Origin of the sequence: Gaetbulibacter aestuarii (assembly GCF_039537665.1) — a bacterium.
Taxonomy (GTDB): domain Bacteria; phylum Bacteroidota; class Bacteroidia; order Flavobacteriales; family Flavobacteriaceae; genus Gaetbulibacter_A; species Gaetbulibacter_A aestuarii.
Genome location: NZ_BAABAY010000002.1, coordinates 115,343 through 230,685, shown reverse-complemented (window position 1 = coordinate 230,685; position 115,343 = coordinate 115,343). Strand labels below are relative to the sequence as shown.

The window sequence follows — 115,343 nt, the reverse complement described above, 5'->3', positions numbered from 1 at the left end:
TTGGTTTGTACAAACCGGCCTCATCAACTGTGGTCAATCCATAATCCAAACAAATACGTTCAGCATCTTTTAAAGCCTGTGCTGCCGTTGCGATTGAAGGAGGTGGAACAATATTGAAAACAGGTCCCTGAGCCGCATCTAATAAAACACCGGTAAGTTTTCCGTCCCTTTTTATGATCTCGCCACCTTCAATTTCTGTATTTTCGGTGATGCCACTAAGATCTAAAGCCGTCTGATTTACCAACAGCGCATGTCCATCGATCCGTGACACTGCCACCGGTGTATTGGGAAATACTGAATCTAATTTATCTTTGGTTGGAAATTCTTTTACTAACCAGTCATTTTGATCCCAACCTCTACCGGTAATAAATTCAGGGTGTTTTTGATTTTTGAAGTCGACCATTCGGGCAATCACCTCATCATAACTTTTCGTACCGAAGAGTTTCACTTCCTGTTCCCCGAGTCCCATGCGATAAAAATGGCAATGTGCATCAATAAATCCGGGAACAATGGTTTTTCCATCCACATCAATAATAGAATCGGCAGCGTAAGTATTAATAATATCTTCAGAAGATCCAACAGCAACAAACTTTCCGCCTTTAACAGCAAAGGCCTCTGCTTTCGCAAATTCCGAGTTTACAGTATAAACATTGGCATTAATCACAATAAGGTCTGCCTGCTTTTTAGAGCTACAGGAAACCAAAAGAACAAGTAAGAAAATTTTAAGAAAGCGCTTCATAGTATTTCAGTTAGTGATGGTAAAAATAAAAAAAGTGCCTTAAAAAGACACTTTTCAAAACGTTTATTATAAAACCTTAAAAATCAAATTTGAAGGTTGCTCCTGCCAATAATTGTAATCCTTGAACCGGATAATTGCTCCAACGTTGGTAGCCATTATTGGCTAAATTATTGCCTTTGGCAAACACTGAAATTTTATCATTAATGTGGTAACCAACATGTGCATTGGCATCAAAATAGCTATCTAAAAGTACGGTTTCAGGTGGAGAGGTTGTAAATCCATCGTTGTAAACAATTTGATCTTTCCGCTGACCCATGTAATACAAATTCATACCGGCAAACCAGTGCTCGTCAATCTGATAATCTAAAAACAAATTCCCTGTGATATCAGGTAAGTTCCAGGGTTCTTCCTGATTCGACATATTATAGGTATAATAATTTGCTTGAATACTTAGAGTGAAATTACGATTCACATCCACATCAATTTCACCACCTAATACCACAGTATCCATATCATCGTAAACCAGGCCGAATGAATTTCCATAGGTGTAAGATGCTCCTGAACGCGTTATTTCATTAGTTTTGAAAAGAGCCTTATTATTATCGGCAAAATAACTTCCCTTTAAATTATAGCTCATATTGCTCGATAATTTTCCTTTTAAACCCACATGAGCATTGTATTGCTGATCTGTAGGCAAAATATTAAGCGTTGGAGAAACGAAGGGATTCTCAGAAGCAAAATCGAAATAGGTGTTTTGTATCAAACTTCCTTTAATACTTCCATAGGCAATCAGTACGTCATTCACCAAACGATAGGTTGCAGAAATGTTGGGATAAATATGAATGTCCCCATCTCCGGTTTCAATATCACTGATGTAAGCCACCGATGCGCCCAAATTCACGGTGAGGTCATCTTGTTTTAATTCGAATGAAGGTGAAGCCGAAACTATAAAATTCCCGTAATTTATTTCTGCCCCGGTATTCGCGTAATCATTTTTGAAACTTCCTTTAAGATATTCAAATTTTATTCCTGTACTCACCAATTGGCGGTTCACCGGAATATCAATAAGTGTAGAAGCTGCAAAATGATTCTCTCCGGAACTTAGATCATCACCAAAACGTCTGAATTTAAATTTAGCTGAATTTATGTAAGTGTCTTCAAAAGAAATATCGGCACCAAATGCTCCACTATAAAATGCATGATCAATTTGAGCATTATCAGCCTGTGCCAGAGCTATTTGAGTTTCCGGAAATCCATACCAGTTATAGGTTTGATGCTGAAATGCTGCTTCCAGATTCCACGCAAGATCTCGTAATTGACTTGAATAATTCGCACTTAATTTCGAATCTGAAAAATTATTATCGAAAACAACACCGTCAATTCCTCCGGCTGAGGAATGATGACTGAAATAACCGCCAACACTTTCATTACGGTTCAGGGCATGATTCAAATACACTTCGCCCAAAAACGTGGTGTAAGAACCCACACCCAAGGTAGCATAATTGTCATACAATTTCGCAGGTGGGGCTTTCTCTACCACTGCAGCTCTACCTTTAGCAGGCGTAAATGTAGACGCTACCGGAAATGAAAAAATATTGTATTTAATCGTTTTCTTGGCGTTTGTTGTGGTGTCATTTATGGTAGGGGCTTCCTTCACTTTAAAGGCATCAGAGATCGATGGTGTATAGGGTTTTATAACGTCAATAACGCCTGTATTAATTGTATCGCCTTCCTTTTCTTGAGCAAAACTGTTTAGTGTTATCAAAAGAAAAATAAGCAGGCTAAAATGTTTGATGTGCTTTCGCATATGGTGATTTTTATAATCGATTATTATGATTGATGTATTTATTTTGTAAACGAATTTTTCCATAGTCGTCCAATTAATTTTCAGTGTCCACGGAAGCATTCGTTTTCGCTTCCTCAGCTTTTATTTTAGATAATTCTGCTTTGGCCTCTTCTACTACATCTTCAAAGTCTTTAAAATTATCTATAACACTCTGTAGGATGTATGTCGCCTGGAACGCATCGTCTAAAGCGTAGTAATTCTTTGCCATTAAAATCAAGCCTTTGGCACTGTAATATTTGTATCCGGAAAAATCCTTGGCCAGTTTTTGAACAGAGGTATTCGAGGCTTTAAATTCACCAACTTTATTTTCAAAATAGGCTCTGTAATACAACGCTTCAGCCGCAGTTTCGCCGGTGGCAACTTTTTCCACTTTGGCATAGGCCGCTTTTGCCTTGTCTTCATCATTTGTTTTGATTGCAGAACGCGCAATAATCACTTGAGCATCACTTTTTATTTTATTGTCTATTTTCGAACTGCTCAAAACTTTATCAGCATAGGTTTCCGCTTGAGGATAATCTTCCAGTTGATAATAGGCCTTCATTAAATTAGATTGGGCAAAAATCACGTGATTAGGGAAATTGGCTTCTGCTTCCAATCGCTTTAATAACGGGATCGCCTGATCCCAGGATTTTTTCCCTAAATAATATTCGGATAATCGTGTTAAGGCCTCTTCCGTGAATTCACTCTGTGCCTTATCAATCACATATTTGTAATGTGGCGCAGCATTTTCAGCAAGGTCCTTCTTATCATACATCTGAGCTAAATAAAAATGAGCATTTAATGCATGAATGCCATTTGGAAAATTATTCAAATAACCGTTAAACTGGGTTATCGCTTTATCCGTATTGTTGTCTAAATATTGTTTTTCAGCCGCTTCATAAGTGGCGTTATCCAGATCGGCATCAGTAACTTCAACATAATCCAGTTGTTTTACCCAACGTGCATATTCATCCACACGACCCAGATCGATGTAAATTAAACGCGCCGTAGAAACCGCCTGAACCGCTTCCGGTGTACCGGGATAATTACCGGCAACATCCTTAAACTTATTCAAGGCCTTGGTATTATCACTGCCGTTATAGTACACCAAACCTTCACGAAGCATGGCTTTTGGCACAAAGGAACTCATGCGATATTCCTGCGTTAACTGATTGTAAGCTTTCACTGCTTTTGCGGTTTCACCGGCTTTCACATAAGAATTACCCAATTCGAAAAGGGCATCGTCACGTAGTTTCGATTTAGGATATTTTGAAATGAATTGTTCCAGATCATTGATCTTTGCCGTTACTTTTGAAACATAACCGGTACTGATCGCTATCTGAAAAAAGGCATAGTCTGATTCTATCTCATTTATAGCAATGGCTTTGTCATAGGCCTGAATGGCGTTACGGTAATCACTCAACACAAAATAACCATCTCCCAAACGCAAATAGGCATCGTTCAAACGCAGTTTATCGCCGTTGTTTTCTTTGATAAAACTCTGGAAAAACGCCGTTGCCTGATCATAGTTCTTTTGTTTGAAATAAGCATAAGCAATATTATAATCAATGTTTTCCATTTCCGGTGTCCCCATCGCTCCCGGAAGTTGCTTGAACTGTTTAAAACCTATCAAGGCATCTTCGAAATTAGAAAGGTTATAATCGGTTTCAGCTTTCCAGAATGTTGCGCGTGCCGTAAATGTTGGATCTAAACCTTCACTTAAAGATTTATCAAAAAGAGATTTCGCCTGAACAAAATCATTTTCATTATACAATTCAATACCCCTGTAAAAAGCTACTTTTTGATAGGCTTGTTTATTTTCATAGCGTTTTCGTCCGTCTTCCAAAAGCTCCAAGGCCTCTTTATAATTTTTCGATGTGATATAAGAATCGATCAATAAGGATTCTATCTCATCCTTATAGGCACTTTTTGGATAGGCCTCCAAATATCCTAAAAGCACTTGCGGTGTGGATTGGTATGGATTACCTATTTCGTAGCTGATCTTGGCGTAATTCAACCAGGCATCTTCCTGAATTTTTAGATCGAAGGTCATTTGAGATGCATTTCTGAAGGCATTCAGTGCTTCTTGCTTTTTACCAAGATTGATGTAACTCTCCCCCAAATGATAATAGGCGTTTTGTGCCACTGCATTTTTTCCACCAACAATTTTATTAAACTCCGAAATCGCATTTTCAAAATCCCCCTGCTTGTAGTAGGCATAACCCAACTGGTAATAATCGGTGTTATTCCATTTTGCTTGTCGGTCGCGCGTTCCTTTTTTACCCTTGTATTCTTTGAGATAAGGAATCGCCGCTGCGTATTCTTCTAAATTAAAATAGCTTTCTCCAATAATTTTTGATAATTCTGAAATTTCATCCGGGTCTTCGGTACTAGCCATACGCTCTTTTGCCAGAGTGATAGCTTTTTCAAATTTTCCTAGCTTAAAATGGAGATCGGCCTGATAGTACGCCAACTTTTCCTTGTAGCGATCCTGATCACTAACCTGTTCAAAATATTCATTGGCTTCATCATAATCATCACCTTCATAAGCCATAAAACCAATGTAATACTTGGCTTGTGAACCGTATTCTTTGGAGTTTTCAACTTTGGTCAAATATTTTTTGGCATCACGAAATTTCTTGGCTGAAAATGCCGCGTAACCATGATGGAAATAATAAGCTTCTTTTTCAGCTCTGCTTAAAGCAGCTTCATCCACTTTACCGTACCATTTTAAAGCATAAGCATATTTCGAATTTTCGAAGTAATAATCAGCCACATCCAAAAATGCAGTATTGCGTTTGGTACTCGTTGGATAATCTTCTACAAATTTCTCAATCAAACCATCAGCATTTTGTTGATTTAATCGAACAGCACAATTAGCAATGTAATACGCACAATCCGAATTCAAAACCGGTTCATTCGTATCGGATTGAACCTGGCGGAACATCGATTGAGCAGCTAAATATTGCTGGTTCTTGTATAAGGTTAAAGCCTTTTGATAATCGACAAGATCACTGGTATATGCAGCGGTTTCCTGAGCTGCCATATGAAGATTAAATAGTAGGCCCAGTATAAATAAAAACGTGTGGTTTTTAAGCATTAATCGTTTTTTAGTAGTTTAAAATCAAAGATAATTAAAGCAATTGGCATTTTTAAGACCGAAATGCTTTATTAAAAATACTAACGCAAGAATCAGGCCTTAATTATATTCGCTGTTTAAAATGTTAATTTTTTGGAAAAAATAAATTACAAACTGTAACGTTCTTTTTTCGATATCACTTTTTAATAATACATTTACAACTACAAAACGGATTCCTATTTTATGTCGAAACCCATACTACAACTCAAAGATGCATCAATATTTCAAGGCGAAAGTCTTATCCTTAAGAATATCAACATTGAAATAAATAAAGGTGAATTTGTTTACCTGATTGGAAAAACGGGAACCGGTAAAAGTAGTTTCATGAAAACCCTTTATGCTGATTTACCTCTTAAGGAGGGCGAAGGTCATATTGTGGATTTTGATTTGAAAAACTTAAAAGAAAAAGATATTCCCTATCTACGCAGGAAATTAGGTGTTGTTTTTCAGGATTTTAAATTATTAACTGACCGGACGGTGAATGACAATCTCTTATTTGTTTTAAAAGCTACCGGATGGAAGGATCGCACCGAAATGGATAAACGTGTTGAAGCTGTTTTAGCCAAGGTAGATATGAAAACCAAAGGCTTTAAATTTCCCCATGAACTCTCCGGTGGTGAGCAACAGCGTGTGGCGATCGCCAGAGCTTTACTTAATGATCCTGAACTTATTTTAGCCGACGAGCCTACCGGTAATTTGGATCCTCAAACCAGTATTGAAGTTATGGAGGTTCTTCAGGATATCAATAAAAATGGTAATACTATTTTAATGGCTACCCATGATTATGCCCTACTACTGAAATACCCGAGTAAAACCTTAAAATGTGATGAGAATGAGGTATACGAGGTGGTTCAACGGAAAAGTTAAACATGTATAAGGCATTAAAAACCATATTCAAAGGTATTATTCCGTATCGGTTTTTAATTAAGAATGAATTAGTTTTTAGACGGATTTATGCATTTTTCTATTCCGGAAATACCCATCAATGTCCTGTTTGCAATAAAAAACTAAGTTCATTTGTCAGTGTAAATAATAAGGATTTATTGTGTCCTAATTGCGGTAGTTTATCAAGACACAGACGCCTTTGGGAGACTTTAATTAAGGAGAATGCCTTAAAGGGAAAGGTATTACACTTTTCACCTTCGCGATGCCTCTATCGAAAGTTAAAAAAGGTTGATGGTATAAGTTATTTCAGTTCAGATTATGCTGATGAGTTTTTAGCAGATCATACTTATGATATAACTAACATTAACCAACCGGAAAACGCTTTCGATACCATCATAGCTTACCATATATTAGAGCATATTCCTAATGATAAAAGAGCCATATCTGAATTATACCGTGTTTTAAAACCTAACGGAAAAGTTTTTATTCAAACACCGTTTAAAGCCGGCGATATTTATGAAAATGAAACCATCACATCTCCTGCAGAACGAAAAGAACATTTTGGTCAGGAAGACCATGTACGCATATACACTATTGAAGGTTTAAAGAATCGACTTGAAGATGCTGATTTTCAGGTTAAAATGACTACATTTAAATCACAGGAAAATGATGTATTTAAAGGTTTTATTTCGCCTGAAACTATTTTAATAGCTTCAAAATAATGCTTTCTATTTTAATCCCAACATATAATTCTAATATATCTGATCTTGTTATTACAATCCACCAACAATGTATTAAATGCAATATCCTATTTGAGATAATTGTATGTGAAGATGGATCGTCAAAGTTTTTGAATCAAAATGAAAACACCATCAAATCTTTACCTTTCGCAAAACTTCAGGTTTCCCAGAAAAATTGTGGAAGAATACGAACAAGACAGAAGCTTTCTGACGCTTCCAAATTTGATTGGTTATTATTTTTAGATTCAGACGTTCTTCCAAAATCCGAAAGTTTCATCAATACCTACTTGGATTACATAAACTCATCCTATGATGCCATTTTCGGCGGATTTTCATATCAAAAACAAACTTCCGCCAAAGAAAATAACTTGCGGTGGCGATATGGTAAAAAATTTGAGGAAGTAGATGCCAAAAAAAGAAATAAAAACCCATATCGGATAATAATTTCAGCAAATTTTTTAATTCGAAAGTCGGTTTTTAACTCTATAAACTCTAATATTAATTACAACGGTTATGGTTTAGACAATTATTTCGCCGCATTATTAAAGAAAAATAAATCCGAAATTCTTCATATTAACAATGAAGTTTATCATTTGGGATTGGAAACCAATGACATCTTTCTGGAGAAAACCAAGCAATCCATTAAAGTGCTTCTTGATTTATTTAGAAAACAAAAAATGAATCAACATAGCAATAAATTATTATCTATTTTTAATTTATTCAAATATTTGAAAATAAATTATTTAGCAAATTTATGCGCTATCATTTTTAGAAATAGCATCGAAAAGAATTTACTAGGCTCTCATCCAAATTTATATTTACTGCAGTTTTATAAAATTTTATTTATTTGTCATGAAGATTTGAATCAAAAAAACAATGATTAAAAAACCTTTTTTTTCAGTTATTATTTCTGTTTTCAATAAGCAACAATACATTGAAAAAACTATCTGGAGTGTGATTAATCAGAGCTTTGATGACTTCGAAATTATTATTGTTAATGATGGATCTACAGATAATAGTCTAGAGTTAATAGAAAAATTTGAAGATCCGAGGATCAGCCATTTTACCATAAAAAATCAAGGTCCTTCCCATGCCAGAAATTATGGTATCAAAAAAGCTCGTGCTGAATTCGTAGCCCTTTTAGATGGTGATGATTTATGGCATCCTATGCATTTATACACCATCTTTCAATTGATAAAAAAATTTCCAAATGCAGGTGCATATTCCAGTGGCTATAACATTCAGGTTTTCGGAAAACATATAAAAAAGACGAAATTAAATGGGATTCCAGAAAATTACATAGGTTTAGTTAAAAATTATTTTGACCATAATTTATATGATTCTGTAATAAATTCATCCGTTGCTGTTATTCCGAAATTTGTTTTTGATGACATTGGTTTTTTTAATGAAACAGTGAAATCGGGAGAGGATACTTTATTGTGGATTAAAATAGCATTGAAATACCCTTTTGCAATAAACACCATAGTTACCGCGACGATCATTAAAAATAATCAAGGTTTGTCTCAATCCAATCATTATAAAGACCGTTTACTTATTTTTGACACCTTTAAAAAAGAAGAGAAGGTAAACAAGTCATTAAAAAAATATTTGGATTTAAACAGGTTTGCACTTGTACTATTAATGAAAAGAAATAATGAAATTAAATCTGCTAAAACCTTAATTTCAGAGATGAATATGAAAAACCTTAATAAAAAACAAAAATTGATTCTCCATTTATCTCCAAAATTTTTAAGATCTCTATATACTTTAAAGCAATTTTTAGAAGAAAAAAGACTTTTTTTGTATTTGTACAGGTAATCTAAAATTGAAAAATCCTAGGTTGAAATTAAAGTTTTGTAATGCCTTATTCCATGTAATCCCGTTTCAAATTTATCCACAAATTGGCTGATTTTAATTGATTTTTTTATGAGAAGAAATAAAATAAATTTAACCAGTAATAGGTATGCAAACTCTTTGTAATCAATAAAATAAAGAGCCGCTTTGGTTCTTATAAATTTGTCTGAGCCCATATTGTTTGTTGAAAAATCCAGCGAATGCCTAACTATAAAGAAATTTTCGAACCTCATATGTAACTTTTTTATCAGTGCTTTCCTCAAAAATAAATATTCCTCGCCAGAGGGAAAATCAGTTCCTAAACCAAAATTTTCATTAAAATAGATTTTATTTCTGACGATATCTCTTCTTTTAAATGCAATTTCAATGGACGAAATTCCAGAGATATCTTTTCGACTCAATAACCTTTTTGAACTTGAAGGATACCTCTTAAATTTTGTTGGGCCAAATGTATCTATCTTAAATTTAATGATAGAAGCATCAGGAAATTTCAAAAACGTCTTTTTAATTATTTTATCGAAACCCTTTACAAACTGAACGTCGTCATCTGCTATTAAACAGACATCTCCAATTGCATTTTCAATAGCTATATTTCTACTTTTTGACAATCCAAACTCATAACTATTTATAACCCGAATATGTTTTTCATTGGATTTCAAAATTGTATTCGACCGGGTTTGATTAACAATTAAAATATGAAAGTCATTAATATTATTATTAGCAAAAATAGGATTCAAAAAAGTCAAATCTTTTCTATTCATTGTACTAATAAGAACCTCAAAAATCATATTTTTGATTTGATTTGTTTTTCACCTATAGGATTCAAATATAATCTTATCTTTTTTCAAAAACTAACTACAATCCTTTATGAGTATCGAACTCTCTGTTTTACTAATTACTTATAATAATGAATTACATATTAGAGAGACTTTGGACTCTCTTGTTCAACAATCATGTGATTTTAATTTTGAAATTGCAGTTGGAGATGATAAATCTACAGATAAAACCTTTGAAATAATAAGGGCATATGCCACTGAATATCCTGGTTTATTTAACATACAACAAAACAGATCTCAACTCGGAATATTAGGCAATTTAAAAACTACTTTAGACCGATGTAATGGCCGACTAATATTTAATTTTGATGGTGATGACATTGTTAAATCGAAGGAAGCTCTTCAAAAATTTGTAGATACTTTTAAACAAAAACCGGAAATAGGATTTGTAGATTCTGGTTACGACCGCCTTTTGAATGAAGAAAACAAAATTATACCCTTTAGTAATAGGTCGAGCATTTTTGCCTCTAAAGAAACTTACAAAAACCTTATAAAATTAGGCCAGGTTATCCCTGTAGGAATGTGCTTTAAAAAGGATTTAATATATCAATATGTAGATTTTGATTATTATATGGGTCAAAATATTACGATTGAGGACTACCCTATTTTGGTAGACATGGTAATGCATTGTGATTTTGAAAGAATTGAGGAATCGCTTCATATTTACAGGGTTCATTCCTCATCATACTCGCATAAAAAATCATTTGAAAGAATTTATTTCTTAAACAACCAAATGTTGAAACTTTTTAATCATTTTCATAAAAAATATCATTTTTCAAAATCTCTGGTAGAAACATATGTTGAAACTCACCATAAATCCGTTTTATTTAATGCCGGAAAATATGAAAATAAAAATGCTGGGAGGGAAAGTTTTAATTCGATAAAAAATAAATCAATAAGAGACTACATTCATTATTGGGCGAGCCAATACCCTATAGTGGGACGTCTGATTCGCTTGAAAAAGGCATTTTATTCAGTGCTAAAAAAATCTTTGGGATCTCGAATGTAATCTGATTCCATAAAAACATCTGAGGCAATAACTAAACATACGGAGCCAGAGGAAAAATTATTTAACTCTCTCCATACTCGATTAGGAATTAATAATCCCTGATTAGGCTTGTAAAGCGTATAGGTTTTTTTTTCGCCTTTACTATCTGATAAAAGAACATTAAAACTTCCACTTAGAGCAACCAAAAACTCAAATTGCTGTTTATGAGCATGACCGCCTCGATATGCATCACTCGGCACATCATATAAATAATAGACTCTTTTTATTTCAAATGGTAAAAATCCTTCCTCTACAATAGACAAGTTACCACGAACATCTGTTATTTTTGGTACTTCTAATATTTTAACTTCTTTAATACTCAATGGTATAGGCTTACGATTTATAAATAATTACATTTTACTTTTCCTTTTTTTCCTGAAAACATCAAATAAACCGGTATACTGATTTAATTTAATTATTGTAAATATTGTTGAAAACAAAATTAGAGAAACCAATAAAAAGTATTTCAGGACTTGGCTTTCGATTTGATTTATTAACAGCATTACGAAACACTCAAGAACGCAAAGGGTAAATAGTTTTTTAAATTTTTTATCAAAATAAAACGAATATACCTTGGTTACAACTAATTTCACAATAAAAAAATCAATAATATGGTATAATAGATAACCTACCCCAGCTCCTGTTAGACCAAAAACCCTATACCCCAAAATAACTAAACTGAACAGTATAATGTTTGATGCTAATTCGGTAATCAAATAGAGTTTAGAATTACCTTTTACAATGATAACGAATCCCATCGACCATGATACCGCTTTAAATACGATTGCTACAATTCCAAAAGTTACCATGCCTAGAACAGGTAAGAATTCTTTTGAATAAAGCAGGGTAATCAAAACTGATTTGAAACCTAAAAATAGGATAATAATTGGCGTCAAAAATAAAACGGACATAGACGCTTGCTGGTTAACCATTTTATTGATTACAACAGGATCCTTCTCGGCTTCGGCTAATCTTGGGAAGTAATCTTTACTTAAAGCATTAAAGAAAACAACAACATAGGAATGAATCAGACCGAACCCAGCATTATAGAAACCAACCTCCTTAATGCTCCCCTCCTTAGTGATATAAATCTGTATCAAATAGGCAATCAGTATTCCTGATAAACTAGCCAAACTCAACATAAATCCGAGGTTCAGCATATTTTTCGATTCAGAGAGAAATTTTTGAAAGGAAATAGATACGCGTTTAATTCTAAGCTTGTCTACAAATACTTTTGAAATTAAAAAACCGAATAAACCGGAAAATAAAATAACCCACGGAATACCCTTTTCTCCTAAAAAATAATAAAATAGAATTGTTGGGAATAAACTAAAAAAACTTGTAATTACAGATACTTTTGCTAAACTATTTAAATGCTTTAAGCCTTGTAAAATGGCAATGTTCCCGGTCGTTAACTGGTTAAATAATATGGTAATAGAAATTATCGCAAAGAATAGAGCATAATTCTCATTTCCAAATATAAAAGAACTTAACCAGGGTGAAAACACTAAACTAATTAAAGCACCCGCTATACCTGAATAGAAGGTTAATCTATTCGTTATAGTTACTAATTTCGAAACATTGTCACTATTATGATTTGTAGCTGCAATTTCTTTTACAGCACTAACATCCAAACCTAATCTGGTAATTCCTAAAATTAGATTCAAGGTAGAAGTCAACAAACCAAATATTCCAAATCCGGAAACTCCAATCAATAGTGCTGCTATTTTTGATTTAGCGATTGAAATTAAAACATTAATTACCTGTACACCACCAAAGAGGGACGTAGCTTTTATAATTTGCCTATATGAAGATTTATCAGAAATCAATTAATAAGTTATTGAAAACCAGATATCAATGAAACAATTCTATCCATTTCAAATTGCTTTAAATCTGGATGTAAGGGTAAACTTAATACCTCTTTCTGTAATTTTGATGTAATAGGCAAATCCATATTTCTGAACTCTGAGTATGCCTTTTGTTTGTGAATAGGAATGAGGTAATGAATTTGAGTTTCAACACCATTTTCTAATAGGTATCGCATAAGCGCTTTTCTTTTCTCACATTTTATTACAAAAAGATGAAACACATGGCTCTCCAAGTCTTTGAAGGTTGGCAATATTATTTTTTCTGACTTAATATTTTCGAGATAAAATTTAGCTATTTGTCGTCTTTTTTTATTTTGAAGATCTAAACCCTTTAACTTCACCTTTAAAAATAGGGCTTGAATTTCGTCTAACCGACTATTGAATCCTTTAAAATTATTTTCGTAATTCGAAACTCTTCCATAATTCCTTAAACTCAAAAGCACATTTGCTAAATCTTCATTATTTGTTGTAATGGCACCCGCATCACCCAAAGCACCAAGGTTCTTTGTGGGATAAAAACTAAATGCAGCCGCATCCGAAAGATTTCCAGCTTTTCGAATACCATTCCAAACAGCACCATGGGCTTGAGCAGCATCTTCAATAAGTAACAAATTATGCTCTTTACACATGGTTTCTAAAAGGTCTACTTCATAAAGTTGGCCATATAAATGAACACCTAATACCGCTTTAGTTTTTTTGTTTACTGCATTAAGAGCATTTTTAACATCAATATTAAATGTATTGCTGTCGGGTTCTACTAAAACAGGTTTCAATCCTGCATGACTGATTGCTAAAATAGTCGCTATATAGGTGTTAGCAGGGACAATGATCTCATCGCCTTCATTAAAATAACCTAGTATTCGATAAGCTTTTAAAATAAGATGTAAGGAATCCAGACCATTACCAGTTCCAATACAAAATTTTACACCACAAAATTTTGCAAATTCCTGTTCGAAAATCTTGACAGCATCGGACAAAATATATTGACCAGAATTTAAAAATTTTTCAAATTCAATCTTAAATTCTTCCTCAAAGGGTTTATTTATTTTCTTTAAATCTAAAAATTGAATCATATATATTTAAATTGCCTTTTTCGATTTACAAAGGACTGGATGATTAATGTCAAATCAAAAATATCATTAATCCACTTCATCAACCTTAAAAAACGGACTATAGAACACCAAAATTACAATAGTGAAATATAGGATATAACTAACAAAATGCCCTACAACCGCACCTTTTATGCCATGAAAATAATCAATAAAATAAATACTTGATAAATAAAGTGTTATAGCTAAAAAGGCTTCGGTAATTATAAAATGCCAAAACATTTTTTTAGCTAAAAACTGATAGGCAATTACAATCGATAAAATTTTAACAAAATCGCCCAGAAGTTGCCAGAAGAACAGATCTTCCACAGGTTCAAATTCTTCTGAAAAAATAAACGCTACAAGATATCTTTTAAAAATAAAAATCAACACAAATCCAACCGATAAAATAGGTATGAGTGTTTTATATATGGAAAGCGCTTCTTTTCGAATAAAATCCAAAGACGTAATTTTTGCAAATCGCGGTAAAATATATAAACCTAGTAATGAGGTGATATACATGAGGTAATATTTGGAAATTCGATTCATAGCCTCCCAAAAGCCGGCGTACTTATAACCAATATTATCAATGATGTATGATCGGATAACCAGAGCAATCAATGGCAAAATCACTGCTGTAAATAGCGCCATTAAAGAGTATGGTAACATTTGTTTTAAAAAACGTAAACTTACTTCAGAAGCTTGAATATGCCCCATTAAACTCTTTCGGTTCGTTATACCCACAAGTGTGATTAGAAAAATAATAGACTCTGTTATCACCACAGAAATTAGGGCACCATTAATTTTATTTTGATAAATTAAAAGTAAGGCAATAGAAACACTTAATACCTGCCCAATAATATTAATAACGATTAGAATTTTGTATTTGGAAAAGCCATTCATGATGCCAAACGAGAACATATTCAAGGCATAAAAGGGTAAAACAATAGCAAAAACCCGAATCACATAAGCGTAATCATTATACTCCGGAAATATCGCTTTATTAATACTCTCGGCGTTGTAATAACAAAATAGTGATGTGAGAACGGTTGCAAAAAATCCAAAATAAAAAACCGTAGAGATTGTTTTGATCAGCCCTCTAGCCTCGTCTTTAAAGTTGGCCACATACTTTACAAATCCATCATAAAATCCCAGGATGGAAATACTTTGAAATGCGCTTACAAAATTTCTTAAATTCCCAACAAGAGCCAAACCTACGGGGCCAACAAAAATCGCCAACGCCTTTGACGTTAAAATTCCCGCAATAATTTTGGTAAGTACCGAAGCTGTTTGCAGCGAAGTAATTTTAACTAGTACCTGGTTGTTTATATAATTTATTAATCGTTTCAAGTAAAATAGGACTTGTTTTTTGGGATAGCTTAATACTTCATCATGACGAGGGAATACTTTACCACCGCACTGAGCAAGCTGTAAAGCTCTCAAAGATACAAAATCATTTAATCTATGCTACTTTAAAAGAAACGAGCAGACTAAAAATTTATTTTACGCTTTTTAACGAGGTAATAACCATTTATAAGTAAAATGGCCACATTGGTTATAATTATAGGTTTTGAAACTGGAGTAAGCACAACACCGTAAGCTACGAACAACAAACATCCAAAGGCATTTACTAATCGTAATTTTTGTTCTGAGGGCATTAAAAATGAAATAAGCACGGTAGCCGTTGCAGCATAGCCCAACCAGTCTACCAATGAAATGCCCATCAAATCCATGTTAGATCGTTTTATTCCGTTTGCGCTCTACTTCTGTTAAGAAGATCTTACGAATACGAAGATGGTTCGGTGTCACCTCAACATATTCATCTTTTTGAATATATTCCAAAGCTTCCTCTAGAGAGAATTTAATGGCAGGAACAATTTTAGCTTTATCATCTGCTCCTGAAGATCGCACGTTGCTCAGTTTTTTTGTTTTAGTCACATTTACTGTCATGTCATCGCCACGAGAGTTTTCACCAATAACCTGACCTTCATAGATATCTTCACCCGGATCAACAAAGAATTTACCGCGCTCCTGTAATTTATCTATGGAATACGGAATGGCCTGACCTTTTTCCATAGAGACTAAACTTCCGTTCTGACGTTCCGGAATACCGCCTTTTAAAGGTTGATATTCTTTAAAGCGGTGCGCCATAATAGCTTCACCGGCTGTAGCGGTTAATAGTTGGTTTCGTAATCCAATGATTCCTCTGGAAGGAATAATAAACTCACAAACCATACGTTCACCTTTAGCTTCCATGCTAAGCATTTCCCCTTTTCGTTGCGTTACCATTTCGATGGCTTTACCTGAAACAGTTTCCGGTAGATCGATAGTCATCTCTTCAACCGGCTCACATTTTACACCATCAATTTCTTTAATAATAACCTGAGGTTGCCCAATCTGTAACTCATAACCTTCACGGCGCATAGTTTCTATCAATACTGATAAATGGAGAACGCCTCGACCAAAAACCATGAATTTATCAGCACTATCGGTTTCTTCAACGCGTAGTGCCAGGTTTTTTTCTAATTCCTTCATCAAACGTTCTTTGATGTGGCGAGAGGTTACAAATTTTCCATCTTTTCCAAAGAAAGGTGAATCGTTAATGGTGAACAACATGCTCATCGTAGGTTCGTCAATAGCGATAGTTTTTAAACCTTCCGGATTTTCAAAATCAGCAACGGTATCACCAATTTCGAAACTTTCTAAACCTACTATGGCACAAATATCTCCAGCTTCAACACTATCTACTTTCTTACGTCCTAAACCTTCGAAAACATGTAATTCCTTAATTTTAGATTTCACAATACTACCATCGCGTTTCACAAGTGAAATATTTTGGTTAGCCTTTAACGAACCTCGTGTTAATCGGCCTATAGCAATTCGTCCTGTAAACGATGAAAAGTCCAATGAAGTGATCAGCATTTGAGTCGTTCCTTCTGATATTTTTGGTGCAGGAATATGTGCTATAACCATATCAAGCAATGGTTCGATGTTATCCGTTTCATTTTGCCAATCGTCGCTCATCCAATTGTTTTTAGCAGAGCCATAAACCGTTGGAAAATCCAATTGCCACTCCTCTGCTCCCAATTCGAACATCAGATCGAAAACTTTTTCATGAACCTCATCAGGTGTGCAATTTTCTTTATCTACTTTATTAATCACAACGCAAGGCTTCAATCCAAGGTCGATCGCTTTTTGAAGCACAAAACGTGTTTGAGGCATCGGGCCTTCAAAGGCATCAACTAATAAAAGAACACCATCCGCCATATTTAATACACGTTCAACCTCACCACCAAAATCGGCGTGGCCCGGAGTATCAATAATGTTAATCTTGGTGTCTTTATAAACCACAGAAACGTTTTTCGAAGTAATGGTAATACCACGTTCACGCTCTAAATCATTGTTATCTAAAATTAAATCGCCAGTATTTTCATTCTCACGAAACAACTGACAGTGATACATAATTTTATCAACCAAAGTGGTTTTACCGTGGTCTACGTGAGCGATAATTGCGATATTTTTTATTGAAGCCATAATTGCTGCCTTATTTTAAGCGTGCAAAGGTAGTTATAAATAACGGATATATTACATAAATTTATTCAATGATTTTTTATTGAAAATCAACTCACTTTTAAGACTTAAAAGCAAAAAAAGCTTCATAAAAAAGATCATGGTAACAGCAATAGAAATAGTATCTTTGTGACCATAATTAACGTAACATCATTATGACGCTTCAAGACGTACCAAAGTTAAAAAATACGGATTCCAATAATTTCTTTTTACTCTGCGGTCCCTGCGCTATCGAAGGCGAGGAAATGGCTCTGCGTATTGCGGAAAAAGTAGTTTCCATAACCGATAAATTAGAAATTCCTTATGTATTTAAAGGAAGTTTTAAAAAGGCTAACCGAAGCCGAATTGATAGTTTTACAGGTATTGGTGATGAAAAGGCTTTGAAGATTTTAAAGAAAGTTTCTGAAACCTTTGATATCCCTACCATTACCGATATTCACGAAATTTCTGATGCGGCCATGGCAGCTGAGTATGTTGATGTACTGCAGATCCCGGCTTTTTTAGTACGCCAGACCGATTTAGTTGTGGCTGCTGCCGAAACAGGAAAAGTAGTTAACTTGAAAAAAGGCCAATTTATGAGTCCGGAATCCATGAAACATGCTGTGCAAAAAGTTAAGGATTCTAATAATGAAAAAGTTTGGATCACCGATCGTGGTACCATGTTTGGTTATCAGGATATGATTGTAGATTTTAGAGGAATTCCAACCATGAAACAATATGCGCCAGTGGTATTGGATGTAACGCATTCGTTGCAACAGCCAAATCAAAAGGCCGGGGTAACCGGTGGCCGTCCGGATATGATCGAAACTATAGCCCGGGCAGGCGTGGTAAATAATGTGGATGGCTTATTTATTGAAACACATTTTGATCCTGCTAACGCGAAAAGCGATGGCGCCAATATGCTTCATTTGGATAATTTGGAAGGGCTCTTAACCCATCTTACAGCCATTCGTAAAACGATCAATACTTTTTAAATTAATCATTTATTGATAAAAAAAACCCATCAATTTCTCGATGGGTTTTTATTTTTTTGTAATTCAGTTTAGTTATTTAGGTACATCATTAAACCTGAAAAATCCCCGTAACCCTGTTGGTAAATAATTTTACCATCCTTATTGAAGTCGTAAGACTCATAAATTTTTAAAATTCCTGATTTTGCCTCGGTTGAATCGGTAGCCGGTAAGGTTACTTTCCAGGCCCCGTAATAACGCACAGAGCCATCAGGTTCTTTAGTATCCGGATTCACTCCCGGAAGAAAAGATGGCGGGCTATTCAATAGTTCAAAATCATAACGCGCTAACATTTCCTTATCACTATTCATAGCCGCATCACTCATAATCATTACCGTATCCTCTTTAGCACCAAAATAGGTGTTTAAGGCCACAGCAGAATCAGCATAAACGCTGTAATCAGGTTTTTCATCTTGCCAGCTCTGAAGGGATTTCATTACTGTTTCTGAATTTTTAGTAAATAAATCATCCATGGTGGTGTCGGGTTTTGGTTGGCAGGCCATCAATAGCAGCACCAAAAAAATGGTGGAATACAAAATTTTCATAATCGTTTGGTTTGAATTGTTAATAACGGTCTAAGATAATATATTTTATTGAGAACAAGAGAGTTATAATAAAATATTATTAATCAAAACCAAAATAAAATTTTGTGTCTGGCAATGCTTATTCTGTTCTGTTTTTTTCCTGAACTCTGCGCACAATATTAGCCGCAGCTCCGCGCGTAACAAAACGATGCAGAGATGCCAGAAACTTGTTTAAAATTCCCGGAATAGCCACTGTTTTACCTTTTAGCATTGCTTTGTAACCATATTCCGCGACCTCTGATGAGGATGCCATATTAAAATCAATTTTATTTTCTGAAGATTCATCTGCTGCTTGTTCTGAAACCACTTGTTGAAATGCTGTTTTTGTAGGACCCGGGCAAAGCACGGTAACGGTAACTCCGGTGCCTTTAAGCTCATTGGCAATAGCCTCAGAGAACGATAATAAATAAGATTTTGAGGCATAGTATATCGCCATTAAAGGTCCTGGTTGAAACGCCGCCAAAGAAGAAATATTCAAGATTTTTCCTGAGTTCCGGGAAACCATGTCGTCCAGAATCAATTTTGTAAGATGCGTAGAGGTAATGATATGCAAATGAAGCATATCGAGTTCCCGCTTCCAGTCTGTATTATGAAAAGATCCGAAGAGGCCAAACCCGGCGTTGTTTATTAAAACATCTATAACCTGATCATCCAAAGCGTCTTTAATCTCGGCTGCTACGTTGGGTTGACTCAGATCCTTTACCAAAAGTTTTACAGCAATATCATAGGATTTTTCCAGCTCTACCCTAACTTTTTTTAGGTTGTCTGCATCAATATCAATCAGAATTAGGTTATGCCCATCATTAGCAAGTAATTTTGAAAATTCATATCCTAATCCAGATGCTGCTCCGGTAATTAAAGCGGTTTTTGTCATGGGGTAATTTACAAATAAGCTACGAAACTATTCTTTTCAGGTTGGAAAACCCAAAAATGTATGATTGTTTTTCAGAATAAAAACAACTGTGGGTTCTTTAAATACAAAATAAAGCTACTCCTTCCCATCCACATAATCCTGAAGGTAGGTGAATCGTGGTGTAAGCAAACCATTTTCAGTGACTTTAGCACGCTGTAAAATGCCATCTTTATCATCATTAAAAAAGGCCGGCAAAACGTTTTTCAAAAACTGCTCGCCAAAACCTTCACTGGCATCCTGCGGTAATTCGCAGGGTAAATTGTCGACAGCCATAACTGTAATGGCGTTATTGTTGTTGAAATCGGTTTCAGATTCGGTTTGAGGATCGTAACCGTAAATAGGTTCTGCAATGGTTGAAGGACGAATGGTCGTAGCCACCGGACCATCGATGTCGCAACTGATATCGGCGACAACTTTAATGTTAAAATCGGGTGACTTTACATCCTCCCGAGTGTATAAAAATGGCGCACCATCGCCATAAAAATGACCTGCAATGTAAAAATCAGTCACTTTAGCCAAGCGCATAAAATCAGACACATAGGCTTCAGGGTGTACAAAGAAATCCTTGTTATCTAAAACCTGATGATCAATGCGTTTGTTGTATTCAAGCACATCGGCATTGCAATACACAGGTTCGTTATAGGTATTATTAAGATACTCCTCTACACTAACTTTCTTAATGTTCATAGCATCGAGCATTTCCATAGCACCTTTTGCAACTTTTCCGCTTCCTGTGAGTAAGATCTTAATATTCGGTACCTCGATATTTTGAAGCTGTTCAATAAGTTCTGCCTGATTGGCAAGTGTTCCGGCTTTTGGTAAATTCCAGGATTTATAGCGCAATCCCCAGGCACGAAAACCATTATAGGCTCCAACAATACCGGCATAACGCCCGAAACCAATAAGGCGATAACCTTTGTAATTGGTAATCGTCTCATGATCGTAGAGCACAATATTCTTGTCTAAAATAGCGCGAAGCAGGTCGCGATTATAGGGTTGTTTTTTGATGGTATGCGAAAAGAAAAAGTATTGTTTATTAGGAATGAGGGCATCCATTGGGACCTCTTTGACTCCGATTAAAACATCACAATCACTCATATCTGTACTAACTTCCAAGCCTTCCTTCTGGTAGGCTTCATCCGGAAACACACGAATGTCTGAGGATTCGACTTTGAATTTAGCTTCAGGAAACTGGTTTTTAGCTTCTGCTAGTTTTTTAGGGGAGAAAACCACACGCCGATCCGGTGGGTTTTTGCGTTCTTTAATGATACCAAAATTGATGCTCATAAATGCCTGTAATTTTTATGTTACTTTGGCAAAGATACATACTTAAAATGTTTCTACAGATTTAAGAAACCTATGATTTTGGAATGGTTTTATAAATGAAGAAATCGGCGTTTTCACCTTTGAACTGATTGATCTTTTTAAAGAGTCCGCTATTAATTACAGCTTGATGATGCACGGCATTCTTGTAAATCAGGGTTAAATCTCTTGGATTATTTTTAAGCGATTTTTTGATATTTTCAAGAACGGGATGAAGCGTTGCCAGCCCGAAAGGATTAAACAGGTAAACGTAATTGATATCGTCGAGATCCTTGAACGCAGCAGCATCTCCTTGAAAAAGTTGAATGTGGTGAAGTTTGAGTTTTTTGATGTTTTTTTGAGCAATTTTATAAAGGAATTCGGAATACTCAACGCCAACTATTTTCTTAAAGGGAAAGTTGGCCATTTTTATTAGGGCGCCACCTTTGCCACATCCAAAATCGATAATACTGTCGTTGGAGGTAATATTGAGGTTTTTTAGTGTTTTAACCAAAAATGAATTTCCCGAACTTTCATATAATACGGGCTCTGCACTTTGGGGGATATTTAAATCGGCTTGTCGAACATTCTTATAAGTTTCCAATCCGCGAAGTTTCTGCCCCACGATGATACTTAATCGCTCCAGGGAATAGCGTGGATTTTTAATGACGTAACGCACGAGTCTGACTAAAAATGGTTTTGTATTGGCGGACATTACGTATGTTATTGATTAATAGCGGTTAAAAAGATAATAAAATTTAATTTATGAACTGACATCTATAGGATACTGGTATGCTTTTTGCTTTATAATTGTGGCTGGTGAAGGCAAAAATCTAGATATTTTTGATACCTTTGCAGCCCGCGTTAGGGATAGTAGCGAAAAGCCCACAGCGCTTAGCGCGAGGACTTGCAGCGGATAGCCCGACGGCCGCGCCCAAAAGCGCGGGCGTAACGCCCAAATACTTACTATTGAATTGGGGTCGACTGGTTTTGACAGCGAGAATAATTGAATGGTAAGCACGCCGTGTAATGGTTTTGAAACACGTAAAAGGCTAGACCGACTTTTTAAACGGCGAGAATAACTACGCTTTAGCTGCCTAATCTGAATTATAGTAGGATGGGCCTAGTTCCGTAAGACGGAAAAGCTAAATGTCTCCGGAAAGCCCTGGTTAGTGGCGTTCCTTTTAGAGGCATCGTAAAAATTAACCAAGGTGTTGTGGCGCTTTGACGCAACACCGAGATTTAGAAGCTAAGTTGTGAGTAGGTTGTTTTCCGCCAGCTTGCAACCGACAATTCAAGCGAAAACTAAGCGTGTAGAAAGCCCTTTGGTTACTTGTTTGGACGAGGGTTCGAATCCCTCCGACTCCACGAATGCATTGTGCAATTAGAAAAAACGCTCGAGGTTACTCGAGCGTTTTTTTGTTAGGCCCTGAAACAAGTTCAGGGTGACAGCACAAAATTCAAGTTGATAATTACAAAGTCAGATTGAAAAATAAGCTTGTCATGCTGAACTTGTTTCAGCATCTGGCTTACGTTAACAAGAGACCCTGAAACGAATTCAGGGTGACAGCAATTGGCTCAGGGTTACAGCAAGGGTTACAAGATGATGGTTACGAAGCCATATAAAACCAAGGCTTGTCATGCTGAACTTGTTTCAGCATCTGAATTACAATATCAAGAGACCCTGAAACGAGTTCAGGGTGACAGCAGGAATCTTATAGCAAAAACCTAAAGCTTGTCATGCTGAACTTGTTTCAGCATCTGGCTTGCTCTACCTTTAGACCCTGAAACGAGTTCAGGGTGACAAAGACACAATTTTAATTGAGTGATTTTTTAATCAACTATTTTCAGAACAACATTTTTTATTTCACTTTCATATCTAAACATTTACTATATTGGTTGTCAGAACAGTATCCCTAAGACCTGATTCGTAGTTTAAATATTGATGCCATCCTGAATGGTTTGAATATTTGCAATACACAAACTAACTAACCAATCAACAACCACTATGACTCAGGTAGGAAATCCCTTTGCCCCTTTACAAGATTCTGACCGTATTCAATCCCTCGATGTGATGCGCGGTATTGTACTTTTCGGTATTTTAATAATGAATATTAACGGTATGGGCCTGGCCGGAGCCTATATGGATCCTACGGTTTCGGGCGGCGCGACCGGTTGGGATCTGGTAACCTGGATAACCTCCAGCCTATTATTTGAAGGTACCATGCGCGCTCTTTTCTCGCTGCTTTTCGGTGTGGGTGTATTTATACTTTTGGATCGTCTTGAAAAGAAAGGCGCTGGCATGGAAGGCGCTAATATTTATTTCAGAAGAATTATCTGGTTATTGGTGTTTGGCCTTATTCATGGCTACCTCATCCTGTGGAGCGGTGATATTCTTTACAATTACGCGCTTTTCGGTTTTATCGTGTTTCCGTTTCGAACTTTATCTCCCAAAAAACTTATGCTAATTTTTGTTTTTTTGATCGCTGTCGGAACACTTTGGGATTACCTGGATTACCGAAAGGATGTCAAATTCATGGATCAACTTGAATTAGCCCGATCCAATGAAATGGCAGGAAAAGATTTGACCAAAGAAGAAACTGCTGCCTTAAAAAAGTGGGATGACATTCAGGAACAAAGATCACCCGAAGCCATAAAGGAATACAATGAAAGTATGCGCCAGAGCTATTTTAAAGTGGTAGTATTTAATGCACCACACTTCACTGAAGATAATGAAAAATTTCCTTATCGCTATGATCTTTGGGATGTGCTTAGTATGATGCTCCTGGGTATTGCTTTATTTAAATTAAATATTCTTTCCGCTGAAAAGTCTTATAAATTTTACGCCTTAATGGCCATTATAGGCTATGCCGTGGGTCTTTCGATAAATTATTATGAACTCAAAACGGTTTTGGATAGCGATTTTTCATATTTGGGCTTTTCACAATCTTTTGCAACCTATCAATTAGGTCGTGTTCCTGTGGCGATTGGCCATATTGGACTTATTATGCTTTTTTGCAAACTTCCCATGATCCATTGGCTCAAGAAAAGTCTGGCTGCAGTTGGTAAAATGGCACTTACAAATTATATCATGCACTCAGTTTTTGCCTTATTCATTTTTACAGGAGCCGGCTTTGCCATGTTTGGCAAATTACAACGTCATGAATTGATGTACATTGTTTTTGGTATTTGGATCTTCCAGTTAATTGTTAGTCCGATTTGGCTCAAATATTATCGCTTCGGCCCTTTGGAATGGCTTTGGAGGAATTTGAGTTATTTGAAAGTTCATAATTTAAAGAAGAACAGTAAGGAATAATAAGATCTAAAAGAGTTGTTGTTGTAATTATAGAATTGAAATGCCAAACATTTACTATCTTGGTATAGCAAAACATGCTAATCTAGATCACCAATACCAACCATTAAAGCATGCTAAAATTATTTCGTAACCTGCGTAAAAGGTTACTTTCAGAAAGTAAATTCAGTAATTATATCCTCTATGCCATAGGTGAGATCGTACTTGTTGTAATTGGAATTTTGATCGCTTTGAGTATCAATACTTGGAACGAAAACACAAAGAACAAAGCTTCGGAAAATGCTTATTTAAATGATCTTGTTAAAGATTTCGTAATAAATTTACAACTGTCCAATAGAAATATAGATAAAATCGAGAAGACCATTCCTAAACTTATTGCGCTTTTAGAACAGTCGGCTATGGAAGCTCCAACAATAGCATTAGACTCCCTAAATGCTGCATTCACGTTGATCAATGATATGCCTTCTTACAATAGTACAGATAGGGTTTATAACAATTTAATAGGATCTGGTGATTTCAAATTAATTTCCAATGCTGAACTGAAAAAAGAAATCGGAAATTATTATAAAGCCGTAGACCTCGTAAAATTGGTGCAAAATACTCATGAATTGGAATTGGTTAACTCCTTCCAACCCTATATCATGGATCACTTAGATTTTCAAGCCGTGACCCTGTTACGGGTCAATGATTTTCCTATACCACCTGCTGTTGAAGAAAATAAGATCCTCGATGTTCTAAAAGATCGGAAATTCAGAAATATTATTACCTTGAAGTTAACTATTTTAACCGATCTGTTGCACCAAAATAGAAATCTCGAAAAAATAAATTCAAGAATTGTTAGGCTAATAAAGGAACAAATTCAGTCTTAATAAGAAGAATTATGAAAAAAGTAAAACACCACTTTCTAATAATTATTTTTTTCTGCCTGCTTGGTTGTGCTCAAAACCCTAAAAAAATATCCATTCTTGGCGACTCCTACTCCACGTTTGAAGGTTATGTATATCCTGAAACAAATATGTTATGGTATTTTAAGAATCCGAGAAACGGTACCGACGTGAATTCAGTAGAACAATTATGGTGGTATCGGTTTATTCAGGATCACAACGATCAATTAGAGGTAAATAATTCTTTTTCAGGTTCTACCATTTGCAACACAGGATACAATCGTATGGATTTTTCCTGCTGTTCCTTCACCGCGAGAATGGATAATCTCGGAGATCCGGATATCATTTTTATTTTTGGTGCGACTAATGATGCCTGGGCTGGTTCCCCGTTGGGAGAATTTCAATATGCCAACTGGACCAAAGCTTCATTATATCAATTTCGACCTGCCATGGCCTACATGCTCGATTACATGCTTAATCACTACTCCAAGACAAAAATATATTTCATTTTAAATACCGAATTGAGTGATGCCATTGATGCGTCAGTCAAAACCATTTGCGCCCATTACAAAATAGACTGTATCGAATTAAAGAATATTGATAAAATTGCAGGGCATCCTTCAGTTAAAGGGATGGAGCAAATTAATCAACAGATTTCAGCATTTATTGATAACCAATGAAACGCATTCAAGAAATAGATGCCCTTCGCGGCTTTGCTTTATTTGGAATCATCCTAACACACATGTATCAGGGTTATTTAGCGAGTTCAGTACCTGCTGAATATTTTGGTTATAACCTGATGTATCCCATCGACAATGTTTCACGTTGGATCGTTCGAAATTTATTTTCGGGGAAATTCTATGCTATTTTCTCGATGCTTTTTGGATTAAGCTTTTATTTGATCTTAGATCGAAAACAAAACTCGAGTCCGCTGAAATTCGCCTGGCGTTTAGTGCTACTCTTCGTGATCGGTTACATGAACCATGTATTTTATCGTGGAGATTTCCTTGTTGTTTATGCTATTTTCGGATTTGTTCTATTACTCGCCAGACCGCTTCCTTCAAAATACATTCTCCCAATAGGTTTATTTCTTGCTTTGAATGGGCCTAATATTATTATTCAAGGTCTCAATCTTTTGGAATTTCCGCTTCAATTAAATTGGTATATCCCCATGGGCCCCAGTCCTGCACAAGCCAATAACACTTATTTCGACCTAATACTTCATGGTGATCTAAAAAGTGTCATGGTATCCAACGGAACTATTGGTATTATAAATAAATTCAACTATTTGGTTCATAGTGGACGCTTTTGGGTAGTCCCCGGGCTTTTCCTTTTAGGCCTTTGGATTGGACGACAAAAATACCATGAGCGGTTGGACCAACTGAAATGGGGTAATATCATACTGATTTCTGCCTCTATTGGAATTCCTATGGTATTTATACACTTTCATTTTTACACCGCCGATCATTCACCTTTTGTTCGTTTTATCGCCTTTATTGCTCAGGAATTGTCTAATATTTTCATGCCACTACTTTATATAGGATTGATTTTCCCTTTCTTTAATTGGAATTTCACGCAAAAATTATTGAAATTTTTGGTTCCTGTTGGTCGTATGGGATTAAGTACCTACGTGATCCAATCGCTTTTCGGTATAATTATTTTTTACGGTTATGGACTGGGTTTATTTTTGAAAATATCAGCAACTTTGGCGATCTTATTAGGTGTTGCTGTTTTTGCGATTCAAACGATCTTTAGTGTTTGGTGGTTCAAACGATTTAAATATGGCCCTTTAGAATGGCTCTGGCGTAGTGGAACGAATTTAAAATGGCAAGCCATGAAAAAGTAGTAAATTGGAAAACATTTAAAATCATTTCGAATGAAATACTTCATCTTTATATTTTTAATTATGGCGTCTTGTAAACAGTCCTCAGAAAAAAATTCCGAAACTTATAAAACAATTCACAACAGGGCGATTGTTATTGATACGCATAATGATATTCTTATGAAGGTCTTGGAAGATGGCGTTAAATTCGATGACGATCTTACCGGGATTACACATAGTGATCTGGATCGTTGGAAAAGAGGCGGACTTGATGTTCAGGTATTTTCTGTGTATTGCGACGGTACAGCAAAAAATGCCTATGATTATGCCAACAGACAAATAGATTGGCTAGATGCTGTTGTTAATCGCAATCCTTCAAAAATTATGAAGGTTTTTAATGCATCAGAACTTTTATCCGCTGTAAAAACCGGTAAAATAGCCGCAATAATCGGGGTTGAAGGTGGTCATATGATCGAGAACGATCTGGATAAATTAGATAGTTTGTACCAGCGCGGTGCTCGTTATTTAACATTAACCCACAATACCTCAGCAGATTGGGTAAGCAGTTGTGTAGACCAAACGGAACGTCCTGAAATACCAAAAGGCTTAACTGATTTCGGCAAAGCTGTTATTAAACGCATGAATAATTTAGGCATGTTAGTAGATGTAAGCCATGCCGGAGAACAAAGTTTCTGGGACGCGATCAATACTTCAACCAAACCTGTTTTTGCTTCTCACAGTTCGGTCTACAGCCTTTGTCCACATCCGCGTAATCTTAAGGACGATCAGATCAAGGCCATTGCTAAAAAAGGTGGCGTGATTCAGATCAATTTCAATCCCGGATTTGTTGATGCGTCTTTTGAAAAGAAAGAACAAGACTTTTTGGAAAAGCATAAAACAGAACATGATTCCTTAATGGCGAGCCTGCAAGATGAATGGCTTGTAAAATTTCAATTATATAAAACCTATGCCGATGAGGCTGAACCTATCCGACCTCCCCTTTTTAAAGTGATAGACCACATTGATTACATTGTTAATTTAGTAGGTGCTGACTACGTTGGAATAGGCTCAGATTTCGATGGTATAACACTTACCCCAAAGGAACTGGATGATGTTACTGCTTATCCTAATATAACCAGGGCTCTGGTTGAACGTGGCTACAGCGAAGCCGATATAGATAAAATATTGGGTGAAAATTTTATTAGAGTTTTAAAAGCCAACGAGAACAATTAAAAGATGGTTAAATCGAGTTCTGCCTTCGTTGATTCCAAGCGACATTTTAAAATTTTAGATGCGCTGAGAGGTGTGGCTGCGATAGTCGTGGTTTTATTCCATGTTTTGGAATTCTATTCCGGTGGTGACCACGTGAAGCAAATTATTAACCATGGATATTTGGCAGTAGATTTCTTTTTTATGCTCTCAGGTTACGTTATGGCCCATGCTTATGACGATCGTTGGAGCACTATGACCTACAAAGATTTTTTTAAACGTCGTGTTATCCGATTACATCCCATGATCATTATGGGTATGACCATCGGGGCTTTACTTTTTTATTTTGGTGAAAGCAACATGTTTCCAAAAATAGCGGATACTTCCACCTGGCAGCTCATTTTAATAACACTTATTGGATACACCCTAATTCCTGTTCCGCCTTCCATGGATATTCGCGGTTGGAATGAAATGCATCCATTGAATGGTCCTGCATGGTCGCTCTTTTTCGAATATATTGCAAATATTCTACACGCTTTTATCCTGAGAAAACTATCAAAAATTCTTCTAGGAGTTTTCGTAGTATTGGCAGGAATTGCATTAATTCACCTGGCTGTTAGTAGTCCGCAAGGTGATATTATTGGAGGTTGGTCTTTAGAACCCGAACAATTGCAGATTGGCATCACACGTTTATTATTTCCTTATATGGCTGGGATGTTGTTACGAAGAACCATTAAAATTGTTCGCACCAGAAGTACTTTTTTTATCTCTAGTTTACTCCTTATCCTCATGTTATGTATCCCTCGGATTGATGGCTATGATAACCTTTGGGTTAATGGTTTATACGATGCTTTAACGGTAATCCTGATCTTTCCAATAATCATTTATTTGGGAGCTATTGGCGAAATAAAAGATAAGATCTCAGAAAGGGTCTGTACCTTTCTGGGAGATATTTCATACCCGATTTACATCATTCATTACCCCTTTATTTACGCTTTCTATGCCTGGCTAATCACCGAAGAGATCCCGATAGAAATAGGCTTTTGGACAGGTTTAGGCCTTGTAATCTTTATGATTATACTCTCATACGCCATATTAAAACTTTATGACGAACCAGTTCGGCGTTGGCTTTCCAAACGTTTCATGAAAAAATAAAAGAATCATATTCAAAAATTACCTATTTTCGCGAGCCTTTTAATGATATGATTTACAAGGGTGTAAATTGTGTTTGAAACATATGAAACGTTGATCGAAGGCCTTTTGGAAAAAGGTTTTGGATCCGTAGACCACTGGTTGAGTTCTGAGGAGCTGGTTGGTCTTCGAAAATCGTTACTTCTGCATTACGATAATGATCTATTTCATTCCGCAGGCATTGGCAACAAAGAAAATCTTCAGATGATCAAAAAAATTAGAAATGACCATATTTATTGGCTAGATGCTTCAAAAGCCAATGTGTATGAAAAACAATTTCTTCAAAAAATAAATGACTTTACAGATCATTTAAATCGTACGTGCTTTGCCGGAATTCATTCATTCGAATTTCAATACGCAGTTTATGAACAAGGCTCTTTTTATAAAAAGCATATCGATCAGTTCCAGAATGATGATAAACGCCAATTTTCGATTGTTTTTTACCTAACCGAAGCATGGCAACCCGGTGATGGTGGTGAATTACTTTTATTTTCTGACGATGTCGTAACTACTATTCAGCCGGTACCGGGTAGGATGGTTTTTTTTAGAAGCGACTTACCTCATGAGGTTCTTACTAGTAACATTCAACGCCTGAGCTTAACGGGTTGGATGAAATCGATTTAATATTAAAATTTTTTTTCTAATTCAGTTTTTCCTATTTTACATCGTAAACAGTTTAAAACTTTAGTAAACGTTTGATATGAATCGCACAGTTCTCCTTATATTTCTTTGGATACCTTTTTTGGTTTTCTCCCAATCACCTACAAAATTTACAGGATTCCATCCAGGAGCAGACTGGCTTGCTGATGACGGAAAAGTCATTGATTGTCATGGCGGGAATATAATTTATGTCGATTCTTTAAAAACGTATTATTGGTATGGCGAACATCGTGGTGAACCTCGAGGAGCTTCCTGTTATTCTTCCAAAGATCTATATAACTGGAAAAATGAAGGTGTTGTAATTGAAAAAGATACTATCGAAACTTTCGAACGTCCTAAAGTAATCTACGATTCTAAAAATGATCGTTATGTGATGTGGTTCCATTATGATGGAAACAGATATCAGATCGCCGAACTGGGAGTTGCCGTAAGTAAAAGTCCAACCGGACCTTTTGAACTTAAGGATCATTTTCGTCCTAACGGTCATGAATCACGAGATATTGGAATGTACATCGATCCAAAAACTAAAAAAGCATACATTGGCTACGCTGCAGACCACACAAACCGCACCATTCGCATGGTTGCCCTGGCTGATGATTACCTGAGTCTTACGGAAAATGACGTGGATATTAATGCCCATTGTGAAGGTCCGGGTATCCTTAAATATAGGGATACTTATTTCTTATTAACTAGTGGATGTTCAGGTTGGAAACCAAACCCGGCAACATATTATACCGCAACAAATATTATGGGACCATATTCGAGCCATGGTAGTCCGTTTATAAACGACTTGGAAAACAACTCTTTTAACTCACAACCGTGTTATATTTTTAAGGTTCCCGGTTTTAAAGATGCCTATATCTATATGGCAGATCGTTGGAATGGTGGTGGCCATCCTGATTCACAATACGTTTTTCTTCCCATTTTTATCACGGAATCCGGAAAAATGGAACTGCGTTGGTATGACGAATGGAATTTAAGTATATTCAACAGAAATTAAAATCTGTAAATAGTAGTATTATCTTCAGGAGTCGAGCACTTTTTTAGCAGACTCAAATTCTTCCTGACTTATTTCCCCTTTGGCAAACCGCCGCTTTAAAATTTCCAGAGGCTCTTCATTTTTTGAAGGTTTCAAGTAAAAAAATAACAGCGTAACAAACACGAATGCTATGATGATACTACCAATAACCCACCACCAAAAATGCATACCTCCCATATGATTATAAAAATGATTCATCATAATTAAAATTAGTTGTTATTTGAGCTATTCATCATATTAGATCTCATCATATTCAAGGTGTTTTCCATACAATCGTTACTCATCATCCCTCTATTGTGCATCATTTGCATCATATGGGTCATCATCGCTTTGTTGGTCAACATTTGAGTCATCATACTTTTCATCATCGTACTGTCCTTCATCATGGTATGCATACCGCCACCACGCATCATGTTGCCCATCATCATATGATTACCTTGCATCATACCCATGGCATGTTCACTGCTTTGCATCGTATTCATAAAAGACATCATATAATCATGGTTATCCACGATATTCTGAAAAATCTCTTGTCTCGTATTTTCGTTTTCAAGAAGTTGTGCCGTGTCAGGTTTTTGAGCACAACTATTAAAAAGTAATAATCCCGAAATTGAAATAATCATTATTAAGGTTTTCATAATAGTTATTTTATAGGTTGAACATTGTATTAAACTAACCCAAAAAGGTATATCATTCAGTAGGGATTTAAAATGACCTGGATCATTAAAAATGAGAATTCTTAGCTATTCAAATTAAGAATGCAAAAAGTGATTATAAATTTTTACCCGGGCATTTTGTATCTTAGAGACGAAAGTAAAACCTGTGATGCTCTAATTTTTATTTTTCTCTAATTGAAGTTAAAGTAGGTTTCGAAACAAACATCAACCAAAATAATCGCAAATGAATCAACAAAATACTTCTGCAAAACCCCTGTATCCTCTTGGACTTCTACTCCTACTCTTGAGTTTGCAACATTGCAAGGCCAAACAAACAGCTACAATGACCAGTGAAGCTAAAACCTTCGAAAATCCTGTAACCTATCAAAATGATATTGCTCCTTTAATGGAACTTAAATGCACACCCTGCCATTTTCCTGACAAGGGTAAAAAGAAATTTCTCGATACCTATGCAGCCGTAAAGAAAAATATTGATGATATTCTTCATAGAGTTCAGCTTCCTACAACTGACAAAGAATTTATGCCTTTTAAAATGAAAAAGGATCCGTTAACCGAAGCTGAATTAAAATTGATGAAAGATTGGGTTACACAAGGGATGCCAAACTAATCGAATGAAAAACGAAACCAAAAATAACTGGAATTGGCCTGAATCACTGGATGCATTAAAGGCAGCACCTGAGCATCATAAACTCCTATTAGAAAATGATTCCGTTCGAGTTTTAGACACGCTTATAAAACCTGGAGATATCACCAAGGTGCATACCCATAAATGGCCGGCAACCTATTATATTTTAAGCTGGTCAGACTTTGTACGTCGCGATGAAAATGATCAGGTTGTTTTAGACTCGCGAAATCTGGAATCACCTCCCAAGTTACATACCGCCTTGTGGTCCGAACCGCTTCCACCGCACACCCTTGAAAATGTAGGTTCAGCAGACATCCATCTTATTAGTGTTGAACTAAAAAACTAGAACTCATGTACACTAAAAAATTTCAAATTATAGCCCTCATTTTACTTATTTTTTTCTCCTGTAAAAACGAAACCAAGGACTATGTGTTTTCTTTAAGCGGAACTCTTAATAACCCTTCGTCAGAAGGCGTGGTGTTGTATCAGGCTACAGACCTTTCTCAGAAAAAATTTGAACCTGTAGATACCCTTCAAGTAAATCCGGATGGCACTTTTTATGAAACCTATAAATTACAGCCCCATTATTACAACTTAAAAGTGAATGATTCTACTACTATTGATATAATTGCTGATTCCCTTCAAGATATAATTATCACACCGAAAGCAACTGATGGTTACGACATTACGGGATCTCCAGACACAAAATTATTTGAAGATTATGAAGCTTTTAGAGCCAAAGTTCTGCAAACAAAAGTGTATCCTTTACGTGGACAATTATATCAGTTACTCAGACAAAAAAAACCGGAAAATGCTGAAAAAATTGCAACTTTAGGAAAACGGGTTGAACATGCTGAAGCTTCCTATCGCGATACCCTGATAAACGCAGTAAAGCCTATGGGAACTTCTTTGGCTATTTATCCAACTACCTTGCGTTGGAATGGGGATAAAGACCTGGAATTTTACAAATCGTTGGCTACTCAATTTGCTAAAGAACATCCCGGTTTGGATATTACAAAACGCATCCAGAAAAAAGTTAAAATCATGGAACAGGTTGCCGTGGGCGGAAAAGTGGCTAATATCTTAGCTCCTGATTCGTCAGGAACACTCCAACCTCTCGATAAAAATCTTGGAAAATATACACTGATCGATTTCTGGGGAAGTTGGTGCGGACCTTGCCGCTCCGAAGCAACGCAACTCGTACAAGTATATGGTCAATACCACGATCAAGGCTTTAACATCTTCGGCTATGCCGTAGAACGCGATAAAAATCGTTGGAAAAGCGCCATTGAACAAGACCAACGAACCTGGGTGAATGTATCCACACTGGATTGGTACTCCAACCCGATTTGCGCCAATTACGGAATTACAGCCTTACCCAAAAATTTCCTTGTAAATGATGATGGGGTAATTATTGCTAAAGATCTTCATGGCGAGGCTCTGGACAGTAAATTAGCAGAACTATTTTCAAACTAAAAAGATTTACTCTCCCCTCTGGAAAATAGCCTGATTAAACCAGGTAGTTCCGCGTAATTTCGTAAATTAGATATGGAATTTCGTTTTATTCAAACGGTTCTATCTTTAATTATGGGACTCTATAACACATATGTATTACCCAAAATAATTGACTGGGCGTGTAAGCAAAAACCCAACAGACGTCAGCGGGAAAAAGTTGTGCCCTTAGCCACCGGAAATGTTCTGGAAATTGGCATCGGATCCGGGTTAAATTTACCTTACTACGATCCTGCAAAAGTAAAACACCTACTGGCTATCGATCCTGCTCAGGAAATCTGGGATATGCATCAGGAAAATACGGAAACTTTGGCATTTGATTTTGATTTTGTTCAGGCTTCCGCCGAAAATATTCCTGAAGACAACAACAGTTTCGACTCGGTTGTATTAACCTACACCTTGTGTTCGATTACAGAATTAGAGAGCACTTTTGAAGAAATACGCCGCGTATTAAAACCGCGGGGTTCGCTGATTTTTTGCGAACATGGAAAAGCCCCCGATAAAGCCGTAGAAAAATGGCAAAAAAGGATAAACCCTATTTGGAGTCGGCTTGGAGGCGGCTGCCGTTTAAATAAAGACATTCCTAAAATCATAAGGGAAAATGGTTTTAAACTTGAGACCTTAACTGAGATGTATATTCCCGGTTGGAAGCCGGCGAGTTACAATTATTGGGGCACAGGTAAACCACACTAAAATTCAAATAAAAATAATGACACATTCTTATCATATACATGGAATGACCTGTTATGGTTGCCGAAATCATGTTGAAGATGTACTTTCAAAAGTTGAAGGCGTCAAAGAGGTAAACGTTGATCTATCGAAAGCAGAAGCAACCATTACCATGGACTCTCATATTCCTTTGGAAAAATTTCAAAAAGCCCTTCAAGATGATGGTGGGACATACAGTATTCATCATTTAGACGATCATCATCAAGGCGATATAGAACCTTCAACTACCAACAATAATAGCGGAACAGGTGTTTTTTATTGCCCGATGCATTGCGAAGCTGATAAAACCTATAATAAACCTGGTGATTGTCCTGTATGCGGTATGCCTTTAGTTGAAGAGCAAACCTCAACTTTACAAAATAAACAACAATGGACCTGCCCAATGCATCCCGAAATTGTAAAAGACGCCCCGGGTGCCTGCCCTATTTGCGGTATGGATCTGGTTCCTAAAAAAGCGGATAGCTCAGCTGAAGAAAAAAGCTATAAAGCTTTGCTTAAAAAATTTAAAATCGCTGTGGGCTTTACATTACCCATTTTCCTGATCGCTATGAGCGATATGCTAAAACCAAATCCTTTATTTTTATTAATGAAGCAAACCTACTGGAACTGGGTACAATTTGCCTTATCACTTCCGGTAGTATTTTATGCGACCTGGATGTTTTTTGAGCGTGCTTATAAAAGTATAAAAACCTGGAACCTTAACATGTTCACACTTATTGGAATGGGCTCTGGTGTAGCCTGGATTTTTAGTGTTTTCGGATTGTTTTTTCCGGATTTTTTTCCGGCACAGTTCAAAACGGATTCTGGAGCAGTTCATGTGTATTTTGAAGCCGCTACAGTTATTTTAACTCTGGTGCTTTTAGGGCAGGTTTTGGAGGCTCGGGCGCACAGTAAAACAAATTCGGCAGTGAAAGCCTTATTGCAATTGGCTCCTAATAAAGCCACTAAAGTCGTAGATGGTACAGACCATGTTGTATCTATTGATCAGATTGAAATTCATGATATTCTAAAAGTAAAACCGGGAGAAAAGATACCTGTAGATGGTAAAATAACGGAGGGTTCTACCTCTATTGATGAATCCATGATCACAGGTGAACCATTACCGGTAAGTAAATCCATAGGTGATAATGTAAATAGTGGAACCATAAACGGCAATCAAAGCTTTTTAATGAAAGCCGAAAAAGTAGGCAGCGATACGTTGTTGTCTCAAATTATCGACATGGTGAATACGGCGAGCCGAAGTCGCGCTCCAATTCAGAAGTTAGCGGATAAGGTTTCCGCATATTTTGTTCCCATTGTTGTGATCATTTCCATAATAACTTTCATTGTTTGGGCCATCTATGGACCGGAACCCGTTTATGTATACGCCTTTGTGAATGCCATTGCCGTTTTGATCATTGCCTGTCCGTGTGCTCTGGGTTTAGCCACACCGATGTCTGTTATGGTTGGTGTTGGTAAAGGGGCTCAAAATGGTGTTTTGATAAAAAATGCAGATGCTTTGGAAAAAATGAAACAGGTTGACACTTTGATCATTGATAAAACCGGAACGATTACAGAAGGTAATCCTTCCGTAGAAAAAGTGGGCGTTTTTGGTGATCAATCAGATGAAGCTCAGATCCTAAAATTTATGGTTTCCATAAGTAGTAATAGTGAACACCCTCTGGCTGAAGCCATTTTAAATTATGGAAAAGAGAAAAACATGACCATTTTAAAAACCGAAACCTTCAGTGCAGTAACCGGAAAAGGTGTCACAGCGAAAATTCAGAATAAAAAAATAGCGTTTGGGAATTCAAAAATGATGGAACAAGTTGGAGCGAAACTCACTGATAATATAACCAAGGTTACCAGAAAATTTCAAGAGCAAGTTAAAACGGTTTCCTATTTGGCCATCGATACCGCCGTTGTTGGCTATATAGTTATTTCAGATAAAATAAAATCATCAAGTGCAAAAGCTATTAAAACACTTCAGGATCATGGTATTAATGTCATTATGCTCACCGGCGACAACAAAGAAACCGCTCAGGCTGTCGCTTCCGAGGTGCATCTTTCAGATTTTAAAGCTCATATGCTCCCGGAAGATAAATTAAATGAGGTTGAATACCTTCAGAATCAAGGCAAGGTTGTTGCGATGGCCGGCGATGGTATTAACGATGCTCCCGCTTTGGCCAAAAGTGATGTTGGCATTGCCATGGGAACAGGTACAGACGTTGCTATTGAAAGTGCCATGATCACTCTGGTAAAAGGCGATTTACATGGTATTGTTAAGGCGAGGAATCTGAGTGAATCCGTGATGAAAAACATCAAACAAAATTTATTTTTCGCTCTAATCTACAACACCATTGGCGTGCCGGTTGCAGCCGGTGTATTGTTTCCGGTTTTTGGGATTTTATTATCTCCGATGATCGCCGCACTTGCCATGAGTTTTAGTTCGGTTTCTGTAATCACTAATGCCTTAAGGTTAAGACAAATAAAGATCTAAGAATAGTGTTTTTAAATCCTGAAGCTTATTAAGAAATTAATTTCAGGAGAAATTTAAACTTAAGAATGTAGATAAATTCTCTTATATTCGGGAAATCATTTCCGTTTTCATGAGCTTCATTACCAACCCTGTTTACGTTCTAGTTGTACTTTGCCTCATGGTGATTTTATCAGTTTACGCAAGCCAAACAAAATACGGTAAACCATTTGGAGCTGCTTTACTGGTAATTCTTTTTACTGCCATTATAGCCAACCTGAAACTTATTCCTTCAGCATCAAACAGCATTCCGCTTTACGACGCGATTTTCAAATATGTAGCACCAATCTCTATTTTCTATCTGTTGCTTAATGTTAGTTTGCGATCTATAAAACAGGCCGGATTACCCATGGTAAGTTTGTTTTTAATTGGTTCTCTGGCTACAGCCCTTGGCGTTTTATTGTCATGGTTTATTTTGAAACCTGAGACTGTTTTGGGGGACGATGCCAAAATAATTGCCGGAATGTTCACAGGAACTTACACCGGAGGAAGTGTGAATTTTAATGCGGTAGCTCTTGAATATGATTTTCAAAAAAACGGTATTCTTTATGCCGGAACCATCGCTGTAGATAATGTGATCACCACCATTTGGATGATTATAACCCTCCTTATTCCCACCGTTTTGAGTCGCATTTGGAAAGGTAGAACCGTTGTAACCACCACAAAAGATATGGATGCCATGGAACATCCGGAAGACGAGGGTATGGATCTCAATGCCATGATGTGGTTGTTTTTTTTGGGAATTTCCGCATATTACGTTTCAGAGCTTTTATCAGCGCTCTTTCCGCAAATTCCTTCTATTTTAATTCTTTCTACCATCGGCATTTTATTGGCCCAAATGCGATTTGTTGCCAGTCTTAAAGGCAGTCATCAATTAGGCTTATTTCTGGTTTATATTTTCCTAGCAGTTATTGGTGCCTATTGCGAGATCGGTGCAGTTTCTCAGCTCGAACACCTCGGTATCATGCTACTCATGTTTGCAGGTTTAGCCGTATTGCTGCATGGCATAATACTCATTTTAATATCTGGTTTCATGTATCGCGATTGGGAGATCGTTGCTATTGTTAGTCAGGCAAACATTGGTGGTGGCACCTCTGCCATAGCACTTGCTGAAGCCTTCAAACGAAAAGATCTTATTTTACCGGCCATTTTAGTGGGTAGTCTAGGAAATGCTTTGGGCACATATCTGGGGTTTTTCGTAATTTATGTGCTTTAAAAGGTCGTTTTTATAGCATTAAATTAGAGTTTAAATGAAATATTTTTTTCTATTCATATTGATAATGATGAGTAAAAACATGTTCTCACAAATACTCTCGACACTTGAAGTTTTTCATTTAGAAACTGGAGAAAGAGAAATTATTTATAATGACACAACACATTTTGAAGCGCCTAACTGGAGTCCGGATGGCTCTTTTTTGATTTTCAATAGTGAGGGTCGCCTATATCGTTTTGATCTGGAAACGAAAACTAAGGACCTTATTGATACAGGCCATTTGAATACATTAAATAACGATCACGGATTTTCACCGGATGGCTCAGAGATCGTTATAAGTGCATACAACCCGCCTGAAGACGCTGAGATTCCTGAGCAAAATTGGCTAACTTCAAAAATTTATACACTTCCAGTAACTGGTGGTTTGCCCAAATTAATTACTAAGAATTATCCCTCATTTTGGCACGGTTGGTCTCCTGATGGAAAAACTTTAGCTTTTACCGGTAGAAGACAAGGTGATTTTAATATTTATACCATTGATATTAATAGCAAAGAAGAAATACAATTGACCTCAGCTCCCGGACTTGATGATGGTCCTGAATATTCACCTAACGGAAAATATATTTACTATAATTCCATGCAATCTGGCAAAATGGAATTGTGGCGTATGAATTCTGATGGCGATAATAAGTTGCAATTAACCAATGACTCGTTTTCAAATTGGTTTCCCCACCCTTCTCCGGAAGGTAATAGTTTGGTTTATATTGCTTATCTGGAAGATCAGGGAGCTGATCATCCCCCGATGAAAAACGTTGCGTTACGACTATTCAATTTAAAAGATAAAAGTATAAAAACGCTTTGCGAGTTTATAGGTGGTCAGGGTAGCATCAATGTACCATCCTGGTCTCCGGATGGTAAAAAGTTTGCATTTGTGTCTTATAAATTTATGGAATAAACCCCGAAGTTTTAATTCAAATTTAAAATAAAAAAAACTGCCTTTATAAAAGACAGTCAGAGCATGTATATTGGTATTTTGCTTAGTTAGCTACTTTTACGTTTTCTTTGTTTCTCATTTTTTCCAGCAATTCAAGCTCCTTTCTAATTTCAGCGCTTCGTTTACTGTAGCGATTCACTTTTTCATCAATAATACGTTGACGCTCTGCACGGCGCTCCATGCGAAAAGCCTCTTCTTTTTGACGTTTTTTTGATTCTTTTCGTTGATTTAATTTCTCAAGTATAACTGAGCCATAAGCATAGCCATACATACTTAAAAAAAGCAGGGCAATGATACCTAAAATGACAAAACCGTTTTCCATTGTTCGAGGGGGATTAGTTATTTAAATTTTCAGATTATGTATTTCTAACCGTTAAAATTTTCATAAAAGTAATAAATGTGCCCTTTCATTAAGAATAAAAAAGGTGAATTACTTAAAAAAAAGATATAACGTAAAAAGCTCCTATTTTTTTAACAAACAGAAGCTTTTCGTCTATAATTTAGGTCGCTACACCCAAATATTATTTACCGCTTAAATATTTGTTGTATTCCCAGATTTCATCCCAGGTATTTGTAAATAGATTTTTCTCCATTTCTAAAAATCGTTGCCATTCATTCTCACCTATGGTCTTATTAAAAGTTTCTCTGAAAGTTCCCGGGGCATCAAATTCGGCCCAGTTTTTATAGAAATCCACAGAAGCTACATGCCTTCCAAGATCACCCTGCCGGAACTCGTTATAAAAGAGCTCCCATGGATTATCACCATCCATAGCCTTGATTGTTTTACTCACCATTTCAAAGAATGGTTTCATTAGAAAAGCCATATCCTGATTAACCTCACCATATCGAACAAAAATAATTGGATAGGTATTAATATCAAGATTTTCAAAATTCGATAATTTATCGTTACGTCTCCAATATTCAACGGTATACATTTTTTTAATATAAGGCATTACATTTTCACGCCAATCTTTATCATGGGCATCGCTAGAAGGTCTTGAGTCCAGATTTTTAAACATTAAGGGGCCCATCATCCAGATCATATTCCCGGCATTAGGTCCGGTTGAAATGGTAAAAACAGAAGCATTGAATGGTCCTTCATTGTGAAATTTCATGTTGTGCTTTCGCAAGTTCTCCCCTAAAATTGTGAGGTGGGTATTGTCTGGTGTTACCATTACAGATTCGTGCATAACATAGTTATCTGAATCGTCTTGTGCATTCAAATTAAATCCAGTGCTCAAAAGAATGAGAACCAGAAGCGTCTGAAAATTAAATGATGTTTTGATCATAATTAAAAAAGTTTGGTTAGTAATCACATTGTATAACCATTATACAACGTCTTGCTAATAGAAGTACCAGGGAGTTTTAATTAACAACTAAAACATTGGAGCACGCATTAGTCTAAGATCAAAATCTGAAGCAACTAAATATACAAATTTTCAAGTAATAACCTGAAAATCAGTGATAAAATTTTACTACAAAAAATGCTTAGGGTGAGGTGGTTTTAAAGTCTTTTGATTCCCAATTCAAAATTCCACCGTCTAAATTATAAATTTTAGAAAAGCCGGCTTTTTTAAAATTAGCTACACTTTGTCCGCTTCGGTGACCGGAACGACAATAAATATATACCGCTTGGGTAGTGTCTAACCTGGACAATGAAGATTGAAAATCATCATCAAAAAAGTTAATATTTTGAGCCTTAGGGATATGCCCGGATTGAAATTCTTCGGGAGTTCTCACATCAATCAGAAGTACACTATTTCCGGTGATGGCTTTTGAAAAAGCTTCCGGACTAAGATTTTTGGCGCCTTCCTGAGCTGTAGCATCCTTGCAACTAAGAAGTGAGATTGATAGCATTAAAGAAAAAACTACAGAAAAAATGCGACTCATAGTGTTTATTATTTGTAGCTAACCAGATCACCGGTCCATTGAAGGATCCCGCCGTCGAGATTGTAAGCTTTTTTAAATCCAAGCTCATCCATAATAGCACAAGCTTGACCACTTCTGTTTCCTGATCTACAGTAAACGTAATAACTTTTTGTTTTATCTAATTTTTCCAAAGCGCTAATAAATTCCTGCCCTTTGTAAATGTCTAAATGCATCGCATTTTCAATCACGCCATCTTCTACTTCATCCATAGTTCTCACATCCAAAACCACGGCGTTCTTATCTTTTTTTAACTGTTCAACCCACTCGTCTTGAGATAAATCTTTCATAACATTAAAATTTATAATCAAACAAAATTAGGCAATCTAATGTTCAAAAGCGAGAAAAATTATTAAAGTTTTTAACCGTAAAGTGATGTTTTAACTTTTAGATTTAATGGAACAACCAATTGCTTTAGTTTCTGTTTGACTTACTGATTTCCCATTAAGAAGTTCATCTACAGCATTTTCTACGTATTTGTTTTTTACCAGATCAGCCGACTTATAATTATCATCTATTCCGCCAGTATAGCGCACAATATTTCCTTGATTTGTTTTTTCTAAAATGAATACATGGGGTGTTTTTGTGGCGCCGAATTTTGGATAAACGCTTTGATCTTTATCCAGCAAATAAGGAAATGTAAAACCTTTTTCCCTGGCAACTTGTTTCATGGCTTGTAGGTTATCTCCGGGTTTTAGATCGGTATCATTCGGCTGGATGGCAATAACGGGATAACCTTTGGAAGCATATTTTTTATTTAACGCTTCAATTCGGTCTTGATATAATTGAGCATATGGACATGTATTACAGGTGAAAATAACGATGAAGCCTTTGGCCGAATTGAAATCCGCTAAAGACAGCATGTTTCCGTCAATATTTTCTAAAGAAAAATCAGCAGCTTTATCTCCGATGCTGTAACCATTTGAAGGTAGAGTCAAATTATTTGTAAAGGCAGTAACACACAGAAGTAATCCTGCAATAAGACTTAATTTTAATAGCGTTTTCATAGGATTTGTTTTTATTTTAAGAAAGGTTTTAAAGCTTTTTCAAGTGAATCATAGGTAAATGATTGTTCATAGAATTTACGATGCTCTTTATTATAGATAAGTGTAGCCGGCAATGAACCTGACCACTCAGAACTAACTTCAGGGATCCAGGAATTCATATCCGGATCGTCCAAAGCCACTACTTGCGATTGTATATTATGTTCTACTATGAAAGGTTTTAATTTTTTCTCATATAAATGCGGAAAATCCAAACTCACCAAAACAACTTTTACATTCCGGTCTTTATAGTTCTTATTTAAGGTTTCATAAAACGGTAATTCCTTAACACAAGGGCCGCACCAGGTTGCCCAAAAGTTTACAACATAAGTGGTGTCATTTTGCTTTTCTAAAAACGGTTTCAAACCTTTAAAGTCAACAACATCTAAAGAAATCGTCTCGGATAAATCTGCCGTAGCCATAGGTTTTGTTTGCGCTTCCGGTTGGTCTCCTGCAGGCGATTCAGATTCTTTTTTTTGGTCCTTACAGCTAAAAACTATAAGACCAATAATACACAGCAATTTTAATTTCATAATGTTAAAAATAAGCTTTGCTTAGTAGCTTTCGAAGTGGTTTAACAAACTTTTAATCAAAAATTGATTTATTATTTTGTGAAATTGTTTTTTCATTTCTATATTTGGCTTCATAAAAATAAGAAAAATGAAAATAGTTTTAAATACAGCCTGGTGGTGGTGCTTCCCTAACTAAAAGTTCGTGAAGAAACCCTGGGTATATTTAAAATTGAAAATATAGAAAAAGGCTTGTCATTCACGACAAGCCTTTTTTGTTTGTTGTGCATTGATTAGCATATAAATTATAAAATGAAAACATTTAAACTTTACACACATCACAAAAAAATACTTACCGATACCATAACACCGGTAACGGTTTACTATAAAATTCGTGATAAATACCCGAACAGTATTCTTTTGGAAAGTGGGGATTATCACCGAAATCATAAGAATTATTCTTATATCTGTTGCAATCCGATTGCTTCCATAAAAGTAGAAAATGAAGTGATCACAGAAACCTTTCCCGATGGTAGTTCAGCTTCATTAAAAATCACCGAAGATGTGAATGTGGTTGATGAAATTTACAAATTCACCCAACGCTTTGAAACAGCTACAGAAGATAATTTCAAATTCATCCATAATGGTATTTTTGGTTACACCGCTTACGATGCGGTGCGGTATTTTGAGGATATTGAAATAGGTTCAAAACCCAATTCGGTTAAAATTCCGGACATCTATTATGCAGTATATAAAAATATCATCGCCATTAATCATTTTAAAAATGAAGCCTATATTTTCGCGCATTGCTACGAAGATCATGAGAACAACATTGATGCGATAGACACCCTGATCAATGTCCAGAATTTTGCTGAATATCCGTTCAATCCAAAAGGTGCTATTCAATCAAATCTAACGGATGAGGAATTTAAAGAAAACGTTGAACTGGCGCGTAAACATTGTCACCGCGGCGATGTGTTTCAGCTTGTGCTTTCCAGACGCTTTTCTCAGGAATATACCGGAGACGATTTTAATGTATACCGTGCCTTACGAAGTATCAATCCATCACCTTACCTATTCTATTTTGATTATGGTGATTTTAAAATATTTGGTAGCTCGCCGGAAGCTCAGCTTATTGTTACCGATGGTATGGCGGAAATTCATCCCATTGCAGGAACTTTTAAACGCACAGGCGATGACCATCAGGATGGTATTTTAGCTGAAAAATTAATGAAGGATGATAAAGAAAATGCCGAACATGTGATGTTGGTGGATCTTGCTCGAAACGATCTAAGTCGGCATGGAAACGGCGTTACCGTTGAAACCTACCGGGAAGTTCAGTTTTTCTCGCACGTCATTCATTTGGTAAGTAAAGTAGTTGGTAAAAAACATGAGAGCACGCCAACGATGCAAGTTGTTGCCGACACGTTCCCTGCCGGAACCTTGAGTGGTGCACCAAAACACCGCGCGATGCAGCTCATTGAAGACTATGAAAAAACAAGTCGTGGCTATTACGGTGGTGCGATCGGGTTTATGGATTTTGATGGTAATTTTAATCACGCCATTATGATCCGAACATTTTTGAGCAAAGACCATAAACTGAATTGGCAGGCCGGTGCCGGAATGGTGTCAAAATCAGATCCTGAAAGCGAATTACAAGAAGTTTACAACAAATTAGGCGCGCTAACCAAAGCCATAACCTTAGCTGAAGACATTTAAAATGAAGAAAATTTTAGTTATTGATAATTACGACAGTTTTACCTACAATTTGGTGCATTATTTAGAAGATCTTAATTGTGAGGTTACCGTGATGCGGAATGATAAATTAACTTTGGACGATGTTGAACCTTTTGATAAGATCTTGTTATCACCGGGACCGGGAATTCCGGATGAAGCAGGCCTGTTAAAAGATATCATTAAAACCTACGCGCCAACAAAAAGTATTTTAGGCGTTTGCCTGGGGCAGCAGGCCATTGGCGAAGTCTTCGGTGGTTCTCTAACCAATTTAGACACGGTATATCATGGCGTAGCCACGAAAGTTACCATAGCGGTAGATGATGAGCCGATTTTTAAAGGTTTGAATAAAACGATAGAAGTAGGACGCTATCACTCCTGGGTGGTCAACCCTGAATTACCGGAAAGTCTTGAAGCAACCTCCTTCGATGAAAACGGTCAGGTTATGTCGCTTCGACATAAAACCTATGATGTTAAGGGCGTGCAATACCATCCGGAATCCGTATTGACACCACAGGGAAAACAAATTCTGGAAAACTGGATAATGAATTAAAAAGTGAATTTAAAATGAAGGACGTTTTAAACCGATTAATAAACCACGAAACCATTTCGTCTGAGGAAGCGAAACAGATCCTCATGAATATCTCGAAAGGCGAATACAATCAAAGTCAGATTGTGTGTTTCCTGTCGGTGTTCATGATGCGAAGTATTACCATTGATGAACTTCGTGGCTTTCGCGATGCCCTACTCGATTTGTGTATCGCAGTTGATCTAGCCGATTATAACTCTATCGATCTATGCGGCACCGGCGGTGATGGAAAAGATACTTTTAATATTTCAACGCTAGCCTCATTTGTTACGGCAGGCGCCGGGGTAAATGTTGCCAAGCACGGGAATTATGGGGTGTCCTCATCTTGTGGTTCTTCCAATGTTATGGAACATCTGGGCATCAAATTTTCAAACGATATTGATTTCCTTAAAAAATCCATGGAGGAAGCCGGGATCTGTGTTTTACACGCGCCTTTGTTTCATCCGGCAATGAAAGAAGTTGGTCCGATACGAAGAGAACTGGGTGTAAAAACCTTTTTCAATATGTTAGGTCCGATGGTAAATCCGGCATTTCCAAAAAATCAAATGGTAGGTGTTTTCAATCTGGAATTACAACGTTTATACGGGTATCTCTATCAGAAAACCGATAAAAATTACAGCATCATTCATGCCTTGGATGGTTATGATGAGATCTCTTTAACGGGAAAAGCAAAAATTATTTCTAACCGCGCTGAAACCCTGTTCAAACCGGAAGATCTGGATTTAAATTACATCAAGCCTGAAATGATTGCAGGAGGAGACTCTGTAGCCACTTCAGCAGGTATATTCATGAATATCATAAATGGCCAGGGAACCGAAGCACAAAATGATGTGGTTTGTGCCAATGCGGGTTTAGCTATCGCTACTACGAAGCAAATTTCTCATGAAGAAGGCTTTGAAATGGCTAAGGAATCCTTATTTTCAGGTAAGGCAAAAGCGAGTTTAGAAAAATTGATTGCATTGAGTAAATAATGAACATTTTAGATAACATAACAGCAGATAAACGCAAAGAGGTCAATCTTAGAAAAGGACTGATTCCGGTGTCTCAACTGGAACATTCCGTTTTATTCGAACGCGATACCATTTCTTTGGCCGAGCGATTAAAAACAAGTACCTCCGGGATCATTGCAGAACATAAGCGACGGTCGCCTTCAAAATCGATCATCAACAATAATTTGAATGTTCAGGATGTGGCACGTGGCTATGAAGATGCCGGTGTTTGTGGTATGTCCGTACTTACCGATGGAAAATATTTTGGAGGTTCTCTGGACGATCTACTAACAGCGCGTGCCAGTTGTAATTTACCCTTATTACGCAAGGAATTCATAATCGATGAATATCAAATTATCGAAGCCAAAGCCTATGGTGCCGATGTTATTTTATTGATCGCAGCCATCCTTTCAAAAGAAGAGATCAAACAGTTTTCAGAATTAGCTAAAAGTTTGAATCTCGATGTTTTGTTAGAAGTTCATAACGAAGCGGAATTACAAAAATCCATCATGCCCAGTTTGGACATGCTCGGTGTGAACAACCGCAATTTAAAAACGTTTGAAGTAAGTTTAGACACCAGTAAAAACCTGAGCCAAATAATCCCGGACGATTTCGTAAAGGTTTCAGAAAGTGGTATTAGTGCCATCGAACCAATTTCTGTATTGAAAGATTACGGTTTTCGCGGCTTTTTAATTGGAGAGAATTTTATGAAAACCGAAAATCCGGGGGCTTCAGCCAAAGCATTCATTAAAGCTTTAGAACAATGAAACTGAAAGTGTGCGGCATGAAATATCAGGATAATATCAAGGCCGTCGCGGCTTTGCAACCGGACTATCTGGGTTTTATCTTTTATGAAAAGTCAGCCCGCAATTTTGATATCGACAGCATTCCTAACATTTCAGAAGCCATTATTAAAACAGGTGTTTTCGTTAATGAAACCATCGACAACATCATGGACAATATCTCAAAATTCAAATTCAAAGCCGTGCAGTTACACGGAAATGAATCTCCCGAATTTTGCAGAGAATTAAAAGAAGTATTTAAAACTAACAACCCGAACAAAACACTGGAGATCATCAAAGTATTTTCGATCAAAAACGACTTCAATTTCGAAGGTCTAAAACCGTATGAAGTGGTTTGTGATTACTTTCTATTCGATACCAAAGGACCCTTACCCGGCGGTAACGGTTATACCTTCGATTGGAATATTCTCAAATCCTATCCATCCACAAAACCATTTTTCTTAAGTGGAGGTATCGGACTTGAAGAGGTTGAAAAATTAAACGAATTTATACAGAGTGAGGCTTCCAAATACTGCTACGCCATTGATGTGAATAGCCAATTTGAAGACGCTCCGGGATTAAAGAATAGTGATAAATTAAAAGCATTTAAAACACATAAATTTTTGTCCGCTCAGGACGTTCAGAAATCATGAAATATAACGTAAACGAAAAAGGTTATTACGGCGAATTCGGTGGCGCATTCATACCGGAAATGCTCTATCCGAATGTGGAAGAATTGCGCCAGAATTATTTGAAGGTCATGAATGAACCCGAATTCCAAAAGGAGTTCAAACAACTGCTAAAAGATTATGTAGGGCGTCCTTCGCCCCTGTATTTTGCAAAGCGCCTTTCAGAAAAATACAATACCAAAATTTACCTCAAACGCGAAGATTTAAATCACACCGGTGCCCATAAGATCAATAATACGATTGGTCAGATTTTAATGGCCAAGCGCCTTGGTAAAACGCGCATTATCGCGGAAACCGGTGCCGGACAGCATGGTGTGGCCACGGCAACAGTTTGCGCCCTTATGGGTATGGAATGTATCGTTTATATGGGCGAGATCGACATCGCGCGTCAAGCCCCGAATGTAGCCCGCATGAAAATGCTAGGTGCCAAAGTGGTACCCGCACTTTCCGGAAGCCGTACTTTAAAAGACGCCACCAACGAAGCCATTCGCGATTGGATAAACAACCCTGTAAACACACATTATATCATCGGTTCGGCTATCGGTCCGCACCCTTATCCGGATATGGTAACCCGTTTTCAAGCCGTGATCTCCGAAGAGATCAAATGGCAACTCCAGGAGCAGGAAGGTCGCGAAAACCCGGATTATGTGGTGGCCTGTATCGGTGGTGGTAGTAACGCCGCGGGTACCTATTACCATTATTTGCATAACGAAGATGTGGGTATAATTGCCGTTGAAGCTGCCGGAAAAGGCATCAATTCCGGTGAGAGTGCTGCAACTTCCGTCCTCGGAAAAGAGGGTATCATCCACGGATGCAAAACCTTACTCATGCAAACGCCTGATGGCCAGATCACCGAGCCCTACTCCATTTCTGCGGGCCTCGATTATCCCGGCGTTGGCCCCATGCACGCGCATTTATCCAAAACCGGTCGGGCGGAATTTATGTCCATTACCGACGACGACGCCATGGAAGCCGGTCTCGAATTATCGAAACTCGAAGGCATCATTCCAGCCATCGAAACCTCGCACGCGCTGGCTATTTTCAAGCATAAAACCTTTAAACCAAACGACGTGATCGTGATGAGTTTATCGGGTCGTGGCGACAAAGATTTACAAAATTATATCGACTATTTTAATATTTAAATTATGGGCGTTCCCTTGCAGGTCGGGCTTTCCGCTAAATCTTTTTTTCCTCCGTCAAAAAAGGATACCGCTGCAATCCCTAACGCGACTGTAGAACTCCCATTCATATGCATAACTGCTAAATCATGAATAGAATAAAAGAAAAACTTCAGGAGGATAAAAAACTCCTATCCATATATTTTACCGCCGGATATCCGGATCTGAACGATACGGTAAGTATCATTCAAGATCTCGAAAAAAATGGTATCGACATGATCGAGATCGGACTTCCTTTTAGCGACCCGCTCGCCGATGGTCCTACCATCCAAAACAGTTCTACAGCTGCTTTAAAAAACGGGATGACCACAGAAATTCTTTTCAACCAATTAAAAGATATCCGCAAAACGGTGAATATTCCACTCATTATCATGGGCTATTTTAATCCAATGTTACAATATGGCGTGGAAGCATTTTGTAAAAAGTGTGAGGAAATTGGGATCGACGGCCTCATTATTCCTGATCTACCTGTAGACGTTTATCACGACGAATACCAGGCTATTTTTAAAAAATACGGCCTCATCAATGTGTTTTTAATTACACCGCAAACCAGCGACGATCGCATCCGGTTTATTGATTCGGTTTCCAACGGATTTATCTATATGGTTAGTTCTGCGAGCGTTACCGGAAATACTTCCGGTTTTGGCGACGACCAAAAAGACTATTTCCAACGTATACATAATATGGGTCTTAACAATCCGCAAATTGTTGGTTTCGGAATTTCAGATAACAAATCCTATACAGAAGCTACGCAGTATGCCAAAGGAGCAATTATCGGAAGTGCTTTCATTAAATTCTTAACGAAAAACGGCGTCGGCAAGATCGCAGACTTTGTTAAATCCATCCGTTAACAAAACGTCTCACTTAAAAACATTCACTTCAATGAAACCAAAATGCTTTAATAAGTCAATAGCACAAACTAGACTTATTACTTAAGCATCAAAGGTTACATGTGACAATTAAAAAACATTAAAAACAAACACATGAAAAAACAAATGACTGCCGTGGTATTTGCCGTGGCCATCGTAGTGGCATCCATCGTACTTGGATATGCCGTTATCAACAGAAACAACAAACCCGGAAACATCGCGGTAACAGGTTTGGGGCAAACGAACTTCACCTCAGACCTTATCGTTTGGGAAGCCCGATTTTCACAGGTCAACAAGGATCTCAAACAAGCCTATTCTGATCTAAAACGGGATAAAGAAACGATTTCTGAATATTTAACATCCAAAGGATTACCCGATAGCGTTTTGGTTTTTTCGGCAGTAACCTCTTCTAAAAAGACAAAAAATAAATATTCCAACGACGGTAAATATATTGGAGAGGAATTTATTGGTTACGACCTGGACCAAACGGTTCAAATTAAATCAACAGAAGTGGAAAAAGTTGAGAAAATTTCAAGAGAGATCACGGAATTACTCAACAAAGGGATTCAATTATACTCGTCGTCACCACGTTATTATTACACCAAACTGGAAGATCTTAAAATTGAGATGGTCTCGCGTGCTACGGACAATGCCCGTGTGAGAGCCCAGAGCATTGCTGAGAATTCAGGTGCAAAATTAGGCGCATTATCTAATGCTCAAATGGGTGTGTTCCAAATATTAGGACAGTACTCAAACGAGGATTATTCCTGGGGCGGAACGCACAATACCTCTTCCAAAGAAAAAACAGCATCCATTACCATGAAATTAACGTATCAGGTAGACTGATTTAACATTTAATCCTTTGGTTTTAAGATAGATTTAATAGAATTTTAGTCTTATTTCTGTACCTTCTAATGAACCCAAAAAAAGAAAGATTATGGAAACTATAAGAGATAGAAAATTCGAAAGAACAAAAGAGCAAAAACAACCCTTAAACCCGGAAGGGAATACGCATCAGGAGAAAAATGATTTTGATATTGATGAGAAAACAATTAAAGATCAACAAAATAAAAAATAAAACTCCTGAGCATTAAAATTTAAAAAAGAACCTGTTCTAATTTTAGAGCAGGTTCTTTTATATTTGGGCTACAAACTCTAAAAAATTCATGGCCTTACACATTGTATTAATCGAACCTGAAATCCCAAATAACACAGGAAATATTGGGCGTTTGGCATTGGCCTCCGGTGCGGAACTTCACCTGGTAAAACCCTTTGGCTTCGAAATTAATGACACAAGGTTGAAACGTGCCGGTTTGGATTACTGGGATCATCTTCCGGTTCATTATTACGAAAACTCCGAGGCTTTTTTTAGAAAACATGAAGGTAAATCGATGGCCTTTTTATCCAGTCACGGTGCCAGTGACTACTGGGATATTCCCTATGAAGAGGACCTTTTTTTAATTTTTGGAAAGGAATCTGTTGGTCTGCCAAAGACACTACTTAAAAAACATATTCAACATACCTATAAAATTCCTATTTTTAGTCCCCACGTTCGAAGCCTAAACCTCGCCAATGCTGTCAGCATTGTGGTTTACGAAGGGCTGAACCAACTTAAACACCACTAAAATGAGACTGATATTAAGTTTTTTGCTCCTCACCATCGTTGCTACCTCCTGTAAAGACACTAAAGAAAAACAAATGACGAAAACAGCCTACGACACCAATTTATGGTTGGATTATACTAAAGAAGCCACAACTTTTAAGTTATGGTCGCCTACGGCGGAAAAAGTAAAGCTAAATCTTTATAATAACGGTACTGATGGTTCAGCATATCAAACGGAATTTTTAGAGGAAGGTAACGATCATGTTTGGCACAAAACACTAGAAGGTGACCTGGCCGGAGTGTATTACACCTATCAAATTAATGTAAACGGACAATGGCTGGATGAAACTCCCGGCATTTATGCACAGGCTGTTGGTATTAATGGAAAACGTGCTATGGTTTTAGATCTGAATAGCACAAATCCTCAGGGCTGGACAGACGATCAGGGACCAAAATTAAAATATCCTAACGAAGCGATTATTTACGAATTACAAGTTCGGGACATGACGATCCAACCCGAAGCCGGTTCCAGCTATCCCGGTAAATTTCTTGGTTTGGTAGAATCGGGAAGGACAGGTCCACAAGGTGTCTCAACGGGTATTGACCATATCAAAGAACTGGGAGTGACGCATGTACACATTCTTCCGGCTTTTGATAATTATTCTATTGATGAAACAAAACTAGATCAACCGCAATACAACTGGGGTTACGATCCTCAAAATTATAACGTTCCGGAAGGGTCTTTTTCCACGGATCCGTATCATGCCGATGTACGCATCAAAGAATTTAAAACCATGGTAAAAGCCTTTCACGACCATGGGATTGGTGTTATTTTAGATGTGGTTTACAATCATACCGGACGGACAAAAGAATCAAATTTTAATTTAGAAGCCCCGGAATATTATTATCGTATGAACGAAGATGGTAGCTATTCAGATGCCTCAGCTTGTGGTAATGAAACCGCATCCGAAAAAGAAATGATGCGTAAATTCATGATAGCCTCCGTAAGTTATTGGGCCAAAGAATATCATTTGGATGGCTTTCGCTTCGATTTAATGGGCATCCACGATATCGAAACCATGAACGAAATAACCGCTTCGGTAAAAGTGATAAATCCGAATGCCATCATTTATGGTGAAGGTTGGACTGCTGGAAACTCTCCCCTACCTGACGAACAAAAAGCCTTAAAGAAAAACACCTTTAAAATGCCTCAGGTTTCGGCATTTAGCGATGATATCCGTGATGGCTTAAAAGGCTCCGTTTTTGAAGAAAAGGACAAAGGCTTTGTTAGTGGTAAAAAAGGTACGGAAGAATCTATAAAATCTGGTGTTGTTGGAGCCATTCAGCATCCACAGATCAATTACAAAAAGGTTAATTATTCTGATAAACCGTGGACCGAAAACCCTTGGCAATCGGTTAGTTATGTGTCTTGTCATGACAATAATACTTTGTATGACAAATTAAAATTATCTACAGAAAATCAAACAGTTGGTAGTCTGGAAGCTATGGATAAACTGGCCAATGCCATTATATTAACCTCCCAAGGAGTTGCCTTTTTACATGCCGGTTCGGAAATGTTACGAACCAAACAAGGGATAGAAAACTCCTTTAATTCACCTGACAGTATCAATGAAATTAACTGGCATTGGAAAGTTGATCACGCTGATGTGGTAGCCTATTATGAAAATCTCATAAAATTGCGTAAGGCGCATCCGGCATTGCGGATGACCTCAGCAGCAGACGTTCAAAATAATTTGAAATTCAAAACCGTAAAAGATGGTTTGATCAGTTACGAAATAAGTAACAACGCCAATGGTGATTCCTGGAAAACCATTTTTGTAGTTTACAATGCCAATAAAGATCCATACAAATTAACATTGGACGGTATTTGGCAACAGGCTGTTAGCGGAGATAAATTTACCCTGGAAAACGGCAAAACTATTGAAAAATCAGTTATGGTTCCTGCACAATCTATGTTCATAGCCTATCAAGAATAAGTTTAAACCCATCATAAAACGTGGTTAATTACGTCTGGAACGTCTTTGAAAAGATTTGTTTTTAGATTTTCTTGAATTTCCTGAAGGCTTATTCCCATGGTTTCCGGAGCGATTTCCGCCACCCTGCTTTCTTGGGGCTGTTGATGCATTTGGATCCGGTTCAAAACCTTCAACGATGGTTACCGGAAGTGTCATTTCAATCAGTTTTTCAATATCTTTTAAAAACAAGGTTTCATCGGCACTTACTAATGACAAAGCTTCACCGGAGGCTCCTGCACGCCCTGTTCTACCAATACGATGCACATAATCTTCGGGAACGTTGGGCAGTTCAAAATTAATGACATGTGGCAATAAGGGAATGTCCAGGCCCCGTGCTGCAATATCGGTGGCCACTAAAACACGTACCTTAGATTGTTTGAACCCAGCCAGGGCTTTGGTTCGTGCAGCCTGACTTTTATTTCCATGGATCGCCGCTGCAGAAATACCGGCCTTTTCCATTTTTTGACATAATTTGTTGGCGCCGTGTTTGGTTCGAGTAAAAACCAGGACCTGTTTCCAGTTACCATCAGAAATAAGTTTGATAATTAAATCGGTTTTCGCCGCTTTCGCAACCCGAAATACTTTCTGGTTTATGGTTTCAACGGTCGTATTCTCAGGAGTGGCTTCAACCTGAACAGGATGGTTTAGAATACCCTGAGCCAGTTTTCGTATATCTTTGGAAAATGTGGCAGAAAACATGAGATTTTGACGCTTGTCGGGAATGAGCTTCATTACGCGCTCAATATCTCTTAAAAACCCCATATCGAGCATTCTATCGGCTTCATCCAGAACAAAAATTTCAACCCGTTTTAAAGAAATGATATTTTGATTAACAAGGTCTAATAAGCGACCGGGGGTCGCTACCAATACATCAACCCCTTTTCGAATAGAAGCTGCCTGGGGTTTTTGATTAACGCCACCAAAAATAACAGCTGAGCGTAAATTTAAAAAAGCGCCATATTCCCTAACATTACTATAAACCTGCGCGGCAAGTTCTCTGGTTGGGGTTAGAATTAAAGCTCTTATTGGTCTGAACTTACCTTTTGGATTCTCTGAAAGAATATGCAATAGAGGTAAAGTAAAACCAGCTGTTTTTCCCGTTCCGGTTTGGGCGGATGCTAAAACATCTTTTCCTTCTAAAATGGGAGGAATGGCTTTTTGTTGTATGGGAGATGGTGTTGTGTATCCTTTTTCGCTAACTGCTTTTAGCAAGGCTTCGGATAAGCCTAAAGATTGAAATGACATATGGTGTGTTTATGGAAGGTCCGTTCAGGACGTTTGAGATAAACAACAACAATGTATTTTCTATCTCCTTCAAATTAAGGCGCAAAGGTATGGTTAATTTATCATTTTAATTGGAATACTTTATTTTAAGCGAAAAAAATGCGACATTCGTTATCCAACCAATAAAAATTTCTATGAAACAATTCGTATTAAGTCTCTTTTGTCTGTTGTTATTCAGTCAGAAAGGGATCACTCAGGAAAAGACCAATTTAAAATTACTGGATATCTTCGATATGGAGTATGTCTCAGATCCGCAGATCTCGCCCGATGGTTCAAGAATCATTTATGTGAGGAATTTCAAGGATATCACGACCGATAAAAATTTATCCAATCTATGGATTATCAATTTTGATGGAACTGAAAATCGGCCTTTAACCACTGGAAATCAAAATGACAATACTCCAAGATGGTCACATGATGGTAAAAAGATCATTTATAAATCGAATAAAGCAGATGAAAAAACTAAGGTTTATTTGCTTTGGATAGATAGTAAAGATGAAACAGCGCTCACTAATGGAGAGCAGGCTCCAAATAACATCAGTTGGTCCTATGATGATCAAACCATAGCTTTTGATATGTTTGTCCCGGAGAAAGATCCATCTATCATAAAAATGCCGGAGAAGCCTAAGGGTGCAACCTGGCAAGATCCTCCAATCTATATCGATAAATTACAGTACCGCAGTGATGGTAAAGGCTACCTTAAACCGGGTCACAATCAAATATTCACTTTACCGGTTCAGGGTGGAACACCTAAACAGCTCACTTTTGAAGCCTACGATCATGGAAATCCTGTTTGGTCTAAAAACAATGACATGCTTTATTTTTCAGCTAATGCACATAAACCTGAAGAATTAAAACCCGGAGACTCGGAGATCTACAGTATTTCCCTAACTGATGGTAGTATAAAAGCGCTAACCGATCGCTTTGGTCCGGATATAGACCCTTCGGTTTCACCGGATGGCAAAACCATAGCTTATTTAGGCTATGACGACGAATTACTGGGCTATACTCAAAATAAATTATACCTCATGGATGCTGATGGCTCCAATAGCCGTTTGATATCAAAAAACTTTGACAGAAGTATCGAGAATATCACCTGGTTTTCCAATGGCAAAGGACTTTATTTTAAATATTATGATCAGGGTCATGCCAAACTAGCTTCCATTTCACTAAACGGAAAAATTCAGGATATTACCGGCAACCTGGGAGGATTATCCATAGGAAGACCTTATAACTCCGGAAGTTTTACCGCTTCCAATACGGATAGATTCGCTTATACCCTTGGTGGTACGGAACACCCTTCAGATCTGGGTGTAGCTGATTCAAAAACCAGGAAACGCCTAACAGATTTGAACGCCGATCTCTTTGCATTCAGAACTATTGGAAAGGTTGAAGAATTATGGTGGGAGTCTTCTTATGACCAACAAAAAATTCAAGGCTGGCTGGTAACACCACCGGATTTTGATCCTTCAAAAAAATACCCTTTTATTCTTGAAATACATGGTGGTCCTTTCTTAAGTTACGGTGCAGAGTTTTCCGCAGAGATCCAGGAGTTTGCTGCTGCAGGTTATGTGGTGTTGTATTGTAACCCAAGAGGAAGTGCCAGTTACGGAATGGATTTCGGTAATGAAATTCATCACAACTATCCAAATCATGACTACGATGATCTCATGTCGGGCGTTGATGCTGTATTGAAAAAAGGATTTATTGATGAAGCTAATTTATTTGTTACCGGTGGTAGTGGCGGTGGTGTACTTACGGCCTGGATTATTGGTAAAACAGACCGTTTTAGAGCTGCGGTAGTTGCTAAGCCTGTAATTAATTGGTACAGCTTTGCATTATACTCAGACAATATTGCCTACTTTTCTAAATACTGGTTTGCCAAAAAGCCCTGGGAAGATCCCGAAAGTTATTTAAAGCGATCTCCGATAAGCTATGTTGGCAACGTTACGACCCCAACCATGGTTTTAGGAGGTGAAGAAGATTTCAGAACACCACTTCCGGAAGCAGAACAATTTTATGGTGCCTTAAAATTACAAAATGTAGAAACGGCAATGGTAAGAATTCCTGGAGCGTCTCATGGCATCGCCGCCAAACCAAGTAATCTGGTGGCTAAAATGGCTGCCATTCTTTCCTGGTTTGAAAAATACAGAACAGATAAATAACTTTTATAGGAATTCCTGATATTGCAGAACCCTGAAATCAAACGTATTGAATTCAGGGTTTTTTGCTTTTAAATGTTTGTACAACGGCATACTTCCAATAGCACGATTCGCAGAACCTGAAGCCGAAGTTAAAGATACCGTTTTTATAAGGCGCCCCGATAATTCAAATTTATGAATACGTGGAATTTCGTTTGAAACAAGTTGCAATTTCAAATCATAATCCTTTAAGTGTTTTCTGAAGAAATATTCCGGACCATTCTTACTGTTTCCGCCAGTAAATAATAGGGTTTTCACATTGGGATATACTTTTAAATACCCGACAAGATCGCGAAGTATAACATCTTCCATACCAAGATCTGAAGCATCAATTTTTTTTCGCTTACAAGAATCAACAATATCACAAACACCAATGTTATGCTTTTTTAGAAATGCTTTTCTTTGATTTACAGCTTCCTCAGAATTATCATATCGCAAATTGAGATCGTGAATTTTATCAATAAAAAGCCATAAGGAATTGTAATAACTTCCATAGCAAAAATCAACATCTTGTTCTAAAAGATCTCCTGTTGAAAATCGCGGTGGTGGAAGTGTCCCAACAATGAGTTTGTGAGTATCTTCAAATATAAAGGGATCGTACGGATGTTGATGATGAAACACGTTGAAACTTGATTTTCAGTTTAAAATTCATTATCTTATTATTTCAACAAAATAAACAAATAATTATGGGTAAAGGCGATAAAAAAACGAAACGTGGAAAAATACACAGAGGTACTTTTGGCACAAGACGTCCTCGTATCAAAAAGAAACGCTCGGTAGAAAGTAAAATCAATATCAACGAAAAAGCGAAGGTTAAGTAGTTTATCTATCGGATAAATACCAGCTCGCCAGATTTCGACATCTCTTCACTATAACTGTAATCACCATAATTAAAACCTTTAAGGTCGTCTACAGTTTGGGCATTGGTATCAACAACATAGCGTGCCATTAATCCCCGTGCTTCTTTAGCGAAAAAAGAAATAATCTTGTATTTACCGTTCTTAAAGTCCTTGAAGGTAACATCCACTACCGGCACTTTCAAAGCTTTTTTATCGATAGCTTTAAAATACTCATTACTGGCCAGATTCAGGAAAACTTCATCATCCTTAAGTTCCTCATTCAAGGCTTTAGTGATATCTTTTTTCCAGAACTCATACAAATTCTTCTTTCTTCCTACAGCTATTTTAGTTCCCATTTCCAAACGATACGGCTGGATAAGATCGGTAGGTTTTAAAATACCGTATAATCCAGATAAGATTCGAACAGTATTGTTTAGCGTATCTATTTTTTCTTTAGGAATAGTATAAGCATCCAAACCTTTATATACATCGCCGTTAAAAGCGTACATCGCCGGACGGGCATTTTCTTGAGTAAATGGCAATTCCCATTCCTGATTTCGCTCGTAGTTCAATTGACCCAACGCATCAGAGATACTCATTAATTTTGATAAGCCCTTGGCTGATTTCTTTTTGAGAATTTTATTAAGACGTTCTGATTGCTCTAAAAATTGCGGTTCGGTATACCTGTCTGTTGGTAATTCACTTTCGTAATCTAAAGATTTAGCTGGTGATAAAACGAGTTTCATAACAATGGTTTTTCAAAAACAAAAATACAATACAAGAGTCATTCTTAAAATAGAGATTAAGAATAATTTGTAATACAATTATAAATGTAATTTATTCCAGTTCCTGATGTTTGGCGTAATTGCGCCACTTTTCGATACATTGTTCCATATCTAACGGAAGTGGCGTTTCAAAGCGCATGAATTTGTGAGTAACAGGATGCTCAAAACCAAGCGTTTTTGCATGCAACGCTTGTCGTGGTAGAACTTTAAAACAATTTTCAACAAATTGTTTGTATTTACTGAAGGTTGTTCCTTTCAGAATTTTGTCGCCACCATAGCGTTCATCATTGAATAAAGTATGCCCAATATGTTTCATATGCACCCGAATTTGATGGGTTCGACCGGTTTCCAAAACACATGATACTAAGGTAACGTATCCAAAGCGTTCTAGAACCTTATAATGCGTAACTGCGGGTTTTCCTTTATCTGCTTCATCACCTAAAAAAACGGTGTTCTGTAAACGATTCTTTGGATGCCGTCCTATAGCTCCTTCCACGGTACCTTCATCATCCTCTACATTTCCCCAAACCAAAGCAACATATTCCCGTTCGCTGGTTTTTTCAGCAAATTGCATAGAAAGGTACGCCATGGCCTGCTCCGTTTTAGCCACTACTAATAGTCCGCTGGTATCCTTATCGATCCGGTGTACTAATCCCGGACGATCACTGGAATTGTTTGGTAAATTTTCAAAGCGGTAAATGAGTCCGTTAATAAGTGTTCCGGAGTAATTTCCGTGCCCGGGATGTACCACCATACCTGCCGGTTTGTTAACCACTAATAAAACATCATCTTCATAAATAATATCCAGATCAATGGGTTCGCCAACCAGTAAATTTTCATGTGGCGGATGCTTAAAAAGGACTCGGATTTTATCGAATGGTTTTACTTTATAGTTGGACTTCACTGGTGTTCCGTTCACATAAACACTACCGTCTTTTGCTGCCGCCTGAATCTTATTTCGTGTAGCATTTTCAACAAAATTCATGAGGTATTTATCGATACGTAAAGGTTTCTGACCTTTTTCTACATCAAATGCATAGTGCTCATACAGGTCTTCATCATCATCCTCGGAAAATTGCGGTGTGTAATCTTCCATATCTAAGGTTGGTTACCATTTCCTAAAACCAGGTCGATAACTGAAGTTTTCGGTAATTTATCTCCTTCTTTAAGTGTTTCGCCATCGTGCATCATTTTAAGTACCATGTCTTTGGCTATATTATCTACATACACCAATTTACCGACTTTAAACCCCAGGGCTTCCAGAGTAGGTTGGGCTTGTCTTAGGGTACGTTCGGTAAGATCAGGAACACGAATTTGTCTGTATCCTGAAGGATTGATAGTCAGGTAAATCTTCCTGTTATCCTTAACTTTAGATCCCGCAGGAGGCTCTTGCTCTATCACGGAATATTTCGGATAATCCGGATTGTAATTTGCAGAATCCTGCACCTTCAGGTCTAGATTATTTTCCTTGAGGGTCATTTGAGCAACACTCAGTGATTTTCCGGTAAGATCAGGTACGATCTCAAATTCGCCGTGGTTAGTATAAACACTTAACCACTTCAACAAAATAAAACTTAATACCAGCACGGCGGCACCGGCTAATAGAATTTGTTTAAGAAATACTTTACTTTTTAAGAATTTGAGGATGCTCATTTGAAGATTTTTATATTTAGCAAATATATAAAAACGCCAGTGTTTTTTCTTTTCCAATTTATATGATATTTTAGCTTAACTTATAATAGATACGATTTATTGTAAGGTTTTAGACTAATTACCATAAAATTTAAACGTCCTCTTTAACAGAGATTAACATCACAACCTGAATGAAAAAAAACATCGCCATTATTATGGGTGGATATTCAAGTGAATATCAAATCTCTCTAAAAAGTGGGCAAGTTGTTTACGACACTTTAAAAGCCGCTGGTTACGCGTGTTACAGAATCCATATTTTTAAGGAGAAATGGGTTTTTGTTGACGAAAATGAAAATGAATTCCCGGTTGATAAAAATAATTTTTCAATTACTTTAAATGGGTCAAAAATTACGTTTGATTGTGTTTTTAATGCGATACACGGTTCTCCCGGTGAAGACGGATTTATGCAAGCCTATTTTAATTTAATTCAATTACCACAAACAAGTTGCAACATGTACCAGGCAGCGCTAACATTTAATAAACGCGATTGCTTGAGTGTACTTAAACCTTATGGCATTAATATGGCAACGTCCTATTATTTGAATTTAGGCGACCCTATTGATGAAGAAGCCATTGTAAAAAAAGTTGGTTTACCATGCTTTGTTAAGGCGAATAAAGCCGGAAGCAGTTTTGGAATTACTAAAGTTCATAAGCAAAGTGAATTACAGGAAGCCATAAACACCGCATTTAAAGAAGATGATGAAATCATTATTGAAACGTATTTGGAAGGTACTGAAGTCTCTGTAGGCGTGATCTCGTATAAAGGAGAGACAACGGTTTTACCCATTACTGAGATTGTTTCTGAAAATGAATTTTTTGATTACGAAGCCAAATATCTGGGAAAATCTCAGGAAATAACACCTGCCAGAATTTCTGAAGATTATGAGAATAAAGTACGTGAAGCAGCAAAAAATATCTATAACATTTTAAAACTTTCCGGATTTAGCCGAAGTGAATTCATTTTTAAAAATGATGAACCTTATTTATTGGAAATTAATACGGTACCCGGACTAACGCGCGAGAGTATTTTACCTCAGCAAGCCGCTGCCGCCGGAATTAGTTTAACTGATCTTTTTGAAAACGCCATTAATGAAGCGATGCATTAAAGTTCAGAAATCTTTTCTTCAGCAAATATTAGTATCTTTGATTTAAATCAAATTCAATGAAACGAGCCTTATTTCCTGGATCTTTTGATCCGCTAACTCTAGGTCATTGCGATATTATCACGCGAGGTGTAACACTTTTTGATGAGCTCATTGTTGCGATTGGGGTCAATTCAGACAAAAAATATATGTTCTCTTTAGATGAACGCCAGCGTTTTATAGAAGAAACGTTTGCAAATGAACCTAAAGTAAAAGTAATGACTTATGAAGGTTTGACGGTTGATTTTTGTCAGGAAATTGGCGTAGAATTTATTTTAAGAGGTTTACGAAATCCCGCTGATTTTGAGTTTGAAAAAGCCATTGCGCACACCAATCGATGTTTATCTGAGATTGAAACGGTATTCTTGTTAACCTCAGCTAGAACTTCATTTATAGCCTCTTCTATTGTCCGAGATGTGATCCGAAACCATGGGGATTATACCAAATTAGTTCCGGGTAGTGTTCGAGTGAAATAATTAAAGATTATATTCCCCTAAACCTTTCGTAAATCGTTCCGGATTCTCGGCTAAATGATACCGGGGATCATCGATAGCTTCCACAATGACCTCCTCAAATTTCGGACTCGATTTATACAACAATACTTTACAGTCCTCACTCAAATGTTTTAATTTGATTCTCTTACCGGCTTCTTCGTATTTCAACACTAAATTGTAGATGGCTTCTATAGCTGAATGATCGCAAACACGTGATTCTACAAAATCAATTTCAACATGATCGGGATCATTTTTAACATCAAACTTATCATTAAAAGCTAAAATAGAACCAAAGAACAAAGGACCCCAAATTTCGTAAATTTTAGTGCCATCATCTTTCATGCGTTTTCTGGCGCGAATACGTTTTGCATTTTCCCAGGAGAATACAAGTGCACTAATAATTACTCCGGCAAAAACAGCAATAGCCAAATCGAAAACGATAGTTAAAGCAGATACGGTTACCAAAACAATAACATCGCTCAAAGGAATTTTATTCAAAATTCTAAAACTACTCCAGGCAAAAGTCCCAATGACTACCATAAACATAACGCCTACCAAGGCTGCGATAGGAACTTGCTCAATAAGTCCGGAAGCAAATAGGATAAAAATTAAGAGTAAAACCGACGCGATAATCCCGGACAAACGCGTACGTCCTCCAGATTTGATATTAATTAAAGATTGACCAATCATGGCACAGCCTCCCATACCTCCAAAAAAACCGGTTATAATATTTGCACCGCCTTGCGCCATACATTCACGATTGGCATTACCGCGAGTTTCTGTAAGTTCATCAACAAGGTTGAGCGTCATTAGTGATTCTATTAATCCAACGGCTGCAAGAATCAAGGCATAGGGAGTTATAAATTTCAAGGTTTGCCAATTCCATGGAATTTTAGAAAACAGATCCCATTGAAACGAAGGTAAACTACCTTTTAATCCAGTTCCTCCTCCGTCTCGTATAAAACTTCCAACGGTAGCAACATCTAGTTTTCCAAATATGACAATGGCAGACACAATTATTATGGCCATAAGCGCTGCAGGCAATTTTTTACTGAGTTTTGGAAGAAAGAACATAATCGCCATAGTTAGGAGTACCAGCCCCAACATAACAAACAATCGCGGACCTGTGAACCAGTTTCCTGAGCCATCTTTGAACATATTTAATTGCGATAAAAATATCACAATGGCTAAACCATTTACAAAACCCATCATTACCGGATGCGGTATCAAACGAACAAATTTCCCAAGTTTAAAAACACCGGCCAGCATTTGAAAACATCCCATTAAAATTACCGTAGCAAATAAATAGTACAATCCAAGATTTTCGCCAGTGGCGCCCATAGCATTACCTTCAGCTACCAAACTCACCATAACAACCGCCAAAGCGCCCGTTGCGCCACTAATCATGCCAGGTCGGCCTCCAAAGATTGAGGTTACAAAACCCACAATAAAAGCAGCATATAGTCCGATAAGGGGATCTACTCCAGCAACAAAAGAGAAGGCTACAGCTTCCGGAACTAGAGCCAAAGCCACCGTAATTCCACTTAAAATATCATCTTTGGCATTCGCCGCTTTTTTTCTGAAAAATGCTGTCATGGTTGCTGTGTTTTTTGAAGCTGCAAAAATACAGTTTAAAAAGCGTGTACCAAGGAGAAGTACAATTAATACAGCTAAATTAAACTAAAACGTTTGAGAATGAAGCTAGTATTGAGTTTCGAGCCATTCCAGAGCTTCCTCTCGCGATCCGAAAATTTGAAGATTGAGATTAGGATTATCACCGATTCTTACCAAGGTTTCGGTAGACATTACAGCACCCAGATTCGTTGCAACTACAGCGTAAGCTCCTATAAATTCTAAATTAGCCAAGGTTTTTTGTGCGCCAAACGTGTATGAATAAGAATGCTTTTTGTTGATTATCAGATAATATGGGGTATCCAAATTGTCGTTGAGGAATTCAGTATATTCCAAGACCATGTTTTCGTCAAGTTCAATGCCTTCATTAATGATAACTTCGGCTAAATTAGGTTCCAGTATGGTTATTTCACCAAATGACAAAGTATAACTATTCATATTTAAATTGAGAGGGCTATTAATCAATTAGTTAAAAAATGAATAGCTTTTTACATGTATTCTAAGATAGTGAATTAATTTTTCTTTTTAGGAAAACAAATAATAGATTTACAAAATTTTAAATATGAAATACCTCCTTTTAATAATGATTTGCTTTGTGTTTTCTTGTTCAAAACACAACAACTCCTCTGATAATTTTGAAACGCGTTTTGAAAAATCGCAAGGAACACAAACGGCAACTTACAAGGAAACTATAGCGTATTATAAACATTTAGCCGAATACTATCCTGAAATTAAAATTCAAACCATAGGTGAAACCGATTCCGGCAAACCTCTACACCTTGTTACTTACAATCCGGATAGTCAATTTAATTATGAAATCATTCGTGAAAACAAACGAATTTTACTCATTAATAATGGCATTCATCCCGGAGAACCTGATGGCATCGATGCTACCATGATGTTTTTTCGTGATCTTGCAAACGGTACCATAAAGGCGCCAAAGAAAACCGTTTTAGCAACGATTCCTATTTATAATGTAGGAGGTAGTTTGAATAGAAATTCATTTTCAAGAACAAATCAAAACGGCCCGGAGTCCTATGGATTTCGGGGTAATGCGCGGAATTACGATCTGAATCGCGACTTCATAAAAAGCGATACTAAAAATGCCCGAAGCTTTGCAAAAATTTTCCATTTAGTACAACCAGATGTGTTTATTGATAATCATGTTAGTAATGGTGCAGACTACCAATATACGCTTACCCATTTATTTACCCAACACAATAAACTAGGGGGCGATCTCGGACCTTATTTACACCATAAAATGATGCCTGAACTTATTGAAAAGTTAAAGAAAAAAAAATTGATCATTACGCCATATGTTAATGTTTTTAATCAGGTTCCTGAAAATGGATTTTCACAATTTTTTGACAGTCCGCGATATTCAACAGGTTACACTACCCTGTTCAATTCCTTCGGAATGATGGTGGAAACACACATGCTAAAACCCTATAAACAGCGGGTTGAAGGTACTTATGAACTCATGAAAAGCATGTTAGAAATAACTGAAGAAGATGGCAAGGAAATAAGTGATTTAAGAGCCAAGGCTTATAAAAATTATACCGTTGGTAAAAGTTATCCGTTGCAATGGGAAGTAGATACTACCAAATCTACCACACTTCAGTTTGAAGGTTACGAGGGTACGTTCATTAAGAGTGACGTTACAGGATTTAAGCGTTTAAAATACAATAGGTCAAAACCGTTTACAAAACCCGTTAAATACCAGGACTATTTTAAACCTACCGCTTCCGTTAGCATTCCAAAAGCTTATGTTATTCCCCAGGGATGGTTCAATGTGATCGATTTATTGAAATTAAATAAAATAAAAATGCGCACCATGATGCAAGACACCACCATAACGGTAGAATCCTACCGGATCGCGCAATACGAAACAGGGAATAAAGCCTTTGAAGGGCATTATCCGCACAAGAACACAGTGGTGCATAAAAGTACAAAAACTGTAACATTCAGAGCCGGCGATATCATTGTTCCAACCAATCAAAATGGCGTGCGCTATATCCTCGAAACTTTAGAGCCCGAAGCTGTAGATTCGTTTTTTAATTGGAACTTTTTCGATACCATTCTTCAACAAAAAGAAGGATTTTCACCCTATGTATGGGAGGATAAAGCCGCCCAATTATTAGCAGAAAATGACAGTTTGAAAATGGCGTTTGAAACGTTAAAAACAACGGATTCTACTTTTGCCAAAAATTGGTATGCCCAATTAGATTGGTTGCATAAACACAGTAAATATTACGAAAAAGCCCATTTACAATATCCTATTTATAGAATATTATAGGTGATTAAACAAGCCTTTTAATGTTGGCATAAGAATTTTTTAAGGCTTTTTTCATCTTTTTTTTATTCAGCCATTTTGCCTTGGTGATCCCCTCTTTGGTTTGCGGTTCCAATTTTCCATCGTAATCCGTATTCATTTCAAACCAATAGGTAATTTTTATTTTGTAGCGATTATTACGTTTTAAGATGTGGTATGTAGTTTCCAGAGGTTTGGTGATCGTTAAATTTTTTACGCCCGTTTCTTCTTCTACCTCCCGGATAGCCGTATCTTCAATAGATTCTTTCCCTTCAGCCTTTCCTTTAGGTAAATCCCAACGGTCATTTCTGTAAATAAATAAAACCTCTCCATGTTGATTATGAACCTTTCCGCCACCGGCAATCACATTGGGTAATTTTTTTAAAAACTTTTTGAGGATCTTATCTTCATTATGATGGGTTAAGTATATCGCTTCAATATCAGATTTATTCAACTTCTTAATGACCCGCCTCATTATAACGGTTTTAAGTTTATAACTTTTTGCTCCTTTGGGTTTTTTGTCTTTGGTGGTGAGTATTATTGGTTTGTCGTTGACAAAAATGTGATACATATTTTGCAGAATTTTAATGAAAAATACTGTTTTTTATGAGAAAAAAAGAATTGTGAAAAAAAATATTTTTATTCACTGTTGATTTCAGGGAAAAATTAAATTTATGTTTATTTTAGCCATATGATTATCGACAAACAAACTGCAAAGAAAACAGCTGAAGTTTTACTTCAGATCAATGCGATAAAATTGCAGCCTTCCGATCCTTTTACTTGGGCATCAGGCTGGAAATCACCAATTTATTGTGACAATCGAATTATTCTATCCTATCCGACCATTCGTAACTACGTTCGTGAAACCATGGGCAGGCATATCGAAAATTATTATGGGAAACCCGATGCGATTGCCGGTGTGGCTACAGGTGCTATAGGTATTGGTATGTTAGTTGCTGAATATTTAAATTTACCTTTTATTTATGTGCGTCCGGAGGCTAAAGGCCACGGCAGACAAAATCAAATTGAAGGACAAATTGAATCTGGTCAACATGTGGTTGTTGTGGAAGATCTGATCAGTACCGGAAAAAGTAGTTTGAATGCGGTAAAAGCTTTAAAAGAAGCTGGAGTGGTAGTAAAAGGTATGGTTGCTATTTTTACTTATGGGTTTGATGTTGCTACAGAAAATTTTAAAAAAAACAATGTAACGCTTCATACTTTAAGCAATTACGAAAGTCTTTTAGACCAGGCTCTGGACACTCGTTATATTTCTGAAAAAGAGCTTAAAACACTTTCAATCTGGAACAGTAATCCTGGAAAATGGAAAGGTTAATTTCAGTTTTAATACCTTTCTAAAAAATTAATTTACATGAATCTTGAATCACCGAAAATAAACGTTCAAAAATCACCAAAATCGGTTTTTGATTTTCTTTCAAACGTAAAAAACTTTGAATCCTTAATGCCTGAGAACATCAGTAAATTCGAAGTTATTGATGATAACACCTTTTTATTTGCTTTAAAAGGGATGCCGGAAATCACCTTAAAAAAGAAAGCTGTAGAAGCGCCAAATAAAATTATATTAGGAGCCGGCGGTGGCAAGATAGATTTTACACTTACGGGTAATATTGAAGAAGTGGATGAAAATTCAAGTGAGGTTCAATTACTTTTTGATGGTGATTTTAATCCGATGATGGCCATGATGATCAAAAGCCCGATTACGAAGTTTATTGAAACTTTGGTGAACAGTATTCCCAAGGCTATTTAATACATTAAGGTAAGCGCCTTGAGATCAAAAGCTCTTACAATACCATCTTCCAATAACACCTGAAGCGCTCCGGAATCAGAAACATTTTTTATATAACCGGAAAACATATTACCTTCTGCATCTTTAAAAGTGGATGGTTTATTTATTCTAAATAGATGCTCTTCATAATCCAATTTTAAATCATCGATCTTCCCTTTTTCCAAATTTTTAAAACCCTTTTTCAATTCTTTTAAAATACCGTTGGTCAATTCATCAAAATTAAAATTTCGCCCGGTGATGCTTTTAAGAGAGCTAGCTTGTGGAAGATTATTAAAGGTTATTTGATTAACATTTAAACCAATTCCAATAATAGACCCTTTGTATTGGTGCTGTTGTATGACATTTTCAATAAGAATTCCGCATATTTTTTTATTCTCTGCCAAAATGTCGTTAGGCCATTTAATTTTCAATTTAGGAATGCCAAAAGTTTTCAAACAACGTAATACCGCAAGTGAGGTCACGATACTAATTAGAAAAGACTGCTTTAAACTTATCCCCGAAACATCCTTAAACACACTAAGCGCAAGGTTTTTGCCCGGTTCAGAATACCAGGAAGTACCCCGTTGCCCCCTGCCCTCTGTTTGGTTTGTAGTCTGAACAACCGTATAATCTTTCAAGCGTTTTTCACTACTAAGCATTCTTAAATAACTGTTAGTAGAGGGGATGGCATCAAGTTTGATTATAAGCATGTAGTTGTTATTTTTGCTTAGAAGAATGTTACGCTTTTTTAATCCATAAAGAACTAAAAAAATAATAACTTTGCACAAATTTAAATTAAATTAATGGCGAAAGAAAATAGAAGCACAGACCAGTTGATATCGGCAATAATTAATGGAATCGAAGATGTTAAAGGTAAAGAGATTACAATTCTAGATTTAAGAGACATTGAAAATACGGTTTGTGATTACTTTATCATTTGCGAAGGAACTTCAAATACACAGGTAAGCGCCATTGTAAATTCAATCCAAAAAAAAGTAAGTAAAGAATTAAAGGATAACCCATGGCATACTGAAGGTTTAGATAATGCCGAATGGGTTCTCATAGATTATGTAAATGTTGTTGTGCATGTATTCCAAAAACACGTACGCGAGTATTACGATATAGAAAGCCTTTGGGGCGATGCAAAAACAACAGTTATAGAAACCAGTTATTAAAAAAAAATGGCAAACGAAAAGAAAAATATAAAAGACAAGAAACCTAAGTTCAATCCGTATTGGATTTACGGTATTTTAATCGCCCTATTCTTGGGCTTCCAATTATTTGGCGGCAGTGGGTATAGTGATACCAATACCACAACGCCATCTGAATTTTTTAAGTTTTTGAAGGATGGTGATGTTCAGAAAGTAGATATCATAAAAAATACAGGTGTTGCTAAGGTTTACTTAACCAAAGAAGCACAACAAAAAGAGGAACACAAAAATTCCAAACCGCAATCGTTTTTACCTTCCGCTACACCCCTACCAAACTACACTTTTGAGTTTGGAGATCTGCAGAATTTTGAAAACAAGATCGCTTCTGTTACGGAAACCTTAAAAACGAAACCAACAATTAAATACGATACAGAAACCAATGATTGGGGTAACTTACTTATGAGTATCCTGCCGTTTATTCTGTTAATTGCCGTTTGGATCTTTATTATGAGACGTATGTCTGGCGGTGCCGGTGGTGGTGCCGGTGGACAGATCTTCAACATCGGAAAATCGAAAGCCAAACTTTTCGATCAGAATACCGAAGTGAAAACCACGTTTAAAGATGTGGCAGGTTTAGAAGGAGCTAAAGAGGAAGTTCAGGAAATTGTGGACTTTTTGAAGTTTCCTGAAAAATACACGTCTTTAGGAGGAAAAATTCCAAAAGGAGCCTTATTGGTAGGACCTCCAGGAACGGGTAAAACCCTTTTAGCACGTGCTGTTGCAGGGGAAGCTAAAGTACCTTTCTTCTCGCTTTCAGGATCTGATTTCGTAGAAATGTTTGTTGGTGTTGGTGCATCTCGAGTGCGGGACCTGTTCAAACAAGCAAAAGAAAAATCACCTTCTATTATTTTTATAGATGAAATTGATGCCATTGGTAGAGCCCGTGGTAAAAATGCAATTTCAGGAAGTAATGACGAGCGCGAAAATACATTAAACCAACTCTTGACTGAAATGGATGGATTTGGCACAAATGCTAACGTTATCGTTATTGCTGCTACAAACCGTGCTGATATTTTAGATAAAGCTTTGATGCGTGCCGGCCGATTTGACAGACAAATTTTTGTAGATCTTCCTGATGTTAGAGAACGTAAAGAAATTTTTGAAGTTCACCTGCGTCCAATTAAACGAAGTAAGGAACTTGATACTGAATTTCTTGCAAAACAAACACCGGGATTCTCCGGAGCCGACATTGCCAATGTTTGTAACGAAGCCGCTTTAATTGCTGCCAGAAACGGAAAAAAAGAGGTAGGTAAACAAGCCTTCTTAGATGCAGTAGACCGTATTATTGGTGGATTAGAAAAGAAAAACAAGATCATCACGCCTTCGGAGAAAAAAGCAGTTGCCTTTCACGAAGCGGGTCATGCGACTATAAGCTGGATGCTGGAACATGCTGCACCTTTAGTGAAAGTTACTATAGTGCCTCGTGGTCGATCTCTGGGAGCTGCCTGGTATTTGCCTGAAGAGCGCCTAATTGTGCGTCCGGAGCAAATGCTTGATGAAATGTGTGCCGCCATGGGCGGACGAGCTGCAGAGAAAGTTATTTTTGATAAGATCTCCACCGGAGCCTTAAGTGACCTGGAAAAAGTTACAAAACAAGCAAGAGCCATGGTTACTATCTATGGTTTAAGTGATAAGATTGGAAACATAACTTATTACGATTCCAGTGGACAAAACGATTACAGTTTTACAAAGCCATATAGCGAGCAAACCGCCGAACTTATTGATAAAGAAATTTCCAATATTATTGAAACACAGTATCAGCGTGCTATTAAAATATTAGAGGAAAATAAAGATAAATTAACGGAACTTGCTGAAGTACTTTTAGATAAAGAGGTTATTTTTAAAGATAATTTAGAGAAGATTTTTGGGAAACGGGCCTTTGAAAAAGAAGAACCCATAAAACCAGCCTCCGAAACCTCTGAAACCTTTAACAAAGCTGATAAGGCTGAGGAAGCAAAAACAACTGAAAGCGGAGAAAACTAAGTTTTAAGTTCAAAATATTTTAATTTAACAAAATCTTAAATTAGCCTTACGGTTAGTTTAAGATTTTTTATATTTGAACAAGGCCAAAAGAATTGAGTTAATAGCACCAAAATAGATGAGTCTTTTTAGAAAAATTTTTGGTTCAAAATCTGGTGACTCGGAGAAGGAAATTAAATCATCAGAACGAGGCAAATACATGCCGGAAATTAAACTACCAATAGATGAGAGGTTTACAATAAACTTTAAAGCTAATGGTGGTAAATTCTTGTATTGTGATAACCTAAATGAAATTTTTGAGAATTTGCAAAACATCATTGACGAAAACAAATGGGAATCTAAAAAGGCCCTTTTACTTGATGAAAATCTTAAAGCTAGATTTAAAGATTCAGAGCTCAATACAACCAGAGTAAGTAGTGAATCAACATTCTTTTTAACTACTTGTGAAAATCTGATTGCCAATGATGGTTCCTTACTTATATCATCCCATCAAATTTTTGAAAAGAAACTTTCAGAATTACCTGCAAACTTTATTGTTTACGCCACTACGAGCCAGATCGTTGATACTATTGGCGAAGGTTTACGTGGTATAAAAACAAAAAATCAAAAAAAGATCCCAACTAACATTACCACAATTAAACATTTTAAATCGGACGCGGACAAAGACAAAGATTTTTTAAGTTACGGTAGTAGTTCCAAAAATTTATACCTTCTTTTGTTAGAAGATTTATAGGATGAAAGAAATTCTCGTTAGATCACTTTCAGGTTTATTTTATGTGATATTGTTGCTTTTATGCATTCATTATGAACCGGCCCTACTCATCCTTTTAGGTGCTTTCGGCATAATTTGCATCGCTGAGTTTAAAAAACTAATTCAATTAAAAAGTTTTATTCCTTACCTTATTTTCTTCCTGGGTTATGGTTTTTTTGCCTTTTGGCTTTACGCATTCCATAGCACCTCCGACATCGATAAATTAGTTCAAATCATTATCGTTATAAGCATCTTTGTTCAGCTGTTTTTAATTAAAGATTTATTCTCAGATAAAGGTATTCCACTTTTCGGTTCTAAACGCTTTATACTAAGCACCTTTTACCTCTCCAGTGGTTTTGTATTTCTTATTTTAATCCCCTATTTTTATAAGGACTTCAACCCGAATATATTACTCGGTGCTTTTTTATTAATATGGACAAACGACTCTTTTGCTTATTTGGTTGGAAAAAACTTTGGTAAACAAAAGCTATTTGAAAAAATATCACCAAAAAAAACAGTTGAAGGATTTCTGGGAGGTTTATTTTTTGCTTGTGTGGCGAGTTATTTTATTGCAACCTATTCTAATACTTTAAATTTTACCCATTGGTTAATTCTTAGTATAATTATTAGTGTTTTCGGAACACTGGGCGATTTAATCGAATCAAAATTTAAAAGACAGGCTGGAGTAAAAGATAGTGGAATTATCATGCCGGGGCACGGAGGTTTGATGGATCGATTAGATAGTATTATTTTTGCCGCACCTTTCATTTATTTATTTTTAAGAATGCTACGCTATGTTTCATAAAGAAGGCTATAAAATCATTTTCGGTGCATTTATCGTGATAGTCGCCGGATTTCTAATTATCGATGGAGCAGTATCCCTGAGTTGGTTACGCTCGGTGCTGATGTTGATTTTACTGGTGTTTTTTATCCTGATCCTTCAGTTTTTCAGAAATCCTAAACGTTATACACATATTAACAACCTTAATGTCCTTTCTGCTGTAGATGGTAAGGTTGTGGTTATTGAAGAGGTTCTTGAAAATGAATATTTTAAGGATAAGCGAATTCAAGTAAGTGTTTTTATGTCACCTTTGAATGTACATGCTACGCGTTATCCTATCAACGGAAAAATAGAATACAGTAAATATCATCCGGGAAAATATCTGGTTGCCTGGCATCCAAAAGCAAGTGAAGAAAACGAACGTACCACTGTAGTTATCGACAATGAAACTTACGGAAAAGTGATGTACCGCCAAATTGCGGGAGCGCTGGCCAAACGTATTGTAAATTATGCTGAAGTTGGTGAAACGGCCATTCAGGGTGCTGATTCCGGATTTATTAAATTTGGATCGCGAGTCGATATCTTTTTACCTCTTACAGCGGATGTTAAAGTAAAATTAAATCAAAAAGTTCGTGGTGGCGAAACCGTAATTGCAGAATTACATGAGTAACAAAGCATTAGACATAGAATTTCAGGAAGCCGTAGCTCGAGTAAATGAGCATAAGGAGCCATTTCCTGCAGACACCCTGCTAAAATTGTATGCCTACTATAAAAAGGCTACCAACGATGTTGGGAAACCTAAAAGCAAGAAGGCCATCATCAACGCATTTAAAACAAATGCTTTATTTCAAGTTGAAGATATCACGGCCGATGAAGCCAAAAAAATCTACATCGAACTGGTAAACAATTATTTTTTATACCGACAATAGTAAAAAACTATTGCAGACTTTTAATGCTGGATTTTAAAGTCTCAATCTTGGCCAAGGCGTCAGCTTCCTTTTTCTTTTCAGAAGCAACTACCTGTTCAGGCGCATTATTTACAAAACGCTCATTTGATAATTTCTTTTGAACTGATCTTAAAAACCCTTCTGTATATTCTAATTCTCCCTGTAATTTTTCAAGCTCTGCAGCCACATCAATACTACCTGCCATAGGCACAAAGTATTCATTAGATTTTACACGAAAGGTCAAAGCTCCATCTAAAGGTTCGTTTACATAATCTATAGCGTTAAGATTACCCAGTTTAGCGATCAACGAATCAAAAGTTTTAGGAGCTTCTTCATTATTGATTACTGAAAAATCTATAGCGTCCTTGAAAGCCATATTTTTTTCTTTTCGAATATTACGAATTCCGGAAATAACCTCTGAAGCCAAATTGAATTCTTCAATTAAACTTTCATTTATAGGTCTGGTTTCCGGCCATTTTGATACAATTAAAGCTTCCTCAGGTTTTCTTTCAGCAATATAGTGCCAAATATCTTCTGTAATAAAAGGCATAAAAGGATGCACTATTTTAAGATTATCTTCCAACAATGCAATGGTTTCATCCAACGTTTTAGAGTCTATAGGTTGTTGGTATCCGGGTTTTATCATTTCCAGGAACCAACCGCAAAAATCATCAAAAATAAGTTTGTAAATCGCCATTAAAGCATCACTCAAGCGATATTTACTAAAATGATCCTCAATTTCAATAAGGGCTTTTTGGAATTTTGACTGATACCAGGCAATAGCTATTTTACTGGATTCAGGTTGTTCTAATTTGGAATCAACCTCCCAACCTTTTACAAGTCGAAATGCATTCCATATTTTATTACCAAAGGCTTTACCTTGCTGACAAAGGGCTTCATCGAACATTAGGTCGTTCCCGGCGGCACTGCTCAGTAGGAGTCCCACACGAACACCACCGGCACCGTAAGTTTCAATAAGTTTTAAAGCATCAGGAGAGTTTCCTAATTGTTTACTCATTTTACGGCGTTGTTTATCACGAACTAATCCTGTTAGATAAACATTGCTAAATGGTTTTTCTCCACGATATTCGTAACCAGCAATGATCATTCGCGCTACCCAAAAGAATAGAATGTCAGGACCCGTAACCAGATCGTTGGTTGGGTAATAGTAATTAATATCCTCGTTATCCGGGTTACGAATGCCGTCGAATACACTTATAGGCCATAACCATGATGAAAACCAGGTATCCAGAGCGTCTGAGTCCTGTGTAAGATCGCTGGCTTTTAAGTTGTTATTTTTGGTGACTTTCCGTGCTTTTTCAACGGCTTGTTCGAGTGTTTCTGCAACTACAAAGTCTTCTTTTCCATCGCCATAATAATAGGCCGGTATTTGTTGTCCCCACAACAACTGTCTAGAAATATTCCAATCGCGAATATTTTCCATCCAGTGACGATAGGTGTTTTCAAATTTCTTGGGAAATAATTTTATGGTATCATTTTTCAAAACAGCATCAATGGCCGGTTTGGCTAAATCTTCCATTTTCAAAAACCACTGATCGCTTAGCCTTGGCTCAATAACCGCTTTTGTACGTTCAGAGGTTCCTACTTTATTGGTATAATTTTCTGTTTTAATCAACTCACCTGAATCCTCTAAAGCTTTAGCAACAGCTTTTCGGGCTTCAAAACGATCCATGCCTTCAAACTGTAAACCGTAATGATTCAGGCTCGCATCATCATTAAAGATATCAATCACTTCAAGATCGTGCTTATCTCCAAGATTCTTGTCATTTTCGTCATGCGCCGGTGTTACCTTCAAACAACCGGTCCCGAATTCTACATCTACGTAATCATCTTCAATAATAGGAATAACACGGTTTGCTATAGGAACAATAGCTTTTTTTCCTTTTAAATGACTAAAGCGTTCATCATTTGGATTGATACAAATTGCCGTATCGCCAAAAATTGTTTCAGGACGCGTGGTTGCAATGGTTAAAACATCGTCGGAATCAGCTACTTTATAGTTGATATAATATAATTTTCCTTGTCGTTCTTCATGGACCACTTCTTCATCAGAAAGTGTAGTTTTTGCTTCCGGATCCCAGTTTACCATGCGAAATCCACGGTAAATCAAGCCTTTTTCGTAAAGATCAACGAAAACCTTGATTACAGATTCGGACATTTCAGGGTCCATTGTAAACCTGGTACGATCCCAATCGCAGGAACAACCTAATTTTTTTAATTGTTCTAATATAACGCCTCCATACTCATGAGTCCAATCCCAGGCATGTTTCAGGAATTCATCTCGCGTTAGATCACTTTTATTAATACCCTGCTCCCTCAGTTTAGCTACAACCTTGGCTTCAGTGGCAATAGAGGCATGGTCTGTTCCGGGCACCCAACAAGCATTTTTACCCTGCAAACGTGCTCTCCTGATCAAAACATCTTGGATCGTATTGTTAAGCATATGCCCCATATGTAAAACACCGGTAACATTTGGCGGCGGAATTACGATGGTGTAAGGCTCCCGATTGTCAGGTGTTGAATGAAAATATTTATGTTTCATCCAGTAGTCGTACCACTTCGATTCTACCTCTTGAGCGTTATATTTTGAGGGTATATTCATTGCTTTGGAATAGTTTTTGAATAATGAAGTGCAAAAATACTTATATTTCTTTTCCTATGAAACTATTTACTTAAGGATGTAAATAGTATCAGGTTAAATTAAAAAAATGGAATAAAACACGTAAATTTACAATGAAAACAATGCAACCAGAATGTTAAGAAATTGGTATTTCAACCATTTTTTTTGCATTTTGTAGGAAATAAACCTATGTTTGGCGTATAATTTAAAGACCAAACCCAAATTTTACCAATAGAAAAAATCAAAAATCTGGTCGCATTATAACCTAAATTGAAAGTATTATGAAACAAGTAATTACAATTTTATTTATTGGCTTATTGAGTTTTTCTGTTAAAGCTCAAGATAAGGTAGCTAAAATAGAATTTAAAACAGATGTTATAGATTATGGTACAATTGAAAAAGGAGCCAACGGCGTTCGTGTATTCGAATTCACTAATACAGGTGATGCCCCGCTTATCATATCAAAAGTAACCTCATCTTGTGGATGTACCATTCCTAAAAAGCCGGATCATCCTATTTTACCTGGTGAAACCGGACAAATTGAAGTGAAATACGATACGAATCGTGTTATGCCTATCCGTAAAACCATTACAGTAATCTCTAATGCAGACACGCCTACAATTGCCTTAAAAATTAAAGGTAATGTGGTAAATCCGAATCAGAGTAGTATGGTTCAGAATAAAGATAAAAGTGTTGTTCAGCAATAGTTAGCAACAGCTTTAAAAATAAAACCCTGACTATTAATTAGATCAGGGTTTTTTAATTTTAAATAAGTTTTCAAGCTTAAATTTCGCATTAAATTCCTCTCCGTGTCTTAATACATGCAATCGGATCGTGGTTCCGGCATCATCATAAAATCTTGCCAGAAGTTCCTGTAAAGAAAAATGCTGTGTTGATTTACCATTAATACTTAGAATAATATCTCCCTTTTGCAATCCTGCTCTGGCTGCGGGCGAATCTTCACGTAGCTCAACGATTTTATATATCGGCTGCAGAGTTACTTTATACCACGGATTCACTATAATTCTGGTACCATCTATACTATTATTGGTGCCTCTACTTGAATTACCTATCGAAACAATATTTTCTCGAGTTCGAACCAAATGGAAGCCGTCATGGGCTAATTCTAATCCACTTTTGTTGTATTGGAACTTATCTTTAAAATGATTATTCTTTTTAATGATGAGTTCAGCATTATTATAATCAAAAATCACATTAAAACGTTTTAAAATATTTCCTGCCAAACTTCCATTCCTGCCTTCAATACTTATCGCTGAAGCCACATAACTCAATTCCGGAAAGGCTACATTGGGATTCTTCAATTCAAAATCACCAATATAAAAAGCATCAATTTTTGAACGTTTACCATAAACGCTCCCATTCAAACCAAAACCAAGAAAATCATCAAAGTAGAAGTCACCACAAACAATATCCTGATTAGCATCTTCAAATAACCAAAGGGCATCACTTCCTCCTGAATCAATGAGCAATTTTACTGGTATTACATTACCGTTGATTTTTACTGAAGTTTTAATGTAGGGTTTATTATTATGAAATTCCAAAGGAATAACTTCACAATTCCTACATACATTTTTTTCGTAATAATTGAGATCTGTAAACCTTAGAAATTGGCGTGAATAATTTATTTCAACAATTAAATCTTTAAATAAATCGTAACCCACAATACCATGTACAGGAACCCCCAGGCGGGGTGTAAAATCTAAATTACTATTATGGATTACATGTAAAGCCTGATTGGGTTTAACTAAATCGCCTATTTTGAATACGTTGTTAAATGATTTATAGGCTTCTACAGATTGCCCACCACCCAATCCACGAAGAATAATGCGTTCTTTTTCTTTTAATTTGGCAGTCTCCTCCTCTTCATTGGTAAAATTAAATACAATAGATTTTTGAACTCCGGTATCTAAAACAAATGACAATGGCACACCATTTACCTCCATAGGAAAAATGATAAGATCGTTAATCAATTGAAATGCTATCCTCTCACTGTGCTTTCCATTATTAATAAAGCCTCCCGGCTGAGCAAAGCAACAGCAAGTAACAAAGGTCAGGATCACGAGGATGTAAGTGGGTTTTTTAACCATGTAATATGCTTAAGTACTTTAAGTTACGAATCTTTGTTTAAGGTTTTCGATTTATACCTGTATTTTAAAAAAACTTTAAGATAATTTTCTCAACTTTGTGGCAAAGAAGTAGTCATGCCATCCATATCGACAAAAGGGCGACACATGCCTGAATCTCCTATCCGAAAATTAATGCCTTATGCGGAACAGGCTTTAAAAGATGGAAAAACCATTTATCACCTGAATATCGGGCAACCGGATATAAAAACTCCCGACGTAGCTCTTGATGCTATTAAGGAAAGTAATATTGATGTATTGGCTTATTCGAGCTCGAATGGATCTGAAATATATAGGGAAAAGCTAGCTGATTATTACAAAAAACATGGTATTGATGTTACTTCCAATGATATTATTGTAACAACCGGTGCTAGTGAAGGCTTGTTATTTTTGTTTAGCAGTATACTAGATCCAGGTGATGAAGTCATAATTTCAGAGCCATTTTATGCAAACTACATTGCTTTTTCTACGGCAACAGGAGTTAATGTGGTTCCTGTGGTTTGTAAAATTGATAATAACTTCGCCCTACCCCCTATTAAGGAATACGAAAAACTAATAACTGAAAGAACCAAAGCCATTTTAATTTGTAATCCCGGGAACCCGACAGGGTATTTATACACTCATGATGAAATTAACAAATTAGGGGCTCTGGCACATAAGCATAATCTGTTTTTGGTAGCAGATGAAGTTTATCGTGAATTTGTTTACGACGATAATGAACATCATTCTATCCTGAACTTACCTGGAATTGATGAACACACCATACTCATTGATTCTGTATCCAAACGCTATAGTATGTGTGGCGCCCGTGTTGGATGTTTGGTATCCAGAAATAAAGAAGTATTGCAAACCGTCCTAAAATTTGCGCAGGCACGGTTGAGCCCGCCAACTTACGGACAGATCGCAGCCGAGGCTGCCCTGGATACACCTCAATCGTATTTTGATGAAGTTATTGAAGAATATACCAAGCGTCGCAACTTACTAATTGAAGAATTAGAAAAAATCAAGGGGGTTAAAATAGCCAAACCAAAAGGCGCATTTTATTGTATTGTGGAGCTTCCTATTGCCAATGCAGATCATTTTGCACAATGGCTTTTAGAGTCATTTCACCTTAACGGGGAAACCGTTATGATAGCACCGGCAGCAGGTTTTTATTCAACACCGGGCCTGGGATTGAATCAAATTCGAATTGCCTACGTGCTTAACCGAGAAAAACTAAAACGTGCGGTTTACATTCTAAAAGAAGCATTAAACCAGTATATTACGCTTTGAAAATTCAGAAAAACATATCATTAAAACCCTTTAACACCTTTGGAATTGATGTTTTGGCAGCATCGTTTGCGGCGGTTTCCAATATCACTGAATTACAGGACGTTCTAACTAATAACACAAAACAGAAAAAATTGTTCCTCGGAGGAGGAAGTAATATGTTACTCACTGAAGATTTTAATGGTTTGGTAATTAAAATTGGTTTCAAAGGAATCCGGGTGATTGAAGAAGATGATCAGTGGGTCTATGTTGAAGCCCAGGCCGGAGAAAATTGGCATGCGTTTGTATTGTGGTGTTTAGACCATAACTATGGAGGTTTAGAAAACCTATCGTTAATTCCCGGGAATGTTGGTACTGCACCTATTCAAAACATTGGTGCTTATGGTGTTGAGCTAAAAGATTCCTTTATGAGTTGCGAAGCTCTGAATATTGAATCTTTGGAAACCAAAACCTTCAAACGTGAAGATTGTAAGTTTGAATATCGAAATTCTGTTTTCAAAAATGAAGTAAAGGGCCAATATATAATTACTTCTGTTGTATTCAAATTAACAAAAAAAGACCATCAGCTTCATATAAATTATGGTGCCATCCGATCAGCATTGGAAGTCATGAAAGTATCACAACCAAGTATTCAGGATATTTCGAAGGCTGTGATTTCAATCCGGCAACAAAAACTACCGGACCCTAAGATGATTGGAAATAGTGGTAGTTTCTTTAAAAATCCTATCATTTCGACGGAACAATATCAAACCTTACTTCAAAATTTTCCTGAAATGCCTTCTTATCCTGTTTCAGAGCACGAAGTAAAAGTGCCTGCCGGCTGGCTCATTGAACAAGCCGGATTTAAAGGTAAACGTTTTGGTAATTATGGTGTTCATAAAAATCAAGCTTTGGTTCTTGTAAATTACGGTGGCGCAAAAGGTTCAGATATTTTAAATTTGGCCCGGTTAATTCAAAAAACAATAAAAAAATTATTTGACGTTAACATTGAAGCTGAAGTAAATATTTTATAATCGAGTGGATTTGTATACTTTTGCTAAATTGATTTTTAAAGTACCACTAACTAAACCAATTCGCCTTGATTTCGAACATCGAGAAACAAATAGTTGAATTACTCGAGAAGGGTGATAAAAAAGCGCTCACGCTACTTTACGACAATTACGCTGACGCTTTGTTTGGTGTAATAAAAAAAGTGATTTCCGATGATGAAGTCGCTCAGGATGTTTTACAAGAAAGTTTTATTAAGATCTGGCGCTATTCAAAAAAGTATGATGCCTCAAAGGCCCGATTATTTACCTGGTTATACCGAATTGCTTACAATTCAGCTATTGACAAAGTGCGTTCTTTAAAAAATAAAACAACCAAGGAAGTCCAAATTGAAGCTTCAAACGTATATACAATAAATGCAGGTGAATTAAATCAGGATGTTTTAGATATCCGAAAGCACCTGGGAAGTATTGAAAAGAAATATCAAATTGTATTAGAAAGCCTCTTTTTTGAGGGGATGACACAGCAAGAAGCTAGTGAAGAACTAAATATTCCGTTAGGAACTATTAAATCGAGATTAAAAATTGGATTACGTGAGTTGAAAAAGATTTACGATCCTCAATAAATAACGTCATGAATGAGAAAATAACTACTTTTTTAAATTCTGGCCTATTAGAAAAATATCTAGTAGGAAACACTTCTTCTGCTGAAACAGAACAAGTGGAGTCTTACATTTCAAAGTATCCAGAGGTTCAGAATGCCTACAACACGCTACAATACAACCTGGAAGTTGTATCGAAAGCACATGCTGAAGAAGCACCACGACATATTTTAGGAAATATCCTAAACGAACTAGATGATGCACCTGTAATGACTATAAAACAAAAACGATCTTATAAAGTTTGGCATGTGATGTCTATCGCTGCTAGTGTTACGGCCATTTTATTTGCGGTAACATCGTTCGTTTTTTATAATCAGAATAGAAAATTATCTAGAGAAAACCAAACGGTTGTTGATGAAATTTTCGATTTACGAAGTGATATCGCAAATACGAATTCGAAATTGGACAATGTGATGCAACAATTTAAGCAACTCAACGATCCTGAAACTTACAAATATATTATTCAGGGTAATAGCAGAGCTAAAGACTTAAAAACGGTAGCTTACATTAATCCTAAAGAAAGAACATCCATGATCGATGTGGTATCCTTACCGCAATTACCAAAAGAAAAATGCTACCAGATCTGGGCAGAATTGCAAGGTAAAATGGTAAGTCTGGGGATTTTAAGTGAAACGGATCGTCAGTTACAGTACATTCCCTATACTGAAAATGCCCGAGGATTAAACATCACCATTGAACCTAAAGGCGGCAACACCACGGCGTCTTTAGATAATTCGGTTGCAGAAATAGAATTAAAGTAGATTAATAGCAAATAATCTCCCTAAAAAAACTTCAAGTATTTTTCTTGAAGTTTTTTTTTACTTGTACCTTTGTAAAAAATAATTAGAAATGAAACTTTTTTTAATTACAATCGGACTTTTGGCCCTTGGATTTGCAGGAATCGCCATTAAAATCTGGGCTAAAAAAGATGGAAAATTTGCCGGTACTTGTGCAAGCCAGAATCCGATGTTGAATAAGTCTGGAGAAGCCTGTGGTTTTTGTGGCAGAAGACCCGATCAATTTGAAAATTGTAGCGAGCCGCAACACGAATCTTAATTTATATTTTTCTTAGAAATACATCAAATCACCTTTTTTAACCTCTATTTTTGGATTTCAACCAAAATAAAAAAGGCTTTATTTATTCTTCTACAATTAGTATCTTTATAAATCATCTCATTAAAAATTGATTTTATTGAATATAGAGGAAGCCATTTCACGCGCAAAAAAGACGGATCAGAAAGCCTTTAATTTTCTTTTGGATACGTTTTGGGATGATGTTTACGGATTTCAACTGAAACGCACCAGAAATGAGAATGATGCTGAAGACATCACGATCCAAACCTTTTCCAAAGCCTTTGATAAAATCGATACCTTCGATGATCGTTATAAATTCAAGACCTGGCTGATAACCATTTCCAAAAACATTCACATTGATCTTTTAAGAAAAGAAAAGAATGCCATCGATCAAGTAAAGATTAATCATGACGAGGATGCGTATCTGGTATTGGATGAATCGCCCTCACCTGAAGACAAACTGATTACAGAACAGCATCTTGCCACGCTTTTACGCGACATTAAAAAATTAAAGCCTCATTATCAGGAAGTTATTAATTTACGCTACTTTCAGGAATATAGTTACAAGGAGATTTCTCAGAAATTGGGAGAACCTATAAACAATGTGAAGGTTAAATTGCTTCGTGCCAAAAAACTACTGGCCGATATTATTCAAAAACACACATGATATCGAAACTCAAAGATCTTGGACCGGGATTGTTGTTTGCCGGAGCCGCCATCGGGGTGTCACATTTGGTACAATCTACCCGAGCCGGCGCTGATTTTGGTTTGGGTCTTTTGTGGGCTCTGCTTCTTGTAAACTTATTTAAATACCCTTTTTTCCAGTTTGGTCCGCGCTATGCCACAGCCACCGGGGAAAGCTTATTGGAAGGCTACAAAAAATTAGGTAAAGGTGTTTTGGTTACTTATTATATTTTAACCATTGCCACCATGTTTACAATACAAACCGCCGTAACCATTGTAACGGCAGGACTGGCCTCTTCTTTATTCGTTGGGTTCTTTTCCATTGAAACCTGGACAGTTCTTATTTTGATTTTCTGTTTAGCAATTCTAATTATTGGAAAATATTCTTTGTTAGATAAATTAATGAAGGTTATTATTATCGTTCTAACTTTAAGCACGATCGGGGCAGTAAGCATGTCGCTTCTGAATCATCATGAAACAATTACTTTTTCACAAATACTTCCGGATAATAAACTAGGAATTGCATTTTTAATTGCCTTTATGGGTTGGATGCCGGCTCCTCTAGATATTTCAGTTTGGCAATCGTTGTGGTCTATTGAAAAAAATAAAAACACCAACACCTACACCCCGAAATCTGCATTATTCGATTTTAACGTGGGTTACATTGGCACTATTATTTTAGGTATTGGCTTTTTACTTTTAGGTGCATTGGTTATGTTTCATACCGGAGAACATTTTAGCAACTCAGCCACAGTTTTTTCTGGGCAACTTATAAAAATGTATACCGCCAGCATTGGTAGTTGGGCCAGTATCATAATTGGTATTGCTGCTTTTACTACGATGTTCAGTACAACGCTTACTACTTTAGATGCTTCTCCGAGAGCGATGAGCAAAGCAACAGAACTTTTATTTCAATCTGAAAAAAAATTAAATTATACGTTTTGGATCGTACTGCTCACCATAGGTTGTATTGGCATCTTTTTCTTTTTGGCTTCAGAAATGGGTTTGCTGGTTCAAATTGCCACCATTTTATCTTTTATTACAGCGCCTTTTTATGCTATAATTAATTATAAACTGATTGCGAGTAAACACACCCCGAAACATTGGAGGCCATCGAGAAAAATGCATGTTTTGAGCATCCTTGGTATCGTTTTTTTAGTAGGATTTAGTGTATACTACCTCCTTACACTTTAGGCGGTATTTCAAAGAATACTTCGTATCTTTGCCCTTTAAAATAAGCTATGAGTACAGAGACTGTTATCAATACGACTACTGAAAGGCAACCAAAACCAAAGTGGATTCGTGTAAAACTTCCAACAGGAAAAAAATACTCTGAATTACGCAGTTTGGTTGATAAATATAATTTGAACACCATTTGTGCTTCCGGTAGTTGTCCTAATATGGGAGAATGCTGGGGAGAAGGCACAGCCACCTTTATGATTTTGGGTAATATTTGTACCCGATCATGTGGCTTTTGTGGTGTAAAAACCGGGCGTCCGGAAACGGTTGATTGGGATGAACCTGAAAAAGTAGCCCGGTCTATAAAGATCATGAAAATTAAACACGCGGTACTTACCAGTGTTGATCGTGATGACCTTAAAGATATGGGAAGCATCATGTGGGCCGAGACGGTTAAAGCTGTTCGCCGCATGAATCCCGAAATTACATTGGAAACACTGATTCCCGACTTTCAAGGTGTTGAGCAACATTTGGATCGCATTATTGAGGTAGCGCCAGAAGTTATTTCCCATAACATAGAAACGGTTCGCCGTTTAACACGTGAGGTTCGCATTCAGGCGAAATACGACAGAAGTCTTGCTGTTCTTAAATATTTGAAAGATCAGGGGCAGCGCAGAACTAAATCCGGAATTATGCTTGGTTTGGGCGAAACAAAAGAGGAGGTTATTGAAACGCTTCACGATTTACGCGCCCACGATGTTGATGTGGTTACAATTGGTCAATACTTACAACCCAGTAAAAAACATTTACCAGTAAAACGCTTTATTACACCCGACGAATTTAAAGAATTTGAAGAAATCGGATTAAATTTAGGCTTTCGACATGTAGAAAGTAGTGCGCTTGTACGGTCTTCTTATAAAGCCCAAAAACATATAAATTAACAATTTAAGTGTAATTTATCGTAAAAAAAGTGTGTTTTATCGATAAAAAAGTTATATTTGTCGATAATAAATATGTTGAATGTCCCAAATTTGTCGTTACATATTCGTCTTATTCTGCCTTTTCGGTCTTGAACTATCAGCTCAAAACACGCTGAATAATGATCCGGAATTGGCTCAAAATTCCATTGATTATCGGATCAAACAGTCTCAAAACGAACTTGAAAACTTCAGTTATTATAAGGCTTTAAATCACCTTAATGAAGCTCTAGATGAAGCTAAAAAAGCGGAAGACAGTACCCGACTTGGAAGCATTTACACATTAAAAGGGCGTCTACAATTGTTAACTGACAATTCTGATAATGCCATAAAATCGCTTAACAGTGCTATTGAAATACAGCGCCTGATAAAGAACGATACAGGTTTAGCCTATGCCTTAAAAACTTTGGGAGAAGTTTACTTTAACGAAAAATACTATAATCAAGCGCATGATTATTTCGTATCAGCAAAAAATTTATTTCAACAACAAGGGTTACAACAAAAATTAGCCGAGACTTTACTCCTGGATGGTAAAACATTTATGTTGTTAAATAATTACGTTAAGGCTCGAGAAATTATTGAACAAGCTCTTGCCATTGCAAAGAAATCGGAATATCCCGAAGTTGAAAGTGATGCCCTGATAAATCAGGCTGTGGTATTTAACGTTCTTGGGGAAAATGATAAAGCCCTAAACACAGCTGAGGAAGGACTTCAAATTGCAGAATTAAATAAATATCTGACCATTCGAAACGCGGCATACAAAACGCTAAGCGAAATATATTACGATCGTAAAAACTACAAAAACTCAAGAGATTATTTAGATAAGCATCTAAAATTAACTGATTCTTTGTATCAGCTAAAATCGAAAAGTCTTGCATCAGATCAACAAACCAAATCCATTTTAAAGGATACCACAAAACAATACGAGGAAGCAAAAAAACAATTGGAACAAGTTGAGGAGGACAATGGCGTGCGAACGTTAATCTCCATTTTAAGTGTTGCTTTAATTACGATTTTATCGCTATTAACGCTATCGCTTTATAAGAATAATAATATTCGATTAAAAACCAATAATATGCTCCACAAAAAAAATGGAGAATTAATTATTGCTAAAGAAAAAGCGGAATTAGCAACAAAAACCAAAGCTAATTTCTTATCGACGGTTACTCATGAGTTACGCACACCATTATATGCTGTAACTGGTTTAACGAACATGTTACTTGAGGAAAACCCCAAACCCGATCAAATCCAGCATTTAAAATCCTTAAAATTTTCAGGTGATTATCTGCTAACGTTTATCAATGATATACTTCAAATAAACAAAATTGAAGCCAATAAAGTTGAAATTGAATCAGAGCCATTCAACTTAAAGAAAAAAATAAACAATATTATTCTGGCATTAAACAATTCTGCCGAAGACAATCAAGTTAAAATTCATTTTGAATACGATAAAAATCTTCCGGAAAACTTTATTGCAGACCAAATTAAGATTTCGCAGATATTAATCAATTTAATTGGTAACTCTATTAAATTCACTAAAAATGGCGATATCTGGATACGTGTGTATAAAATTGCGCAAGAAAACAATAATTACAGATTGCGTTTTGAAGTTGAAGATAATGGTATTGGTATCAGTCAGGAAAAGCAGGATAAAATGTTTGAAAGTTTTTCTCAGGGCTCAATTCAGATCAACAGAAAATATGGTGGTACCGGCTTAGGATTGTCTATTGTGAAAGGTCTCATTGACATTTTAAAAGGCGATATTTATGTAAAAAGTGAATTGGATAAAGGAACCACTTTTTATTTTGAAATACCGGTTGAGTACACGCCGATAGAGCAAGCATCCACCGAGCCTAAATCCTCTTACTTCAACGATAATTCAGAGAAAATTGACCTTGATAAAGTTAAAGTTTTAGTTGTAGAGGATAATAAGATCAACCAAATGATCACCAAAAAGATCCTGACTAAAATGAAACTTAATTGTGAATTGGTGGATAATGGTGAAGACGCCGTAGAGCTTATCAAGAACAATAAATACGATATTGTTCTTATGGATATCCATATGCCCGGTATTAGTGGTATAGAGGCTACAAAACGCATCAGAACCTTCGACAAAAAGTTAACGATTTTTGCGCTTACAGCCGTGACAATTGAAGATAAAATGCAGGAATTTGAGGAAGCAGGATTTTCAGATATTATTCCAAAACCTTTCAAACAGGAAGAATTCGAGAAAAAACTTTACAACGCACTCACCGGAAAAAAGTACAAGGCTTTTAACCAGCAACAAACGATTTAACTACTTTATTAAAATTATTGGCCTGTTCCAAACTTACTTTTATTGGCAGATAATATAATTTTCCTTTTAGATCCTCTACATCTTTAAGACGCATAAAGTCTTTTTCCGTGGTAACAATCAGATGTTTTTTGCTCAATAATTGAATGTCATCAGCACTGAATTCATGATGATCTTTAAAGTTCAAATGATCAAATTTTAAATCATTTTTCTTAAGATGATCTACTAATGATTGAGCGTTGGCTATTCCTGTAACTAAAGTAAAGGATTTTAGATCATGTAATTTTATTGAAGAATCCTCAGAATAAACCGAATCATCATATAGAATAGAACTAAAAAATACCGATTGGTGTTCCTTAGGATCGATCCTTTTAATATATTGTCGTTTTTCTTCTTCAGAAATAATTTCCGGGCATTTGGTTACTACAATCAAATCCGCTCGTTGAGCACCAGATCTGGGCTCTCGGAGATTTCCAGTGGGTAAAACCAAATCATTGAAATAAGGCTGTGAAAAGGTGGTTAGTAAAATATTAAGTCCGGCTTTTACTTTCCGGTGTTGGTAAGCATCATCCAAAAGAATAACCTCTGGTTTTGGCTTTAATTTTAGAAGTTCGGAAATTCCCTTTTGACGTTGGGCATCAACCCCCACATAAATATCTTTATTAAATTTATGATAAAATTGGAACGGTTCGTCTCCAATGGTTCGGGCATTGGATTTTAAATCAGCTAATTGAAACCCCATGGTTTGGCGTTTATAACCACGGCTAAGGGTAGCTATCTTATAATCGTCCTTTAACAAACAGATTAAATATTCGATCATAGGGGTTTTCCCTGTACCACCAACACTTAAATTACCAACACAAATTACGGGTAAATCATATTTTTTATGAGCTAACCAACCCAAATCGAAAAAGGTATTACGAAACCAGGTTACAACATAATAAACCGGAACAATTGGAAACAATAAGATTCTCAGAATTTTCATAAATAAACTTTGTAAACCGTATTTTTGGTTATCTCAGGTTTAATCTGGTTAATATAACCAACAGCAAAGTAAATATTTTATATTTGTTTCTAAATCAAATCATAAAAATAATATGGTTATTCAAGATGTAATTTCTCATTTAGGGGCTTTGGCGCCTTTAAATTATGCTGAAGATTTTGATAATGTGGGACTCTTAGTTGGTGATAAAAACGCCAAACTTACTGGCGTTTTAGTAACTCTCGACACTTTAGAACCCGTTGTTGACGAAGCCATCGAGAAACATTGTAACCTTATTGTAAGTTTTCATCCTATTATCTTTAAAGGTTTAAAAAAACTTACAGGCGAAAATTATGTTGAACGCGTAGTTATGAAGGCTTTAAAGCACAATATTGCTATTTATGCCATTCATACTGCCCTTGATAATTCGTTTTATGGCGTTAATGACATGATTTGCAATCAGCTTAATTTATCAAACAAAAGGATTTTGATTCCGCAATCCGGAACCATTAAGAAATTAACCACCTACGTTCCAACAGCCGAAGCTGAAACTTTGCGAAATGCATTATTTAAAGCGGGAGCCGGTGCCATTGGAAATTACAGTAATTGTAGTTTTAACGTAGAAGGCCAGGGAACCTACAAAGCAAATAAAGATGCCAACCCCACTATTGGCGACATTGGTAAACGACATACCGAGCCAGAGACCAAAATTACAGTCATTTTCCCAAAACATAAGGAGAAAGAAATCTTAAAAACGCTTTTTGAAACGCATTCTTATGAAGAAGTCGCTTATGAGATCATGGCGATTCAAAATAAAAATCAACAGATCGGCATGGGGATGATCGGGGAATTTGAAACTGCTATGAGCGAACAGGATTTTCTGAAATTTCTTAAAGAAAAAATGAATTCTGAAGGTATACGACACACTGAATTGCTTGGAAAGTCTATCAAAAAAGTAGCCGTTCTTGGAGGTTCCGGAAGCTTTGCCATCCAAGCTGCGAAAGGTGCTGGAGCGGATGCTTTTGTTACTGCAGATTTGAAGTATCACGACTTTTTTTCAGCTGAAAAAAATATACTTTTAGTGGATATCGGGCACTACGAAAGTGAGCAATACACAAAAAACGGAATAGTCGCTTATCTTACAAAAAAAATTACTAATTTTGCAATCATTTTATCAACGATAAATACCAATCCTGTTAAGTATTTTTAGAATATGGCAAAAAAGAAAGAAGCAACTGTAGAAGAGCGTTTAAGAGCCCTTTACGATTTACAACTTATTGATTCACGCATTGATGAGATTAGAAATGTTCGTGGAGAACTTCCTCTAGAAGTTCGTGATCTTGAGGATGAAGTTGCTGGACTAAACATCAGATTAGATAAATTAAATGCTAGTTTGGAGTTATTAGATAATGACATCACTGGAAAAAAGAACCTTATCGAAGAGTCTAAAGCTTTGATCAAAAAGTACAGTGAGCAACAAAAAAATGTTAGAAATAACAGAGAATACAATTCTTTAACCAAAGAAATTGAGTTTCAGGAATTAGAAATTCAATTAGCAGAAAAACACATCAAAGAATTTAAGGCGCAGATTGAGCAGAAAAAAGAAGTTATTGCTGAAACCAAAGAGCGTTTAAAAGAACGTGAAACGCATTTGAAACACAAAAAAGGTGAATTAGATGCTATTTTGGCTGAAACCGAAAAAGAAGAAAAAGCTTTAATCGAAAAATCTGCAGATTACAAAGAGCAAATCGACGATCGATTAGTAAAAGCTTACACGCGCATTAGAGAAAATGTAAAAAATGGCTTAGCAGTTGTTCCTATTGAAAGAGGTGCTTCCGGTGGCTCATTCTTTACAATTCCTCCACAAGTTCAGGTAGAAATTGCATCACGCAAAAAGGTTATTACCGATGAGCATAGTGGAAGAATTCTGGTAGATGCTGAACTGGCAGAAGAACAAAAAGAAAAAATGGAAAAAATGTTTTCAAAACTTTAATTTTCCTTTTTCTACAAATTAATAGAAGCCTTTCCTTAGTGAAAGGCTTTTTTTTAATAAAAATTTCACAAGCTCTTCCTTTAAGGTTTTGTATTTTTATACGTCTATTGAAAAAGAAAACTTTTTATTATGAAACATATTCTTAGTGTTTTAGCTGTAACCTTACTTTTTAGCTGCCAAAATTCTGCACAATCCTCCAATAGTGCACAGCAAGCCGTCATTAATGCCAAACCGGTGCAAGTTCCTATGGAAAATGGAAAAGCGAAAGCCTATTTTGCTAGTGGTTGCTTTTGGTGTGTTGAAGAAATTTATGAAAGTCTTAAAGGTGTAGATGAAGTAATTAGTGGTTATTCCGGCGGTCATACTAAAAATCCAACCTATGCTGATAGCAACACGGGAAGAACCGGTCATGCCGAATCTGTTGAGGTGATTTACGATCCGAATGTTATTAGTTTTGCAACGTTAGTAGATGTCTATTTCGGTTCACAAAACCCGACGCAGGTTAACGGCCAGGGTAATGATATTGGATCGCAATACCGCTCCATCATTTTTTATCAAAATGAAAAACAAAAGGAAATCATTCTTAAAAAGAAAGCTGCGTTAGAAAAAAAATTAGGAGAAAAAGTAGCAGCTGAAGTATATCCTTTCCAAAAATTCTGGCGTGCTGAAGATTATCATCAAAATTACGTTGTAAACCACCCGAACAATCCTTATGTCCGAAATGTATCCATACCACGATTGAACCGTTTTAAGGCGAAATTTCCGCAGTTACTCAAGGACAAGTTTAAATAAAAAAGGTCTTCATAGTTTTTGAAATGAAAATTCATTTTTGATTCTTTAATTCGACCCACTTTAATCCATTGGTTTCAACACATTTATTATGAGAATACATGATCAAGTTTGTATATTTACAGAAAATAAAGTTATGAAAAACCTTCTGTACATGGCCTTATTCACTTTCATTTTAAGTGGATGTAAACAAAAAGAAACACAAAAAGAACCTGAATCCATGCCAACCGTTGCTGAAAAAATAGCAAAGGCCAATGGCCTTGATACCTGGAGTCATGTTAAAGAAATCGATTTTACCTTTGCCGGTGCCCGCCATTGGCAATGGTATCCAAAAACCAATGACATTACGTATACACAGGATACCGTAACCGTTTCTTATAACCGGGCTGTCGTGGATTCGACCACAATGCCAATTGATCGCGCTTTTATAAATGATAAATTCTGGTTGCTTGTACCTTTTCAACTGGTTTGGGATAAAAGTGCCACTATTTCCGATCCAAAAAAGACCACAGCACCTATCAGTAAAAAAGAAATCAACGAAATTACAATTACCTATCCGAATGATGGTGGTGGTTATACCCCCGGAGATGCTTATGACATTTATTACGACGATGATTATATGATTCGGGAATGGGCATACAGAAAAGGCAATCAACCAGAGCCAAGCTTGTTAAATACTTTTGAAAATTATCAGGAATTCAACGGGATTAAAATAGCTCTTGAACATAAGAAAGCGGAAGGCGATTGGAATTTAAAATTCTCTGACGTCAAAGTTATTTTAGACTAAGAAATCTAAAACGCCAAACAAAACGTATTTCTAATAAACGTTTTATCCGCAATCGCGTCTATATATATTTGAAAAGCTCTTTAAATCATTAAAGGGCTTTTTTTTAACCCTCGAATTTGTTTTTAACATGGGTACCATCACAAAACGGCTTATTACCCGATCCACCACATCTGCAAAAAGCTGTGGTTTTATTTTTTAGTTCCTTGTCGCCTTCTCTATCTGTTACAGTAACTGTACCGTAAACCAACAAAGGTCCGTTTTCCAAAACTTCAATTTTAGTGTTAAGACGTTCAGCGCGCTTATCAGCTTTATCATTCATATAAAAACTCAAAGCACCAGACGGGCAAGCCTTCACCTGATTTATAAGCGCATCTGTTCCTGCATTTTCAATAGCGATCCATGGTCGCACGGTAGGCCTGAATACGTTAGGCAAGCCTTTAACACAAATGCCTGAGTGAATACATTTTTTGGCTTCCCAAACTATGGTTACCTCACCATTGGTATATTCTCTGGTTTTTCCCATGATTAATTTTTACTAAATATACAAAAAGGAAACACAATTTCTGATAGGTCATTCTTTACTTATTATCCTTATTTTTGTTTAAACTGAAAAATAATTCAATTTGACTGATTATAAATTGGGACGAGATTATGCCCGTCAGCAAGATCAAAATGATCCTTTAAAAACCTACAGGAACCAATTTCATATTCCGAAGGATGAAGATGGTGAAGATGCTGTTTATATGACAGGAAACTCCCTGGGATTACAACCTAAGATCACTGCAACCTATGTTAATGAAGAACTGGAATCCTGGGCAAAACTCGGTGTTGAAGGCCATGTAGAAGGAAAGCATCCGTGGTTACATTATCATGAATTCCTGACAGATACTATGGCGGATATTGTTGGCGCCAAGCCTTCTGAAGTTGTTGTAATGAATACGCTTACGGCCAACCTTCATTTTATGATGGTATCCTTCTACCAACCAACGAAAGAACGCTATAAGATCTTGATTGAAAGTGATGCTTTTCCTTCGGATAAATATGCGGTGGAGTCGCAGTTACGCCATCATGGTTTTGATGATCAGGAAGGGCTTATTTTATGGCAACCTCGTGAAGGTGAAGAATTGCTGCGCTATGAAGACCTTGAGGCTATTTTAGAAGATCAGGGGGAACACATTGCTCTTGTTCTAATAGGGGGTGTGAACTATTACACCGGACAATTCTTCAACCTAAAACGCATTACTGACCTTGGACATAAATATGGATGTATGGTTGGTTTTGATTGTGCGCATGGCGCCGGAAATGTTCCTTTGAACTTACATCAATCCGGAGCCGACTTTGCCGTTTGGTGTACCTACAAATATTTAAATTCCGGTCCGGGAAGTTTAGCCGGTTGCTTTGTTCACGAACGCCATGGAAATAGCCCTGAACTGAATCGATTTACAGGTTGGTGGAGCCATAATAAAAAAACCCGTTTTAATATGCGTGGTGCCTTTGATATGTTACCCGGAGCCGAAGGTTGGCAACTGAGCAACCCTCCTATTCTATCTATGGCAGCCATTCGTGCGTCATTAGATGTTTTTAAGGATGTTGGGTTTGAAATCCTCGTTCAAAAATCAAAAAAACTAACCGGATATTTTGAATTTTTATTAAAGGATCTTGGTGAAGATGTGATCCGCATTATTACACCGGAAAATCCCGAAGAACGCGGTTGTCAATTATCCATTCAAGTTAAGAATGCAGACAAAACACTTCACGACAAATTAACAAAATCCGGCGTGATCAGTGATTGGCGCGAACCTGACGTGATCCGGTGCGCTCCTACCCCTTTATACAATACATTTGAAGATGTTTATGAATTAGTTGAACGCTTAAAAAAGATTCTAAATGGCTAAAAATAAACAACAAAATGTCCTCATTATTGGTGCCGGGCTTTGTGGTAGTTTGCTCGCTTTACGTTTAGGGCAACGGGGTTATAACGTTTCAGTTTATGAAAAACGCCCCGATTTACGAAAAACAAAGCTAAGTGCAGGACGCTCTATAAATCTAGCATTTTCAGATCGCGGAAATAAAGCCATGAAACTGGTTGGCCTGGAAGATAAAGTCAAAGCCCTATGCATTCCCATGCATGGCAGAATGATCCATGATAAACACGGTAAAACGTTTCAATCGAATTACAGCGGAAGAGACCACGAATTTATTAATTCCATCTCCCGAAGTGGTTTAAACGCCTTGCTTTTAGATGAGGCAGAAAAGCATGAGAATGTTAATTTGTATTTCAACAAAGAATGTCTAACTGTAGATTTTGAACAAACGACCGCTCTTTTCTTAGATGAAGAAAATAATAAACAATTCGTTGAAGATGCCGACACTATTATTGCTACTGACGGTGCGGGTTCTGCCCTTCGAAAAAGTTATTATTTAGGGCATAAATTTCTGTTCAGTTTTTCTCAGAATTATTTAAGTCACGGGTATAAAGAACTTAGCATTCTACCTCAGCAAAACGGGGACTATAGAACGTATAAAAATGCCCTTCATATATGGCCGAGAGGCGATTTTATGATGATCGCCTTACCCAATCTTGACGGAAGTTTTACCGTAACACTTTTTTTAAGTTATGATGAAGGTAAATATTGTTTCAATAATCTGGAAACTGAAGAACAGGTTCTGGAGTTCTTCCGTGAAGAATTTCCGGATGCTCTGGCCATGATGCCGAATCTCCTGGACGACTTCTTCAACAATCCAACCGCACCTTTAGGCACTATCAAATGTTCACCCTGGCATTATCAGGGAAACACCCTATTAATGGGCGATGCTGCCCACGCTATTGTGCCTTTTTATGGGCAAGGAATGAATGCCTCATTTGAAGATGTGGTCGAGTTTGATATGGTTTTGAACAATTTTAACGGGGATTGGAAAAAAACGTTCGAGGTCTATGAAAAAAATCGTAAAAAAGATACCGATGCCATCGCCGACCTGGCGATAGATAATTTTCATGAGATGAAAGATCATGTAGCCAACCCCATATTTCAGGAAAAACGCCATTTGGAAATAGCTTTAGAAAAAGCATTTCCAAAGGATTATGCTTCTAAATATTCTTTGGTTACCTTTAATGAACATATCGGTTATCGGGAAGCCATGCTGCGAGGTCGTGCTCAGGATAAAGCCATTCTGAATTTGTTAGCAGACAAAGAAATTGATAATCATACCGACCTAAAATTAGTATTAGAAAAAGTTAAGAAAGAAACCCATGCTATCCTCGAAGATGACCGGATAGCGCGATTAAAATAAACTATTATGAAAGATCAGGTTACCCCAAGAGGCGCCTACCCACATACCAAACGCGTAGGAGACTTTATTTTTGTTTCAGGCACCAGTTCCAGACGCGCCGACAACACGATTGCCGGAGTTGATATTATAGATGACATGGGTACAAAACGTCTCAATATTGAAGTACAAACCTCAGAGGTTTTAAAAAATATAGAAAAACAATTAACAAAGGAAGGTGCTACCCTTAAAGATGTTGTTGATGTTACTTCATTCTTGGTTAACATGAATGATTTTGCAGGTTATAATAAAGCCTACGCTAAGTTTTTTGACAAAGAAACCGGACCAACCCGAACAACTGTTGCTGTGCATCAATTACCGCATCCGGATCTGGTGGTCGAAATTAAAGTAGTTGCTTATAAAAAACTTAACGATCAAAGATAAAAAGACGCTTCATGGAAACGATTCAAAATTACATTAACGGTTCCCTGAAAGATCCTGAGTCAGGCATGTGGTTGGATAATTATTGTCCGGCCAATGGTGCTATCTATGGAAGGATACCAGATTCATCAAAGGCTGATGTTGATAAAGCCTATGAATCTGCCAAAACTGCATTTCCAAGCTGGTCTGAAACGACTCTAGAGCATCGAAGCAGACTTCTCCTCAAGATTGCTGATCTTATTGAAGCGAATTTAGAACGTTTTGCTGCTGCAGAAAGTAAAGATAACGGCAAACCAATTCAATTAGCAAAAAGGGTCGACATTCCCAGAGCGGCAAGCAATTTTAGATTCTTCGCACATGCCATTACACAATTCTCCAGCGAAAGTCATGACAGTGTTGGTCTGGATGCCATTAATTTCACATTAAGGCAACCCATTGGTGTTGTAGGCTGCATTTCACCATGGAATTTACCGCTCTATTTATTTACCTGGAAAATTGCACCGGCCTTAGCTGCCGGTAATTGCGTGATCGCCAAACCAAGTGAAATTACACCGTTAACTGCTTTTTTACTGAGTGAATTATGTATAGAAGCCGGTTTGCCTGAAGGCGTCTTGAATATCGTGCATGGCTCAGGAAAAACAACCGGACAGGCCATTATAGAACATCCTGGGGTTAAGGCAATCTCATTCACAGGTGGTACAGCTACCGGTGAACATATAGCCAGAACAGCTGCTCCCATGTTTAAAAAATTATCGTTGGAACTGGGCGGTAAAAATCCAAATATCATTTTCGCTGATTGCGATTATGACACCATGCTGGAAACTACAGTACGATCCTCCTTTTCTAATCAGGGACAAATTTGTTTGTGTGGAAGTCGCATATTTGTAGAAGCGTCGATGTATGACAAATTTAAAACTGATTTCATTGAAAAAGTAAAAGAATTAAAAGTTGGTCATCCAACAGAAGCCGAGACAGATATTGGTGCCTTGGTATCAAAACCTCATTTAGAAAAAGTATTAGACTATATAAAACAAGCGCCTCAGGAAGGTGGTAAAATTCTTTGTGGAGGAAACCCGGTTTCTGTAGAAGGGTTTGAAAATGGGTATTATCTAGAACCAACGGTTATCGAAGTAGCAACAGATACCTGTAAAATTAATCAGGAAGAAGTTTTCGGTCCGGTAGTAACGATTATGCCTTTTGATTCGGAAGATCAGGTTTTAGAAATGGCCAATAAAGTGAAATACGGCTTGTCGGCAACACTTTGGACGAATGATCTGAAACGTACGATGCGCCTAAGTAAAAAATTGGAAGCCGGCATTGTTTGGGTGAATACCTGGATGTTACGGGATCTTCGTACACCTTTTGGGGGCATGAAATCGAGTGGTGTTGGACGTGAAGGCGGTTTTGAAGCCCTACGATTTTTTACTGAAGCCAAAAATGTGTGTATCAAATATTAAAATCCTTATTAATTATCTAAAAAACATGATGGAATTAAGTAAGCATCTCTATTTTTCATCTGAGCCAAAAGAAATGGACTTCGATCTTATTTTTAATTTTATAAAATCGACTTATTGGGGAAATGTCAGAACAAAAGAGGAACAACAAAAAGCCATGGAGAACACGCTAAATTTTGGTTTATTTTATAAAAATGAACAAGTAGCATTCGCCAGGGTGATGACAGATAAGGTGTTTTTTGCTTATCTTTTAGATGTTTTTGTGGTAGAAGCCCATCGTGGAAAAGGCTGGTCGAAACTACTCATTAAAAACATTTTAAATGACCCCGAATTAATCAATATAGACAAATGGATGTTAGCTACGAAGGATACGCATGGACTTTATGAAAAATTTGGATTTAATCTGGTAAAAAGTCCTGAAAAACTCATGGAAAAATTAAGCTTACGCGCAAAAAAAATATACGAATAAAATGGATTTAAAACTCAATAATAAGAACGCTCTGGTTTGTGGAAGTACACAAGGCATTGGAAAAGCAACAGCTATCGCATTAGCCAATGAAGGAGTGAATGTCACCTTGGTAGCTCGAAATAGGGAGAAACTAAAAGCGGTTTTGGCCGAACTTCCGGCACAACGAAAACACAGTTATATTGTGGCCGATTTTTCCAACCCCAGAGAACTTCAGGAACAGGTTATTAAATTTATAGAAAAGGAACACGGATTCCATATTTTGGTTAATAATACCGGAGGTCCCAGAAGTGGTGAGATTCTTACTGCGAGCCTGGATGAATTTGAAAAGGCTTTCATAATGCATTTAAAATGCAACCATGTTTTGGCTCAGGCAACGATCCCCTTTATGAAAGAAGAAGGCTTTGGACGTATCGTGAATGTCATCTCTACCTCAGTCAAAGAACCTATTCCGGGGTTAGGTGTTAGCAATACTATTCGGGGTGCCGTTGGAAACTGGAGTAAAACATTGGCAGGTGAAGTCGCTGAATTTGGTATTACCGTGAACAATGTATTACCGGGATTTACAGAAACCGAACGCCTCCTAGAGATCGTAAAAATAAAGGCAGCGAAAGCAGAAACCAGCATTGAAGACATGGCTGAAGAAATGAAACATTACACACCGGCACAACGCTTTGCAAAACCCGAGGAACTCGCTAGTGTCATCACCTTTTTGGCCAGTGGGCCTGCAAGCTATGTAAATGGCATTAACGTTCCCGTGGATGGCGGACGCACCAAAAGCTTATAAAAACACCACAACTAAACTAAACTAAATTTAAAAATCATGAAACGATTATTATGTCTGTTAATGTGTAGCATAAGTTTCCTGCTACAAGCACAGAACGATTCCGGATGGATCATAACCAGTGGCAAGGTCTCTAACTATACCGGAGTTGTTGCAGCCAATGGCCGCATTGGAATTCTACCTGAAGACAAACCCTTTAAAACTAAAAGTATTATTCTGAATAATGTTTATGAAAAAGCTTCAGAATTGGGAGTGAGTCAGATCGTTTCAGGTATGAACTTCGCCAATCTGGACATGGAAGTTGACGGTGAAAAAATTACCGAAGCTCATGTAAGCGACTGGCACCAAAGCCTGAATATGAAAACGGCTGCCTTTGAAACCTCCTTTACTTTTAAAAATAAGGTAAAGGTTGTTTATACCATTTACGCCTTGCGGAATATTCCTTATGCCGGTTATATTGATTTTAAAATAACACCGCTACAAAACGTATCGTTAAAAGTTACAGGCAAAATAGAAACTCCCAAGGATTTTATTGAACCTCTTAGTACGTTTAGAGTTTTAAAAGACAATGAAACAACGATGCCTATTTTGCAAACGGTGGCAAAAACCAGGTTTGGTTCGCAAACTATAGGAACTTCAGCAACCTTTATTTGGCATGCCATTAATTCGACGCGTGAAGATCAGCGGCCTGAATTACATCACAACAAGATAAGCGATTACGATAACGAACTCTGGTTTTCGAAAGATCTTATTAAAGGAGAAAACTATAATTTTGCCTGGACCGGTGCGGAATGTGCTTCACAAGACTTTAACGATCCACAATCAGAATCAGAACGCTTTGTAATTTTCAATTTATTAACACCCAGAGCCGCATTACTTCAAGGACATAAAGACCTTTGGGAAAATCTATGGCAAGGTGATATTGAAATTGAAGGTGATATTCAATCGCAGTTGGATGTGCGATTGGCCTTGTATCATCTATATGCGTTTTCCAGAAGTGATTCGGATCTAAGTATCTCTCCTATGGGACTATCATCCCAAAATTACAACGGACATATTTTTTGGGATACCGAATTATGGATGTTCCCACCGCTTTTATTATTGAATGAGCCTATCGCGAAATCTTTGGTAAACTACCGATCGGATCGATTGGATAAAGCCAAACAAAAAGCCAAAAACTTTGGTTATCAAGGTGCCATGTATCCCTGGGAAAGTGATGATACCGGTGAAGAAGCCACTCCTGCCTGGGCTTTGACCGGAACTTTTGAACATCATATTACCGCCGATATCGCCATTGCCTTTTGGAATTATTACAGGGTAACTCATGATATGGCCTGGTTAAAAGCGAAAGGTTACCCCGTAATGAAAGCTGTGGCCGATTATTGGGTGAGTCGTGCTACAAAAAATGAAGATGGTTCATACAGCATTAACAATGTGGTTGGTGCCAACGAATTTGCGCCTAATGTAGATGATAACGCTTTTACCAATGGGTCGGCAATAACGGCTTTGGAATTTGCTAAAACCGCAGCTAACACGGTTGGAGAAACACCACATCCGGAATGGGAAATTGTAGCTAAGAATCTAAAAATCCATAAGTTTCCTGATGGCACAACCATGGAACACAGTACGTATAATGGAGCTATTATAAAACAGGCTGATGTAAATTTACTTGCCTACCCGCTACACATTGTAACCGACAAAGAAACGATTGTAAAAGATCTAAAATATTATGAACCAAAATTAGCTGAGGAAGGTCCTGCTATGGGACAATCTGTTTTTGCTGTGATCTATGCACGACTTGGTGATGCGGAAGAGGCCTTTAGGTTGTTTAAACGAAGTTATGAACCAAATAAGCGTCCGCCATTTGGAGCTTTGGCTGAAGCCGCGACGAGTGACAATCCGTATTTCGCAACCGGTGCCGGTGGCATGTTACAGGTGGTTTTATTTGGGTTTGGCGGGTTGGATATTACAGAAGATGGTGTGGTTCAAAAAAATCCGATATTACCGAGGGAATGGAAAAAATTAACTCTAAAAGGCATTGGTCCGGATCGGAAAACTTTTGTGGTAAAGTAAATGGCAATTTGTTTACGATTTAGCGTTGAAAAGTTTGTATTTTTATAAGAACATAATTGCGTGAGGGATTGCAGCGATATCCTTTTTGCTTAAACAAAAAGATTTAGCGAAAAGCCCGACGGCTGCGCCAAGAAGCGCAGGCGGCACGCCCAAAACATTTAAATATTATGAGTAAGATTGTTTCACCTTTGAATTTTAAAGCCTGGATTGATGAACACCGCCATCTTTTGAAGCCGCCGGTGGGTAATAAAATGGTGTGGAAAGACACAGATTTTATTGTCATGGTGGTTGGTGGCCCTAATAGCCGGAAGGATTATCATTACAACGAAACACCGGAATTCTTCTATCAGGTGGAAGGTGATATTGTATTGAAAATTATTGATAACGGCACCCCGAAAGATATTCATATTAAGGAGGGTGATATTTTTTATTTACCGCCTAAAGTTCCGCATTCGCCGCAACGAGGCGCCAATACTGTTGGCCTGGTAATTGAATATCGACGCCCTGAAGGTATGGAAGATGCCCTGTTGTGGTTTTGCGAAAAATGTACCACAAAATTATATGAAGAGGCCTTTACTTTGAAAAATATTGAAACTGATATGCCCAAGATCTTTGATCATTTTTACAGTGATAAAGCCAAGCGCACTTGCCCTTCTTGTGGCGCAGTAATGGAACCTCCAAAAAAAGTAACAGCTGAATAAATTGAGTTGTAAATAGCACCTATGGAAAGACGTAAACTTAGAATTAACGGACACTCGCACCTGTTACCATATCCTGAAGAAATTCCTGATTATATGCGTGAAAAAGGCATTTTTTGGGTTGATAAGGATCGAAAATTTATGCTTCAAAAGGACTGGAGCAGACCGGTAACGGATTCCAGTTTTTTTCTTCATGAAAAATTGGAATGGATGGATCGTTATGACATTGACCATGCCGTGGTGCTCAATTTATCCCAACTATACGGAAATGGTTTGCGTGTGGAGGAAATGAAGCAAGCTTTACGGTTTCAAAACGATTTTAACGCCAAGATCCAGGAGGACCATCCAAGTAAATTTACTTGCGGTTTTGTAGTGCACCCCGGTTTTGTTAGGAGTGCCTGTTGGGAAATTGAACGCTGCGTTGAGCAACATGGCATGCAGTTGCTTTGTTTACCAACCCACTACATGGATACCATTGGTACCTGGCGTTGCATTTTTGACGAAGAGAACGAGCCTATTTTTGAATTAGCGAGTCATTATAATTTGGCAGTTGAAATTCATCCGTATGATGGTGAGAAATTTATAAAGCTTGAAAATACGGCCTGGCGATTTCATTTAATTTGGATGTTGGCTCAATGTGCTGATGCTTATCATTTTTTAAGTTTGAACGGTTATCAGGATAAATACCCCAATATGCGTACTTGTTTTGCTCATGGCGGACAGTTAGCTCAAATTAATCTGGGGCGCAGAATTCAAGGCTTTGATGGCAGACCGGATCTTTTTGAGGGTAAACACCATCCCAGAAAAGCCGTGGGTCACAAAAACATATTTTTTGACACCTTGGTTCACGATACCGGATCATTGGAATTGTTGATTAAAAATCAGGGCTCAAAACAGGTTCTTATGGGTCTTGATGACCCGTATCCGCTGGGCGAAATGGAAAGTGCCAAACAATCCTCATATCCCGGAAAAATTCTGGATCTGGCCATAGAGCGCAACATTATCACTAAAGAAGAGCAAGATGCTATTTGGGAGGACAATGTTATTACCTGGTTGTGTGGTGAAGATGAAGAAGCCAAAACAAAATTGATAAACAGAATTTTAGGCTAATGCATTTTATTCCGGAAGCTCTCGATGACTATGTGGTACAACATTCAGCTGACGAACCTGAATTGTTGCAACAACTCACGCGCGAGACGTATCAAAAAATTTTACAACCACGTATGCTTAGTGGGCATTATCAAGGCCGGGTTCTAAGTATGATTTCAAAACTGGTACAACCTAAAAACATTTTAGAAATTGGAACCTACACAGGATATTCTGCCTTGTGTTTGGCTGAAGGTATGGCGCCTGAGGGTGAATTACACACCATCGATGTTAATGAGGAGTTAGTAAAGTTCCAAAGGAAGTATTTTGATAAATCAAAATTTAGCAGTCGAATTCACCAATATTTAGGCGAAGCCTTAGATATAATTCCCGGTTTAAATAAAAATTTTGATCTGGTTTTTATTGATGCGGATAAATCAAATTACGTGAACTACTTTCATGCGATCATTGATCTGGTAAATTCCGGCGGTCTAATTCTATCGGATAATGTGTTGTGGAGCGGAAAAGTGATCGAACCGTTAAAAGATGATGATACAGACACTAAAGTGTTATTAGAATATAACAAATTACTGAAAGAAGATCCCAGATTGGAAACTGTTCTATTACCTATTCGTGATGGTTTAACACTGAGCAGAAAACTTTAAATTCAGGAAACTTTCAAAGCATTTTTCTCATCGGCCCTACTTTCCTTGATTTTAGTTTCTATCATTTGGAAAAATTCAATATTGTCAAATGGTTTCGTTAGAATGCCACTAAATCCTATTTCATTGTAGTTTGTTCTAACGTAATCAATATCTGCTGCCGTAAGGGCAATTATAGGTATATTCGGATTAAACTCACGTATTAATTCTGTAGCCTTAATACCATCCATTTTTGGCATATTGATATCCATCAGTATCAAGTCCAGATAGTTGTTTTTCACAAACTCTACGGCGTCTTCACCATTTTCAACCACATTGCATGAGTAGTTCTGACGCTTCAGTAAATTTTTAGTAACTATCTGGTTAATTTTATTATCCTCGGCAATCAGAATATTAAATTTCTTTTTGAAATCAACAATTTTACCACTGCTTTGTTCATTTGTTTCGGAAATTTGTTTCTCGTTGTCAATATCTAAGGTTACGTTAAAACTGAATTTAGCCCCTTCGCCCTCTTCACTTTCCAATTCAATTTGACTACCAAACAATTCAACAATGCGTTTTGATATGGATAAGCCTAAACCGGTTCCCTGATAATTAATATTCATATTTCGATCTAATTGGGAGAAATTTTCAAATATAGCTTCAAATTTATCCTTCGGAATCCCTAGACCATTATCCTCCACTTCAAAGCGCAAGTGAGCTTTGTTATTGTTTAAGTTTAGCGTTTTTATGCGAACATAAATAATGCCACTTTCAGTAAATTTAATGCTATTGCCAATTAAGTTAAGTAATACTTGGGATAACCTCACACTATCACATTTCACATAATTAGGAACATCCTCATCAATACTTACTTTAATTAAGTTATTAGTTTCCTGTAGACGATAGCTGAAAGAACTTATATTATTTTTTATGAGGTCTCTGATGTTTATCGTTGTAAGTTTTAATTCTAATTTCTCTGATTCCACTTTAGAAAATTGTAACACCTCATTTACAAGATTAAGCAAATAGTCTCCGGAAAATTTAAGTGAAGACAATAGTTTATTGTCTTTAGAATTCAAATTATTCTTTTCTAACAAAAGCGATGTAATACCAACCACACCGTATAACGGTGTACGAAGTTCGTGAGTAACATTGGAAATGAACTTCGATTTCATTTCAGAGGATTTTACCGCTTCTTTTCGTGCCACTTCCAGCTCTTTATTTTGATTTGCCAAATAGGCTGTTAATCGTCTGTTTGAAGCGTAACTTCTATAAAGTACCAAAATAGAAATCACCAATAATATCAAGGCAAAAACAATAATCAAGTTTATCGTTTTCATGTTATTAGCCTTTTGGATCTGATACAATTCTTCAGATTTAGCGGAAGAAAGACGGTTTTTATAATCCTCAATAGAGAGTCGGGACATGGTAATAACTTCATTGTTATTTTTAACCTCTTCCAGCATTTTCTCTGTGAAATTGTTATACTGCAATAACGCTTTGTAAGCTTCACCATTTTTATTGGCCATGGCATAACTGTTTGACAAGCGCTTATAGATTTTACTATAAATGGTATTGATTTCCAGGTTATCGTTCTTAACACCCGACATCAAATAGGAAATAGCGATATTATACTTTTCAATGGCGCTATTATAAAAGCCTTCCTTTTCATAATAAATACCGTAGAGATAGTTTATATACCCCTTGTAATACATAGATTGAGGGTCTCTTTTTCTTATCAGAAGTTTCTCAACTTGAAGTAAATTAGAAATGGCTTTCTTGTCATCATTTACTTTAAGGTAATACTCCGAAAGTTTCGTTCTGATATTCATCGAAATATCATAACATTCTGATTCATCATAGGTATTATTGGAGTCAACATCACATTTAGAAATATTTGATAAGGCTTTCTCTAAATAGACAATAGCAAGTGAGGTTGATTTTGTTTGTTCTGTAATTTGCCCTAAATTCAAATAGGATTGAGCTAATAAAAAATTGTTATTTAGTTTATTTGCTTGACCTAGTACGATGCGAAAGCTGCGTTCGGCATCTTCAAATGCGTGCATCTTCATGTAGATCTTTCCAAGATTATAACTAGCTACAGCTTTACCATAACTATCATCAATGGAATCTGCTAATTTTTTACTTCGATTGAAAATTTTAAAAGACTCAACAATCTTATTATCGTTAAGATATTGTTGTGCTGAAGAATTTATACTATCTATTTTGTAGATAATACTTCTTTCGCTCTGAGCATAGGAGAATATAGAAAACGTGAGGGACCATACTAAGAGGCTAAGTTTCATAAGTATACGTAATTTCGATTTGGTAATATAAAAATATGTTCTTTACCAAAAACGATACTAATTTTTCGTTCAAAAACAAAAAATACACGACCATTGAACGATGTGTAATTTTAAATATACTTGATAGTCAGGAAATTATTACTTGCGTTTTATGGAGCCTGTAAAGTCTTCCAGATCGTCCTTCACCTGGTTAAGTTCCTTTTTAATATCGTCTGTAACACTGGTATCGATTCCGTTTTTCTCTGCAGTTTTAGTAATCTCGTGTTTGATATCATTTGTGGCATCCTTAAGCACACGCATGCCTTTCCCCAAGCCTCTGGCGATTTCAGGTAATTTATCGGCACCGAAAACCATGATAGCTATAAAAAGAATAAAAGTTATTTCAGCACCGCTAATGAATAAAAACATAACATCTGGTATCACACTACAAATATATGGAGTTGTTTTGTAAATAAATTAAAAAGCACCTAAGATTTAAAACTATTTAACAAAAAAAAGCCAACATAACGTTGGCTTTTTTTATTAACAATTATGATTTAATTTTTTCTTTGAATTTGTCAAATTTACTAGGCTCAACAGATCTTGGCCATGAATTATTATCGGTATTTACATCGGCTGTTTCAGCATCAGGATCGATCTCAAAACTTTTTATAGCCTTTTGAGTTTTTAATACTTTGGATACTTGTTTATCATTATATCTCCAGATCTGTGCCGGATATGTGAAACGATCCTTGGTACCATCCTCATAGGTTACTTGCAAAATTATTGGCATTACCAACCCTCCCGGTTTTTCAAAAGTGACTTGATAAAAATGCTCGGGTGCATCAACCAAAGCATCTTTTTCCTTTTGAGTTAAACCAGAAATGTAGTCATTCAAGGCAGAAAAGTCAGTTGCCTTTTTCTTTTCCATGTTCTTCTCACCTTCTTCAACCTTTGCAAAATAGATGAGTTTATCTTTGTCTACTTTAATATTGTAACGTTTGGAAATACGATCTAAACTTTCACTTGCTTGTTGGGTAGGTTTATCTGTGAGGTAATATTCGTCAACTGAATTTATTCCGATATCATTCACATCTGTGGTGTAAAACCAACCACGCCAGAACCAATCCAAATCCATAGCCGATGCATCCTCCATTGACCTAAAGAAATCTGAAGGTGTTGGATGCTTAAACATCCAACGTTGTGCATAAGTTCTGAATGCATAATCAAATAATTCAGGTCCCATGATGGTTTGTCTTAACATGTATAGTCCTGCAGCCGGTTTGGTGTAGGCATTAGGCCCAAATTGATGCACATAATCACCTTGAGACATTATTGGTGACAAATAACTTTGATCACCACTCATATAAGGAATGATATCTTTTGGTAAATTTCCTGTGATATAATCCGGATCGAAATCAAGCTCAGCTAAAGTTTCAACGAACGAGTTAATACCTTCATCCATCCACGTCCACTGACGCTCATCACTGTTAACGATCATGGGGAAGAAGTTATGACCTACTTCGTGTGTTATCACACCGATCATCCCTCTTTTTGTTCTTTCTGAATACGTACCATCAGGGTTAGGGCGTCCGTAGTTAAAACAGATCATTGGGTACTCCATACCCTGACGTTCTGAATGCACAGATACAGCTTTTGGATACGGGTAATCAAATGTCATTTTTGAATAAACTTCCAGCGTATTGGCAACCACTTTAGTAGAAAGATCTTCCCACAGCGGGTTACCTTCTTTTGGGTATAAGGAAACTGCCATTACCGTATGTCCGTTAATATCTACAGCCATCTCATCCCAAATGTATTTACGAGAGGTGGCAAATGCAAAATCTCTTACATTTTGAGCTTTATAATGCCAGGTTTTTGTTTCCGTACTTCTACCCTTCTCATTTGCTTCTGCCTCCTCCTGAGTAACAATAAAAACAGGCTTATCAAAAGATTTCTTCGCTTCTTCAACACGTTTTTGCTGCTCTTTGGTTAATACCTCTTTTGGGTTTTGCAAAACCCCTGTAGCTTCCATGATATGATCAGCAGGAACGGTTATATTTACATCAAAATCTCCAAATTCCAAAGCAAACTCACTACGGCCCCAAAACTGCATGTTCTGCCATCCTTCAACGTTATTATAAACACACATTCTTGGGTAAAACTGTGCAATGGTATAATTTTTATTTCCATCAGGGAAGGTTTCTAAACCGGAACGTCCGCCATCCACATTAATATCATTGATGTTATACCACCACTTCATTTTAAATTTAAAAATCTCACCAGGTTTCAACGGTTCAGGTAAGGTAACGCGCATCATTGTGCGGTTTACCATGTGTTGTAGGTCTTTACCATCTTCACCTTTTACATAAGCCAACTTAAAACCACCATCAAAAGGAGCTTCTAAATTGTCCTTTGTAAAACTTTGAACGGAACTATAAGGGCGGTTGAAATTATCACTTTTCGCATCGGGAGTTTTCGAATCTTTGGAACGCATATTCTGGTCTAATTGCACCCATAGATATGGTAATATATCATTAGAATTGTTGTGATAGGTAATTGTTTCTTCACCATAAATGCGGTCATTTGGTTCATCTAACCGAATGTCCATGATGTAATCTACCTGTTGTTGTGTGTATTTATAACCCGGTGCTCCAGAGGCTGTTCTGGTTTCATTAGGCGTTGCCAAAAGATCTTTCATCTGTTTGAACTTGTTATTGTCCGTATGTCCTTGTTGAACTTCTTGAGCAAAAACTCCGGACACCACAAAACAGAGCGCCAAACTTAGGGATGGAATAAATTTCATATTAATTTTTCTTTTAAAATTTTTATTTGAAGTTAGTTATTTACAAAATGCTCGAAAATAAGAAAATCGATAGGGTAAAAAGGGAATTTTAATTAAAATTTAACACCTTTTTTTTCGAATCGGTATCCAAAATGAAACTTTTCTGTTTACCGTTGATATTTGTTTTAATGATATTCTTTTGACTATCATCAATATCAAACAGAATAGCATCAGTAATTTCAAAGGAATAAACCTGGGAAACATTTGGAATTTCAAGATAACATTTCATGATATCTCCATCGTATTCTTTACCGATAAAATTAATATTGGAAGACTGCCCATTTATTTTCACCGAGAAGCGGGAATTAAAGTATTTTTTTAAATAGGTGTTTACAATTTCGGGCTCGTTTTTTCCGGCAATAACCAACGTATCATTATAATTATTTTGAAGCGCTCTTTCGATGTCATCCACGAATAAACGTGATATTATTTGTACAGCTTTTTCTTCAGGAACGTAATTAACTTGTGTTACACTCACATAATATTTATGAAAAACGGTAAATGAGCTTAAGGTGAAAAATAAACCGAGAAAAACTACTTTTATATAGTTCATAGCATTCAATTTTAGGCAAAAGTAATTGTTTTTTTAAGGTTCAAAAAGTGTTCCAAAATAATTAATCGAATTTTTCATTAAGATTCTTCTTGTATTGCTCTAGCTTTTCCCTTAAAAATTCAAAGATTTCAAAATCAGATTTTTGATTACATCTTGGCATAAACGTGGGATCAGCTTCGCAGAAGTAAAGAAAATCGGTTTGTACATCCTTCTTCAAAGGAAAAAACTTAAAAAAATCTTGTGCAATAGTCGTTTTTATTCGGTGTAATAAATCATCTTTAGCTTCATGTAAAACCCGTCCTTTTAACATTTTAGTTCTACCGGAAATAGCATTTATTATCGGCGTGAACTGCATGGCTGCACCAAGGCCAAAACCACTGCTACCTCCCGAAGGTTTAAAACTTGAGGCTTCGCTTAATCGTCGTTCGCTTTGGGATGCTAATTTTCCTGTATATCCCGGAATTCCAACATCATAAAAATTCACAGGAGTGTTACCTTCCACATTATTAATATCATCTCCCAAATGTCCTGATAAAATTTTACCCAATACAATCTCATCTAATTCATTTACGGCATTGGTTAAGTGAACAACCAGCGTTTTACCTAACAAGGTTTGTTGATCTATTTGAATCTGCATAGGATTATATATTAAGGAACTGAAAATGATGGTATCATGAAGTTTCGCTGTAATACGAAATCGCCCTTGAACATCTGTAATCGTATTTACTTTACTGGTAATGTTCATCACATTGATATTTTCAACATCACTATCTGCTATCACCTGACCATCAAGCGTTACTGATTGTGCTGAAATAATACCTGCAGAAAGCAAACAAAAGAAGCTAACAAATATTTTCAAGATCCCTAATTTTTAGACATCTAAAGAACGTATAAAAAGTTGAAAAGAAAATCTTAAATATTTCTAATCTTTTGTTAAATAGGGCTTTTACGTAGTTTATTGCTCCAAAAACGACTTACTTTTTTGCGTCAGAAGTTCTAGAAATCGCATTTCGTTACCATATTGAAGTAGGGAATAATCGAATTTTTCATCCTGAACATATTGAATAAAATCCTCTACCCTATTTTCAGGTATATTAAAATTATCCATCAGGAATTGAGCACTAAAATAATACTTGTAGGAGTCTATAGGCACTTCATTAACAGATTCTTCAGGGTTAGTTTTATTCTTAGAGCGGAATAGCGGTAATAAAAGCTGGTCTACAATATTCACAACATTTAGTCCATTAACCAAACGTGTGCGCTCCTCAGTTACGGCAATATTTCTAACCTCGGTTTTGTCATCCTTTTCAAATTCAAATTCACCAATATTTCCCAAAGCAAAGTAAAGAGCATCCATTTTAGGCATAAAAGGAGCTGATTTGTTCATGTCTTCATCCAGGCTACCTGTAAGTTTATTAGGTAGTAAAACAACGGTATCCAATTGATTGATATCATCAATAAGGAAGATCTTCATAGACCTGGATTTCATAATATCTTCATTAACCCGAAAACTGATATTTTGAAATTGTAAAGCACTAACCTCAATAAGGTCATTCTGTCGAACAGCCAGAGTAAATTCTCCTTTTTCGTCGGTAATGGTACCTTTATTTGATGTGGCATTAAAGATGGTAATGCCGGAAACATCTTCACTTTCAACAATAATTTTTCCACTTACTTTTATCCGGTTAAAGTCTTGACCATAACCTAAATAACTAAAACCAAAGCATAAAAGTAGTAGCAGTTTTTTCATGTTGAATTTTTACTAAAGTTACTATTTATTCCTAAGTTTTTCATTAAAATTCGTTTGAAATTTGAGTAAATGGTATCTTTAAACCAGAAAAGAAATAGGTTTTTTATGAAGCAAATTATTATCGCCAGTACCTCAACAGTTCATGGTAGTGGTTATCTTGAATATATTTTAAAGGAACTGGAAACTTTTTTTAAAGACACGGAGCAAATTCTGTTTATTCCATATGCCAGACCCGGAGGAATTTCACATGATAACTACACAGCAAACACCCAAAAAGCTTTCGAAAAAATTGGAAAAAAAGTAGTGGGCATCCACAGTTTTGATGATCCTAAAAAAGCTGTACGCGAAGCCAAAGGAATTTTTACCGGAGGTGGCAACACCTTTGTGCTGCTAAACCAATTATATAAGAATGATCTGATCGACACCTTGAAAGCAACTATAAATTCAGGAATTCCATATTTAGGAACCAGTGCCGGTAGTAACATTTGTGGATTAACCATTAAAACTACGAATGATATGCCCATTGTATTTCCTCCCAGTTTCAATGCCCTGGGTTTGGTACCCTTTCATATTAATCCGCATTATCTTGATCCGGATTCAAACAGCAAACATATGGGAGAAACCCGAGAAACCCGCATCCGGGAATTTCATGCTTACAACACGCCCCCTGTAATTGGTTTACGAGAAGGAAGCTGGTTGGATGTTCGGGGTAATTCAATTGTTTTAAAAGGGCCGTTAACAGCACGAATTTTTGAATACAATAAAGAGCCTTACGAGTTAGAATCAGGAAGTGAACTCAATCATTTAAAATAAAAAAACCTTATCCGGATTGATAAGGTTTTAGAGCGGGAGACCGGGTTCGAACCGGCGACATTCAGCTTGGAAGGCTGACGCTCTACCAACTGAGCTACTCCCGCCTGAGTATGCAAATATAAATTCATTTTGTACCGAAATCAAGTTATTTTTGAAGCTTTTTTAAAAAATGATAGCCTAAAATATCGTAACCATCATTCATATAAAATTTATGTGCTTTATGGTTATTTACGTAGGCATTTAACTCCATAGTTTCATAACCTTTGGATTTTATATATGCTTCGATCCAGTTAATGAATTGTTTGCCAATTTCTTTGCCTCTAAATCCTTCTTTTAAAAAGACATGGTCGAGTTCCACGCTTTTTCCTGAATAATGCCGGGTACAAAACCACAAACCGCAAACACCAATTAATTCTCCATCTGCAAAAGTTACAGCGCATTCATAATTTTGTGTGACCATTTCTGAAAACCGAATTTTCAAAGTCGTCTCAGGAATATTCCCTTTATTCAATTCAAATACCAAAGGAATAATCAGATGAATATCTTTTGGATCCAATATTTTAAATACTACATTCATAAATAAAAACTATAACGACGAATTTAGTTAATAAATCAAAACAGAGTTAATAAATTGGCTAAGTTTAAATGCACGCAGATCTTTTAAGGTGTAATACTCGCGAAGTAGCTACATGTTTTTACAAAAAAAGGGATTTCAAATTATTGGAGAAGCCTTTGATATTAAGAAAATTAACCCTACGATACCATTTGTAAACATTTATAAATTCACTAAATACAATAAAAAAAGCCTTGTGATCAACAAGGCTTTTTTGGAGCGACTAACTCAAAATAATTATAACGTATAATTATTTATTCTTTTTTAGGTCCGCTAAGGCATTTTTAATGATACCTGCAGCATCTTTAGCACCGTGCAACTTGGCATATTGTAAAGCCGTCATACTTTTGTCTGACTTCTGCTTAAGATCTGCTCCTCTGTTAATTAAAATCTTTAAAATTTCTGTACGGTTGTATTTTGCGGCATACATTGCTGGTGTCATTCCATTAGACATCTGATTCACATCTTCTCCTAAAGCCAAAAGCTTTTGAACGGTTTCAATATCGCCAAGGGCAATGGAAACACAGAATGAATTCACTTTAAAATACTTCGCACTAGTTAAAGGTTCTCCCTTAGTGGTCGTGGCGTTCGCTTGAACGGATACCATGGCAAAGCACATGGCGATAACTGTAAAAATGATTGTTTTTTTCATGATGAAAGAATTTAAGTTTGATTAATGATTACGATTTTTGATCTATATAAAATGACGACTTATTTTCGAAACTGTTACACAAAAAAAATATAAATAACACATTTTTAACGTTTGATTCACAAATCGTTAACGAAAAGAAGTAAATCATAAAAGATTAATAAAACCCTTTAAAATAGGTGTTTTTAAAGCCTATCACGATCAAAATAATCAATACTTCCGTATCTTTGTTTAGTATTAAAATTTTTAAGAAATGAATAAGAAAGTTATACTGATGATTCTTGATGGTTGGGGTATTTCTCCCGATCCAAAAGTTTCTGCTGTAGATCAAGCTGATACACCTTTTATAGACTCCTTATACACAAAATACCCCCATGCTACCTTAAGAACAGATGGCTTAAATGTTGGTTTACCTGAAGGTCAAATGGGAAACAGTGAGGTTGGTCATATGAACTTAGGAGCCGGACGTATTGTTTACCAGGATTTGGTAAAAGTGAATTTGGCGGTAAAAAATAAAACCCTTCAAAATGAAAAGGTTTTGGTTGATGCTTTTGAATATGCCAAGAAAAATAATAAAGATGTACACTTTTTAGGGTTACTAAGTGATGGTGGTGTACATTCACATATCAATCACTTATTCGGACTCATTGATGCCGCTGAATCTTATGGTTTGGAGCATACTTATGTTCACGCCTTTACCGATGGCCGTGATGTAGATCCTAAATCAGGGTATGGCTTTATTACAACTTTGGAAGATTATATTGAAGATAAACACACCAAGTTAGCAACGGTAACCGGACGTTATTACGCCATGGATCGGGACAAACGATGGGAACGTGTAAAATTAGCTTACGATGCTGTGGTTAAAGGTGAAGGTTTGAAAACAACCAATGTTACCGATGCCATCCAGAAAAGTTATGATGATGACGTTACTGACGAGTTCATTAAACCTATTGTGATGATTGACAAAGGTGGAGAACCAGTAGCACAAATCAAGGATGGTGATGTTGTGATTTTCTTCAATTTCAGAACAGATCGTGGTCGTGAATTAACAGAAGCACTTTCGCAAAAAGACTTCCATGAACAAAACATGCACAAGCTGAATCTGTATTATGTAACCATGACGAACTACGATAATACGTTTAAGAACGTTCATGTCATTTTCAATAAAGACAATCTGGTGGATACTTTGGGAGAGATCCTGGAAAAACATCACAAGAAACAAATTCGCATTGCTGAAACAGAAAAATATCCGCATGTAACCTTCTTTTTCTCAGGAGGAAGGGAAAAACCATTTGAGGGCGAAAACCGAATTTTAAGGAATTCACCTAAGGTTGCCACTTACGACATGCAACCCGAAATGAGTGCTTATGAATTACGCGATGCTCTGGTTCCTGAATTGGAAAACGAAACAGCAGATTTCGTGTGTTTGAATTTTGCCAATGGTGATATGGTAGGCCACACCGGTGTCATGGAAGCTGCAATCAAGGCCTGTGAAGCTGTTGACGCCTGTGTAAAAGATGTCGTTTCAACGGCTTTAGATCATGATTATACCACAATCATTATAGCCGATCATGGGAATTGTGAAACTATGATCAATCCGGATGGTACGCCTAACACGGCTCATACAACAAATCCCGTTCCTGTTATTTTGGTAGACAAGGAATTAAAACATATTGAAGATGGTATTTTGGGTGATATGGCTCCAACCATTTTAAAACTTATGGGTATTGAGCAACCGAAAGCCATGACACAACATGCGTTAATTTAAGTTAAAAAGATTCCCTATTTTCGCAAGCAAAGCGTAAAGCAACGATTTAAAATGAATTTCAAACACGCCTTAACCATTGCTGTTGATTTTGACGGCACTATAGTTGAAGACGCCTATCCTGAGATTGGAAAACCTCAGGTATTTGCTTTCGAAACTCTAAAAAGACTTCAAGACCAAGGTCATCGGCTTATTTTATGGACCTACAGATGTGGTGATCGTTTGGATGAGGCGGTAAACTTTTGCAAAGAAAAAGGTATTGTTTTTTACGCCGTGAACAAAAGTTTCCCGGAGGAAGAGGATGACACCAACAGAAGCCCAAAAATATTGGCGGATCTTTTTATCGACGATCGAAATTTGGGAGGTTTCCCCGGTTGGGCTCATGTTTACCAAACCCTTACCAACGAAACCCCACAAATTCCAAAAAAGAAAAAAGGCTTTTTAGGCTTATTCAAATAAGATTAAATCAACTCAAAATAGGCTTTTTCTACAGCTTCTCTGTGGTCGGGATGAGCTATATTAACCAATGCTTTTACCCGCTGCTTAATCGTTTTACCGTAAAGGTTAGCAATACCATATTCTGTAACCACATATTGAATATGCGCTCTGGTAGTTACAACACCTGCTCCGGGTTTTAACACCGGTACAATGCGACTAATACCATTTCTAGTAACGCTAGGTAAAGCAATGATGGCTTTTCCTCCTTTACTCAATGAGGCTCCACGGATATAGTCCATTTGACCACCTACACCGGAATACATTTTTCCACCAATAGAGTCTGCACAAACCTGCCCGGTAAGATCTACTTCAATGGCTGAATTTATGGCAACCATTCGAGGATTCCTTTTAATTCTGGAAACATCATTTACAAAATCAGATTCCCGCATTTCCACAAATGGATTGTCATCAACATAATCATACAAACGCTTAGAACCTACTAAAAAGGTTGCTAATGAACGTCCGGGACTAATTTTTTTGTAGTCTCCGTTTACCACATTCTTCAGAATTAAATCAATAACCCCATCCGAAAACATTTCCGTATGTAAACCCAGATCTTTGTGATTGTGAAGTCGGGATAACACAGCATTTGGAATGGTTCCAATGCCCATTTGCAGCGTACTTTTATCCTC

116 protein-coding genes, 1 tRNA gene and 1 other RNA gene (2 of these 118 running past the window's edge) are annotated in these 115,343 nt (G+C 36.7%); 73 read left to right on the top strand and 45 right to left on the bottom strand.

Going from position 1 to position 115,343, the window contains the following annotated elements:
- The 3 genes from ABD682_RS09695 to ABD682_RS09685 all read right to left on the bottom strand — a co-directional run.
- Window positions 1-739 carry the 5' end (the start) of an amidohydrolase gene (locus tag ABD682_RS09695; RefSeq protein WP_344741088.1) on the bottom strand. Its footprint begins 875 nt before the window's first position, so 739 of the gene's 1,614 nt are visible here — the first part of the coding sequence; the start codon lies at window positions 737-739; its stop codon lies off the left edge, out of view.
- A 76-nt stretch (window positions 740-815) separates the two neighbouring features.
- Window positions 816-2,546: a TonB-dependent receptor gene (locus ABD682_RS09690; RefSeq protein ID WP_344741087.1), complete on the bottom strand. Its 1,731-nt coding sequence runs from the start codon at window positions 2,544-2,546 to the stop codon at window positions 816-818.
- 73 nt (window positions 2,547-2,619) lie between these two features.
- The gene (locus tag ABD682_RS09685; RefSeq protein WP_344741085.1) at window positions 2,620-5,664 is read right to left on the bottom strand and encodes a tetratricopeptide repeat protein; all 3,045 of its coding nucleotides are present in this window, start codon (window positions 5,662-5,664) and stop codon (window positions 2,620-2,622) included.
- A 222-nt stretch (window positions 5,665-5,886) separates the two neighbouring features.
- Between ABD682_RS09685 and ABD682_RS09680 the strand changes: the two genes are divergently transcribed.
- From ABD682_RS09680 to ABD682_RS09665, 4 genes are read left to right on the top strand one after another with little or no spacing between them, the layout of a single operon-like run.
- Entirely contained in the window at window positions 5,887-6,570 is a 684-nt protein-coding gene (locus ABD682_RS09680; protein WP_344741084.1) for a cell division ATP-binding protein FtsE, read from the top strand.
- Between the two features lie 2 nt (window positions 6,571-6,572).
- Window positions 6,573-7,310 (top strand): methyltransferase domain-containing protein, encoded by a 738-nt coding sequence (locus ABD682_RS09675; RefSeq protein ID WP_344741082.1) that lies wholly within the window; start codon window positions 6,573-6,575, stop codon window positions 7,308-7,310.
- Window positions 7,310-8,212 carry a glycosyltransferase family 2 protein gene (locus ABD682_RS09670; RefSeq protein ID WP_344741081.1) on the top strand — a complete coding sequence of 301 codons (903 nt, stop codon included), beginning with the start codon at window positions 7,310-7,312 and terminating at the stop codon, window positions 8,210-8,212. The genes ABD682_RS09675 and ABD682_RS09670 overlap by 1 nt, the downstream gene beginning before the upstream one ends.
- Entirely contained in the window at window positions 8,205-9,146 is a 942-nt protein-coding gene (locus ABD682_RS09665) for a glycosyltransferase family 2 protein (protein WP_344741080.1), read from the top strand. The genes ABD682_RS09670 and ABD682_RS09665 overlap by 8 nt, the downstream gene beginning before the upstream one ends.
- 17 nt (window positions 9,147-9,163) lie before the next feature.
- Here ABD682_RS09665 and ABD682_RS09660 read toward each other — a convergent pair whose 3' ends face one another.
- Complete coding sequence (locus ABD682_RS09660) at window positions 9,164-9,970, bottom strand: glycosyltransferase (RefSeq protein WP_344741078.1); 807 nt, start codon at window positions 9,968-9,970, stop codon at window positions 9,164-9,166.
- 79 nt (window positions 9,971-10,049) lie between these two features.
- On the opposite strand from ABD682_RS09660, the gene ABD682_RS09655 reads away from it, so the two are divergent.
- Entirely contained in the window at window positions 10,050-11,027 is a 978-nt protein-coding gene (locus ABD682_RS09655; RefSeq protein WP_344741077.1) for a glycosyltransferase family 2 protein, read from the top strand.
- Here ABD682_RS09655 and ABD682_RS09650 read toward each other — a convergent pair.
- The 6 genes from ABD682_RS09650 to typA form a co-directional block, all read right to left on the bottom strand.
- Window positions 10,988-11,395 (bottom strand): sugar 3,4-ketoisomerase, encoded by a 408-nt coding sequence (locus ABD682_RS09650; RefSeq protein WP_344741619.1) that lies wholly within the window; start codon window positions 11,393-11,395, stop codon window positions 10,988-10,990. The genes ABD682_RS09655 and ABD682_RS09650 overlap by 40 nt on opposite strands.
- Before the next feature lie 21 nt (window positions 11,396-11,416).
- Window positions 11,417-12,895, bottom strand: coding sequence for an oligosaccharide flippase family protein (locus ABD682_RS09645; RefSeq protein ID WP_344741076.1), 1,479 nt, complete (start codon window positions 12,893-12,895; stop codon window positions 11,417-11,419).
- An 8-nt stretch (window positions 12,896-12,903) separates the two neighbouring features.
- Window positions 12,904-14,007, bottom strand: coding sequence for a DegT/DnrJ/EryC1/StrS family aminotransferase (locus tag ABD682_RS09640; RefSeq protein ID WP_344741075.1), 1,104 nt, complete (start codon window positions 14,005-14,007; stop codon window positions 12,904-12,906).
- A gap of 66 nt (window positions 14,008-14,073) precedes the next feature.
- Window positions 14,074-15,372 carry an O-antigen translocase gene (locus ABD682_RS09635; RefSeq protein ID WP_344741073.1) on the bottom strand — a complete coding sequence of 433 codons (1,299 nt, stop codon included), beginning with the start codon at window positions 15,370-15,372 and terminating at the stop codon, window positions 14,074-14,076.
- 140 nt (window positions 15,373-15,512) lie between these two features.
- The gene (locus ABD682_RS09630; RefSeq protein ID WP_344741072.1) at window positions 15,513-15,755 is read right to left on the bottom strand and encodes a uroporphyrinogen decarboxylase; all 243 of its coding nucleotides are present in this window, start codon (window positions 15,753-15,755) and stop codon (window positions 15,513-15,515) included.
- Between the two features lies 1 nt (window position 15,756).
- Entirely contained in the window at window positions 15,757-17,556 is a 1,800-nt protein-coding gene (gene typA / locus ABD682_RS09625) for a translational GTPase TypA (RefSeq protein ID WP_344741071.1), read from the bottom strand.
- Window positions 17,557-17,747: 191 nt separating this feature from the next.
- Here typA and kdsA point away from each other — a divergent pair, with 191 nt between their 5' ends.
- Window positions 17,748-18,566: a 3-deoxy-8-phosphooctulonate synthase gene (gene kdsA / locus ABD682_RS09620; protein WP_344741069.1), complete on the top strand. Its 819-nt coding sequence runs from the start codon at window positions 17,748-17,750 to the stop codon at window positions 18,564-18,566.
- Between the two features lie 68 nt (window positions 18,567-18,634).
- Here kdsA and ABD682_RS09615 read toward each other — a convergent pair whose 3' ends face one another.
- The 4 genes from ABD682_RS09615 to ABD682_RS09600 all read right to left on the bottom strand — a co-directional run bounded on the left by ABD682_RS09615 (window position 18,635) and on the right by ABD682_RS09600 (window position 22,116).
- Window positions 18,635-19,147, bottom strand: a complete 513-nt coding sequence (locus ABD682_RS09615) for a hypothetical protein (RefSeq protein ID WP_344741068.1) — start codon at window positions 19,145-19,147, stop codon at window positions 18,635-18,637.
- A gap of 118 nt (window positions 19,148-19,265) precedes the next feature.
- Complete coding sequence (locus tag ABD682_RS09610) at window positions 19,266-20,060, bottom strand: SDR family NAD(P)-dependent oxidoreductase (RefSeq protein ID WP_344741066.1); 795 nt, start codon at window positions 20,058-20,060, stop codon at window positions 19,266-19,268.
- Window positions 20,061-20,174: 114 nt separating this feature from the next.
- Complete coding sequence (locus ABD682_RS09605) at window positions 20,175-21,380, bottom strand: NAD(P)-dependent oxidoreductase (protein WP_344741618.1); 1,206 nt, start codon at window positions 21,378-21,380, stop codon at window positions 20,175-20,177.
- A gap of 76 nt (window positions 21,381-21,456) precedes the next feature.
- Window positions 21,457-22,116 (bottom strand): class I SAM-dependent methyltransferase, encoded by a 660-nt coding sequence (locus ABD682_RS09600; protein WP_344741064.1) that lies wholly within the window; start codon window positions 22,114-22,116, stop codon window positions 21,457-21,459.
- A 261-nt stretch (window positions 22,117-22,377) separates the two neighbouring features.
- On the opposite strand from ABD682_RS09600, the gene ssrA reads away from it, so the two are divergent.
- The 9 genes from ssrA (at window position 22,378) to ABD682_RS09555 (ending at window position 31,480) form a co-directional block, all read left to right on the top strand.
- Window positions 22,378-22,772, top strand: a transfer-messenger RNA (tmRNA) gene (ssrA, locus tag ABD682_RS09595).
- A 637-nt stretch (window positions 22,773-23,409) separates the two neighbouring features.
- Window positions 23,410-24,717, top strand: coding sequence for a DUF418 domain-containing protein (locus tag ABD682_RS09590; protein WP_344741062.1), 1,308 nt, complete (start codon window positions 23,410-23,412; stop codon window positions 24,715-24,717).
- Window positions 24,718-24,827: 110 nt separating this feature from the next.
- Complete coding sequence (locus ABD682_RS09585; protein ID WP_344741059.1) at window positions 24,828-25,583, top strand: DUF6090 family protein; 756 nt, start codon at window positions 24,828-24,830, stop codon at window positions 25,581-25,583.
- Between the two features lie 11 nt (window positions 25,584-25,594).
- The gene (locus ABD682_RS09580; RefSeq protein ID WP_344741058.1) at window positions 25,595-26,278 is read left to right on the top strand and encodes an SGNH/GDSL hydrolase family protein; all 684 of its coding nucleotides are present in this window, start codon (window positions 25,595-25,597) and stop codon (window positions 26,276-26,278) included.
- Window positions 26,275-27,444: a DUF418 domain-containing protein gene (locus ABD682_RS09575; protein ID WP_344741056.1), complete on the top strand. Its 1,170-nt coding sequence runs from the start codon at window positions 26,275-26,277 to the stop codon at window positions 27,442-27,444. The genes ABD682_RS09580 and ABD682_RS09575 overlap by 4 nt, the downstream gene beginning before the upstream one ends.
- A gap of 30 nt (window positions 27,445-27,474) precedes the next feature.
- Window positions 27,475-28,653, top strand: coding sequence for a dipeptidase (locus ABD682_RS09570; RefSeq protein ID WP_344741055.1), 1,179 nt, complete (start codon window positions 27,475-27,477; stop codon window positions 28,651-28,653).
- Window positions 28,654-28,656: 3 nt separating this feature from the next.
- A complete protein-coding gene (locus ABD682_RS09565) occupies window positions 28,657-29,784 on the top strand; it encodes an acyltransferase family protein (protein WP_344741054.1) in 1,128 nt (375 codons plus the stop codon).
- Window positions 29,785-29,853: 69 nt separating this feature from the next.
- Complete coding sequence (locus ABD682_RS09560; RefSeq protein WP_344741052.1) at window positions 29,854-30,444, top strand: 2OG-Fe(II) oxygenase; 591 nt, start codon at window positions 29,854-29,856, stop codon at window positions 30,442-30,444.
- Between the two features lie 76 nt (window positions 30,445-30,520).
- The gene (locus ABD682_RS09555) at window positions 30,521-31,480 is read left to right on the top strand and encodes a family 43 glycosylhydrolase (protein WP_344741051.1); all 960 of its coding nucleotides are present in this window, start codon (window positions 30,521-30,523) and stop codon (window positions 31,478-31,480) included.
- 24 nt (window positions 31,481-31,504) lie between these two features.
- Here the strand turns inward: ABD682_RS09555 and ABD682_RS09550 are convergent, their stop codons facing one another.
- Both ABD682_RS09550 and ABD682_RS09545 read right to left on the bottom strand, forming a co-directional pair.
- On the bottom strand, window positions 31,505-31,720 hold the full coding sequence (locus tag ABD682_RS09550) for an SHOCT domain-containing protein (protein WP_344741050.1): 216 nt from the start codon (window positions 31,718-31,720) through the stop codon (window positions 31,505-31,507).
- An 8-nt stretch (window positions 31,721-31,728) separates the two neighbouring features.
- The gene (locus ABD682_RS09545) at window positions 31,729-32,157 is read right to left on the bottom strand and encodes a hypothetical protein (protein ID WP_344741049.1); all 429 of its coding nucleotides are present in this window, start codon (window positions 32,155-32,157) and stop codon (window positions 31,729-31,731) included.
- A gap of 262 nt (window positions 32,158-32,419) precedes the next feature.
- On the opposite strand from ABD682_RS09545, the gene ABD682_RS09540 reads away from it, so the two are divergent.
- The 7 genes from ABD682_RS09540 (at window position 32,420) to ABD682_RS09510 (ending at window position 39,745) form a co-directional block, all read left to right on the top strand.
- Entirely contained in the window at window positions 32,420-32,803 is a 384-nt protein-coding gene (locus tag ABD682_RS09540; RefSeq protein ID WP_344741048.1) for a hypothetical protein, read from the top strand.
- 4 nt (window positions 32,804-32,807) lie between these two features.
- Window positions 32,808-33,167 (top strand): hypothetical protein, encoded by a 360-nt coding sequence (locus ABD682_RS09535; protein WP_344741047.1) that lies wholly within the window; start codon window positions 32,808-32,810, stop codon window positions 33,165-33,167.
- A 5-nt stretch (window positions 33,168-33,172) separates the two neighbouring features.
- Window positions 33,173-34,297: a TlpA family protein disulfide reductase gene (locus ABD682_RS09530; protein ID WP_344741045.1), complete on the top strand. Its 1,125-nt coding sequence runs from the start codon at window positions 33,173-33,175 to the stop codon at window positions 34,295-34,297.
- A 111-nt stretch (window positions 34,298-34,408) separates the two neighbouring features.
- Complete coding sequence (locus ABD682_RS09525; RefSeq protein ID WP_344741043.1) at window positions 34,409-35,026, top strand: class I SAM-dependent methyltransferase; 618 nt, start codon at window positions 34,409-34,411, stop codon at window positions 35,024-35,026.
- A 16-nt stretch (window positions 35,027-35,042) separates the two neighbouring features.
- Complete coding sequence (locus tag ABD682_RS09520) at window positions 35,043-37,541, top strand: heavy metal translocating P-type ATPase (protein ID WP_344741041.1); 2,499 nt, start codon at window positions 35,043-35,045, stop codon at window positions 37,539-37,541.
- Window positions 37,542-37,650: 109 nt separating this feature from the next.
- Entirely contained in the window at window positions 37,651-38,793 is a 1,143-nt protein-coding gene (locus tag ABD682_RS09515) for a DUF819 family protein (RefSeq protein ID WP_344741040.1), read from the top strand.
- Between the two features lie 79 nt (window positions 38,794-38,872).
- Complete coding sequence (locus ABD682_RS09510; RefSeq protein ID WP_344741038.1) at window positions 38,873-39,745, top strand: TolB family protein; 873 nt, start codon at window positions 38,873-38,875, stop codon at window positions 39,743-39,745.
- Window positions 39,746-39,827: 82 nt separating this feature from the next.
- Here ABD682_RS09510 and ABD682_RS09505 read toward each other — a convergent pair whose 3' ends face one another.
- The 6 genes from ABD682_RS09505 to ABD682_RS09480 form a co-directional block, all read right to left on the bottom strand.
- A complete protein-coding gene (locus ABD682_RS09505; RefSeq protein ID WP_344741037.1) occupies window positions 39,828-40,106 on the bottom strand; it encodes a hypothetical protein in 279 nt (92 codons plus the stop codon).
- 199 nt (window positions 40,107-40,305) lie between these two features.
- A complete protein-coding gene (locus ABD682_RS09500; protein ID WP_344741036.1) occupies window positions 40,306-41,073 on the bottom strand; it encodes a hypothetical protein in 768 nt (255 codons plus the stop codon).
- Window positions 41,074-41,272: 199 nt separating this feature from the next.
- On the bottom strand, window positions 41,273-41,674 hold the full coding sequence (locus ABD682_RS09495) for a rhodanese-like domain-containing protein (protein WP_344741034.1): 402 nt from the start codon (window positions 41,672-41,674) through the stop codon (window positions 41,273-41,275).
- 8 nt (window positions 41,675-41,682) lie between these two features.
- The gene (locus ABD682_RS09490; RefSeq protein WP_344741032.1) at window positions 41,683-42,000 is read right to left on the bottom strand and encodes a rhodanese-like domain-containing protein; all 318 of its coding nucleotides are present in this window, start codon (window positions 41,998-42,000) and stop codon (window positions 41,683-41,685) included.
- 90 nt (window positions 42,001-42,090) lie between these two features.
- On the bottom strand, window positions 42,091-42,717 hold the full coding sequence (locus tag ABD682_RS09485) for a thioredoxin family protein (protein ID WP_344741031.1): 627 nt from the start codon (window positions 42,715-42,717) through the stop codon (window positions 42,091-42,093).
- Window positions 42,718-42,728: 11 nt separating this feature from the next.
- On the bottom strand, window positions 42,729-43,286 hold the full coding sequence (locus ABD682_RS09480) for a TlpA disulfide reductase family protein (protein ID WP_344741029.1): 558 nt from the start codon (window positions 43,284-43,286) through the stop codon (window positions 42,729-42,731).
- Between the two features lie 288 nt (window positions 43,287-43,574).
- Between ABD682_RS09480 and ABD682_RS09475 the strand changes: the two genes are divergently transcribed.
- The 11 genes from ABD682_RS09475 to pulA all read left to right on the top strand — a co-directional run bounded on the left by ABD682_RS09475 (window position 43,575) and on the right by pulA (window position 53,692).
- Complete coding sequence (locus ABD682_RS09475; RefSeq protein ID WP_344741028.1) at window positions 43,575-44,981, top strand: anthranilate synthase component I family protein; 1,407 nt, start codon at window positions 43,575-43,577, stop codon at window positions 44,979-44,981.
- 1 nt (window position 44,982) lies between these two features.
- The gene (locus ABD682_RS09470) at window positions 44,983-45,549 is read left to right on the top strand and encodes an anthranilate synthase component II (RefSeq protein WP_344741027.1); all 567 of its coding nucleotides are present in this window, start codon (window positions 44,983-44,985) and stop codon (window positions 45,547-45,549) included.
- Between the two features lie 14 nt (window positions 45,550-45,563).
- Window positions 45,564-46,556: an anthranilate phosphoribosyltransferase gene (gene trpD / locus ABD682_RS09465; protein ID WP_344741026.1), complete on the top strand. Its 993-nt coding sequence runs from the start codon at window positions 45,564-45,566 to the stop codon at window positions 46,554-46,556.
- Complete coding sequence (gene trpC, locus ABD682_RS09460) at window positions 46,556-47,341, top strand: indole-3-glycerol phosphate synthase TrpC (RefSeq protein WP_344741025.1); 786 nt, start codon at window positions 46,556-46,558, stop codon at window positions 47,339-47,341. Before trpD ends, trpC begins: the two co-directional genes overlap by 1 nt.
- The gene (locus tag ABD682_RS09455) at window positions 47,338-48,009 is read left to right on the top strand and encodes a phosphoribosylanthranilate isomerase (RefSeq protein ID WP_344741024.1); all 672 of its coding nucleotides are present in this window, start codon (window positions 47,338-47,340) and stop codon (window positions 48,007-48,009) included. The genes trpC and ABD682_RS09455 overlap by 4 nt, the downstream gene beginning before the upstream one ends.
- A complete protein-coding gene (trpB, locus tag ABD682_RS09450) occupies window positions 48,006-49,187 on the top strand; it encodes a tryptophan synthase subunit beta (protein WP_344741023.1) in 1,182 nt (393 codons plus the stop codon). The genes ABD682_RS09455 and trpB overlap by 4 nt, the downstream gene beginning before the upstream one ends.
- Before the next feature lie 125 nt (window positions 49,188-49,312).
- The gene (gene trpA / locus ABD682_RS09445; RefSeq protein ID WP_344741022.1) at window positions 49,313-50,074 is read left to right on the top strand and encodes a tryptophan synthase subunit alpha; all 762 of its coding nucleotides are present in this window, start codon (window positions 49,313-49,315) and stop codon (window positions 50,072-50,074) included.
- Between the two features lie 132 nt (window positions 50,075-50,206).
- Window positions 50,207-50,938, top strand: a complete 732-nt coding sequence (locus tag ABD682_RS09440) for an SIMPL domain-containing protein (protein WP_344741021.1) — start codon at window positions 50,207-50,209, stop codon at window positions 50,936-50,938.
- A gap of 91 nt (window positions 50,939-51,029) precedes the next feature.
- Window positions 51,030-51,170, top strand: coding sequence for a hypothetical protein (locus ABD682_RS09435; RefSeq protein ID WP_344741020.1), 141 nt, complete (start codon window positions 51,030-51,032; stop codon window positions 51,168-51,170).
- Window positions 51,171-51,258: 88 nt separating this feature from the next.
- A complete protein-coding gene (locus ABD682_RS09430) occupies window positions 51,259-51,717 on the top strand; it encodes a tRNA (cytidine(34)-2'-O)-methyltransferase (protein WP_344741019.1) in 459 nt (152 codons plus the stop codon).
- A gap of 1 nt (window position 51,718) precedes the next feature.
- Window positions 51,719-53,692, top strand: a complete 1,974-nt coding sequence (pulA, locus tag ABD682_RS09425) for a type I pullulanase (RefSeq protein ID WP_344741018.1) — start codon at window positions 51,719-51,721, stop codon at window positions 53,690-53,692.
- Between the two features lie 24 nt (window positions 53,693-53,716).
- Here the strand turns inward: pulA and ABD682_RS09420 are convergent, their stop codons facing one another.
- Window positions 53,717-54,976, bottom strand: coding sequence for a DEAD/DEAH box helicase (locus tag ABD682_RS09420; RefSeq protein ID WP_344741016.1), 1,260 nt, complete (start codon window positions 54,974-54,976; stop codon window positions 53,717-53,719).
- Between the two features lie 173 nt (window positions 54,977-55,149).
- Between ABD682_RS09420 and ABD682_RS09415 the strand changes: the two genes are divergently transcribed.
- Window positions 55,150-57,180 carry a S9 family peptidase gene (locus ABD682_RS09415; protein ID WP_344741015.1) on the top strand — a complete coding sequence of 677 codons (2,031 nt, stop codon included), beginning with the start codon at window positions 55,150-55,152 and terminating at the stop codon, window positions 57,178-57,180.
- A 3-nt stretch (window positions 57,181-57,183) separates the two neighbouring features.
- Here the strand turns inward: ABD682_RS09415 and ABD682_RS09410 are convergent, their stop codons facing one another.
- Window positions 57,184-57,837 carry a uracil-DNA glycosylase family protein gene (locus ABD682_RS09410; RefSeq protein WP_344741014.1) on the bottom strand — a complete coding sequence of 218 codons (654 nt, stop codon included), beginning with the start codon at window positions 57,835-57,837 and terminating at the stop codon, window positions 57,184-57,186.
- 65 nt (window positions 57,838-57,902) lie between these two features.
- Here ABD682_RS09410 and ABD682_RS09405 point away from each other — a divergent pair, with 65 nt between their 5' ends.
- Window positions 57,903-58,037, top strand: a complete 135-nt coding sequence (locus ABD682_RS09405) for a 30S ribosomal protein THX (RefSeq protein ID WP_344741012.1) — start codon at window positions 57,903-57,905, stop codon at window positions 58,035-58,037.
- A gap of 5 nt (window positions 58,038-58,042) precedes the next feature.
- Here the strand turns inward: ABD682_RS09405 and yaaA are convergent, their stop codons facing one another.
- The 3 genes from yaaA to ABD682_RS09390 form a co-directional block, all read right to left on the bottom strand.
- Entirely contained in the window at window positions 58,043-58,801 is a 759-nt protein-coding gene (gene yaaA / locus ABD682_RS09400) for a peroxide stress protein YaaA (RefSeq protein WP_344741011.1), read from the bottom strand.
- Window positions 58,802-58,892: 91 nt separating this feature from the next.
- The gene (locus ABD682_RS09395; RefSeq protein WP_344741010.1) at window positions 58,893-59,936 is read right to left on the bottom strand and encodes an RluA family pseudouridine synthase; all 1,044 of its coding nucleotides are present in this window, start codon (window positions 59,934-59,936) and stop codon (window positions 58,893-58,895) included.
- 2 nt (window positions 59,937-59,938) lie between these two features.
- Window positions 59,939-60,493 carry a PASTA domain-containing protein gene (locus ABD682_RS09390; RefSeq protein WP_344741008.1) on the bottom strand — a complete coding sequence of 185 codons (555 nt, stop codon included), beginning with the start codon at window positions 60,491-60,493 and terminating at the stop codon, window positions 59,939-59,941.
- A gap of 170 nt (window positions 60,494-60,663) precedes the next feature.
- On the opposite strand from ABD682_RS09390, the gene ABD682_RS09385 reads away from it, so the two are divergent.
- The gene (locus ABD682_RS09385; protein ID WP_344741007.1) at window positions 60,664-61,638 is read left to right on the top strand and encodes a D-alanine--D-alanine ligase; all 975 of its coding nucleotides are present in this window, start codon (window positions 60,664-60,666) and stop codon (window positions 61,636-61,638) included.
- 56 nt (window positions 61,639-61,694) lie between these two features.
- A complete protein-coding gene (gene coaD, locus ABD682_RS09380) occupies window positions 61,695-62,150 on the top strand; it encodes a pantetheine-phosphate adenylyltransferase (protein ID WP_344741004.1) in 456 nt (151 codons plus the stop codon).
- Here the strand turns inward: coaD and ABD682_RS09375 are convergent, their stop codons facing one another.
- Both ABD682_RS09375 and ABD682_RS09370 read right to left on the bottom strand, forming a co-directional pair.
- On the bottom strand, window positions 62,151-63,764 hold the full coding sequence (locus ABD682_RS09375) for a SulP family inorganic anion transporter (RefSeq protein ID WP_344741002.1): 1,614 nt from the start codon (window positions 63,762-63,764) through the stop codon (window positions 62,151-62,153).
- A gap of 105 nt (window positions 63,765-63,869) precedes the next feature.
- Window positions 63,870-64,238 (bottom strand): hypothetical protein, encoded by a 369-nt coding sequence (locus ABD682_RS09370; protein WP_344741000.1) that lies wholly within the window; start codon window positions 64,236-64,238, stop codon window positions 63,870-63,872.
- A 124-nt stretch (window positions 64,239-64,362) separates the two neighbouring features.
- Here ABD682_RS09370 and ABD682_RS09365 point away from each other — a divergent pair, with 124 nt between their 5' ends.
- Window positions 64,363-66,096: a M14 family metallopeptidase gene (locus ABD682_RS09365; protein WP_344740999.1), complete on the top strand. Its 1,734-nt coding sequence runs from the start codon at window positions 64,363-64,365 to the stop codon at window positions 66,094-66,096.
- A 4-nt stretch (window positions 66,097-66,100) separates the two neighbouring features.
- Here the strand turns inward: ABD682_RS09365 and ABD682_RS09360 are convergent, their stop codons facing one another.
- The gene (locus ABD682_RS09360; protein ID WP_344740998.1) at window positions 66,101-66,682 is read right to left on the bottom strand and encodes an NUDIX hydrolase; all 582 of its coding nucleotides are present in this window, start codon (window positions 66,680-66,682) and stop codon (window positions 66,101-66,103) included.
- Window positions 66,683-66,802: 120 nt separating this feature from the next.
- Here ABD682_RS09360 and pyrE point away from each other — a divergent pair, with 120 nt between their 5' ends.
- Entirely contained in the window at window positions 66,803-67,444 is a 642-nt protein-coding gene (gene pyrE / locus ABD682_RS09355) for an orotate phosphoribosyltransferase (protein WP_344740997.1), read from the top strand.
- Between the two features lie 36 nt (window positions 67,445-67,480).
- A complete protein-coding gene (locus ABD682_RS09350) occupies window positions 67,481-67,876 on the top strand; it encodes an SRPBCC family protein (RefSeq protein ID WP_344740996.1) in 396 nt (131 codons plus the stop codon).
- Here the strand turns inward: ABD682_RS09350 and ABD682_RS09345 are convergent.
- Window positions 67,873-68,604 (bottom strand): biotin--[acetyl-CoA-carboxylase] ligase, encoded by a 732-nt coding sequence (locus tag ABD682_RS09345; RefSeq protein WP_344740995.1) that lies wholly within the window; start codon window positions 68,602-68,604, stop codon window positions 67,873-67,875. The genes ABD682_RS09350 and ABD682_RS09345 overlap by 4 nt on opposite strands.
- A gap of 93 nt (window positions 68,605-68,697) precedes the next feature.
- Between ABD682_RS09345 and rsfS the strand changes: the two genes are divergently transcribed.
- From rsfS to ABD682_RS09315, 6 genes are all read left to right on the top strand, one after another.
- Entirely contained in the window at window positions 68,698-69,069 is a 372-nt protein-coding gene (gene rsfS, locus ABD682_RS09340; RefSeq protein WP_344740994.1) for a ribosome silencing factor, read from the top strand.
- 6 nt (window positions 69,070-69,075) lie between these two features.
- Window positions 69,076-71,088, top strand: a complete 2,013-nt coding sequence (gene ftsH, locus ABD682_RS09335; RefSeq protein WP_344740992.1) for an ATP-dependent zinc metalloprotease FtsH — start codon at window positions 69,076-69,078, stop codon at window positions 71,086-71,088.
- Window positions 71,089-71,203: 115 nt separating this feature from the next.
- On the top strand, window positions 71,204-71,818 hold the full coding sequence (locus ABD682_RS09330) for an LUD domain-containing protein (protein ID WP_344740991.1): 615 nt from the start codon (window positions 71,204-71,206) through the stop codon (window positions 71,816-71,818).
- 1 nt (window position 71,819) lies between these two features.
- A complete protein-coding gene (locus ABD682_RS09325) occupies window positions 71,820-72,641 on the top strand; it encodes a phosphatidate cytidylyltransferase (RefSeq protein WP_344740990.1) in 822 nt (273 codons plus the stop codon).
- Window positions 72,631-73,287: a phosphatidylserine decarboxylase family protein gene (locus ABD682_RS09320; protein ID WP_344740989.1), complete on the top strand. Its 657-nt coding sequence runs from the start codon at window positions 72,631-72,633 to the stop codon at window positions 73,285-73,287. The genes ABD682_RS09325 and ABD682_RS09320 overlap by 11 nt, the downstream gene beginning before the upstream one ends.
- Window positions 73,280-73,546, top strand: coding sequence for an acyl-CoA-binding protein (locus ABD682_RS09315; RefSeq protein WP_344740987.1), 267 nt, complete (start codon window positions 73,280-73,282; stop codon window positions 73,544-73,546). The genes ABD682_RS09320 and ABD682_RS09315 overlap by 8 nt, the downstream gene beginning before the upstream one ends.
- Window positions 73,547-73,553: 7 nt before the next feature.
- Here the strand turns inward: ABD682_RS09315 and ABD682_RS09310 are convergent, their stop codons facing one another.
- Window positions 73,554-76,187 carry a valine--tRNA ligase gene (locus ABD682_RS09310; protein ID WP_344740985.1) on the bottom strand — a complete coding sequence of 878 codons (2,634 nt, stop codon included), beginning with the start codon at window positions 76,185-76,187 and terminating at the stop codon, window positions 73,554-73,556.
- Between the two features lie 299 nt (window positions 76,188-76,486).
- Here ABD682_RS09310 and ABD682_RS09305 point away from each other — a divergent pair, with 299 nt between their 5' ends.
- Complete coding sequence (locus ABD682_RS09305) at window positions 76,487-76,912, top strand: DUF1573 domain-containing protein (protein WP_344740984.1); 426 nt, start codon at window positions 76,487-76,489, stop codon at window positions 76,910-76,912.
- 42 nt (window positions 76,913-76,954) lie between these two features.
- Here ABD682_RS09305 and ABD682_RS09300 read toward each other — a convergent pair whose 3' ends face one another.
- Complete coding sequence (locus tag ABD682_RS09300; protein ID WP_344740983.1) at window positions 76,955-78,313, bottom strand: pepsin/retropepsin-like aspartic protease family protein; 1,359 nt, start codon at window positions 78,311-78,313, stop codon at window positions 76,955-76,957.
- Between the two features lie 114 nt (window positions 78,314-78,427).
- Between ABD682_RS09300 and ABD682_RS09295 the strand changes: the two genes are divergently transcribed.
- From ABD682_RS09295 to ABD682_RS09255, 9 genes are all read left to right on the top strand, one after another.
- Window positions 78,428-79,621: a pyridoxal phosphate-dependent aminotransferase gene (locus tag ABD682_RS09295; RefSeq protein WP_344740981.1), complete on the top strand. Its 1,194-nt coding sequence runs from the start codon at window positions 78,428-78,430 to the stop codon at window positions 79,619-79,621.
- The gene (murB, locus tag ABD682_RS09290; protein ID WP_344740980.1) at window positions 79,618-80,631 is read left to right on the top strand and encodes a UDP-N-acetylmuramate dehydrogenase; all 1,014 of its coding nucleotides are present in this window, start codon (window positions 79,618-79,620) and stop codon (window positions 80,629-80,631) included. The genes ABD682_RS09295 and murB overlap by 4 nt, the downstream gene beginning before the upstream one ends.
- Before the next feature lie 65 nt (window positions 80,632-80,696).
- Window positions 80,697-81,230 carry an RNA polymerase sigma factor gene (locus ABD682_RS09285; protein ID WP_344740979.1) on the top strand — a complete coding sequence of 178 codons (534 nt, stop codon included), beginning with the start codon at window positions 80,697-80,699 and terminating at the stop codon, window positions 81,228-81,230.
- A gap of 8 nt (window positions 81,231-81,238) precedes the next feature.
- Complete coding sequence (locus ABD682_RS09280) at window positions 81,239-82,027, top strand: anti-sigma factor domain-containing protein (RefSeq protein WP_344740978.1); 789 nt, start codon at window positions 81,239-81,241, stop codon at window positions 82,025-82,027.
- Between the two features lie 88 nt (window positions 82,028-82,115).
- A complete protein-coding gene (locus tag ABD682_RS09275) occupies window positions 82,116-82,322 on the top strand; it encodes a membrane or secreted protein (RefSeq protein WP_344740976.1) in 207 nt (68 codons plus the stop codon).
- Window positions 82,323-82,458: 136 nt separating this feature from the next.
- Window positions 82,459-83,007, top strand: coding sequence for an RNA polymerase sigma factor (locus tag ABD682_RS09270; RefSeq protein ID WP_344740975.1), 549 nt, complete (start codon window positions 82,459-82,461; stop codon window positions 83,005-83,007).
- Window positions 83,004-84,218: an Nramp family divalent metal transporter gene (locus tag ABD682_RS09265; protein ID WP_344740974.1), complete on the top strand. Its 1,215-nt coding sequence runs from the start codon at window positions 83,004-83,006 to the stop codon at window positions 84,216-84,218. The genes ABD682_RS09270 and ABD682_RS09265 overlap by 4 nt, the downstream gene beginning before the upstream one ends.
- A 47-nt stretch (window positions 84,219-84,265) precedes the next feature.
- Complete coding sequence (gene lipA, locus ABD682_RS09260) at window positions 84,266-85,144, top strand: lipoyl synthase (RefSeq protein WP_344740972.1); 879 nt, start codon at window positions 84,266-84,268, stop codon at window positions 85,142-85,144.
- A gap of 79 nt (window positions 85,145-85,223) precedes the next feature.
- Window positions 85,224-87,476 (top strand): tetratricopeptide repeat-containing hybrid sensor histidine kinase/response regulator, encoded by a 2,253-nt coding sequence (locus tag ABD682_RS09255; protein ID WP_344740970.1) that lies wholly within the window; start codon window positions 85,224-85,226, stop codon window positions 87,474-87,476.
- Here the strand turns inward: ABD682_RS09255 and lpxK are convergent.
- Window positions 87,454-88,458, bottom strand: coding sequence for a tetraacyldisaccharide 4'-kinase (lpxK, locus tag ABD682_RS09250; RefSeq protein ID WP_344740969.1), 1,005 nt, complete (start codon window positions 88,456-88,458; stop codon window positions 87,454-87,456). The genes ABD682_RS09255 and lpxK overlap by 23 nt on opposite strands.
- Before the next feature lie 112 nt (window positions 88,459-88,570).
- On the opposite strand from lpxK, the gene ABD682_RS09245 reads away from it, so the two are divergent.
- The 4 genes from ABD682_RS09245 (at window position 88,571) to ABD682_RS09230 (ending at window position 92,024) form a co-directional block, all read left to right on the top strand.
- A complete protein-coding gene (locus tag ABD682_RS09245) occupies window positions 88,571-89,665 on the top strand; it encodes a Nif3-like dinuclear metal center hexameric protein (RefSeq protein WP_344740967.1) in 1,095 nt (364 codons plus the stop codon).
- Window positions 89,666-89,668: 3 nt separating this feature from the next.
- Window positions 89,669-90,448, top strand: coding sequence for a zinc ribbon domain-containing protein (locus ABD682_RS09240; RefSeq protein ID WP_344740965.1), 780 nt, complete (start codon window positions 89,669-89,671; stop codon window positions 90,446-90,448).
- Window positions 90,449-90,577: 129 nt separating this feature from the next.
- Window positions 90,578-91,240 (top strand): peptide-methionine (S)-S-oxide reductase MsrA, encoded by a 663-nt coding sequence (gene msrA / locus ABD682_RS09235; RefSeq protein ID WP_344740964.1) that lies wholly within the window; start codon window positions 90,578-90,580, stop codon window positions 91,238-91,240.
- 133 nt (window positions 91,241-91,373) lie between these two features.
- A complete protein-coding gene (locus ABD682_RS09230) occupies window positions 91,374-92,024 on the top strand; it encodes a hypothetical protein (protein WP_344740963.1) in 651 nt (216 codons plus the stop codon).
- 103 nt (window positions 92,025-92,127) lie between these two features.
- Here the strand turns inward: ABD682_RS09230 and ABD682_RS09225 are convergent, their stop codons facing one another.
- Window positions 92,128-92,547: a (4Fe-4S)-binding protein gene (locus ABD682_RS09225; protein ID WP_344740961.1), complete on the bottom strand. Its 420-nt coding sequence runs from the start codon at window positions 92,545-92,547 to the stop codon at window positions 92,128-92,130.
- A 100-nt stretch (window positions 92,548-92,647) separates the two neighbouring features.
- Between ABD682_RS09225 and kynU the strand changes: the two genes are divergently transcribed.
- The 10 genes from kynU (at window position 92,648) to ABD682_RS09175 (ending at window position 102,958) form a co-directional block, all read left to right on the top strand.
- Window positions 92,648-93,919 (top strand): kynureninase, encoded by a 1,272-nt coding sequence (gene kynU, locus ABD682_RS09220; protein WP_344740960.1) that lies wholly within the window; start codon window positions 92,648-92,650, stop codon window positions 93,917-93,919.
- Window positions 93,912-95,315: an FAD-dependent oxidoreductase gene (locus ABD682_RS09215; protein ID WP_344740958.1), complete on the top strand. Its 1,404-nt coding sequence runs from the start codon at window positions 93,912-93,914 to the stop codon at window positions 95,313-95,315. The genes kynU and ABD682_RS09215 overlap by 8 nt, the downstream gene beginning before the upstream one ends.
- Before the next feature lie 6 nt (window positions 95,316-95,321).
- Complete coding sequence (locus tag ABD682_RS09210) at window positions 95,322-95,735, top strand: RidA family protein (RefSeq protein ID WP_344740957.1); 414 nt, start codon at window positions 95,322-95,324, stop codon at window positions 95,733-95,735.
- An 11-nt stretch (window positions 95,736-95,746) separates the two neighbouring features.
- Complete coding sequence (locus tag ABD682_RS09205) at window positions 95,747-97,189, top strand: aldehyde dehydrogenase (protein WP_344740956.1); 1,443 nt, start codon at window positions 95,747-95,749, stop codon at window positions 97,187-97,189.
- A gap of 25 nt (window positions 97,190-97,214) precedes the next feature.
- Window positions 97,215-97,655, top strand: a complete 441-nt coding sequence (locus ABD682_RS09200) for a GNAT family N-acetyltransferase (protein ID WP_344740955.1) — start codon at window positions 97,215-97,217, stop codon at window positions 97,653-97,655.
- 1 nt (window position 97,656) lies between these two features.
- A complete protein-coding gene (locus tag ABD682_RS09195) occupies window positions 97,657-98,439 on the top strand; it encodes an SDR family oxidoreductase (RefSeq protein WP_344740954.1) in 783 nt (260 codons plus the stop codon).
- 36 nt (window positions 98,440-98,475) lie between these two features.
- Window positions 98,476-100,509, top strand: coding sequence for a kojibiose hydrolase (locus ABD682_RS09190; protein WP_344740953.1), 2,034 nt, complete (start codon window positions 98,476-98,478; stop codon window positions 100,507-100,509).
- Window positions 100,510-100,676: 167 nt separating this feature from the next.
- On the top strand, window positions 100,677-101,210 hold the full coding sequence (locus ABD682_RS09185) for a 3-hydroxyanthranilate 3,4-dioxygenase (RefSeq protein ID WP_344740952.1): 534 nt from the start codon (window positions 100,677-100,679) through the stop codon (window positions 101,208-101,210).
- A 21-nt stretch (window positions 101,211-101,231) separates the two neighbouring features.
- Complete coding sequence (locus tag ABD682_RS09180; RefSeq protein ID WP_344740950.1) at window positions 101,232-102,317, top strand: amidohydrolase family protein; 1,086 nt, start codon at window positions 101,232-101,234, stop codon at window positions 102,315-102,317.
- Window positions 102,317-102,958, top strand: coding sequence for an O-methyltransferase (locus ABD682_RS09175; protein ID WP_344740949.1), 642 nt, complete (start codon window positions 102,317-102,319; stop codon window positions 102,956-102,958). The genes ABD682_RS09180 and ABD682_RS09175 overlap by 1 nt, the downstream gene beginning before the upstream one ends.
- Window positions 102,959-102,960: 2 nt before the next feature.
- Here the strand turns inward: ABD682_RS09175 and ABD682_RS09170 are convergent, their stop codons facing one another.
- The 6 genes from ABD682_RS09170 to ABD682_RS09145 form a co-directional block, all read right to left on the bottom strand.
- A complete protein-coding gene (locus tag ABD682_RS09170) occupies window positions 102,961-105,243 on the bottom strand; it encodes an ATP-binding response regulator (RefSeq protein ID WP_344740947.1) in 2,283 nt (760 codons plus the stop codon).
- Between the two features lie 138 nt (window positions 105,244-105,381).
- On the bottom strand, window positions 105,382-105,651 hold the full coding sequence (locus ABD682_RS09165; protein ID WP_344740946.1) for a Sec-independent protein translocase subunit TatA/TatB: 270 nt from the start codon (window positions 105,649-105,651) through the stop codon (window positions 105,382-105,384).
- Between the two features lie 121 nt (window positions 105,652-105,772).
- Window positions 105,773-108,028, bottom strand: coding sequence for a M1 family metallopeptidase (locus ABD682_RS09160; RefSeq protein WP_344740945.1), 2,256 nt, complete (start codon window positions 108,026-108,028; stop codon window positions 105,773-105,775).
- Window positions 108,029-108,116: 88 nt separating this feature from the next.
- Window positions 108,117-108,620, bottom strand: a complete 504-nt coding sequence (locus ABD682_RS09155; RefSeq protein WP_344740944.1) for a DUF6702 family protein — start codon at window positions 108,618-108,620, stop codon at window positions 108,117-108,119.
- Window positions 108,621-108,681: 61 nt separating this feature from the next.
- Window positions 108,682-109,479, bottom strand: coding sequence for a carboxypeptidase-like regulatory domain-containing protein (locus tag ABD682_RS09150; protein WP_344740943.1), 798 nt, complete (start codon window positions 109,477-109,479; stop codon window positions 108,682-108,684).
- Window positions 109,480-109,575: 96 nt separating this feature from the next.
- Window positions 109,576-110,370: a carboxypeptidase-like regulatory domain-containing protein gene (locus tag ABD682_RS09145; RefSeq protein ID WP_344740942.1), complete on the bottom strand. Its 795-nt coding sequence runs from the start codon at window positions 110,368-110,370 to the stop codon at window positions 109,576-109,578.
- A gap of 105 nt (window positions 110,371-110,475) precedes the next feature.
- Here ABD682_RS09145 and pepE point away from each other — a divergent pair, with 105 nt between their 5' ends.
- A complete protein-coding gene (pepE, locus tag ABD682_RS09140) occupies window positions 110,476-111,183 on the top strand; it encodes a dipeptidase PepE (protein ID WP_344740941.1) in 708 nt (235 codons plus the stop codon).
- A 31-nt stretch (window positions 111,184-111,214) separates the two neighbouring features.
- Here the strand turns inward: pepE and ABD682_RS09135 are convergent.
- From ABD682_RS09135 to ABD682_RS09125, 3 genes are all read right to left on the bottom strand, one after another.
- Window positions 111,215-111,287: transfer RNA gene (locus tag ABD682_RS09135), tRNA-Gly, on the bottom strand.
- A 41-nt stretch (window positions 111,288-111,328) separates the two neighbouring features.
- Window positions 111,329-111,760, bottom strand: coding sequence for a GNAT family N-acetyltransferase (locus ABD682_RS09130; RefSeq protein ID WP_344740940.1), 432 nt, complete (start codon window positions 111,758-111,760; stop codon window positions 111,329-111,331).
- A gap of 286 nt (window positions 111,761-112,046) precedes the next feature.
- Window positions 112,047-112,448: an ankyrin repeat domain-containing protein gene (locus tag ABD682_RS09125; RefSeq protein WP_344740939.1), complete on the bottom strand. Its 402-nt coding sequence runs from the start codon at window positions 112,446-112,448 to the stop codon at window positions 112,047-112,049.
- Between the two features lie 250 nt (window positions 112,449-112,698).
- On the opposite strand from ABD682_RS09125, the gene gpmI reads away from it, so the two are divergent.
- On the top strand, window positions 112,699-114,216 hold the full coding sequence (gene gpmI / locus ABD682_RS09120; protein WP_344740938.1) for a 2,3-bisphosphoglycerate-independent phosphoglycerate mutase: 1,518 nt from the start codon (window positions 112,699-112,701) through the stop codon (window positions 114,214-114,216).
- A 51-nt stretch (window positions 114,217-114,267) separates the two neighbouring features.
- Entirely contained in the window at window positions 114,268-114,672 is a 405-nt protein-coding gene (locus ABD682_RS09115) for a BT0820 family HAD-type phosphatase (RefSeq protein WP_344740937.1), read from the top strand.
- Window positions 114,673-114,674: 2 nt separating this feature from the next.
- Here the strand turns inward: ABD682_RS09115 and ABD682_RS09110 are convergent, their stop codons facing one another.
- Window positions 114,675-115,343 carry the 3' portion of an acetyl-CoA hydrolase/transferase family protein gene (locus ABD682_RS09110; RefSeq protein WP_344740936.1) on the bottom strand. Its footprint extends 597 nt past the window's final position, so only the last 669 of its 1,266 coding nucleotides appear in the window; the start codon falls outside the window, past its right edge; its stop codon occupies window positions 114,675-114,677.

Bases quoted from the DNA above. Each gene is read 5' to 3' on its own strand.
- ABD682_RS09690 (WP_344741087.1), bottom strand. From the start codon at position 2,546: ATGCGAAAGCACATCAAACATTTTAGCCTGCTTATTTTTCTTTTGATA.
- ABD682_RS09685 (WP_344741085.1), bottom strand. From the start codon at position 5,664: ATGCTTAAAAACCACACGTTTTTATTTATACTGGGCCTACTATTTAAT.
- ABD682_RS09680 (WP_344741084.1), top strand. From the start codon at position 5,887: ATGTCGAAACCCATACTACAACTCAAAGATGCATCAATATTTCAAGGC.
- ABD682_RS09675 (WP_344741082.1), top strand. From the start codon at position 6,573: ATGTATAAGGCATTAAAAACCATATTCAAAGGTATTATTCCGTATCGG.
- ABD682_RS09670 (WP_344741081.1), top strand. From the start codon at position 7,310: ATGCTTTCTATTTTAATCCCAACATATAATTCTAATATATCTGATCTT.
- ABD682_RS09665 (WP_344741080.1), top strand. From the start codon at position 8,205: ATGATTAAAAAACCTTTTTTTTCAGTTATTATTTCTGTTTTCAATAAG.
- ABD682_RS09660 (WP_344741078.1), bottom strand. From the start codon at position 9,970: ATGATTTTTGAGGTTCTTATTAGTACAATGAATAGAAAAGATTTGACT.
- ABD682_RS09655 (WP_344741077.1), top strand. From the start codon at position 10,050: ATGAGTATCGAACTCTCTGTTTTACTAATTACTTATAATAATGAATTA.
- ABD682_RS09640 (WP_344741075.1), bottom strand. From the start codon at position 14,007: ATGATTCAATTTTTAGATTTAAAGAAAATAAATAAACCCTTTGAGGAA.
- ABD682_RS09630 (WP_344741072.1), bottom strand. From the start codon at position 15,755: ATGGATTTGATGGGCATTTCATTGGTAGACTGGTTGGGCTATGCTGCA.
- typA (WP_344741071.1), bottom strand. From the start codon at position 17,556: ATGGCTTCAATAAAAAATATCGCAATTATCGCTCACGTAGACCACGGT.
- kdsA (WP_344741069.1), top strand. From the start codon at position 17,748: ATGACGCTTCAAGACGTACCAAAGTTAAAAAATACGGATTCCAATAAT.
- ABD682_RS09615 (WP_344741068.1), bottom strand. From the start codon at position 19,147: ATGAAAATTTTGTATTCCACCATTTTTTTGGTGCTGCTATTGATGGCC.
- ABD682_RS09610 (WP_344741066.1), bottom strand. From the start codon at position 20,060: ATGACAAAAACCGCTTTAATTACCGGAGCAGCATCTGGATTAGGATAT.
- ABD682_RS09600 (WP_344741064.1), bottom strand. From the start codon at position 22,116: ATGTCCGCCAATACAAAACCATTTTTAGTCAGACTCGTGCGTTACGTC.
- ABD682_RS09590 (WP_344741062.1), top strand. From the start codon at position 23,410: ATGACTCAGGTAGGAAATCCCTTTGCCCCTTTACAAGATTCTGACCGT.
- ABD682_RS09585 (WP_344741059.1), top strand. From the start codon at position 24,828: ATGCTAAAATTATTTCGTAACCTGCGTAAAAGGTTACTTTCAGAAAGT.
- ABD682_RS09580 (WP_344741058.1), top strand. From the start codon at position 25,595: ATGAAAAAAGTAAAACACCACTTTCTAATAATTATTTTTTTCTGCCTG.
- ABD682_RS09575 (WP_344741056.1), top strand. From the start codon at position 26,275: ATGAAACGCATTCAAGAAATAGATGCCCTTCGCGGCTTTGCTTTATTT.
- ABD682_RS09570 (WP_344741055.1), top strand. From the start codon at position 27,475: ATGAAATACTTCATCTTTATATTTTTAATTATGGCGTCTTGTAAACAG.
- ABD682_RS09565 (WP_344741054.1), top strand. From the start codon at position 28,657: ATGGTTAAATCGAGTTCTGCCTTCGTTGATTCCAAGCGACATTTTAAA.
- ABD682_RS09555 (WP_344741051.1), top strand. From the start codon at position 30,521: ATGAATCGCACAGTTCTCCTTATATTTCTTTGGATACCTTTTTTGGTT.
- ABD682_RS09550 (WP_344741050.1), bottom strand. From the start codon at position 31,720: ATGATGAATCATTTTTATAATCATATGGGAGGTATGCATTTTTGGTGG.
- ABD682_RS09545 (WP_344741049.1), bottom strand. From the start codon at position 32,157: ATGAAAACCTTAATAATGATTATTTCAATTTCGGGATTATTACTTTTT.
- ABD682_RS09540 (WP_344741048.1), top strand. From the start codon at position 32,420: ATGAATCAACAAAATACTTCTGCAAAACCCCTGTATCCTCTTGGACTT.
- ABD682_RS09535 (WP_344741047.1), top strand. From the start codon at position 32,808: ATGAAAAACGAAACCAAAAATAACTGGAATTGGCCTGAATCACTGGAT.
- ABD682_RS09530 (WP_344741045.1), top strand. From the start codon at position 33,173: ATGTACACTAAAAAATTTCAAATTATAGCCCTCATTTTACTTATTTTT.
- ABD682_RS09525 (WP_344741043.1), top strand. From the start codon at position 34,409: ATGGGACTCTATAACACATATGTATTACCCAAAATAATTGACTGGGCG.
- ABD682_RS09520 (WP_344741041.1), top strand. From the start codon at position 35,043: ATGACACATTCTTATCATATACATGGAATGACCTGTTATGGTTGCCGA.
- ABD682_RS09515 (WP_344741040.1), top strand. From the start codon at position 37,651: ATGAGCTTCATTACCAACCCTGTTTACGTTCTAGTTGTACTTTGCCTC.
- ABD682_RS09510 (WP_344741038.1), top strand. From the start codon at position 38,873: ATGTTCTCACAAATACTCTCGACACTTGAAGTTTTTCATTTAGAAACT.
- ABD682_RS09505 (WP_344741037.1), bottom strand. From the start codon at position 40,106: ATGGAAAACGGTTTTGTCATTTTAGGTATCATTGCCCTGCTTTTTTTA.
- ABD682_RS09500 (WP_344741036.1), bottom strand. From the start codon at position 41,073: ATGATCAAAACATCATTTAATTTTCAGACGCTTCTGGTTCTCATTCTT.
- ABD682_RS09495 (WP_344741034.1), bottom strand. From the start codon at position 41,674: ATGAGTCGCATTTTTTCTGTAGTTTTTTCTTTAATGCTATCAATCTCA.
- ABD682_RS09490 (WP_344741032.1), bottom strand. From the start codon at position 42,000: ATGAAAGATTTATCTCAAGACGAGTGGGTTGAACAGTTAAAAAAAGAT.
- ABD682_RS09485 (WP_344741031.1), bottom strand. From the start codon at position 42,717: ATGAAAACGCTATTAAAATTAAGTCTTATTGCAGGATTACTTCTGTGT.
- ABD682_RS09480 (WP_344741029.1), bottom strand. From the start codon at position 43,286: ATGAAATTAAAATTGCTGTGTATTATTGGTCTTATAGTTTTTAGCTGT.
- ABD682_RS09475 (WP_344741028.1), top strand. From the start codon at position 43,575: ATGAAAACATTTAAACTTTACACACATCACAAAAAAATACTTACCGAT.
- ABD682_RS09470 (WP_344741027.1), top strand. From the start codon at position 44,983: ATGAAGAAAATTTTAGTTATTGATAATTACGACAGTTTTACCTACAAT.
- trpD (WP_344741026.1), top strand. From the start codon at position 45,564: ATGAAGGACGTTTTAAACCGATTAATAAACCACGAAACCATTTCGTCT.
- trpC (WP_344741025.1), top strand. From the start codon at position 46,556: ATGAACATTTTAGATAACATAACAGCAGATAAACGCAAAGAGGTCAAT.
- ABD682_RS09455 (WP_344741024.1), top strand. From the start codon at position 47,338: ATGAAACTGAAAGTGTGCGGCATGAAATATCAGGATAATATCAAGGCC.
- trpB (WP_344741023.1), top strand. From the start codon at position 48,006: ATGAAATATAACGTAAACGAAAAAGGTTATTACGGCGAATTCGGTGGC.
- trpA (WP_344741022.1), top strand. From the start codon at position 49,313: ATGAATAGAATAAAAGAAAAACTTCAGGAGGATAAAAAACTCCTATCC.
- ABD682_RS09440 (WP_344741021.1), top strand. From the start codon at position 50,207: ATGAAAAAACAAATGACTGCCGTGGTATTTGCCGTGGCCATCGTAGTG.
- ABD682_RS09435 (WP_344741020.1), top strand. From the start codon at position 51,030: ATGGAAACTATAAGAGATAGAAAATTCGAAAGAACAAAAGAGCAAAAA.
- ABD682_RS09430 (WP_344741019.1), top strand. From the start codon at position 51,259: ATGGCCTTACACATTGTATTAATCGAACCTGAAATCCCAAATAACACA.
- pulA (WP_344741018.1), top strand. From the start codon at position 51,719: ATGAGACTGATATTAAGTTTTTTGCTCCTCACCATCGTTGCTACCTCC.
- ABD682_RS09420 (WP_344741016.1), bottom strand. From the start codon at position 54,976: ATGTCATTTCAATCTTTAGGCTTATCCGAAGCCTTGCTAAAAGCAGTT.
- ABD682_RS09415 (WP_344741015.1), top strand. From the start codon at position 55,150: ATGAAACAATTCGTATTAAGTCTCTTTTGTCTGTTGTTATTCAGTCAG.
- ABD682_RS09405 (WP_344741012.1), top strand. From the start codon at position 57,903: ATGGGTAAAGGCGATAAAAAAACGAAACGTGGAAAAATACACAGAGGT.
- yaaA (WP_344741011.1), bottom strand. From the start codon at position 58,801: ATGAAACTCGTTTTATCACCAGCTAAATCTTTAGATTACGAAAGTGAA.
- ABD682_RS09395 (WP_344741010.1), bottom strand. From the start codon at position 59,936: ATGGAAGATTACACACCGCAATTTTCCGAGGATGATGATGAAGACCTG.
- ABD682_RS09390 (WP_344741008.1), bottom strand. From the start codon at position 60,493: ATGAGCATCCTCAAATTCTTAAAAAGTAAAGTATTTCTTAAACAAATT.
- ABD682_RS09385 (WP_344741007.1), top strand. From the start codon at position 60,664: ATGAAAAAAAACATCGCCATTATTATGGGTGGATATTCAAGTGAATAT.
- coaD (WP_344741004.1), top strand. From the start codon at position 61,695: ATGAAACGAGCCTTATTTCCTGGATCTTTTGATCCGCTAACTCTAGGT.
- ABD682_RS09375 (WP_344741002.1), bottom strand. From the start codon at position 63,764: ATGACAGCATTTTTCAGAAAAAAAGCGGCGAATGCCAAAGATGATATT.
- ABD682_RS09370 (WP_344741000.1), bottom strand. From the start codon at position 64,238: ATGAATAGTTATACTTTGTCATTTGGTGAAATAACCATACTGGAACCT.
- ABD682_RS09365 (WP_344740999.1), top strand. From the start codon at position 64,363: ATGAAATACCTCCTTTTAATAATGATTTGCTTTGTGTTTTCTTGTTCA.
- ABD682_RS09360 (WP_344740998.1), bottom strand. From the start codon at position 66,682: ATGTATCACATTTTTGTCAACGACAAACCAATAATACTCACCACCAAA.
- pyrE (WP_344740997.1), top strand. From the start codon at position 66,803: ATGATTATCGACAAACAAACTGCAAAGAAAACAGCTGAAGTTTTACTT.
- ABD682_RS09350 (WP_344740996.1), top strand. From the start codon at position 67,481: ATGAATCTTGAATCACCGAAAATAAACGTTCAAAAATCACCAAAATCG.
- ABD682_RS09345 (WP_344740995.1), bottom strand. From the start codon at position 68,604: ATGCTTATAATCAAACTTGATGCCATCCCCTCTACTAACAGTTATTTA.
- rsfS (WP_344740994.1), top strand. From the start codon at position 68,698: ATGGCGAAAGAAAATAGAAGCACAGACCAGTTGATATCGGCAATAATT.
- ftsH (WP_344740992.1), top strand. From the start codon at position 69,076: ATGGCAAACGAAAAGAAAAATATAAAAGACAAGAAACCTAAGTTCAAT.
- ABD682_RS09330 (WP_344740991.1), top strand. From the start codon at position 71,204: ATGAGTCTTTTTAGAAAAATTTTTGGTTCAAAATCTGGTGACTCGGAG.
- ABD682_RS09325 (WP_344740990.1), top strand. From the start codon at position 71,820: ATGAAAGAAATTCTCGTTAGATCACTTTCAGGTTTATTTTATGTGATA.
- ABD682_RS09320 (WP_344740989.1), top strand. From the start codon at position 72,631: ATGTTTCATAAAGAAGGCTATAAAATCATTTTCGGTGCATTTATCGTG.
- ABD682_RS09315 (WP_344740987.1), top strand. From the start codon at position 73,280: ATGAGTAACAAAGCATTAGACATAGAATTTCAGGAAGCCGTAGCTCGA.
- ABD682_RS09310 (WP_344740985.1), bottom strand. From the start codon at position 76,187: ATGAATATACCCTCAAAATATAACGCTCAAGAGGTAGAATCGAAGTGG.
- ABD682_RS09305 (WP_344740984.1), top strand. From the start codon at position 76,487: ATGAAACAAGTAATTACAATTTTATTTATTGGCTTATTGAGTTTTTCT.
- ABD682_RS09300 (WP_344740983.1), bottom strand. From the start codon at position 78,313: ATGGTTAAAAAACCCACTTACATCCTCGTGATCCTGACCTTTGTTACT.
- ABD682_RS09295 (WP_344740981.1), top strand. From the start codon at position 78,428: ATGCCATCCATATCGACAAAAGGGCGACACATGCCTGAATCTCCTATC.
- ABD682_RS09280 (WP_344740978.1), top strand. From the start codon at position 81,239: ATGAATGAGAAAATAACTACTTTTTTAAATTCTGGCCTATTAGAAAAA.
- ABD682_RS09275 (WP_344740976.1), top strand. From the start codon at position 82,116: ATGAAACTTTTTTTAATTACAATCGGACTTTTGGCCCTTGGATTTGCA.
- ABD682_RS09265 (WP_344740974.1), top strand. From the start codon at position 83,004: ATGATATCGAAACTCAAAGATCTTGGACCGGGATTGTTGTTTGCCGGA.
- lipA (WP_344740972.1), top strand. From the start codon at position 84,266: ATGAGTACAGAGACTGTTATCAATACGACTACTGAAAGGCAACCAAAA.
- ABD682_RS09255 (WP_344740970.1), top strand. From the start codon at position 85,224: ATGTCCCAAATTTGTCGTTACATATTCGTCTTATTCTGCCTTTTCGGT.
- lpxK (WP_344740969.1), bottom strand. From the start codon at position 88,458: ATGAAAATTCTGAGAATCTTATTGTTTCCAATTGTTCCGGTTTATTAT.
- ABD682_RS09245 (WP_344740967.1), top strand. From the start codon at position 88,571: ATGGTTATTCAAGATGTAATTTCTCATTTAGGGGCTTTGGCGCCTTTA.
- ABD682_RS09240 (WP_344740965.1), top strand. From the start codon at position 89,669: ATGGCAAAAAAGAAAGAAGCAACTGTAGAAGAGCGTTTAAGAGCCCTT.
- msrA (WP_344740964.1), top strand. From the start codon at position 90,578: ATGAAACATATTCTTAGTGTTTTAGCTGTAACCTTACTTTTTAGCTGC.
- ABD682_RS09230 (WP_344740963.1), top strand. From the start codon at position 91,374: ATGAAAAACCTTCTGTACATGGCCTTATTCACTTTCATTTTAAGTGGA.
- ABD682_RS09225 (WP_344740961.1), bottom strand. From the start codon at position 92,547: ATGGGAAAAACCAGAGAATATACCAATGGTGAGGTAACCATAGTTTGG.
- ABD682_RS09215 (WP_344740958.1), top strand. From the start codon at position 93,912: ATGGCTAAAAATAAACAACAAAATGTCCTCATTATTGGTGCCGGGCTT.
- ABD682_RS09210 (WP_344740957.1), top strand. From the start codon at position 95,322: ATGAAAGATCAGGTTACCCCAAGAGGCGCCTACCCACATACCAAACGC.
- ABD682_RS09205 (WP_344740956.1), top strand. From the start codon at position 95,747: ATGGAAACGATTCAAAATTACATTAACGGTTCCCTGAAAGATCCTGAG.
- ABD682_RS09200 (WP_344740955.1), top strand. From the start codon at position 97,215: ATGATGGAATTAAGTAAGCATCTCTATTTTTCATCTGAGCCAAAAGAA.
- ABD682_RS09195 (WP_344740954.1), top strand. From the start codon at position 97,657: ATGGATTTAAAACTCAATAATAAGAACGCTCTGGTTTGTGGAAGTACA.
- ABD682_RS09190 (WP_344740953.1), top strand. From the start codon at position 98,476: ATGAAACGATTATTATGTCTGTTAATGTGTAGCATAAGTTTCCTGCTA.
- ABD682_RS09185 (WP_344740952.1), top strand. From the start codon at position 100,677: ATGAGTAAGATTGTTTCACCTTTGAATTTTAAAGCCTGGATTGATGAA.
- ABD682_RS09180 (WP_344740950.1), top strand. From the start codon at position 101,232: ATGGAAAGACGTAAACTTAGAATTAACGGACACTCGCACCTGTTACCA.
- ABD682_RS09175 (WP_344740949.1), top strand. From the start codon at position 102,317: ATGCATTTTATTCCGGAAGCTCTCGATGACTATGTGGTACAACATTCA.
- ABD682_RS09170 (WP_344740947.1), bottom strand. From the start codon at position 105,243: ATGAAACTTAGCCTCTTAGTATGGTCCCTCACGTTTTCTATATTCTCC.
- ABD682_RS09165 (WP_344740946.1), bottom strand. From the start codon at position 105,651: ATGTTTTTATTCATTAGCGGTGCTGAAATAACTTTTATTCTTTTTATA.
- ABD682_RS09160 (WP_344740945.1), bottom strand. From the start codon at position 108,028: ATGAAATTTATTCCATCCCTAAGTTTGGCGCTCTGTTTTGTGGTGTCC.
- ABD682_RS09155 (WP_344740944.1), bottom strand. From the start codon at position 108,620: ATGAACTATATAAAAGTAGTTTTTCTCGGTTTATTTTTCACCTTAAGC.
- ABD682_RS09145 (WP_344740942.1), bottom strand. From the start codon at position 110,370: ATGAAAAAACTGCTACTACTTTTATGCTTTGGTTTTAGTTATTTAGGT.
- pepE (WP_344740941.1), top strand. From the start codon at position 110,476: ATGAAGCAAATTATTATCGCCAGTACCTCAACAGTTCATGGTAGTGGT.
- ABD682_RS09130 (WP_344740940.1), bottom strand. From the start codon at position 111,760: ATGAATGTAGTATTTAAAATATTGGATCCAAAAGATATTCATCTGATT.
- ABD682_RS09125 (WP_344740939.1), bottom strand. From the start codon at position 112,448: ATGAAAAAAACAATCATTTTTACAGTTATCGCCATGTGCTTTGCCATG.
- gpmI (WP_344740938.1), top strand. From the start codon at position 112,699: ATGAATAAGAAAGTTATACTGATGATTCTTGATGGTTGGGGTATTTCT.
- ABD682_RS09115 (WP_344740937.1), top strand. From the start codon at position 114,268: ATGAATTTCAAACACGCCTTAACCATTGCTGTTGATTTTGACGGCACT.